Origin of the sequence: Bradyrhizobium sp. Tv2a-2, assembly GCF_000472425.1 — a bacterium.
GTDB lineage: Bacteria > Pseudomonadota > Alphaproteobacteria > Rhizobiales > Xanthobacteraceae > Bradyrhizobium.
This window is the reverse complement of sequence record NZ_AXAI01000012.1, coordinates 1-113211: the sequence shown is the minus strand read 5'-3', so window position 1 is coordinate 113211 and position 113211 is coordinate 1. Positions and strand designations below refer to the sequence as shown.

Here is a 113211-nt window from a genome sequence, read left to right as displayed (position 1 = left end):
CGGTCGCGCAGCAGCTTCAACGCATCGCGGTTGGTGATTCCCCTCGCGCTGCCGATCGGCGAGGCCCAGGGCATCACGACCCTGCAGCCGGCATCGACCAGCCGCATCGCGACCGACAGGTCCTCGGTGCAATAGGGGAACACTTCGAAGCCATCCTTGATCAGGATGGCGGCGGCTTCGACCAGGCCGACCACGTCAGGCTGCAGCGTGTCGTTGTCGGCGATGACCTCCAGCTTGATCCAGCTGGTGCCGAACAATTCGCGCGCGAGCTTTGCGGTGGTCACCGCCTCGCGCACGGTGCGGCAGCCGGCGGTGTTCGGCAGCACGGTGACGCCGAGCTCGCGGATCAGCTTCCAGAACGCATCGCCCGTCTTGCCACCGGCAGCCTCGCGTCGCAGCGACACCGTGACGATCTGCGCTCCCGAAGCGCGGATCGCGCTCTGCATGATCGCAGGCGAGGGGTACAGCGCGCTGCCGATCAGGAGGCGGGAGGAAAAGGATTTGCCGTAGAAGTTCACCATTGTATCAGCTCGCTCAGCTCGTCGGAACGTTGGAAGCGGATTTCGCACGCTCGCCTTCATTCCCGTCATTCCGGACGGTCCGCGATACGCGGAGCGATCCGGAATCTCGAGGTCGTGGCGCGAGATTCTCCGATGTGCAATTGCACATCGTAGTTCGATGCTTCGCATCGCCCCGGAATGACGAGCAAGACGGTCGCCGTCTCATCCCATCACCCTCCCTGCCGCGGCGTGATGATCTCGATCTCGTCGCCGCTCTTGAGCGTCGTGTCGGTCCAGCGGCTTTTCGGCACCACGTCGTAATTCAGCGCGATCGCGAAATGCGTGCCTTCATATTCGAGCTCGCTCAAGAGCGTGGTGATGCTGTCGGCCGCGATCTCGCGGCTCTCGCCGTTGACCGTCACGCGCATCGCATCACCTCATTGTCGATCTGTCCGCGCTGGACATAGCCCAGCGTCAGTTCCGCCAGCGCCGGCGCGATCAGGAAGCCGTGGCGATAGAGCCCGTTCACGTCGATGCGATTGTCGCGGGCGATGGTGATGCGCGGCAGATTGTCGGGGAAGGCGGGACGCAGCCCCGAGCCGAACTCGATGATGCGCGCTTCGGCAAAGGCCGGATGCACGGTGTAGGCCGCGCTCAACAGCTCCAGCGCCGAGCGTACGCTGACGCCGGTGTCCTCCGCCTCGATCGAGGTCGCCCCCAGCATGAACAGATGATCCTCGCGCGGGATCACGTAAAGCGGCCAGCGCGGATGGATCAGCCGCACCGGGCGCGACAGCGTTACTTCACTGGTTTCGATCAGGATCAACTCACCCTTGACGCCGCGCAGCTCCGGCTGATCGTCACGCGCGGCGAGCCCGCGGCAATCGATCACGAGGCCCTCGACGTCGTCGGCAGAGACATCGCTGTCGAACTTGATGGTGCCGCCAGCGGCGATGATGCGCTCATGCAGCTTCGGCAGCACCCGCCGTGGCTCGACATGGCCTTCGGCCGCGAAGAACAGCCCCTCGCGGAACCGCCCTTCCAGCGACGGCTCAAGCGCAGTAATGCCGGCCGCATCGAGCCGCCGATGGTCGCTGGTCAATCGCGCAAAACGCTCGAAATCGTTGCGGTCGCGCGGATGCGCTACCACCAGCGAGCCGTTGAACGGGGTATCCGGCAGCTCGCGCCGCCACAAATCGAGCGCGCGCAGGCCGAGCCGGCTGATGAGGGGCTCGGCGACCTCGCTCTCGCAATAGGGTGCGAGCATGCCGCCGGCCCAGTGGCTGGTGGAGAGCATCAGGTTCGCATCGCTGCGCTCATGCAGCGTGACGTCGTGGCCGGCCTGCGCGAACAACAGCGCGTGCCAGGCTCCTGCAACGCCTGCGCCTATGATGGAAACGGACGATTCCGTCCGCGGTCTTCTCAACTGGTGCATCCCTGTCCCTTCGCCGGCATGACCCGGATCAGGTTCAAAGGGTCACCGCGGTCTTTCAGGTCTGCCCCATCCTTAAATCAAGGTCTTGGGATCAGGCCCTCAAGGGTGCGGTATCTCAGCTCCTCATCGGAGCTCCCCTCGGAACAGTCACTAATGTAGACCGATGTGCCGGCCTGTCAACGCTGCCTGAGATCAATCAGCTGCAACGGCGCCTGGGCGCGAGCGTCGATGGCGCGTCGCGCGCTGCGACGCCGCGGTGCAGCAGGCTCCGGCGCCGGTTGCGGATTGCCGAAATTGTCGAATGCCTGGCCGCTCGCGTAAGCCAGCCGCTGCCGCTTTGCGACCTCGTAATACCCGGCCGCATAATAATGGATGGCTCGCGCGTGGTCGCCATTGGCGGCGCGGTAGGCGCCGGCGAGGTATTTCACCGCATAGGTCAGATTGGTGTTGGGATCGCGCAGGCCCGCAGCGTCACCGGTGTAACCCATGCTGCGCGCGGTTGCGAGCTTGATTTGCATCAGCCCGATGGTGCCGCCACGGCCGACAAGTTGCGGCTGGTAGCGGCTCTCGCGGATGATCACCCGATGCACCAGCGCCTCCGGCACATTGTTGGCCTGGGCATGCTGCGCGATCAGCGCGTCGTATTCGGAGCCGGCCTGGGCCATCGCTGGTGCGGCGAAAGCGGCGACAACGGCCAGCGCGGCCAGCGAGAGCTTGCGTTTCATCGGCAGTGATATCCTGCGCTGTTAACCTTTAGAACACCCAGGTTCCGCCATTGATCGCCGAGTGTGGCCAAAAGCTGGCAGGATCGGGCGCGACCTACGGCAAAACTGCAGAGCGGGTTTACCCATAATTATAGCCTGACATGCTTCGATCGGCCGACGCAACCGCGTCCTGATCAGGCAGGCCTCATGACGATCTCGGTCTCGCACGCGGAGGAGCCCGCCCGCAGCCTTGGTGGGCGCTTTGGCGGGCTGTTGCCGCTGTGGGTGGGGCTGGCGGTCTACGCGCTGCTGCTGGTCGCCGGCAACGGGCTGCTCAACGATCCCGATACTTTGTGGCAGGTCGCGCTCGGGCAGTGGATCCTCGACCACCACGCCGTGCCGCATGAGGACGTCTATTCCTTTACCATGCGCGGCGAGCCCTGGATCTCCACCCAATGGCTTGCGCAGGTGCTCTATGCCAAGGCCTATGACTGGTCGGGCTGGACCGGTCCGGTGGTGCTGGCGGCGGCCGCGATCGCCGCGACCTATGCGCTGCTGGCACGCTATCTTGTCGTGCGGCTTTCCGGCAGCGTAAGCCTCGTCTTCGTCTGTGCCGCGCTCGCACTGACCGTGCCGCATCTGTTGGCGCGGCCGCATGTGCTTGCGATGCCCTTCATGGTGCTGTGGATCGGCGGCATGATCACGGCAAGCGACCGACGCGAGGCGCCGTCGTTCTGGCTGCTGCCGAACATGGTGCTGTGGGCCAATCTGCATGGCGGCTTCGTGTTCGGCCTGATGATGGTTGCCCCGGTTGCGCTCGATGCGGTGGTGAGCGCGGACAGAAGCGCACGCAAATCGCTGGCGCTGCGCTGGGCGCTGTTCGGCCTTGCGGCATTGCTGGCGAGCCTCTGCAACCCCTATGGCTTCGACGCGCTGCTCGCCTCGCGAAAGATCCTGAACCTTGGCCGCGCGCTGCAGCTGATCATGGAATGGCATGCGGCGGACTTCAGCCGCGTCGGCGCGTTCGAGATATATCTTCTGCTCGGCATCGGGCTCGTGCTCTACCGTGGCGTGACCGTGCCGGTGACGCGGATCCTGATCCTGCTCGGGCTGTTGCACATGGCGCTGAGCCAGGGTCGTGCCGCGGAGATCCTGGCGCTGATCGCGCCGATGGTGCTCGCCATGCCGCTGGCGCGGCAGATCGGCGCAACTGCTCTCGCCGAAAACCATGCTGCGCCGCGCACAGCGCTGAGCGGTGCGGTGGTCGCCGCGCTCGTTGTGGCCACCGCCGCCTATGCCTCAGTGCACCGCTTCGAGCCGAACCTGCGCGGCGCGCCGGTTGCGGCGGTGACGGAACTGAAGAAGCTCAACGTCGCCCGCGTGCTCAACGATTATGATTTCGGCGGCTATCTGATCTATCGTGGCGTCGACACCTTCATCGACGGCCGCACCGAGTTGTTCGGCGAAAAGTTTTTCGTCGACCACAACAACGCGTCGGGCCTGGTGGAACCGGAGAACCTGTTCCGCCTGCTCGACAAATACAAGATCGAGGCGACATTCCTGCGTACCCAGAGTGCTGCGACCAGGCTGCTGGACCATCTGGACGGCTGGGAGAAGGTCTATTCCGACGATCTCGCCACAATTCATGTGCGCAAGCCGGGTGCGTTGCACACGCGCGAGCCTGTGATCGATGCGACAATCAGGTAAGTTGATTCGCGCCGCGTGAAGTTATACACAGGCGCCCGTTGTCGCTCACCCATATTGTTGTCGTTTTTCGCGCGTCGCGCGGCCGTTCGTTGCGGTAATCATGCTGTCTCATTTGCCTGTAAAACAAGAACGCATCACAGGGAGAAGCGTCATGACACGTGCAATGACCCGTCCTGGTCTTCGCGACATGCCCAAGCAAAATCCTTGCGCCCAATGTGGCCAGCCGATCGCCCTGCCTGAATGGATCGAGGAGCAAGAGGACCGCACCGTCTATCTCTGGCGCTGCCACGCCTGCGATTATCACTTCGAGGCGAGCGCGTTTTTCGACGACGAAGGTTCACAAAGCCGACCGCTCGCGGCCTGACCAGAGCAAGTCTGTCACGCTGCCTGACGCTCGTGCTGCCCGCGCAGCGGGATAGTCATGCGCACCACCAGGCCATGCGGGCTGCGATCGTGCAGCGACAGCTCCCCGCCATGAGCGAGCGCAATCGCGCGCGCGATCGACAGCCCGAGTCCAAAGCCTTCCGCCTCGTCCATGTTGCGGGCATCGTCGCCGCGCACGAACGGCTCCAGCATCGCGGCCTTCTTTGCATCCGAAATGCCGGGGCCGTCGTCGATAACGTCGATGGTCATCCGGCCCGCCGCAAGCGTGAGACCGATGGTGACCTCGGCGCCGAAGCGCACCGCGTTCTCGACCAGATTGGTGACGCCACGGCGCAAATCGTCCGGACGCACCACGGCCATGGCGTGACCGGGGCCGGCATAGGAGACCCTGTGACCCATGTCGGCGAACTGATCGGTGACGAGCTGCAGTGTGCTGGCGATGTCGGCGAGCGTGAAGGATTCGAGCTTGCGGTCGTTGCGCAGGAAGGAGAGCACTGATTCCAGCATCGACAGCATCTGGTCCAGATCGGCCAGCATGCGGCTGCGGTTGGTGTCGTCCTCGATGAATTCCGAGCGCAGCCGCATGCGCGTGATCGGCGTGCGCAGGTCGTGGCTGATCGCCGCCAGCATCTTGGTGCGGTCGTCCATCAGGCCGCTGATCCGCTGCCGCATCCGGTTCAGCGCCTTGGCCAGCGCGCGGATCTCCTCCGGCCCCCGTTCGGGCAGCGCCGCAGGCGCGCCGTCCAGGCTGAAATTCTCCGCAGCCTTGGCGAAGGTCGTGAGCGGCCTTGCGAGCTCGCGTGCCGCCCACACCCCGAGCAAGGTCACGCAGACCACGGCAAATATCAGCGTCGTCATGAAGGGCGAGGCCCAGAACGGCCCGGGCCGAAAGTCAGGCCCGATATTGGCCCCGACGGCCGTGCCGTCGGGCAGGACGATCCCCGCGCGTGCCGTGCCCTGATCGGCCGGAAGCGTGAACATGCGATAGCCGGGGCCGGGATGCGGGCGCATGCCGCGCAGGCTCAAGTCCTCCGGCTGGTTTGAGGCCGGCATGGCGTCCGGCGCCAGCATCTCGATGGCAAGCTCCGGAAAGGCGCGCTTCAGGTCGCCGAGCAGGCGCGGCCGATCGGCTGCGGGTGTCGCTGCGATGAGCTGCGCTGACGTGATGAACTCGCCATGCATGTGCCCCGGCGACGGGTGCTGCTGGTCCGGCCGGTGGGTGAAGAAGATGGCGGTGAAGATCAGGTGCAGCACGAGGATCGAGACGATCACCAGTGCAGCGATCTGTCCGCCGATGGCCTTGAGGTTCAGAAAGGCGAATTGCCTCATGGTCAGACGGTTGCGACCGGCGCGACCGCTTCGACCCTCGGCGTGAAGACATAGCCGCCCGAGCGCACCGTCTTGATCAGGCTCGCCTCCTGCGGATCGGGCTCGATCTTGCGGCGGATGCGGCTGACCAGCACGTCGATCGAGCGCTCGAACGAGCCGGCATTGCGCCCTTGCGTGAGGTCGAGCAGGCTGTCGCGCGACAGCACCCGGCCCGGCCGCTCGCAGAAGGTGCGCAACAGGTCGAACTCGGCGCTGGTCATCGCCACCCGCGCGCCTTCCGGGTTGCGCAGTTCGCGCAGCCTGAGATCGATGTGCCAGCCCTGGAACGACAATGCGGCCGCGCCCTCGATGGCGGAGGCGTTCTGCGCAGCCTGCTGGCGTCGCAGCACGGCGTTGATCCGCGCGAGCAGCTCGCGCGGATTGAAGGGCTTGGGCATGTAGTCGTCGGCACCCATCTCGAGGCCCACGATGCGGTCGACGTCCTCGCCGCGTGCGGTCAGCATGATGATCGGCACCTGTGATTCCGCGCGCACCTTGCGGCACAGGCTGAGGCCGTCCTCGCCCGGCAGCATCACGTCCAGGATCAGGAGGTCGACACGGTGATCGGTCATGGCGCGCGCCATCTCGCGCCCGTCGGCGGCGGTTGTCACGTTGCAGGCGTTGGTACGAAGATACTTCGCGATCAGCGTGCGCGTCTCGCGGTCATCTTCCACGACAAGAATGTTGGGCGTCGATCGGACCATGCCTGACCTTTGTCTTTGATTCGGCTCGAAGCGGGAAAGATTTTTGTTTCCAAATGTTTCCGGCGGGGAGGCCTGCAACCCTTCGCAATCGGCGAAAAGAGCCCGTTAATATGGTTAATCCATGGTCAATGCGTCCCGCTCGCATCCAACCGGAGTGACCATGTCCATATCATCACTGTCCTCAAGCAGCAGCTACCAGACCCCACTGCAGAAGCTCGAGGCCGAGCTGCAGTCCGAGGTCTCCAACGGCACTGTCTCGTCATCCGACGAGACAGCGCTATCCTCGGCGTTGACCGACATCGATTCAGCAATCAAGTCGAACCAGTCCGGCGACAGCACGAGCGGCACCAAACTGTCGCCGGCCGACATGCAGTCGAAGATCGACGACCTCATCAAGAACGAGGTGTCTTCCGGCAAGCTGACCGGTGCCCAGGCGACCGAGTTGAAGGGCGTCTTCCAGGCGACGTTCGGACAGGGCCCTGGCGGCCCGCCGCCGAGCGACGGCACGGACAGCGCGTCGTCGTCGACGGATTCGTCCTCGACTACGAGCTCGACGACGTCGTCCTCCGATACGTCCATCTCCGAGTTGTTGCAGCAGTTCCTGCAGGCGCTGCAGTCTTCGCTGTCGAACTCGTCGTCTACGAACTCCTACAATGCGAGCGGCACGAGCACCACGTCCGACAGCTCTTCGCAACTGCAGGCGATCCTGATCGACTACAAGACCTGACCTCGGCGACGCGACAAGGCCAGACGGGAACAACCGGCCTTCCAAACAGGAAGGCCGGTTGTTCCCGGACGCGTTCCGCGTGCTCGCAATTATTCTCGCGCATTTTGCTGCGTTGCGGGTTCGAAATCTTCCGCGGCGCAGGAACTGCGCGCGAACAGCACGGTTTTCTCTTCACCTTTTGGCCAATGATGGAGAGAGCAGATGTTGTTGAAATATGTCGCCGCAGGGCTCGTCGGCTCGGCGATGCTGGCGAGTGCCGCGTTTGCGGAACCCCCGGCCGCAACGGCGCCGTCCGGGCTGCAAGGCAGCACCTGGCGTGCCTCGAAAGTGGTCGGCCTGAACGTCTACAATGAAAAGAACGAGAAGATCGGTTCGATCAATGATCTCTTGATGGACAAGAGCGGCAACGTGAAAGCTGCCGTGATCGGTGTCGGCGGCTTGCTCGGCATGGGCGAGCATCTTGTCGCGGTGTCGTTCGACAAGATGAAATTCTCCGAGGAGCCCGTGCCTTCTGCGACGGCCTCCAATGCCGCGCCGCCGCCCGCGAGCCGGCCGTCCTCGACCACGACGACAGGCTCGGCGACAACTACGGGCTCATCGCCGACGACGATGTCCAAGTCCAATCCGTGGTACCCGGATCATGCGCTGTTCAACGCGACCAAGGATGAGTTGAAGGCGATGCCCGAGTTCAAGTACAGCGAGTAATCGCAGCCTTTCAACGCAAAACGAAACGCGCCCGGTGATCCCTGGGCGCGTTTTTGTTTTTGCATCGCTTTGCTGCTCTCTCCCCCACGAGGGCGGGGCGAGGCAGGAGGAAGATCAATTCGTCTTCACCAGTGGGCAGCCGCCCTTGTCCAGCGGACGGAACGCCTCGTCGCCGGGGACGGTGGCGATCAGCTTGTAGAGGTCCCACTCGCCCTTGGATTCCTCGGGCTTCTTGACCTCGAACAGATACATGTCATGCACCATCCGGCCGTCGATGCGGATCTTGCCGCCGTGAGCGAAGAAGTCGTTGATCGGCATGGCGCGCATCTGTTCCATCACCTTCGGCGCCTCGTCGGTACCGATGGCCTCGATCGCCTTCAGGTAATGCATCGTCGCCGAATAGAGGCCGGCCTGGATCATGGTCGGCATGTGTCCAACCTTGTCGTAGAAGCGCTTGGAGAAGGCGCGCGACTCGTCGTCGCGGTCCCAGTAGAAGGCGTCGGTGACAATCAGGCCTTGGGTCGCCTTGATGCCGAGCGAATGCACGTCGGTGATCTCCATCAGCAGCGCGATCATCTTCTGCCCGGGCATGATGCCGAATTCGGCCGCCTGCTTCAGCGCATTGGTGGTGTCGCCGCCCGCATTCGCAAGCCCAATGACCTTGGCCTTGGAGGCCTGCGCCTGCAGCAGGAAGGAGGAGAAGTCGGAGGTATTGAGCGGTGCGCGGACGTCGCCGATCACCTTGCCGCCGTTGCTCGTGACCACGTTGGCGGCATCGCGCTCCAGCGCCTGGCCGAAGGCGTAGTCGGCGGTGACGAAGAACCAGGTGTCCTCGCCGCGCTTGACCATCGCCTTGCCGGCGACGTTGGACAGCGCGTAGGTGTCGTAGGTCCAGTGCACAGTGTTGGGCGAGCAGGCGGGACCGGTGATGTCGGAGGAGCCGCCGCCGGAATTGATGTTGATCTTGTTCTTCTCGCGAGTCAGCGCCGAGATCGGCAGCGCGACGGAAGAGGTCGGCACGTCGAAGATCGCATCGACCTTCTCATTGTCGTACCAGTTGCGGGCGATGGAGACGCCGACGTCGGGCTTGTTCTGGTGGTCGGCATAGACCACCTCGACCGGCTTGCCCTTGACCTTGCCGCCGTAGTCGGCCACCGCCATCTGCACGGCGGCCACCGATCCCTTGCCGGTGGCATCCGCATACAGGCTCGACATGTCGGTGAGCACGCCGATCTTCACGACGTCGTCGGAAATCGTCTGCGCGCCGGCCGGCCCCGCGAGGGCGGCGAACGCAACTCCCGCGGCAAAGGTTGCGGCAAGTCGTTTCATGCTTGGTTCTCCCTGATTTCTGTTGTTGTGCAGGCTACTTGCCACATTCGGGCCGCCTCGCAAAGCAGTCGTTTTAGACGGGGTGAGGGGGGGTATCATACTTCCGTAGCCCGCATGAGCGTAAGCGACATGCGGGGCGCTCCAGGCCGAGGGATCGTCCAGGATATCGCGTGGCTCATCCAAGCTAGGTGCTTATCTCGCTCCGCTTGCAGCGATCAGAGGTCCGGCAGCTTGGTAACCGTGACATTGATCGCGCCTTCGGCCTGCGCGACGACGCGCAGTGTCTTGGCGTCAAAGGCGATGTCGGAGAGACGAAGATCGTTAATCCTGGCGTCAACCCGGACACCATCGCCGCTCTTCTGGAAATCCGCGATCACATCGGCAATCTTTTCGCGCGCATTGGCCGCGAACGGCTTTAAGTCGACCATCGTCTTTTCGTAGAGTGTCTGCTGCAGATGCGGCACCACCGCGCGTGCCGCGGCGCCAAGAAGACCGAACGCGGCCTCCGATTCTACTGCGAGTTGGATGTCGGTGAAGCGCAGTGTCTGCTGCGCATCATCAAGCACCGGCCGGCCCCAAATATGCAGTGTCGCATCTGCGCCGAAGCCGAAGAAGCTCTTCTCCTTCGCATGCACCAGAAGCGAGATCAGGAGCCGGTCACCGGAAGCCGCAAGCGTCGCGCGCTTGACCGTGACATCGACCGCGCCCGAACCGTCCTCCGGAAACGTCTTGCCGACAAACTGCGCCTCGATGATCTTGTTGATCTCGGTGAACGGCAGATCGATCGGCACGCCGATGCTCACCCCGCCGGGCGTCGGCGGCACGATGGTGATCTTCTCGGGGAACGGGCAATCCGGCTTGGTCTGGGTCGGCGAGATGCGCGTCTCCGCCTCGATCCCCATGGTCAGCGTCAGCGCCGAGGCGTCGATCTTCGGCTGCGCCGCGACCGCCCGGGTCGGCTTCATTTCCAGCCACAGCGCCGGCATCGCCGCGGTCGTGCCCGCGGCCTGCAGCGGTATCGACTGGCAGGCCTTGGCCCACTGGATGCGCGCGTTCTTCTCCAGGGCCGGATCGTTGCGGATGCGTTCGCCGGCCGCATTGAGCTGATCGCCGACGGTCTTGTCGATGAACGGCTTGATCTGCTGCGGCACGTTGACATGGGCGCCGGCGAGCGAGACGTTGGTGTCGCCGAGCGTGACCTGGGCGCCGAAATTCGGCTCGACCCGCCAGGCGGCGGCGAATTTCGGCCGCGACGTGATGGTGACGTTGCCCTTGATCTCGGCATTGGCATTGATGTTCTTGATGTTGATGCTGCCGACCTGCTTGGCCGCGTTGGCGCCAAGCAAGCCGCCGATCGCATCCTGCACCGCGCCGGTCGCCTTGGACGACAGCGAGCCCGTGACGTTGACCTTGCCCGTGATCGGGGTCGACAGCGACAGCATGTCCTGGGCGCCGGTCGCGCTGATCGGCCCGCGCGAGGCGGTCCAGCCGATGTCGGCGTTCTGCAGGACCTGCGCCACCGGGTTGTCGGCCTTGCCTGCGAAATTCTTTTGCGCACTGCGCTCGGCCGCGTCGCGGATGGCCGCCAGCGAGATCACGACCGGCGCCACCACGAAGGAGGTGCGCGCAACAGCCGGCAGCGGCGGCGGCTCGGCAATGACCGGGGCCTTGACCGCACCGCCAGGTGACAGCCAGTCCATCGCTTCCAGGCTCACCAGGAACGAGACCAAGATGACGCCAAGCGCGATCGCGATCGCTTTGAGCCGTTTATCCAGACGCATCGTCCCCCCGGGGCAAACCGACCGGAGACTCTACAGGGCAGCGCGAGGCCGCGCCAGACCGGCGGGATTCAGTTACCGCAAAGGAAAACGGCTCCGCCGTGGCCGCCGGAGCCGTTTTGGTCGTCTGTCGGGAATTTAATGATTAACGTGTCGCGCTGCCGAGATCGGCGCGGCGCTGTTCCATGGGCAACACGATCACCTTGGTGCCGACATTGACGCGAGAATAGAGGTCGGTGACGTCGTTATTGGTGAGGCGGATGCAGCCCGACGACACATGCGTGCCGATGGTTTCCGGCGCGTTGGTGCCGTGGATGCGGTATACGGTGTCGCCAAGATACATGGCGCGCGCGCCAAGCGGATTGCCGGGGCCGCCGGCCATCTGGCGTGGCAGATAAGGCTGACGATGGATCATCTCCGGCGGCGGGGTCCAATCCGGCCACTCCGCCTTCCTGGTCACGGACTGCGTGCCCGACCAGGTGAAGCCGTCGCGGCCGACGCCGATGCCGTAGCGGAGCGCACGGCCGTTGCCCAGCACGTAATAGAGATAGGTGTTGGGCGTATCGATGATGACGGTGCCGGGCGCTTCGTGCGAGGCGTAGTTCACGATCTGGCGGCGCAGGCGCGGCGGCAGCTCGTAGGCGGAGCCTTCGTCCTCGGTCGCCGCGTATGCCTGCACGGACGGCTGCTGTGTTTCATACTGATATGGCTGGGCCGGCTGATGTGGTTGCGCCGGCAGCGGCAGGATAAACGGAAAGAGCTGGCTCTGCGATGCTGCCTTGGCGGGAGAAGCGAATGCGAAAGCGCCGATGGCAAGAGCAGCGAAAACCACTGCGCGCGAGCGCGCGACCGCGTTCTGATTGAGCATTGGTCGTCCCCTGTTTGTCGCCCTGCGGCGCCGGTTGTCCGGCGTCCTTGACCGCAAGCCTTAAGGACCAGAAGTTTCGGGACGTTTGCTTGATGGCGGCAAAACGGTTTCGTCGGCTTAAGTTTTGTTTCATGACGGTTTCGCGACCGCATGGCCGGCAGCTGCACAAAAAGGTTCTTCAACACTTCGATGACGTCACACGTTTGAAATATCCATAGAACAAGGTCGTTTGGAAACGAGAATCATTTCCAACTCCTTAAGGCCTTTCCCGATGCGGATTTTAATCGCGACCGATGCCTGGCATCCGCAGGTCAATGGCGTGGTTCGCACTCTGACGTCGCTGTCGCGCGCTGCCGCCAAGCTTGGGGGCGAGATCGAGTTCTTGACGCCGGACGGCTTTCCGTCGATGGCGCTGCCGACCTATCAGAGCCTGCGCGTGGCGCTGCCGAACCGGGGTGAGATCGCGCGACGGATCGAGGCCGCCGCCCCCGAGGCGATCCATATCGCCACTGAAGGGCCGATCGGCTGGGCGGTGCGCGGCTACTGCCGCCGCAACAAGCTCGCCTTCACCACCTCCTACACCACGCGCTTCCCCGAATATGTTTCGGTGCGCACCGGCATCCCCGCCAGCGTTGGCTATGCCGTGCTGCGCTATTTTCACGGCGCGGCGGCGATGACCATGGTCGCCACGCCTTCGCTGCGTCAGGAATTGTCCGAACGCGGCTTCAACAAGCTCGGCTTCTGGACCCGTGGCGTCGACACCGAGTTGTTCAATCCCAATGACCCAGCCAAGCTCGATCTGCCGCGGCCGATCTTCATGACCGTGGGCCGGGTCGCGGTGGAAAAGAACCTTGAAGCTTTCCTCTCGCTCGATCTGCCGGGCTCAAAGGTCGTGATCGGCGACGGGCCGCAGAAGGCCGAGCTGGAGCGGCGTTTCCCGACCGCGCATTTGCTCGGCGAGAAGACCGGCAAGGACTTGAGCTCGCACATGGCGGCGGCTGATGTCTTCGTCTTCCCAAGCCTCACCGATACCTTCGGCGTGGTGCAGCTGGAGTCGCTGGCCTGCGGCGTGCCGGTCGCGGCGTTTCCGGTGACCGGGCCGCTCGACGTCATCGCCGATCATCCGATCGGCGCGCTCGACAGGGATCTGCGCAGCGCCTGCCTGCGCGCATTGCCGATGTCGCGCCAGACCTGCCGCGCCTTTGCGCTGGAGCGTTCCTGGGAGAACAGCGCCCGGCAGTTCATCGGAAATCTGAGCCGGCTGCAGCCGAGCCGTCTGTGGCGCCCGAGCCGGGTCGCGACCAGCGGCAGCCCGGTGCGCGGCTGAGCGGAACCCAAAGCTTGATAGACCTCTTACAAGAATAGCGAGAGAACGATGGCAGAGACGATGAAGCTTGACGGTGCCAGGGAGCTGGACTTCGACCGTGCGACGGTCGAGCAGGCTTATGACCGCTGGGCTCCGATTTACGACCTCGTGTTCGGCGGCGTCTTCAGCAAGGGCCGCGATGCTGCGATCGAGGCCACCAACAAGCTCGGTGGCCGCGTGCTCGAGGTCGGCGTTGGTACCGGCATTTCGCTGCCGCTCTACGCGCCGAATGTCCGCATCTTCGGCACCGACATTTCCGAAGAGATGCTGAAGAAGGCCAAGAAGCGCGTCGCCGAGCAGCGCCTGAAGAATGTCGAGGACCTCGCGGTGATGGACGCCGAGAAGCTCGAATTCCCGGACAATTCCTTCGACGTGGTGATGGCGCAATATGTCGTCACCGCCGTGCCGAACCCGGAGGTCGCGCTCGACGAGTTCGCCCGCGTGGTCCGCCCGGGCGGTGAGCTGATCATCCTCACCCGTGTCAGCGCTGACAACGGCATCCGCCGCGTCATCGAGCAGGCGCTGCAGCCGGTGGTGCGCCGGCTCGGCTTCCGCACCGCCGAGTTTGCCTGGTCGCGCTACACCAAGTGGCTCGCGGGCGCCCACAGCATGGAGCTGGCGGAGCGCCGCCGGATCCCGCCGCTCGGCCACTTCTCGCTGGTCCGCTTCCGCAAGACCGAGATCGCCCGCACCGCCTGAGGTGTGCCGTTACGCCTGAACCGGCCCCCTCGAGGTCGTGTCAGACATGAAAAACCTGGAGCACAAACCGCTCCAGGCGGCCGATCTTCCTTACCCGCCGTGTCGTTTTTGCGTGCTGTCATATGTCATTATGATGATGTCACACACGCTACATCGAATCCCACTACAGTCACTTGCGACTCACTCTTAGGGGCAAGACATGATCAAGAACTTCCTGGAGCAGCTGCGCGTTCAGCGGTGGGACGACCATCGCTACTATCATCACAGCCGCATCAACCAGAGCCTGCACTTCGTCAGTGCGGTCAGCTTCATGATCGGTTACGTGATGCTGTATTTCGATCCCCTGATGTCGGCGCTGATCGGCTGGCTGGTCTCCATGACCTCGCGCCAGGCCGGCCACTTCTTCTTCGAACCGCGTGGCTACGACCACCTCAACCACGCGACCCATGAGCACAAGGAAGAGATCAAGGTCGGCTACAATTTGCGCCGCAAGATTGTGCTGATGGCGATCTGGGCGGCCTCCCCCGTGGTGCTCTATTTCGATCCGACGCTGTTCGGCCTGGTCAAGCCGTGGGTCACGACGACCGACTTCCTGCGCCAGGTGGCCAAGATCTGGCTGGTGGTCGGCATCGGCGGTCTCTTGTTCCGCACCGTTCACCTGTTCTTCATCCGCGACGTCGAAACCGGCCTCGTCTGGATGACCAAGATCATCACCGACCCCTTCAACGACTTCAAGCTCTACCACAAGGCGCCGCTGGCGCTGCTCCGTGGCGAGCTGATCGATCCCGGTCTCGACATCATCGAGCACGATCTGGAAGAGAAGATGGCCTAAGCGTTTGGCCGAACCGCCTCGCACCACGCATCATGGCCGGGCTCGTCCCGGCCATCGCTTTATGGGCCATCATCCCATGACTTATGCACCGTCATTCCGGGGCGATCGAGAAGCGAGCGTACTCCGATGTGCCCTTGCACATCCGAAAATCTTGAGGCTCTCAGGTGCGCAATTGCGAATAGTTCGATGCGGCGCATCGCCCCGGAATGACGTCGCAAGTATCTTCGGATTACATATCCGCGATCTCGGCCCGCCTCGCCCCGCACGCGGGGAGAGGCCGTATCGCATCGCAAGATGTGATGCGGGTGAGGGGGACTCTCCGCAAGCTCGGTGCGTGGATAGAGCCCCTCACCCTAACCCTCTTCCCGCGAAGGGCGGGGCGAGGGAGGAGAGACCTTCACCGCCCGAACCGGCTGCCGATCATCTCGCGCATGATCTGACGGCGGATGGTCTTGTTGGTCATGGCGCCATCATGCCACCACCAGCCGTCCTCTTTCATCTTCCTGGCTGCGGCGACAAAGCGCTGCATCACCTCGGCAAAATCGGCGTCGGTGTAGTTCAGGCTGAAGATGAAGCGCCCAGTGCCGACCCAGCTCAGCGCCAGCCCCTCGGCGCGCAGGTAATATTGCAGCATCCAATTGTAGCGGGACGGCGTGGTGTAATTGACCATCCAGATCGAGGAGAGGTTGGCGACTTCGACCGGAAGCTGCTCGGCCGCCAGCGCCGCGTTGAGCATCTTGGCCCGGCCGTTCCAGATATTGTCGAGGCCGTTATAGACCGCGCGGAAATTCTCGCTGGCAAGCCGGCTCAGGAACTCGTCCATCGCCGCCATGACGTAAGGATGGGAGTTGAACGTGCCGCGGGCGAAGCAGACGTCCGCCGGGCGGTCGTCGCGGAAGCGGCGCATCAGGTCCTTGCGCCCGCAGACCACGCCGATCGGCAAGCCGCCGCCGAGGCTCTTGCCATAGGTCACCATGTCGGCGCGGACGCCGAAATACTCCTGCGCCCCCCCGGGTGCGAGGCGGAAGCCGACGAAAACTTCGTCGAAAATCAGCGCGATGTCGCGTTGCTCGCAGACCTCACGCAATTTCTTCAGCCATTCGCTGTAGGCGGCGCGATCGACCCCGCCCCTGCGGGAGCTGTCGACCATGGCCCCATCGCTCGGTGCATTGGCATTGGGATGCAGCGCCTGCAGCGGGTTCACCAGCACACAGGCGATATCCTTGCGCGTCCGCAGCACATGCAGGGTGCGCTCGGACATGTCAGACAGCGTGTAGGTCTCGTGCGGCGAGACCGGGTTGCCGACGCCGGGCTGCACGTCACCCCACCAGCCATGATAGCTGCCGGCGAAGCGGACGAGGTGCGTGCGGCGGGTGTGGTAGCGCGCAAGGCGCACCGCCTGCATCACCGCCTCGGTGCCGGACATATGGAAGGAGACTTCGTCGAGCCCGGAGATCTCGGAGAGCCGGCGGGCATTCTCGGCGACAACGGGATGATAGAAGCCGAGCACGGGCCCAAGCGCGTGCGCGCGCTTCTCGCCGTTCTCGATGCACTCCTTGTAGAAGTCGTAGCCGAAGATGTTGACGCCATAGGAGCCAGCGAGGTCGTAGAAGACATTGCCGTCGAGATCGGTCAGCGTCACTCCGCGGGACGCCTGCATGAAGGTGCCGGCACCGAGATTTTCCCGCACCAGCCGGCTGTACTGGAACGGCACCCGGTAGTTTTGGGTGAACTGCAGATCGGAGATCTGGCTTGCCGCTTCCTTGGTCATCTCGCGGGAGCGTGCGAAGCGGGTCTTGTAGAGCTCGGCGAGCCGGAAGAAGCCGTCCTGGCGTCTGGTCGCGATCTCGGACGGTGCGCCATCGGAGCGGAAAAAATCGTTGATATCGAACTCGTAATGCGGGATCAGCCGTGCCGCCAGCTTGGACATCTTGGAATGTCCAGTCAGCGAGCGGTGTTTTGCGCGCGACAGCGCAATCCTGGCCTTGACCTTCGGGGCAGCGGCGGCGGTCGCGGTAAGGGCGACAGCACCCGCGACGAGCGAGAGAATCGGAAGCTGTGTATCCATGAGTTAAGCGCTAACCACTCCTCCTGACAGATTCATGACAGTCAAAAGCCTCATCTCCTCATTGACCCAGCAGGAAGATCTCAACTTCTTGCTTACCAACCGTGTCCCGCGCGCGGCGCTCACCCGTTTCATGGGCTGGTTCTCCAAGATCGAGACCCCCCTGGTGCGGGACTTCTCCATCGGCCTGTGGCGGCTGTTTTCCGACCTCGACCTGTCGGAAGCCAGGAAGACCCGTTTCAAGAGCTTGCATGACTGTTTCATCCGCGAACTGAAGCCGGGCCTGCGCCCGGTCGATCCCGATCCGAAGATCGTGGCGAGCCCATCGGACGGTATCATTGGCGCGTTCGGCACCATCCGCGACGGCGAATTGTTCCAGATCAAGGGCGCGCCTTATTCACTGCTCGACCTGGTCGGCGATCCCGCGCTGGTGGAAGCCCATCGCAACGGCCGCTTTCTCACCCTGCGGCTGACCTCGAGCATGTACCACCGCTTCCACTCGCCCCATGATCTCCACATCGATGAGGTCCGGCTGATCCATGGCGACACCTGGAACGTCAATCCAATCGCGCTCAAGCGTATCGAAAAACTTTTCTGCAAGAATGAGCGCGCGGTGATCCGCACGCGAATGAAGTCCGGCGAGGCGCTGACCCTGGTTCCGGTCGCGGCGATTCTGGTCGCAAGCATCCGCCTGCACTTCCTCGATCTCGTTCTCAATGGCCGGACCCGCGGGCCGCTCACCTATCCTTGCGACGTCGATGTGAAGAAGGGAGACGAACTCGGCTGGTTCGAGCACGGCTCGACCATCATCATCCTGGCACCACCGCATTTTGAATTCGCTGACAGTGTCACGGAGTGGGGACGGATTCGCGCGGGCGAGCCGCTGTTGCGAGTGCCGTGAAGAGCTATCTCGATTTTGTCGCGTCGATTCTCTATATGAATCGCTTGACGATTCATCTGGCAGACTAGATCGACGAGCGATGGCACGGACGCTTGTTCTGGCGGCGGGAGGCATTGTGCTGCGGCAGGCGAAGTCGCCGCTGATCGCGGTGGTGCGCCTGCGCAAGCGCAATGAATGGGTGCTGCCCAAGGGCAAGCTCGACGATGGCGAGACGCCGCGCGACGCCGCCGAGCGCGAGGTCAATGAAGAGACCGGGCACGATGTTATTGTGCACGAGTTCCTGGGCACGTTGGTCTACGAATCCGGCGGCCGTTCCAAGGTGGTGCATTACTGGCGCATGCAGGCCGACGGCGACCAGGTTTACGAGCTGATGACCGACATCCGGGAGGTCGACTGGCTGCCGCTGGATGCCGCCGTCGACCGTCTGTCGCGCTCCTACGAGCGTGCCTTCCTGGAGAATGTCGGGCCGATCGCTCTGTCGTCGGCGCTCGCCGATCTGTCGAAGAAGAAAGCCAGGCCCGCCGCGCCGACCAGGAAGCGGCGGCCCCGCATGCCTGCGCCCGTCCAACCGCCGCCTGCGGCTCCTGTGCCGGTTCAGCTTGGGCCTGTGCCAGCATCGGTCGTATTGTCTCCGATGGCACCCGAGGTGCCGGCCATTGTCGCAAACGAAGATGCGAACGATGCGCCGGTGCTCGAAATGCCCGACGCTTCGATGCCGGCCGAACCGACGGAGCCTATGCAGGCCGTGGAAGCAGTGGAGCTGGCCGTCGACGCGCCCGCATGCGAGCCGGAGGCAGCCGACATGCCTGAGGCCGATCCGTCTCGTCCTGTTGCGCCAGCGGAACCTGCGGACGCGCCCGCAAGTCCGGCGGCCGAGCCCCGCCGCAAGACTTTCGCCAAGTTGCTGCGAGGCTGGCTGGGCAGCGCGGCCTGAGCCGCGCGCGAAAACCTGCAAATCGAACCATTGCCGCGGTTGCGCATTGATCCGGGCTGCCCCGGCTTCCCGGGCAGCAACGCAATGCATGGATTGCTGCTTTTGGAGGCACTGCATGGGTTCATCAATAGGGGCGGCCGGCTCGCGATCTGAAAGCCAGGCAAAACCCGCGGCCATCTCGATCACACTTACCGTGAACGGCGAAAGTCGTACGCTCTCCGTCGCCCCCTGGACGACGCTGCTTGACCTGCTGCGCGACCGGCTCGATTTGACCGGCACCAAAAAGGGCTGCGACCACGGTCAATGCGGCGCCTGCACGGTGCTGCTTGACGGGCGCAGGGTGACATCCTGCCTCACGCTTGCTGTCATGAAGGACGGCGCCGAGATCGTCACCATCGAAGGACTTGCGAATGGCGACGCCGATGCCCTGCATCCCCTGCAGAAAGCCTTCATCGAACATGATGCATTCCAATGCGGCTATTGCACGCCGGGACAGATCTGCTCCGCCGCCGGCCTCATCGCCGAGGGCAGGGCGAAGACCGCCGACGACATCCGTGAATTGATGAGCGGCAACATCTGCCGTTGCGGCGCTTATCCCAACATCGTTGCCGCCATCCAGGAGGCCATGGACGCGATGGGAGGCAGGCGGTGAACAATTTTGCTTACTCCCGTGCGGCCGATGTGGCCGATGCCGTCAGGCAAATAGCCGCCGACCGAAACGCAAAATTCATTGCCGGCGGGACCAACCTCATCGATCTCATGAAGTACGATGTCGAACGCCCGGTGCGGCTGATCGACATCACACGCCTGCCATTGCGAGCGGTTGAGGAGACCAGAGATGGCGGCGTGCGCGTTGGCGCCCTGGTGCCGAACAGCGATCTTGCCTATCACCCGCTGATCGAGGCGCGCTATCCGCTGCTGGCCAGCGCCATTCTGGCCGGCGCGTCGGCGCAGTTGCGCAACATGGCCTCAACCGGCGGTAACTTGCTGCAGCGGACGCGCTGCCTTTATTTTTACGACACCGCGACGCCCTGCAACAAACGCGAGCCGGGTAGCGGCTGCTCCGCCATCAACGGCATCAACCGGACGAATGCCATTCTCGGCACCAGCGAGGCCTGCATCGCCACTCATCCATCGGACATGTGCGTTGCGCTCGCTGCGCTGGAGGCCACGGTGCATGTCGCGGGTCCGTCGGGCGAGCGATGCATTGACTTCGCCGACTTCCACCGGTTGCCCGGCGATACGCCTGATCGCGACACCAATCTTGAATCGCAGGAGATCATCACCGCGATCGAGCTGCCGGCGAAGGGGTTCGCTGAAAACCACAGCTATCTGAAGATAAGGGATCGGCTGTCCTATGCGTTCGCGCTGGTGTCGGTCGCTGCCGCGCTTGAGATCAATGGCGGCCGGATCAGGGATGCGCGACTCGCGCTTGGCGGTGTCGCGCATAAGCCGTGGCGCGATCGCGAGGCCGAAGCCTTGCTACAGGGCGCGGTGCCTGAGCGAACCGTCTTTGCCAAGGCCGCCGACCGGCTGCTAAGGGACGCGAAGGGGTACGCGCACAACGCCTTCAAGATCGACCTCGCGCGCCGCGCCATCATCCGCACGCTCGCTCAAGCCGCAAACGCCACGCCGCAAATCCAGTCGGTCAAGAAAATCCGGTAGATCGCGCATGACATCCAGCATCGGAACAGCAACCTCCCGCGTCGACGGCCGCGCCAAGGTCACGGGCCGCGCCAAATATGCCGGCGAATTCAACGTGCCGGGCCTGGCCTACGGCGCCGTGGTCATGTCGACCATTACAAAGGGCCGTATCGCGCGGATCGATACGACGCAGGCCCTCAAGGTTGAGGGCGTGATCGACATTCTGACCCATGACAATCGGCCGCCAATGGCTTCGGACGACAAGGATTACTCTGACGACGTCGCGCCGGAAGGCGGGTCGCCTTTTCGTCCGCTCTATGACGACCGGATCAGGTTCAACCGTCAGCCTATCGCGCTGGTGCTGGCCGAGGACTGGGAGACGGCGCGGTTTGCCGCAACTCTCGTGCAGGTCCATTACGAGGTCGAGGGCTTTGCCACCGATCTGCATGCGGAGCTGGAGCGGGCTCGCGCGGTCGACAAGCCGGTCAAGCCGCGTGGCGACGCGTCGAAAGCGCTGGCGCGCGCTGCTTTGCGACTGAGCGCCGACTATCTCATCCCAGCGGAGTATCATAATCCGATGGAGCCGTTCGCCGCGACCGTGATCTGGGACGGTGACGGCAAGCTCACAATCCACGACAAGACCCAGGGCGTGCAGAATGTGCAACGCTATGTGTGCGGCATCTTCCACCTCAAGCCGGATGATGTGCGGGTGACGTCGCCGTTCGTTGGCGGCGCCTTCGGCTCGGGCCTGCGCCCGCAATACGAGGTCGTGCTCGCAACGCTTGGCGCGCTCAAGCTCAAGCGCCCGGTGCGCGTCGTGCTGACCCGCGAAGAGATGTACGGCCTGAGCTATCGTCCCATGACCCTCGAGCGGCTGGCGCTCGGGGCGAGTGCCGAAGGCGCGCTCGACGCGGTCATGCATGAGGCCATTGCGATGACCTCGCGCAACGAGGATTTTTCCCGCAACGACACCGCCTGGGCGGAATTACTCTACAAATCTTCGAATGCCCGCTATGTACACAAGCTCGCCGCGCTCGACGTGGTGACGCCTGCCGACATGCGCGCGCCCGGTGCGGCTACCGGCGTCTATGCGCTGGAATGCGCGATGGACGAACTGGCGGTTGCCTTGAAGCTGGATCCTCTCGAGCTTCGCCTCCGCTGCTATTCCGAGCGCGACCAGGGAAGCGGCCAGCCATACAGCAGCAAGCAGCTAAGGGAATGCTATCGCCAGGGCGCGGAGGCGTTTGGCTGGGCGAAGCGCAATGCGGCGCCGCGCTCCATGCGCGACGGCAGCGAGCTCGTCGGATGGGGCATGGCGACAGGGGTCTGGGAAGCGCTGCAGATGCCGTTTGCGACAAGGATCTTGCTGACGGCGAACGGTCACGTGGAAGTGTCCTGCGCCGCCACCGACATCGGCACCGGCACCTATACCGTGATGGCGCAGGTCGCGGCCGACATGCTGGGAGCGCCGGTCGACAGCATCACGGTGAAACTTGGGGACTCCAGCCTGCCGCAGGCTCAGGTCGAAGGCGGCTCCTGGACCGCGGCATCGGTGGCGCATGCGATCGCCAACGCTGCCGACGATCTCCGCAAGGAGTTGCTTGCGCTGGCGCAAACCATGCCGAACTCGCCGTTGCAGGGCTTGAAGCTCGACGATGTCGTGCTGGCGGATGGCGCGATTGCGGCCAAAGGCGATACGCGCCGCTCCATTGGACTGGCAGACGTGATGCGCCAGGCCGGGGTCGAGCGGATCGAGAAGGAACGCGGTTCCGACTTCAAGGAAGACGACAAGCATGCACACAACACGCATTCGGCTGTCTTGGCCGAGGTCAAGGTCGATGAAGAACTGGGCGTGATCCGCGTGACACGGGTGGTCAATGCGGTCGCAGCCGGCCGGATCATCAACACCAAGACGGCGACGAGCCAGATCATGGGCGGCGTGGTCTGGGGCATCGGGATGGCGCTCCACGAGGAAGCGCTGGTCGATCACGCCTTCGGCCGGGTGATGAATGCCAATATCGCCGAATACCATGTACCGGTTAATGCCGATATTCACGAGGTCAAGGTAATCTTTGTCGAGGAGCCGGACAGCGTCATCAATCCGCTGGGCATCAAGGGTGTGGGCGAGATCGGCATCGTCGGTGTCGCGGCGGCGGTTGCGAATGCGGTCTATCATGCGACAGGAACGCGCGTTCGCGACCTGCCGATTACGCTGGACAAGCTCGCGCGGCCGACCGGCTCTGGTGATTTGGAGTTAGGGCAGAGCCGCGCCGCAAAGCAGTGAGCCTATCGATCGCGCGCCATTGATTTAGGTCAAGGCCCGGTGCCGGGCTCTCGTCTTGCTTCCTTTTTGTGCCGGGGCCGAGGCGGCCCGGGGTTGAACCCGAAAAGGAAGAGCCATGAAGAAGTATCGGACACGAATGATGCTCGTTGCCCTGCTGGGATTCCTGGCATCGGCGAGCCTTGCGACGCCGAGCCAGGCGGAAATCGGCGCGTTGCGTGTAGTCTTCACCAAGGGCGGGTTCATAGTCGGCGTCGGTGGCGGGCAGGGCGTGCTTACCTTCCGAGGCAGGAATTATCCCTTCACGGTATCGGGCATGAGCGTAGGCTTCACGATTGGCGCGTCGACCACCAAATTCGTTGGGCGGGCGCTGAACCTGCGCAGTCCTGGCGATCTCGCCGGCAGCTATGTGGCAGGCGGCGCAGGCGGTGCGATCGCGGCCGGGGCCGGGGGGGTCCAGTTGCAGAATGCGAACGGCGTGATCCTGCAGCTCAGCGGGCCCAGGGTCGGGGCCGAAGTTTCGGCGGCCGTAGGCGGTGTCACCATCACCATGCGATGACGAGCTTGGCTGTTTAGGCAAGTGGCGGTTAATGGCGCGCCGGCAAAGACAACTGATCCCTAATTCCACCTCGCTCGCGTGAAAAGAGGGACACCGGTTCGCGTGAAGAAAATGCGTCAAAACAAGAATCTGGAGCCTAAAGCGCGATGAGATTTGGTTGAATCGTCATCGCGCTTCAGGTCTTTGATTGAGCATGATCTTTTCGGAAAACCGCTACACACTTTTCCGGATCATGCTTTAGCTAGGTTCTGATCCAATCAGAACCGAAGCTCTAGAATTTTTTCTTCTTCTCCTTGGGCGAAGGCTGCCTGGGTCGTTGCTGCGCTGGCCTGGGCGGCGCGCCGCCCTGACGAACAGCTGGCTGCGGTGCGGGGCTCGCGCCAGGCGCCTGTGGTGCGGCGCCCCGACGCTGCGGGCTTGCAGGTGGCGTGGCCGGCGCGGTCTCAGGCTTTCTCTCGCCCGGTTTCTGCGCGGCTGGGGTCGTGCCCGGCTTGGTCTCGGACTTCTTCTCACCGGGCTTCGGCGGTGTTGCGGGCTGCGTGCCTTGCTTGGTGTTCTGGCCCGGCTTCTCTCCCGGCTTGGCCGGCTGGTTCGGCTGCTGCTGACCCTGCCGGTTCTGTCCGGGCGCCTGGTTCTGCCGCTGCGGCTGTGCCGGCTGGTTGCCACGGTTCGGCGCATTCGCGCCCGGCGGATTGGCGCGGCGCGCGGCGCGCTGCTCGGTCACGACCTGGCGGCCGACGGTTTGCGCGGCATGCACCTGGCGCACCAGGCCCTGGTCGCGCGTGGCCTGTTGCGGCGAGATTGCCAGTGGTTGCGCAGTCGGCCGCGCACTGCCGACACCGGGATGGACGGTCAGGCCGCTCGCGCCTTGCGTGAGCGCGCCGATGCGCTGGCCCGAATGGTCGTTGACCTCGATGCGCCCGACATGGCCGTCTGCATCCGGATAGAGCTTGATGTTCTCGCCGTTGCCGCTGCCTGCGGCGCCGCCTGCCGCCGCGCTCTGCGGCACCTCGACGAGCCCCGTGGTGCCGCGAATGCCGAGCGTCGAGGTCGGCGTCGTGATCTTCATGTCGCCGGTCTTGGCCACTGCAGCCGCGACGAACGCAACCGTGCCCTTGCCGATATCGAAGATGCCGGCATTCTGTTTGCCGCCATCCTCATAGATGTAATTGTCGATGGTCATCTTCGCGCTCGCCGACAGATTGAATGTCGTGGCGTCGTTGAAGGTGATGCCGAGCGAGGAGCTCGACGACGTCTGCACCTGATCGTTGAGGAAGATATCGTCGCGCAGATGCAGCGACAGCGAATTCTTGTTGCGGATCACAGTGGCCGTGCCGGTCAGCGTGGCGACATTGCCGATCGGCTCGCTGGCGGCAGCAGGCGCGGACGAATCCGTGGCCGGCACGGGTGTGGAAGCAGGCGGGGTCTGCGCCCGCGCCGGGGCGACAGGCACGAGCGCACCGACAAGCGATAGCGCCAGCCAAAGCGTGTGAGATGTCACAACCGACCTGCCTAACCCCAAAAGCCGACGGTGCGGAGTAGGGCGTCCGCCATCTGAACGGCGCGTGAACATCGCGTTCAGCACGCTGCGGAACAAAGCCGAAAATGAAGCATCCACAACTTGTATTCCAGCAAAGAGCCCCGCTGGTGTCGCGGGGCTTTGCTGTCACGCGAGGACGATGATCAGCTCACGCGCTTCCAGGTCTGGCCGCCGCAGAACAGGCCGCCGAAGGCGCAGCCCTGCACGCGCAGCATATTCGTGCCCTTCATCGCGATGGTCGAGTCGTAGTTGCGGCCCGAGTCCGGATCGTGGATACGGCCGACCCATTTGGAGTCTTCGGGACGCATGTTGATCAGGACCTTCTCGCCGCTGCCGACGGCATAGCCGCAGAGGTCCACGCCGCATTGCTCGATGCGGACATTGCCTTTGTCGTCCTCGGTCTTCCAGATGCCGACCGGCGTGTTGGCGGCAACGGCGGGGGCGGTGACCGGGGCAGCGGCGGCCGGTACGCTTTGCGGCACGGTCACCGGGATCTGAGCCGGGGACGGCGGCGGAGCGGTGGGAGCGAGGTCATGCAGCATCGGCGCTGGTGCCATCGATGCGACAGTCTGCGGGGCGGGCGCAGCCGGAGCGGCAGCAGGCGCGGCCGCCTGCATCTGCGGCGCTGACGTCGGCGCGGGCGTGATCGGCGCGGCGGCGGGAGCCGGGCTTGTCTTCGCAGGCGGCGTCGAGTCGGATGTGTCGTCGTCGGACTTGCCGAAATTGAGCCCCTTGAGGTTGAGGCCCGATTTGGACAGGCCGGGCGCTGAAATCTGGATGCAGTCCAACGACTCGCAATGTTTGGGCACCTCGATATGGACCTTCTGTCCCTGGATCTGGAAGGACACCGAGTTTCCATTGCCGCCGGCCTGGGCGGCCGTGGAGGCCAACAACAGCGCGGCGGTGGCGGCGAGATAGAATGTCTTCATGGCTGGCTCCCTGGACCGTTCTTGAAAACCCGTCGCCGGCTTTAGTCGCGCGCGTTGCGTCATTCTGTGACCCGCCTCACGCGTCGCGTTGCGGTGCGCGTGAGCCGGGTCACATTCACTCTCCCATTTTCGCGCCAGCCTTCTTGCCGCCTGTAACAGGAGGAGAGGATGACGCGCCTACTCTGTTTCGCCGTGGCGATGGGACTTTCCACAGCCGCCCATGCCGAGACGTTCTCCTTCGCGGTCGGCGGTCACCACATCAGCATCAGCGCAGCCAGCAATTGCTATCGAGCTTCCTGCATCTCTGTTTCCGTTCGCGGAGTCTTCACCAGCCATCGCAGGCACAGCGACAACGTCGTCACCGTGGCGAAGGTGGCGCCCGCAAGGCCCGTGCCGCAGGCGCTTGCGGTCGCGGCACCTGTGCCAGTAACTGCACCGGCGCCTGCGCCGCAAATTGCTCCGGCGACGCCGCCGGCAGAGACGAGAGTTGTCGCCACAGCGCCGGCCGCGCCGCCCGCGCCCAGCCTCGCGGCGACCGGCAGCAAGGACATCGCCGCGCCACCGTCTCCGCCCGCCGCGCCGGTCAATACCGCAGCGACCGATCAGCCCGTCGAGCGAGTGCCTCTCGCACAGCCGGGCCTGGACAAGCTGTCGGCTGAAGCGGGCGCGGCGAAGCCGCCCGTCACGCCACCATCGGCCGCGGCGCTTCCCGCGCCTGATCCGGCGCCCGTGCTCAAGGTCGCGAAAGTGGTCGATATCGAACGCGACGATACGCCGCTCGGCGACTGGCAGACCGAGGGCAAGATCGGCGCGGTGCGCATCGAAGCCTGCGGCAAGACGCTGTGCGGCTATCTGATCAATCCGTCGTCGCATGCCAAGGCCGAGACCATCCTCATCAACATGAGGCCGAACAGCGACACCGAATGGCGCGGCAGCATCTTCAGCCGCGCCAGCGGCAACACCTATAACGCCATCATGACGCTGAAGGGCGCGAACCTGCTCCGCGTCGAAGCCTGCGCGATCGGCCATTTCTTCTGCTCGGGCAACAACTGGGCGCGCATCGTCAGGCAGCCGGCCGCGCTCGTCACTTCCCGCGCCGACGATGGCGGGCCGCGGTCGTGACCTCGGTTTGATTCAGATCAAGGGACGCGGCGGTAGATCGCAACAAACTTGTTCATTGATGCGCTCGCATGAAGGAGTGCCGCAATGAGCATCTGCAAAGCTGTAACCGCAAGCGCGCTATCGGCCGTCCTGGTGGGGAGCCAGATCACCCTGGCCACGGCCGCGCCGCTGCCGACCAACATCGCAGCGATGAAATCAGTCACCGCCGATAGCCTGACCTCTGTGTATTGGCGCGGCGGCTGGGGTTGGGGTTGGGGCGCCGGTGCCGGCCTGCTTGCGGGGGCGATCATCGGAGGCGCGATTGCCAGCGGCGGCTATGGCTATGGCTATTATGGCGCGCCCTATCGTTACGGATATGCCACCTATCCGTACTACGGCTACACCGCGCCACGCTATTATTACGGTGGTGGACCCTATTACGGTTATGGGTCTTACGGTTATTACCGGCCCTACCGCGCTTACGGCTATGCTCCCTACTGGTGAGCCTTCGGTACCGGGAAGGGACGGGTGAAAAGCTTGCACACATGAAAAAGCCCGGCGGCCGACACGCCCACCGGGCCCAAAACTCTGTTGTCAGCCCCGTCAGAAAACGCCGAGCACGATCGCGCCGACAAAGGCCAAAGCGACATACGCGGCGAATATACTCAACCTGGCGTCCAAGGTCATCGAAGTACTCCCTTGGGATGAGTCCGCTGCCCATATCATGCCACAGAGGTTACCAAGCAGGAGGTACCCAAAAAAGTCAGGGGCGCTGTCCATCGCGCAATCTCGCGGCTTGTACAACGTGGTTAAAGACGCGTGAAAACAACGCGTTGATGAGTCCTTAAATAAATTCGCGCAAACCTTTTCGGATGACGCGCGGAGTTCGTTTGTATCTCGTCGGCTCCATCGTCCTTGTTTCGCTAGCTGGTTGCGGCCGTGGATTTTTCCAGGCCGAGCGGGAACCGTGGCGAGCCGAGGCGGAGGTGGCTTGCCTGAAATCAGGCGCGGTCAAGGAAGGTCCCGAACTCGTTCGCATCGATCCGATCACGGGGCCCGGTATGTGCGGCGCGGATTATCCGTTGAAGGTCTCGGCGTTCGGCGAAGGCATGCCGACCTATGGCTTTGCCGATGAGGATCTGCGGCCGCCCGCGCCGATCGGCAACCAGCCGCACTGGCCGGTCAACCAGCAGCCGTCCTATCCGCCGCAAAATTCCTATCCTCAACGCTCCTATCCGCAAGGATCCTATCCTCAAGGCACTGCCTATCCGGACCAGGGCGGCCGACAGCCGACCTATGGCACGCAGCCGGGCGGCCCGATCTCGCTGACCGCGCCCGGCGTGCCGCCGGATCAGGACGAGATTGACCTGCCGCCGGAGGGCACGCCGCAATCAAATTCCGGGCGCGGGCCTTACGCCACGCCGCAAACCTATCCGCAGCGCGAGGCCGCGCCTTACAATGCCGCGCCCTATTCGCAAGCGCCTGACCAGCCGCCGCGGCTCGGGCCGGGCAACGGCGATGCGGTCGGGGCGGTCGGGCCCGTGGCGGTGAGGCCAGCGGCGACGCTCGCCTGTCCGATCGTGTCCGTGCTTGACCATTGGCTTGCCGATTCCGTGCAGCCGGCGGCCATGCGCTGGTTCGGCGCGCGGGTGGTCGAGATCAGGCAAATCTCCGCATATTCCTGTCGCGGCATGAACGGTAATCCGCATGCACATATTTCCGAGCACGCGTTCGGCAACGCTCTCGACATCGCCGCCTTCACGCTTGCCGACGGCCGCCGCATCACGGTGAAGGACGGCTGGCATGGGCTACCCGAGGAACAGGGATTTTTGCGCGACGTCCAGAGCGCGGCCTGCCAGCAATTCACGACCGTGCTCGCACCCGGTTCCAACGCCTATCACTACGATCACATTCACGTTGACCTGATGCGGCGCGCGAGCCGCCGCCTGATCTGCGAGCCGTCGGCCATGTCAGGGGAGGAGGTCGCGGCCCGCGCCGCGCATCGCAATCCTTACGCCGCGCGCGAGCCCTATGTGACCGGCTCGCTCGGCGGCCGCAAGGACAGCATAAAGAAGAAGCTCGAGGACGAAGACGACGCCGAGGACGAGTAGCGCGCTTTGCCCAGCTTCGCTCTGCCGTGGTATGAAAGCGCCATGGAATGGCGCGACCTCGAATCCTTCGCGTTTGGCGATAGCCCGCAACTGGCTGACGAATTGCTTGCGCTCGTGCTGGAAGGCAAGAAGCGCGCGACTTGCTGGTCCATTGCTGAAGGGTTGAAGGGTGCTGAGATCGGCAAATGCATGGTCGCATGCGACGGCGCCGGACGCCCTCGGGCGGTGCTGCGGACTGTCGAACTATCGCAGCGTCGCTTCAATGAGGTCGACGAAGGCTTTGCATTCGATGAAGGCGAGGGCGACCGTTCGCTTGCCTATTGGCGCGCTGCGCATCAGCGCTATTTTACCCGGCTCAAGCTCTATCGGCCCGACATGATGCTCTGGTGCGAGCGCTTCAGCCTAGCGATGACGATTGCCGTTGAATGACCGGCTCTGGATGATGGGTGGGCGAGGGCGCGCGACGCCGCGCCCACCGAGAGCGGTTACTCGACCGACACGCGGATGATGCCGGATCGCATCATGCCGAGCGCACGCGCAGCGCTCATCGAGAGATCGATGATCCTGCCGCGAATGAACGGACCGCGATCGTTGACCCGGCACTGAATCGAGCGACCGCCATAGCTGACTGTGACGACGCTTCCCATCGGCCTCGTCCGGTGTGCGCAGGTCATGCCCGATCCCCGGCCGCCGTAGTAGGAGGCAAGGCCTGTCTCTGCCTGAGCGGTTGAGAAGGTGACGAAGGGAAGGGCGGAAATCAGGAAGGTGCGATAAAGATTTCGACGCGAATTTTGATACATGGGGTACCACTCATCTCGTTGACACCTGCCGGCTCCCTTGAAAGCCGCAAATTTGTCCACAACTGGGCCAAATCTGGTCTTTTCTCGAATTCGGGAACCTAGAAACGTCGACTGTCTGGCCGGGCGAGCGTACAGTGACGCCCGGGTTTGCAGTCCCGCCTGTCGCCTCGCTCACGCGGGCCACGACATCAGAGTCGTCTGAACCGGCTGAACTGAAAACGCTGGATCGCGCCCCAAGGCGTGCGATGTGCTTCCACAAAATTGTCGGCGAGTTCGAACTCGCCGCCGAGCGCATCCGCAAGACTCTTTGCATCATGGCGTGTAACCGGCAGTCCGCTGCATTTCTCGGGCCCATCGGGCGCGAAGGTTCCGATGATCACCTGTCCGCGCGGCGCGACCGCCGCTTTCAGGCGATCGATATAGGCGCTTCTGTCGGCCGCCTCGGTCAGGAAATGAAACGCCGCGCGGTCGTGCCAGACGTCGTAGCTCCGCGCTGGCGTCCACTTGGTGACATCAGCGGTGATCCAGTCGACATCGGCGCTCTTTGGTCCCAGCCGCGTCCTCGCGGTCTCGAGCGCTGCGGCCGAGATGTCGAGCACAGCGAGCGAGCGGAATCCTCGCGCGACCAGCGCATCGACCAGCCGCGAGGCGCCGCCGCCGATATCGATGATGGCGGAATCGGCTGCTGCCTTCGCGTCGCTGATCAGCCGCAGCGAGGTCGCCGGGTTTTCCTGAAACCAGCTGACCTCGTTTTCCGCCTTCGTCGTGTAGACGGCTTCCCAGTGCACGCTGCGATCGGACATGGGGCTCTCCTTGCGCGAGAGCTGCACGGCATCAGTCTCCGCGGATCAGTTGATTGACTTGCCGGCTCGCAAAACTAAGGTCGGCACGACACCGGCGTCAAGGAACGATCGCATGACACTGCCAATGAGCTGGAACGAATGGGCCCAACATGACGGCACGGCGCTGGCTGAGCGTGTCAAAAAGGGCGAGCTCACGGCGCGCGAATTGGCCGAGCAGGCGCAAGCGGCGATCGCCAAGGTCGATCCGGCGCTATCGGGCGTGGTCGAGGTGTTTGCCGACGCGGTCGCCGATCCCGCGGGCGACGCCGCCAATCTCGATGGCCCCTTCGCCGGCCTGCCGTTCCTGATGAAGGATCTCGGCCCGACCATGAAGGGGCGGCTGCAGGAGATGGGCTCGCTGCTGATGCGCGGCAATCGCGCTACGGCCGATACGTTCCTCACCTCGAAATTTCGCGCGGCAGGCCTCAACCTGATCGGGCGCACGACCACGCCGGAGTTCGGCGTCTGCAGCTCCGCCGACAATCCCGCAGTTTATGTCACGCGCAACCCGTGGAATACCGACTACACCACCTGCGGCTCGTCCGCGGGGTCGGCTGCGATGGTCGCGGCCGGCGCGGTGCCGATCGCGCATGCGACCGACGGCGGCGGCTCGATCCGCATTCCCGCTGGTGTCAATGGCAATATCGGCCTGAAGGTCTCGCGCGGCGTGTTCTCGCTCGCGCCGGTGATGTCCGATCTCACCGGCCTCGTCTCGATCCAGGGCTGCCAGTCGCGCTCGGTGCGCGACACGGCCGCCTTTGTCGATCATGTCCGCGGCCCTGCACCCGGCGAGTTCATGCCGTTCTGGAGCGCAGCTGAGCCTTATGCCGAGATGATCAAGCGCGATCCGGCTCCGCTCAGAATCGCGCTGTCGCACCAGTGGGGCGATTATCGCGCGACGCCGCAGATCGCAGCCGAGTTGGAGAAGGTCGGGGGCCTCCTCGAAGGACTTGGCCATCGCGTCGACCACGCCTTGCCCGACCTCGACTATCGCGCCGCGTTCGACGCGCAGACCACCTGCTACATCAGCAATTTCGCTGTCGTCATCGGCAACATGCTCGCCGCGCGCGGACTTGAGCGGCCGCCCGCTGATCTCATCGAGCCCGTCAACATCCGCATCTGGGAGCACGGCAAGCACGCGTCCTTTGCCGATCGCGCGCGGATGCAGGCAGTCTTCAATACCACCTCGCGCAGCTTCGGCGCGTTCTTCGAGCAATGGGACATCATCCTCACCCCAATCACAGCGCTGCCGACGCCGAAGGTCGGCACGACAGAGTACCTCACCATCAGCGACAATCCCGATGTGCTCGATTGGTTCGGCAATCTCTGGCGCAATTTTGCCTTTACCCCGCTCGCCAATCTCTGCGGCATCCCAGCAATCTCCCTGCCGCTCGCAACCCACGCGCACGGCCTGCCGCTCGGCATCCAGGCGATCGCGAAGCAAGCCAATGACGGGTTGCTGCTGCAGCTCGCAGGGCAGATCGAGCGCGCAATCGGGGGCGAGTGGAACGGCGGCCGAAGGCCCGCGGTGCATGTGACAGCGTAGGTGCACTGCTGCTCTACACGCCCTTTTGTATGTCCGCGCGGCTTTGTGTATGTCCGTGCGGCGACCGCTATGACAAGTTGCCGGCGCCGATGAGACCACTTGGGGTATTGCATGCGTCTGCCGATCCTGAATCCCAAAGACATGAGCGAAGTGCAGAAGCCTTTGCACGCAGACATGCGCGCCGGCATCCGCGATCATTTTAAAGGCTTTGTGAGCATCCGTGATGACGGCGCGTTGCTCGGTCCCTGGAATCCCTGGCTGATCTATCCGAAATTCGGCGAGCCGGTCTGGGAGCTGGTCAAGGCAATCGCATCCAATCCAAAGCTGTCACCTGCGGTGCGTGAGGTGGCGATCCTGGTGACGGGATCGCATTTCCGCTCCGAATACGAGCTCTATGCCCATGTCCTGATCGCCCAGCAGCGCGGCCTATCAGACGAAAAGCTCGCCACAATCGTTGCCGGGCAGCGCCCGGTCGATCTGACGCGCGATGAGGCCGTCGCCTACGATTTCGCCGCGGCTCTCATGAGTGGCGGCGTGCTGCCAGAGCTGACATACAAGGCTGCGGTCGAGCGGTTCGGCACCGACGGCGCTGCCGAGTTGTCCTATCTGATCGCCATGTATTGCATGGTCTCGGTGACGCTCAACACATTCGACGTGCCGGTGCCGGAATAGCTGGCACAACGCGTTCACGATCGTTCACCACTCCATGAAAGTGAATGCGAGCGCGATCACGCCGACCAGCACAAGACTGAGCGCCCAGATCGTGTCCAGATTGAACCAGCTTCGCGACACAAATTTGAGCCCGAGATAGCGGTAAGTGAGCCACGCGAGGCAGCCGCCGGCCGTGACCATTGCGGCGACATGGACAATGGCGACCAGCACCGCCATCGCGAGGTTTGCCTCGACAAGCGTGCTGGTCGCGTCATGATCCGAGGCGGGCAACTGGCACAGGCCGAGATAGATCGGCACCAGCATCAATCCGGCGCCGTGCGCGATCGCCACTGCAAATGACCAGAGTCCCAATTGCGTCGGCGGTATGCGCGCGAGCCGCTTTGGGTGGCGGCGGTTGAAGAGCAGAAAGATGCCGAAGCCAATCACGAGCAGGCCGGCCGCGATTTGAATCGGATGCTGCCACTCCGCGAGCGCGACCAGCAGTGCGAAGGGCAGGAACACCAGAAGCGATGCGAGGAGATGGCCGGTCGCGAGCGCCCCGAGCGCCGCGAACAGCGCCCGCGGACTTCTCTCCATCAGCCCGGCCGAGACTGCGAGCGGCCAGCCCATGCCCGGATTTATTCCGTGATACAGGCCGCTCGCGATGACCGCCAGCCATAGCCAAAACGGCGTCCAGTCTATCGGCGTCCAACCGGCTGCGCTCAACTATTGGACCGACGGATAGCAGAAGGAATCGGTCGAGCAGTCGCCACCCTCGAGCCGGACCTGGTGCGCCCGATATCCGTCCGGGCAGCTCACGAAATAATCCTTGCTGAGCTCGAGACCGCCGCCCGGCGCAGCGTTCGCCATGACCTCCACGCCCGGAATGCCCGCGGGATAGAACTGTTCGTCCCATGTCGAGTAGAGGGAGTTGGTCCAGTACACGCGCTTGCCGTCGCGGCTGATTTCGACCATTTGCGGTCCGCCGGCAACGGGCTTGCCGTTCGCATGAGGCGTGCGGCGCGCAATGCCTCCGATGTGGACCGAGCCGGCAAGTTTCGGCTTCCGGGGATCGCTGACGTCGTATTGCCGCATCTCGCCGGTCCCCCAGCAGGAGACGTAGAGGAACTTGTCGTCCATCGACAAATCGATGTCGGTGATCAGCGGCGGCACCGCGCCAAAGCCCTGCAGCAGCGGCGGCAGCTTCTCCTTCGGCGTGGCCTCGGGCGGGATCGTCGCGGTCTTTTCCGCATGGAATTTCCCGCCGTCGCGCCACCAGGTCCAGATCGAGCCTTCGAGGTTGGTGGTATCGACCACGACGCCGACAAAGCCGTATTCGCGAACCGGGTCGTGGGCGGGCCGCACTTCCAGCGCCATCTGATGGTTGGCGCCGAGATCGATGGTCTGGACGTGGCGCCGGTCCCGCAAGTCCCAGAAGTGCAGCCGGTGACCGTATTTGTTGGCGAGAAGATCTTCGGCAACGATGCCGTTCTCGAACTGCGGCGGCAACGCCCATTCGCTCGACACCATGTAGTCGCGCGGCAGATTCCACCAGAAATCATAGTGCAGCTTTTGCGGACCGCGGTCGATCTCCCAGCGCCCAAGCACCTCGAAAGTCTCGCAGTCCATGATGAAGACGCCGGGAGGTCCCTGCGTGCCATCCTTTCCGCCACCGCCCAGTGTGCTCACGTAAATGCCCTCAGGGCCACAATGCACGGTATGCGGTCGCGAATAGCCGGTCTTCCTGAACACCTCTTCGGGCTCGATGATCTTGTGAATCCGCGCCTTGGTGGGATCGGGCTTGGTGTCCACGATGTAGATGCGGGACGAGCGAATTCCGGGGATGACGAGATAGCGTCGCTCGACGAAGGCGTGCCCGGCGAGCGGAGACAAAGCCGACGAGCAAGCGTTCCAGCCGAAATGATGAAATTCGTCGCCCTTGTTCGGCATCGTCACGGTATGGACGATCTGGCTGTAAGTTGGCGACGTCGGCCTGGCATCGATGACGGCAAGCGCGTCGGGCTTGGAGAAATCCGGACTGAGCAGCAGGGTGTAGGCGAAATTTTCAGGCGGAGCTTCCATCGCAAGCCTGGGCGATGCGTGAAAGGTCGGGTCTGGCCTCATCGTCATGGTACTGCCTCGCTTTTTTACGTCGGCTGTTCGCCAATCTGGCTCGGGACGCTCGGGCAATAAGCTGACTGGTCATGCGGACCTCCTGGAAAGCTCCGCGGGCTCTGTTGGCTCGGCCAAGATACGTCATCGTGCCGTTTCAGGAAACTGGCACGGATTTACCAGTTTCTCCTCGCCCGGAGCGAGCCGAGATCTGGTGCGGAAGCCGGGAAGTTGTCCTATGATGGAGACGGTGCAGCGTCCGTGCGGCACTCCTGTGCGCCATGCGTTGCTCCGCCGACGTAGGAGGGACCCATGGCGGCACTGGTTTACGGCATACTTTGCTACATCATCTTCTTGTTGAGCTTCTTGTGTGCCATCGGCTTCGTCGGGAACTTCATCGTTCCCAAGTCGATCGACAGCGGCGCCGCCGCGGGCTCCACGACGGCAGCGTTGATCGTCAATCTCGTGCTGCTTGGTATCTTCGCGGTCCAGCACAGTGTGATGGCGCGGCAGGGTTTCAAGCGCTGGTGGATCCGATTTGTGCCTGGCTATGCGGAGCGGTCGACCTATGTGCTGTTCGCCGCGCTGGCGCTTCTGCTGCTGTTCTGGCAATGGCGTCCGCTGACCGGCGAGGTCTGGTCGGTGACCGACCCGCTGGGCGCCGCGGTTTTGCTGGCGATTTTCTGGATCGGCTGGGCGATCGTCCTGGTCGGCACCTTCCTCATCAACCATTTCGACTTGTTCGGGCTGGAACAGGTTTATGCGCATTGGCAGGGAACGGCGGCGCAGCATCCAAGCTTCAAGACGCCGCTGTTCTACAAATTCGTCCGTCATCCGATCTATTTCGGCTTTCTCCTGGCGTTCTGGGCGACGCCGGTGATGACTACAGGACATTTGCTGTTTGCCGTCGCGGCCACTGGCTACATTGTCATCGGGATTCTGCTCGAAGAGCGTGATCTCGTGACCTTTCATGGCCAGGCCTATGTCCAGTATCGACGCCGCGTATCGATGATCATCCCGCTGCCGCCGCGCAAGAGTTGATGCCTCGACCGCATCAAGTCGCGCCTTCCGCACAGGCCTCGATCCGCCTCTGGATGTCCGGATCCTGAAGCAGGTCGATGGGCTTGATGAGCTGAACGACGTCCGAGAACGCGGTCTGTACCACCGGATCTGCGACGGCCGCGCGGAACAACGCAGCCTCGAACTGTCTGCCTTCTTCGTAGCGCTCCGGCCGTTGCCCCCGTGTGCCGGGGAAGGCGAAATCGGCATTCACGCCCAAGCCCCAGGGCGCCTGCAGCAGCGCAGCCACCTCCGCCATGAACTGCATCTGAAGCGCGCCGATCGGATCTCTGGTGGTGGCGACGCGCTCGAGGGTGTCGCGCAACAGCTTGGCCTGGAGTGCCGCAACCGACATCCCCTGGCCGTAGACCGGATTGAAGCGGCAGAGCGAGTCGCCGACCGGAAGAACCCCATGCGGCAGCTTCGCCAGTTGTTCGAAATGGCGCCAGCGGCTGTCGTCAAAGACAAAGTGCTTCAAGCCGTCGACCGGCTGAAGATCGCGAATGGCCTCGTAGATCGACTGGGTCGGGAGCTGGCGACAGGTTGCAAGAAAGTCGTCCCAGGTCTGCGGATGCTCCGCTGCACCGTACGCAGCGAGCGTGGCGAGCCAGTACCCGTCTTCGATCGGCGTCAGCAAGCCGCCTCGCACCCCGGCCGGCGGGTCGGGCATCGTGTATAGGAGTTTCCAGTCCGATCCGGTCGCCGCGGGCTGCGGCAGGCGGACGGTCGTATAGCCGATATCGACGCCAACGACGGTCTCGGGCGGCCGTTCCCAACCGAGCGCATCGAGCAAGGCCAGTGTCAGCACGCCGCGGCCCGATGCGTCGATGACGAGGTCCGCGGTGATCGCGGCGGCACCGTTTGCAGGTTCCACGAATTTGACTGACGGCCCCATCGCGTCCGGCACGATCTCCGTCGCGCGGCATTGCGTTCGCAAGGTGACGTTCTCGATGGAGGCCGTGCGTTGCCGCAGCACCCCTTCGATCAGCGGCCGCGAGGCAGTGAGAAGGGACACGCCGCAATCGCGCCGCGGCAGAACACCGACAACCGGCCGCTCGTATTGCAGATCCCGGAAAACATTGACGGAAACAGCCCCGGCATCGGCAAGATCCTTCATGATGCCGGGAAAGAGCTCCTCAAGCGCCTGTAGGCCGCCGCCCAGAAGAGTATGGGCATGCCGGTCCTGCGGTGTGCCTGCCCGCGCGGTGGCAACGGAGGGAAGCTCGTCGCGATCGAGGACAACAATGTTCTCGAAATAGGGAGCGAGCGCGCCTGCCGCAGACAATCCACCAATTCCCGCTCCGATCACGACGGCCCGCTGCCCCAGACGACTACGCATGTTGGTTTCTCCTCATTGGAGGCTCCATCTGCGCGCGTCATGCTACGAGAGTGTTTCGCGTCCTGTTGATTTGGATTTCAATTGCAACGGAACGGTGTCGATGCAGGTGAGACGGCCGCGCCACCCGGCCTTCCCTGCGCCCTCTATCTCTTGAGGGTGACGGATGATGCAAAGCTCGGGTGCGAAATGCGCCGCGAGACGTATGCCATCTCCACGTCATTGGTGTGTCGCGTTGCTCCTGGCAACGACGTGAGCGCTGTTGGAAATTCAATCAGCCCGTCGACGTGGTCGTCCTGGCGAAGGCCTGGACCTGTAACCACAGTGAGATGTTTGACGAAGTTCGTTCGGCACCGCGCTCTAAAGAGAGATTCCGCGGTATCGGTCCCCGCATTCTCCGGACGATTCCCTCACTTCGCCTTATACGCAGCCAGAAACATCCGCACGGCGCTGGTGACCACCTGGTTGATGCGGTTGGGCGAGGGGGCTGGTGCGGCCTGGAAGATGAAGGGGAGGAACAGCGAGGCCTGGCACATCAGCATGAATTGCGAGGCAGCGAACTGGCAATCGTCGATCACGAGCTCGTCTTGCGCCACATGTGCCTCGAGATAGGTGGCCAGGCGGTTGATGGTCTTTTCCAGCACGCGCTCATAATAGCGCCGGCCAACGTCAGGCATCCGCTCGGCGATCGACATCACGGTCCGGATCGCCGATCCGCCGCCCGGCCGGCAGATCATTGCGATATAAGCCTCGCCGAATTCGTGCAGCGTGATCGGCACGTCGCGCCTGGGATCGAGGTTGAAGGCAACCTTGCCCTGTTCGATGGCCTCTTCCTCGACAATCGCCTCAAACAGCGCGCATTTGTCGGCGAAATACACGTAAAGCGTGCCTTTGGAGACACCGGCAGCTTTGGCGATCTCACCCATGCTGGCGCCGTCAAAGCCGAAGTCCATGAACATCTTGCGGGCGCCCTCCAGGATCTGGCGGCGCTTGGAGGCCTCTTCGGTACTTACCCTGAGGGAATTTTGCTGGACTGCAACCATCGCTTTAGGCTCTTGGCAAAGATTTCGCGCCGCGAAAGGCCTTGGAAAGGGCTCAGGCACTATCGTGGACGATGTTGGGAATATATCTTGACCGAACCGTTCGGTCAATGCTAATTAAAGCCCGTACGGACGAGTAAAAGCCGAACGGGCCTCTAGGCGTGCCGCGATTTAGATTTATGAGTTGAGGAGGCCATCATGGCCGCACCGAGAGACCAGGCCGCACGTGTTCTTCGCAGTGAAACGGAGGACGAAAGCGACGCCGTCCGTGAAGTGTCGGCCGCCATGGCCGATCAGCTGCGTCATGTCGCGGATGAGGCCAAGCGCAAGCCGGCCGAGACGCCCGCTCCCGACAAGTCCGCTCCCGACAAGTCCGCCGCTGCGCCCGAAACCATGAAGAAGCCCGGCAAGAAGCGCTTTGTGCTGATGGGCGTCCTCGCGCTTCTGGCGCTGGCGGCGACCGTCTACGGCGTCCACTATTTCCTGGTCGGCCGCTTCTACATTTCCACCGACGACGCCTATGTCCGCGCCAACAACACCATGCTGGGCGCGCGCGTTGCCGCCCATATCGGGGCGATCCTGCCCGGCGACAACACGCTGGTTCGCAAGGGCGATGTGGTCTTCCGTCTCGACGAAGGCGACTACCGCATCGCCGTCGATGCCGCGCGCACCAGGATCGGCACGCAGGAGGCGACGATTATGCGCATCGGCCGCCAGGTCGCGGCCCAGCAGAGTGGGGTCGAGCAGGCCGAGGCCAATCTCGCCTCCGCCCAGGCCGGCCTGAAGCGCGCCGACCTCGATTACGATCGGCAGCAGACGCTGAACACCAAGGGCTTTGCCTCGCACGCCACCTTCGAGCAGTCGGAGGCCGCGCGCGACCAGGGCATCGCCGGCGTGAAAGCGGCCCAGGCGGCTTACGACAATGCGCGCGACATGGTCGAGGTGACCAAGGCGCAGCAGGCGGAAGCACAGGCCCAGCTCGCGGAATTGAAGACACAGCTGGCGAGAGCAGAGCGCGACCTCGACTTCACGCTGGTACGTGCGCCGGTCGACGGTATCTTCTCCAACCGCCTGGTCAATGTCGGTGACTTCGTCGCGGTCGGCCAGCGGCTCGGCAATGTCGTGCCGCTCGATGATGTCTATATCGACGCCAATTTCAAGGAAACCCAGCTCAAGCGCATCCGTCCTGGCCAGCCCGTGAACATCTCGGTCGACGCCTATGGCCATCGCAAATTTGCCGGCAAGGTGGAGAGCCTCGCGCCGGCGGCTGGCTCGGTGTTCACGCTGCTGCCGCCGGACAACGCCACCGGCAACTTCACCAAGATCGTGCAACGGGTCCCCGTGCGTATCCGCGTGCCGAAGGACGTTGCGCGCGAGAACCTGCTCCGCGCCGGCATGTCGGTCTACGCCACCGTCGATACCACCAAGGGTGCCGACGACGCCGATGCCGACACCGATCTCGACTCGCCGATGATGATTCACCCGCAATAGGGTGTGCCGACCTCTCCCGATGGGAGAGGTATCCATCGATGCGGCTAGAGCACTTTGTGAGCTGAACGACCATGGCAAACGCCACCACTGCAACGCCGGCCATGATGAGCGATCAGGCGCCGTCCGATCGCATCGCGCCGCGGCGGCTGGTCGCGTTCCTGATCATGGTGTTCGGGATGTTCATGTCGATCCTGGACATCCAGATCGTCTCGGCCTCGCTTACCGAAATCCAGGCCGGGCTGTCGGCGAGCTCGACCGAGGTCTCCTGGGTGCAGACCGCCTATCTGATCGCCGAGGTGATCGCGATTCCCTTGTCCGGATTCCTGTCCCGCGCGCTCGGCACGCGGCTATTGTTCGCGATCTCGGCCTCCGGCTTCACCGTATCGAGCCTGTTCTGCGGCTTCTCCAGCAGCAGCGAGCAGATGATCTTCTGGCGCGCGGTCCAGGGCTTTCTCGGCGCCGGCATGATCCCGACGGTGTTCGCCTCCGCCTACACGGTGTTCCCACGCTCGAAATTCCACATCGTCGGCCCCATCATCGGCCTTGTCGCCACGCTCGCGCCGACCATAGGACCGACCGTCGGCGGCTATATCACCGACGCGATGTCGTGGAACTGGCTGTTCTTCATCAACGTCATTCCGGGCGTCATCATCACCATCGGCGTGCTGGCGCTGGTCGATTTCGACCAGCCGAATTTCGCCCTGCTCGACCACTTCGATTGGTGGGGGCTGATCTTCATGGCGGGCTTTCTGGGCTCGCTGGAATATGTGCTGGAGGAGGGCCCGCAATATGAGTGGCTGCAGGACAGCTCCGTGGCGATCATGGCCGGCGTGGGCTTCGTCTCGGCGATCGCGTTCTTCCTGCGCGTCTTCAGCGCGAAAGAGCCGATCGTCGATCTGCGTGCCTTCGACAACCGCAACTTCGCGGTCGGCTGCGTGCTGCAGTTCTGCATCGGCATCGGGCTTTATGGCTTGACCTATATCTATCCGCGCTATCTCGCCGAGGTGCGCGGCTATAGCGCCTTGATGATCGGCGAGACCATGTTCGTCTCCGGCATCACCATGTTCCTGATGGCGCCGATCGTCGGCCGCCTGATGCAGAAGGTCGACCTGCGCTACATCATCGCGTTCGGCCTCGTGACCTTCGCCATCGGCTCCTACCAGATGACCTGGATCACGCGCGATTACGATTTCTTCGAGCTGATGCTGCCGCAGATCCTGCGCGGCATCGGCATGATGTGCGCGATGGTGCCGACCAACAACATCGCGCTCGGCACGCTGGCGCCTGACAGGGTGAAGAACGCGTCGGGCCTCTTCAACCTGATGCGCAATCTCGGCGGCGCGGTGGGACTTGCCATCATCAACGAGGTCCTGAACCACCGCACTGACCTGCACATCGTCCGCCTGCAGGAGCGGGTGACCTGGGGCAATTCGCTCGCCACCGAAACCATCACCATGCTGACCCAGAAGTTTCAGGGCATGGGCGATGCGGGGCTGATGGCGCTGAAGCAATTCGCCCAGATCGTGCATCGCCAGGCGGTCGTCATGAGCTACGGCGATGCCTTCTTCATGCTGTCACTGTTCTATGTCGCCTTGAGCCTCCTGGTGATGCTGCTGAAGAAGCCGAACATGATGGCGGTTGCCGGCGGAGATGCGCATTAGCGCGAGGCGCTTCGCTTTCGGTCGTGCGCGCCTGTTGCAAATCAGGCGTGATGCACTTATAAAGAACGTATAGCCAATCGAACCGGGAGGGATTTGCATGATTACGCATATGTCGCAAATCGCGCGCCCGCGTCCGATGTCCCCGCTGGGTGGCATGTCCGGTTTTTCCGGCTGCTAGAAGCCGCCTTCGCCAGCATCGACCGGGCCTGAAGTCCCGGTCTCCCAAATTCCCGGACTTTTCTTTTTTACCGCCGACGCGCGCGTGCGCGTCGCCAATTGGAGCCGGCGTTTCGCGGACCAAGCCGCGGCCGGATGACGCCATGACCGCATCTACGCAAAAGAAAGCCGCGATCCGCGCGGTGATGCCCTACGTATTCCGCCACTGGCTGAAGCAGCCGGCGCTGACGTCGACGGTCGCCTTCGGCCTGTTGGGAGCCACCGTCGCCGACCTGTTCATGCCGGTCTATTCCGGCCAACTGGTCGACGCCCTGACCCGAGGGCCGGCGGACCTGCCTGCGCGCCACGACGCGGTGCTCGCCTTCGCCGCCATCGTGGCGCTCGGCTTCACCTCCATCGTGCTGCGCATGATCGGCCTGCACGCGATCGTGCCGTTCACCCTGCGCATCATGTCGGATGTCGCGCGCGAGACTTTCGAGCGGGTACAGCGCTTCTCGACGGACTGGCATGCCAGCTCCTTCGCCGGCTCGACCGTACGCAAGATTTCCCGCGGCATGTGGGCGCTCGATCTCTACAACGACACCGTCCTGCTCGCGCTGTTGCCGTCGCTGGCGGTGCTGTTGGGGTCGATGGTCCTGCTGGGGGCGCACTGGGCCTCGCTCGGCCTCGTCATTGCGCTCGGCGCAATAATCTATGTGTCGATGACGGTGGCGCTATCGACCGGCTACATCGCACCGGCCGCGCGCGTCTCCAATGCCTGGGACACCAGGGTTGGCGGCACGCTGGCGGACGCGCTCACCTGCAATGCCGTGGTGAAGTCATTCGGCGCAGAGGCGCGCGAGGACGCGCGGCTGACGGGCGTCATCGGCCGCTGGCGCAAGCGCGTCAACCGGACCTGGCTGCGCTACAATTACGCCAACGCGGCGCAGTTGGCAGTGCTGCTCTGCCTGCGCGGCTCGGTCATTGGTGGCTCACTGCTGTTGTGGATGGCGGGGCGTGCTTCGCCCGGCGACGTCACCTATGTGCTGACGAGCTACTACATCATCCACGCCTATTTGCGGGATGTCGGCATGCACATCAACAACCTGCAGCGTTCGGTGAACGACATGGAGGAGCTGGTCGAGATCCATGGCGAGCCGATCGGCATCACCGATAGCGCCGACGCGCGGCCTATCGCCATCGTGGGCGGTCGCATCCAGTTCGAGAAGGTGACCTTCCACTATGGCGCTCATCGTGCGCCGCTCTATGACAGGCTGTCGGTCGACATTCGCGCCGGCGAGCGCATCGGCCTGGTCGGGCGCTCCGGCTCCGGCAAGACGACCTTCGTCAAGCTGGTGCAGCGGCTCTACGACGTCTCGGACGGGCGCATCCTGATCGACGGTCAGGACATCGCCGACGCGACGCAGCAGTCGCTGCGCAGCCAGATCGCGATCGTGCAGCAGGAGCCGATGTTGTTCCACCGGTCGCTTGCGGAGAACATCGCCTATGGCGCGTCCGGCGCAAGCATGGCGATGATCGAGCAGGCGGCGCGGCTTGCCAATGCGCATGATTTCATCCTGCGCCTGCCGCAAGGTTACGGCACCCTGGTCGGCGAGCGCGGCGTGAAGCTGTCGGGCGGCGAGCGGCAGCGCGTGGCGCTGGCACGTGCCTTCCTGGCGGACGCACCGGTGCTGATCCTGGACGAGGCTACTTCAAGCCTGGACTCCGAATCGGAGGCGCTGATTCAGGAGGCCATGGAGCGGCTGATGAAGGGCCGCACCTCGATCGTGATCGCGCACCGGCTCTCGACCGTGCGCAGCCTCGATCGCATCCTGGTGTTCGACCGCGGCGAGATCGTCGAGCAGGGCAGCCACGCGGCGCTGATCGCGCGTCCGGACGGGATCTATCGCTCGCTGTTCGAACGACAGGCAACGGAGTTCATGCGCATGACCGCGGCGGAATAGGTCGCCAGTCTCACCGCGCACGCGGGGCGTTCTGCTTCCGCGTGCGCGTCGAGATCGCAACCGTTGCAACGACGGCGGCGGCGAACAGCACGATCTGGGGCGTGATGGTCTCGCCGTTGACGAGCGCCGCGAGCGCGAAGGTGACGAAAGGCTGCAGCAATTGCATCTGCGACACGCGCGCAATGCCGCCGATGGCCATGCCTGCATTCCAGGCAAAAAAGCCGATCCATTGCGAGAACAGCGCCACATAGAGCAACGCGAGCCAGGGCTTGAGCGCGATCTCGCCCGGGTGGCTCGGGGCCAGGAACACGGCGGCGGGCAGCGACACTGGTAGCGCCACGACCAGCGCCCAGCTGATCACCTCCCATCCCGGCATCTCGCCGGTCAGCCGGCCGGAAAAAGCATAGCCGATCGCGGAAGCCGCGACTGCTGCGAACAGCAGCAGGTCTCCGGATGTCAGCGCGCCGCCGCCCTGGCGAAGCGCGAACGCGACCACGAGCGCAGCACCAGCAAGCGAGGCGATCCAGAACAGGGGCCGCGGACGCTCATGGGTGATCAGCACCGCAACGAAGGCGGTCGCGATCGGAAGCGCGCCCATCACCACGCCGCCATGCGAGGCATCGACGGTGGTGACCGCCAGCGCCATCAGGAACGGAAACAGCACGCTGACGCAGAGCGAGGCGACGCCGAGTTGAATCCACAGCCGGCGCGGTGGAAATGGCCGGCGCATAGCGACCAGCAATGCAAGCGAGGCGATGCCTGCGATCGCGGTGCGCATGGCCGTCAGCGCCAGCGGATCGATCGCCGAAACCGCGATCCGCGTCGCCGGCAAGGTGCCGCCGAAAATGGCCATGCCAACGAAGCCGAGCACGAGGCCGAGGCGCTCGGGCGACAGGGTCGAAGAAGAGGTCTGCGTCAGCGAGGGGGCGGGCATGATGGCTGGAGGCGGGGCGACCGACTGAAAATCCTGGGTGGGAGCGTGCCGATGACGATGCCTGAAAGGATCGTTGTCATCGCCACGAGCAGAGAGATATCGATTGTTTCGCCGAGTGCAAGCGTCGAGGTGACGACGCCGATCACTGGTGTTGCCAGAATGCCGAGCGAGGTCGTCGCCGCCGGCAGGCTGCGGTTGACCATGGCCATGGCCCAATAGGCGAGCGCAGTACCGACGATTCCCGCGTAAAGGAACGCGCCGGCCAGAGACGGGCTCCAAACAATCTGCGGCATGCCGTCGAAGAGCAACCCAAGGATCGAGAGTACGCAGGTTGCCAGCAGCGTCTGCCAGAATGTCAACTGGAACGGCGTCGACACCCATCGATGGACGCGCACATAGAGGATGTTGGCGGCCCAGCACAGCGCGGCCAGCAGGATCAGTCCGCTGCCGAGCAGCGCATCGTGATCATTCCAGTCGACGGCCTGCGGATTGAACATCGCAACAAGGCCGAGCAGGCCGAGCGCGGTGCCCGCGAGCCGCGCGCGCGTCATCGGCTCCTTCAGAAACAGCGCAGCACCCGGCACGACCCAGAGCGGCGTGGTGTAGCCGAGCACGATGGAGCGGCCGACGGGCGCGAATTTCAGGCCGAACGCCACCAGCGCCGAGAACGCCACCATGTGCAAAAGCGCGATCGCCATGATGACGGGCCAGTCGCCTTTGCGGGGCAGGATGAATTCGCCGCGGATGAGCTGCACCACGAGCAGCGTGACCGCGGCAATCGCGGTGCGGATCGCGGTTGCCCAGAGCGGGAAGACGCTGTGGACGATGACCTTCGTCACCGCCCAGTTCAGGCCCCAGCTCACGACCACGATGGCAAAGAGCAACAGCGCCGTTCGGCGGGGCAAGACATGATCCATCGGTAGTTTGCATTCCCTGCGGTGATGCTGGACAGGCCCGCGAACTTAGCCTTAACTGGTACGATGAGTAGTGCCAATTCTCTTAATCTGAGAGTACCAGTTGGATGCGCGAGGTCTTGTCCGGGCTGGTCGATATCGAGCGGGCCGCGGAAGCCGGCGACACGCTGACGCGCCGGCTGTCGCATGAGTTGCGAGAGGCTATCCTTAAGGGCGCGCTGTTGCCGGGGCGCCGCCTGCCGTCGAGCCGCGAGCTGGCGCGCCAGCTCAAGGTGTCGCGTAACACGATATCCAGCGTGATCGATCAGCTCGCGATGGAGGGATTTCTCGACGTCGCCCAGGGGCGTCGTCCGGTGGTGACGGCGCAACGGGCGCCGCTGTTGCGGGGCAAGTCGGCGGCGGCAAAGCCGGCGCCGGCGCTGCGGATGTCGCAATGGGCGAAGCGGCTGCAGAAGTCGGATTGGCCGATCAGGGACCGGGAGCCGCCGCGGCCGTTTCGTCCCGGATTCGGCGACTTCAGGGAATTCCCGCATGAGCTGTGGGCGCGCTGCCTGCGCCGTGCGGCGCGTGGCGTTGCAAGACGCGAAGAACTGTCCATCAATTCACCAGCGCTGCAATCGGCACTGCTGCGGCACCTGGTGGAGCATCGTGGCGTCAGGGCCGCGCCGCGGCAACTCGTGATCCTGCCATCGGCGCAGGCTGCGATCGAGCTCATTGCGCGTCTTGTGCTCGATGCCGGCGACGTCGCGTGGATGGAGAGTCCCGGCTATGGCGGTGCGCGCACCGCACTGGAGGCGGCGGGCGCCCGCGTCCAGGGGATCTCGCTCGACCGCAGCGGCATTTCCATCGAGACCGGTTCAAGTCGGCCGCGCCTGATCTTCGTCACCCCGTCGCACCAATATCCGACGGGGCGGCTGATGTCGATCAATCGGCGGCGCCAGCTGCTCGCCTTCGCCGCGACGTCGGGCGCGACCATCATCGAGGACGATTACGACAGCGAATTTCACTATGACGGCCGCCCGGTCGCCGCGCTGCAAGGATTGGAGCAGACGGCCAGCGTCTTCTATGTCGGCACCTTCTCCAAATCGACATTTCACGATATCCGGCTCGGCTACGCGCTGGTGCCGGAAGCCTATGTCGAGATTTTCGAGCAGGCGCAGCGGCACAGCGGCCAGATCGGTGCGGTGCCGGTGCAGGACGCGCTTGCCGAGTTCATCGCGGATGGTCATTTGGCAGCCCACATCCGGCGAATGTCCCGCCTTTACCACGCGCGACGCGATCACCTGGTGCGGGCGCTCAATGCCACTGCCGGCGACCGACTCAGCATCGTTCCGCCCAGCGGCGGCATGCAGCTCGTCGCCACCCTCGGCAAGCAGATCGATGATCGCGCAGTTGCGGTACGGCTTGCCGAACAGGGTCTCTCGGTCCGGCCGCTGTCGCCGCATTTCGTCGGCCGCGCGACCGACCGAGGTTTGTTTCTGGGCTTTGCCGCCTGGAATGAGCCGGAGATCGAGCAGGGCGCGGAGATTCTCGGCCGCGTGCTGCGCGGGGCTGGTCGCTAAAGCGCGATGAGATTTGGTTGAATCGTCATCGCGCCTTAGGTCTTTGATTGAGCATGATCTTTTCGGAAAACCGCTACACACTTTTCCGGATCATGCTTTAGCGCGCGGCGATACTGGTCCAGACCAAGGCGGCGCCTGAGAGAAACAGCAGTACCAGCACGACATCATTGAAATTCTTGTCGCTCATGGCGTGATAGACCCGCGCGCCGAGCGAGGCGCCAAGGATGGTGCCTGGAAAAGCGACCAGTGAGAGCCAGATCAGGTGGGTGTCGACCATGCCGCTGACGATCTGCAGGGCCAGCGCTGCCGCGAGCACGGTGAAGTTGAAGAGCTGGAACACGCCGCGTCGTTCGCCCTTGCCCCAGCCGCGGATCGAGGCCCACAGGATCGGCAGCGGCCCCGATAGTCCGGCGAGGCCGCCCAGAATGCCGCCGGCAAAGCCGATCGCGCCGTCGGCGAGCTTGCCGCCGAAGCGGATTGCCGGCAGGTCGCGGTTGAAATGCAGGGCCACCGGAAACACCAGCAGGAACACGCCGATGGTCAGCTTGAAGACGTTCGGGTCGGCATCGGCCACGAGCCTCGTGCCGAGCGGCACGCCCGCAAGTCCGCCGATCACGAACGGCCAGACCAGAGTGAGGTCGAAGCTCTTCCACATCGACGGCAGCGTCGCGCTCTGCGCCACGACCGAGCAGACGAGGATGAGCGGCACCGCAAGCGAAGGCGGCAGCACATAAAGCCAGATGCCCAGCGCCATCAGCGCGGTGCCGAAGCCGGCCAGCCCCGAGACAAACCCGCCGGCCAGCGCGCCGACAAACAGCAGCGCGTAGGCGCCCGCGTGCATCTTCCCTCCCTGTTTCATCTCAAGCAACGCGCACGCTTCGAACCTGTGCGCCGTCCGCTTGCTCTCGATCACCTTGTTCTCGAACTTCTCTGTTCAGTCCAGAGCCACATCCAAGAATTTGCGCGACCTTCCCTAAATGGCGAGGGGTCCGGCGGGTGTCCGCCGAACCCCTCATGGTAGAAGCATCAGCCGGCCTGTAAGCCGGGTTCTGTAGGGCACCGCACGCGCCTTGCGACGCGCGCGATACGCGACGGCCATTCCTCTTGTGTCGCGCTTGCACGCGACATCCTGCAACCTACCCGGACGGCGAGCCTGACAATGCTCCCGCGGCCGTTGTCGCTTTCGCGAACTGGCCCCGTGGCCGTCCCTATTCGGTCTTGCTCCCGGTGGGGTTTACCATGCCGGATCCGTTGCCGGAGCCGCGGTGCGCTCTTACCGCACCTTTTCACCCTTGCTGTCCCTCCCTTTCGGGCGGGGAAGCGGTTCGTTCTCTGTGGCACTTTCCCTGGGGTTGCCCCCGCCGGATGTTATCCGGCACCGTATGCCAATGGAGCCCGGACTTTCCTCTCCGAACGACCTTTCGGTGCTTGCCGGAGCGGCCGTCCGGCCGACTGACGTGTCAAGGGAATGGGCATTTTTGCTTCTCGCGTCAAGGCAATATCGCGCGCCCCGCGGTCTTGAAATAATTTATCCTGAAGATGTCGTTCCGCTCGCCGCCCGTTCGACTGGATGTCGGCGAATGAGCCGAACACAAGGAGTGAACGAAATGCAGTACCTGCTGATGATCTATAGCAACGAAGTCGAATACGCCAAGCGCGATGCGGCGACGACGCAGAAAGTCGTGGCTGAATATCAGGCCTTCACCCAGTCCATCATCCAGAGCGGCAATTTCAAGGGCGCCGATCGGCTGCAGCCGACCTCGACGGCGACAACCGTGCGCGTCCGCGACGGCAAGATGCTGACGACCGACGGCCCGTTTGCAGAGACGCGCGAGCAGCTCGGCGGCTACTATTTGATCGAAGCCAAGGACCTCGACACCGCAATCGGCATCGCTGCACGCATTCCGAGCGCACGCGACGGCTCGATCGAGGTGCGGCCGATCTGGGTGTACGATAAGTAAGTATCCACTGTCATTCCGGGGCGCTCGAAGAGCGAACCCGGAATCTCGGGGTTCTCAGGTGCGCAATTGCGCACCATAGTTCGATGCTTTGCATCGCCCCGGAACGACGGTGCCAGAAAATTGGCTCACATGACCCCAGGCGAAATCGAGAAGATCTTCCGCGACGAGGCGGGGCGGGCGCTTGCCACGCTCATCCGCCTCGTCGGCGATTTCGATCTCGCCGAGGATGTCCTGCAGGAAGCCTTTGCAGTGGCGCTGGAACGCTGGCCGGCGTCCGATCCGCCGTCCAATCCGCGTGCCTGGCTGGTGAACGTCGCGCGCAACAAGGCGATCGACCGCATCCGCCGCCAAGTTGCCTTTCGCGGCAAGCAGGACGAATTGACCCACACGCTCCTGAACGACGCCGCCTGCAACGGCGAACTCGCGGAGGCCGGCGCGCTCGACGACGACATGCTGCGGCTGATCTTCACCTGCTGCCATCCGTCCTTCGCGCCGGAGGTACAGGTCGCTCTTACCCTACGCACGGTATGCGGCCTCTCCACCGCGCAGGTGGCGCGCGCCTTTCTGGTGGGCGAGGAGGCGATGGCGCAACGCCTGTTGCGCGCCAAGCAGAAGATCCGCCTCGCCGGCATCCCTTATGAAGTGCCGGAGCGCGAGGCGCTGGAGCCGCGGCTCAACGGCGTGCTGGCCGTCATCTATCTCGTCTTCACCGAAGGCTATGCCGCAACCTCGGGCGAAGAGTTGATGCGGCCTGATCTCGTGCGCGAGGCGATCCGGCTCGCCCGGTTGCTCGACGGGCTGATGCCGCAGCGCCGCGAGATCAAGGGGCTATTGGCGCTGATGCTGCTGCACGATGCGCGCCGCGCCGGCCGGGCGACCGAAGCCGGCGACATCGTGCTCCTGGAAGAGCAGGACCGCGCGCTCTGGGACCGCGCGCAGATCGAGCAAGGTGTGCTGCTGGTCGAGGAAGCGCTGCGTCTGCCGGGCTTGCCGCAGACCTATGCGGTGCAGGCCGCCATTGCCGCGCTGCATGCGCAGGCACCGAGCTACGGACAAACCGATTGGCCGCAGATCGCCGGTCTCTACGAGGTGCTGCTGCGCATTGCTCCTTCGCCCGTCATCGAACTCAACCATGCTGCAGCGATCTCGATGGTGGATGGGCCGGCCCGCGCGCTGCAACTGATCGATGCAATCGAAGCGCGCGGCGGGCTCAAAGGCTATGAGTTGTTGCCGGCGGTGCGCGCCGATCTGTTGCGCCGGCTCGGCCGGCACAACCAGGCACGCGAAGCCTATCTCGCCGCAAGTGCCGCCACGCAGCTCGAGCCGTTGCGCAGGCTCTATGCGCGGCGGATGCGGGAGATGTGTGAACAAAGTCGTCATGGCCGGGCTTGACCCGGCCATCCACGTCTTTCTTTGCCTGTCCGACGCGTGGATGCCTGGGTCAAGCCCGGGCATGACGACCGAGAGGGTGGCAAGCGCTCCACTTCGCCCTTGCCAGCATGTCCGCCGGCAGACCCGTCAGCTGCGCACGTAGCGTCCGATTCAATTTTCAAACAGCCGCAGGTACACGTTCGCATTGCCGCGGCGCTACCGGCGCCCGGGCTATGCAAAACCATGTCCCTCCAAAGATCGAGGGCGCAGGGAAGACCGGGTGCCCGCAACTGCACCCACGGCCCCCGCGCAAAGAAGGTTGCGCGAGCGCGCGTTGACCACAGGTGAGAGCGGCAATCACGCCGGCCTTCCCTGCGCAGTGGTTTTACGGCTTATACGAGCTCTCCTCGGTGAACCATTCCGTTTGCCACCGTCGTCAGCGCCATGCGCAAGCATCGTCACCGACTTAGCGCCAGATATCTGGGGCGCCAGGACCACACGACTTCGCCGTACGCGAGCACACCGCTCGTCGAACGGCATCTCAGCGTCCACCGCATTCCAGCCCGCGTCCGTGACGATCGCGATACGCCCCTCGATTCTGGACTAGAACAGAACGTGAACATAAGGGATTATTTGGAGCAGGTCAAGAGGGTGCGAACTCGCCGCTGTCCTATTTTGCATGGCTCGGGCTCAGCTGCTGGTATAGAGGGGTGGGGGAAGCGATTTGCAATCACCGCGAGCGGGCTCTCGAAATTGAGTTGCCAACACGTCTATTGATATAGCCGCATTGGACCGGTGTCGAAGCGTCGGGAGAGCCGCGCACGCAGCCTGGAGCAACACAGACCAAAATGAAGTTCGATTCCAAAAACAGCATCGCCGGATTGCCGGTCAAGACAGCGCGCGATCTGATGCGTCACCTCAACGTACACCGAATCGACGCGGACACGGTGCTTGAGTTCCTCAATGACGAGCACTGGCGTAGCACGGTGGACGCCGCCTGCAAGGCCGATCCGACAATCCCGAAGAGCCTTCGCCAGCGATGCGATGCTGAAGATCGCAAGGATTATTGCAAAATTTGGCGCTTCAAGTTCAAGCCGATCAAGCTCACTGAGGCCGAACGCGTGTTCGCGACGCTGCTCGATGAGGGTTACCTCGAACCCCACGAGCCGGAGCACAAGTTCGATGAAGCCAAGTACCAGACCAGTGTGAACGGTCAGCGGCTCGCGGCTGCGAACCTGACGCCGAGGTTTGACCGAGCGAAGGCCGACAAGGAGGTCGCTGCCCTGATCGCACGGGCCAACGAGATCAATAGGCGCGATGAGTTGGTATTCTTCATACACAAGATCACCGCGTTCGGATCGTATCTCACCGACGGCAATGACCTCGGGGACATCGATCTCGTGGTTGAGGTCGCGCCGCGCCGCGAGCAACACATCGACGAAGCGCACTATCGGGCCGACAACAGCGGCAAGACCTTGGGTTTCATGGCGAGGCTAAACTATGGCGATAGCGAGGTCCTGCGGTTGCTCCGGGCACGCAAGTCGCGCCTGTCATTCAACACGCGCTCGACTCTCGATCTCGAAACAAAATTCCGGGTGCTGTTCGAATGGCTGCCCGACGCTAAGCGTCGCGCCGAGATGGAGGCGTTCGACTGGCGCCTGCACGAGCCGCTGCGACAGGTCAACGAATGGCTAACGTCGAACCCCGATATCAATGCCGACCCTATCGAGGTCGCACGCTGGTGTCAGGACGTTGCCGCCATATTGTCGAAACCCCGCTCGCAACGATTGTTTCGCGATTGGAGTGACAACTCCGCACATGACCTGCTGTCATACTGGGGCGTGGCCGCTTCCGAGGCTGCCGCCGAGAAGGCGCACGGAATGGAGTGGGATGAGTACCGCGAGCGCGTCAGCTACTACATCAGCGAATATTACAAAAATCCGGTCACTCCACTGATCGAGACGGAAATCTACGCGCATTTCGCGCGTGGCACCGACTATATGGATGCCGCAATCTTGGTCGCCAAACACTTCCGATGGAGATTGATCAAGGAGCGCGGCGGATGGGTTTCCCCGCTGCAACGGCGCGTCCAGGAAATGGAAGGGCACGGTTGATGCGCTGGGCGTCGGCGGCTTGCTTAGCGCCAGAACTTTAGGACGCCAGGGCCATGCAACTCGCCGTCTGCTAGCGTGCCGCTTGTCGAACCGCATCTTGGCGTCCACCGCATTCCAGCCCGCGTCCGTGACGATCGCGATACGCCTCCCTCGTGCGAGTGCTTAAATCGGTTTCTCGCCGATGGGCTCTGAACATCATCGGAGTTCTCAAAAAGCTCAAACGAGCATCAGGTTAATTTGAAATACGCGCGGGACGACGATCAATGGTTCGGAATCGGTGGATTCCGAATTGCACAGCTTGCGAAATAGCGGCGTTTCTATTCAAGGTTGGGGAGCGGCTCATAAGGGGCGCACTGCGCCATCAATCGCTGGCAAGGGAAATTGATATGGGTCACTATCATCTGACTCGGATAGCATCAGTGCTCGAACAAACATTTTCGAGTCTGGTTGATATGAGCGATTGGGAGGATCGAAGGGCCGAAGACGTTCGAACAGCCTTCCTATCCCGTTCGCTCGCAGCACTCTGTATCAAGATGCTCGCTGGAATTAATGATCAAGCCGCAGCGCGGACGCTCGTGGACGGCTTCGATGACAGCGGTATCGACGCGCTATTTTTCGATCAAGTAAACGATGCGTTCTATTTTGTTCAGAGCAAATGGAACAACGCAGGAAACAAGCCAATCAGCGAGGCCGCCAGCGGGAAGTTTGCCGATGGCGTAAGAGACATTCTTGCGGGAAATCTTGATCGCTTTAACGCGAAAGTGAAAGCCAAAGAAAATGAAATCCTGTCTGCTCTGCGCGCGAGCCGTCTAATCACAATCGTTTTGATTACGGTCCACTCCGCAGAGCCTGAGATAGGTCTTCACGGGCGGAGAAAAATAGACGACCTCGTGACGGAATTGAACGTGCCCTCATTGCCTGAGCAGGCAAGGGCGATTCATCTGAATCAGGAGGAAGTCTATCGCCTAATAACCTCTTTTGCGAAACCGGCCAAAATTGATGTTCCAATCACGCTAAGCCAATTCGGCTTTACGGAGCGACCGTTCCTTTCTTATTACGGCCGAGCCAACTTGATTGAAGTTGCCGGATGGTGGAGGGATTATGGACGATCGATCTGCGACCGAAACATACGTCACTTCTTTCATCGATCTGACGTGAACGACGCTCTTCGAGATACTTTGCTCTCGAACCCAGAATACTTTTGGTATTTTAACAACGGGATCACTATCATCTGTGATTCCGTTGTAAAAAGCCTGACAGGTTCGCCCGGCACTGCGCTGGGTCTGTTCAATTGTAAAGGCGTAAGTGTCGTAAACGGAGCACAAACCGTCGGGGTTATAGGGACAATTCTGCCTCAAGGGGAAGGGGGAGTAGCCTCTGAAACCACCAAAGTGAGCGCATTTGAACATTCCTGGGTGCAAGTTAGAATCATATCTCTTGAGAAATGTCCGCCCGGATTTGATCGGCAAATAACCCAAGCAACCAATTTCCAAAATGCCGTTGTCCGAAGAGATTTCGCGGCAATGGACCCGGTACAGCATCGCCTCGCGACTGATTTCTCGCTGGATGGTAGGCGATACGTGTACAAATCGGGCGAAGAGGATCCTCACGGCGACGATGGATGCAGCATCACTGAGGCCACGCAGGCACTTGGGTGTGCGGCGTCTATCGAACTAGCAGTGCAGGTAAAACGGGAGATTAGCGAACTTTGGTGGAAAATTGATCGGCCGCCTTACACGGAACTTTTCAACGATCATTTGACCAGCATACGGCTTTGGAGGGCTGTTCGCATTCTGCGAGCCGTAGATGAAGAGCTGCAGAAGCTCAGGCGCTCATCCGCCGCTCGCGCTGACATGATTGCCGTTCACCTGAACCGGGCCCTTTTGCACTTGGTTTTCCGCGATCCGGCAGTGCGGCAATACAGCCGTGACGATGTGACTGAAGATCATCTTACTACGTCTGCCCGTGATGCGATAAACGAGATTTTCCCTAGAGTCGCTGCTTACATAGAGCAAAAGCACCCTTATGACTATTTAGCGAGCTTCTGCAAAAACCGGGAGAAGTGTGCAGTCATGGCCACCGCTCTATTGAAGCCCGGGCAAGTCGAAGCTTCTGGCGCGCAGCTATCCTTCTTGCCTGAAATGATCAATCCGGACGGGCAAACGCCTTCCTTGGACATTCCGTGATCCACGCGATGTGGTCACGCCAAGTGATGCACCCGATTGCGAGTTCGGCGCCACTGGGCGCTTCGGAAGACTCTGCAGCGCCGGAATCTCGCTACTTCACCCCCGCGCGCCCCTCCGCCGGCAAACTCGTCAGCAACGCATGCAGCGTCATCAGCGTCGAATGATCCGCCACGCCATCAACCCGGGCCGGGCGGAAATGGCGCTGGAAGGCGGTGACCACTTCCATGGTTGGTCCGTCATATTTTCCGGTCACCGGCACGCCGTAGCCGTATTTGGCGAGCGCCATCTGCAGGTTCTGCACGTCGTCGCTGACGGTGCCGAGCATAAAGGCCTCGCCGCGCGTGATCGGCGCCGGCTGCACCCAGTGACCGACACCGGAATTGGCGAGCGAATGCCAGGGAAATTTTTCCCCCGGATCCTTCTTGCGCGCCGGTGCGACGTCGGAATGCGCCAGCACCCGGTGCGAGGGCACGTTGCGGCGGAGCATGATGCCGCGGCAGAGCGCGATCACGGCGGCGATCTGGCGCAACGGGAAATCCGGATAGCCCCAGTCATGGCCGCGATTGACGATCTCGATGCCGATGGAACAGGAGTTGACGTCCTCTTCGCCAGCCCACGCCGATACGCCGGCATGCCAGGCGCGCTTCGATTCGGGCACGCATTGCACGATGCGGCCGTCTTCCAGCACGATGTAGTGGGTGGAAACATCGGTGCCGGCGGTGCACAGCCGCGCAATCGCGCCTTCCACGTCCGGCATGCCGGTGTAGTGCAGCACGATCATGTCGACGTCACGGCCGCTGTTGCGCTCGCCATAATTCGGCGAGGGGATCACGTCGGAGGCGATCGAGGTATCCGGGGTGAAAGTCTTCATGTTCGCAGCCTCCTTCGGGATCGGAAGCGCGCGCTGACGCTTCGAATCAGATCCATTGGACGGAGGCGAACCAGACGACATTGGACAGTCAAACCACAGATGAGGGCGACTCGCGTCGCATTTCGGCAAAAATAATTTTAACTGTTTCTTTACTTCAGCGTCAGCGCAATCAGTGGCGACGTCAAGCTGCCTCTGCATTTTGACAGGGTGTTTGCTTCAGGGCGTTTGCTTAATGCATCGGCGGTCCCTTGGCCGCGCGTCGGGAACCCGCTCGATCCGATTCGCTTTCTTGATTGTGACGTCCCCATCAACGCTTTCTTAAGCCTATCCGCCCTTACTAAGTGGTGAAGAGCCGAACCGGTTTGGGGAACGGCAAGCCTCTCACACGCTCGAAATCCCATGTCAGCCCAGCAAATTCCAGCCGGAAAACAGGGTTTGCGGGATGAAGCGCGCGGATTAAGCATTGGCGCGGAGCGGCGGCGCGTTCGAGAACGCTGCGGCGAGCGCAGGAGTTTGAGGCGCCATGGGCCGGCGACCGTTAAGTTTCCGTTTACCTTGCGATTGCGTGCGGGGCGCCGCCCCATGAGCGCGGGCTCGCCACGCCATGTTCCCGTGCTGCTGCGCGAGGTGCTGGAACAGCTCGCGCCACGCCAAGGCGGCATCTATGTCGATGCCACCTTCGGTGCCGGCGGATACAGCCGCGCGATTCTCGAAACCAGCGGTACCCGGGTCATCGGCATCGACCGTGACCGCACCGCCATCGCCGGGGGATTCGATCTGGTCGAGCAGGCCGGCGGCAGGCTGACGCTGGTCGAGGACCGCTTTTCCCATCTGGCGGACATCTCGGCCGCGCAAGGTCTCGAGAGCGTCGACGGCGTTGTGATGGATGTCGGCGTTTCCTCCATGCAGCTCGACCAGGCCGGGCGCGGCTTCTCCTTCCGCCTCGACGGTCCGCTCGACATGCGGATGGGCTCGTCCGGTGCCAGCGCGGCCGACGTGGTCGCGCGCGCCGGCGAAGCCGAACTCGCCAACATCATCTATCTCTTTGGCGAGGAGCGCCATTCGCGCGGCGTTGCCCGCGCCATTGTCGCCGCGCGCAAGGAAGCGCCCATCACGACCACCCGTGCGCTCGCCGATATCGTCGCGCGCACGGTGCGGTCCAGGCCGGGCGACATCCACCCGGCCACGCGCACCTTCCAGGCGTTGCGGATCTTCGTCAACGAAGAGCTCGACGAATTGCAGGAGGCGCTGGAAGCGGCTGAACGCGTGCTCAAGCCCGGCGGGCGGCTTGTGGTCGTGTCCTTCCATTCGCTGGAAGACCGCATCGTCAAGAATTTCTTCTCCGAGCGCAGCAAGACCGGCGGCGGCTCGCGGCATCTGCCTGAGGTCGCGCAGATTGTGCCGAGCTTCAGGCTCCTGACCCGCCGGCCGCTGGTGGCTGATGATGGCGAGACCGCCGCCAATCCGCGCGCCCGCAGCGCCAAGCTGCGCGCGGCAATCCGCACCGAGGCCGCTGCGCATCCGCCACAGCCCTTGGCCTCATGGCCACGACTGGCCGAAGTGATGCGGGGAGGCTAGGGCGATGCGGATCCTTCACCTCCTCGTGATCGGCGCGCTCATATTCGCAGCCGCCTACGTCTACCGAATCAAGATGGAATCGACCGCGCGCACCGAGCGCGTCTTGAAGCTGCATGCGCAGATTCGTGAAGAGCGCGACGCCATTGCGGTGCTGCACTCCGAATGGGCCAAGCTCGATGCGCCGCTCCGCCTGCAGGGCCTCGTCGAGCGCCATCTGCCGCTCAAGCCGATCAACGCCCGCCAATATGACGATTTGAAAAACCTGCCCGAGCGGCCGCCGAGCCTGGTCAAGCCCGGCGATCCCGATCCGATCGGCGCGATGATCAGCATCATCGATGCGCCCGCAGATGCGGCCAGCGTCACCGGCTCGGTGTCGCAGCCGGAGAGCAAGCAATGACGGAAGCGGCACAACCAAAGGCAAAACCGGAACCGTGGCGGCGGCGGCTGATCCGCAGCCTGCTCTACGGGCGCAATGTCGATCGCATTGCGAAAGCGCGTGCGCGTGTCGGTCTTGCGATCCTCGCCTTTGCCGCGATCTATGCGGTGATCGGCGGGCGGCTCGTGATGTTTGCGATCGGCGCGGATGCGCATGGCGGGCGTCAGGCTGCCGCGCACGATGCGATCGCGACCGCGCGGCCCGACATCATCGACCGCAATGGCGAGATCCTCGCAACCGACGTCAAGGCGCCGAGCCTGTTCGCCGAGCCGCGCCGGCTCATCGACACCGACGAGGCGACCGAGCTCCTGACCGCCACGCTGCCCGACCTCGACACGGACGAGGTGCGCGACCGCCTGTCGTCGCGAAAGGGCTTCGTCTGGCTGAAGCGCGATATCACGCCGAAGCAGCAGCTGGAAATCCACCGACTTGGCATTCCCGGTGTCGGCTTCCTGCGCGAGAACAAGCGTGTCTATCCCACCGGCAACGAAGTCGCCCATCTGATCGGTCTCGTCAATATCGACAACCAGGGCATCGCCGGCATGGAGAAATGGCTGGACAATAATGGTCTGGCCGATCTGCATCGCGCGGGCTTTGCCACCGACCGCCTGCAGCAGCCGATCGAATTGTCGGTCGACCTACGCGTCGAGCACGCGCTGCGCGACGAGCTGCAAAAGGCGAAAGACAAGTTTCACGCCAAGGCGGCATCGGGCCTCGTCACCAATGTCAGGACCGGCGAAGTCGTGGCCATGGTGTCGCTGCCGGATTTCGATCCGAACAACCCGAAGGAAGCGCACGATCCCGATCGCATCAACCGCCTGACCACCGGCGTCTACGAGATGGGCTCGACCTTCAAGGCCTTTACGCTCGCGATGGCGCTGGATACCGGCAAATACGACCTCAACTCGATGTGGGATGCGCGCGCGCCGCTGCACTACGGCAGGTTCGCGATCCATGACGATGAGCCCAAGGGCCGCTTCATCAGCATGAAGGAGGTGTTCACCTTCTCCTCCAACATCGGCGCCGCCAGAATCGCGCTGTCGCAAGGGGTGGAAGCGCACAAGGCCTTCCTGCGCAAGATGGGGCAGCTCGAGCGGCTTCGTACCGAGCTGCCGGAGAGTGCGTCCCCGATCGTGCCGCGGCACTGGGGCGACCTCAACACCATCACCATCGCCTTCGGCCATGGCATCGCGGTAGCGCCGCTGCAGGCGGTCATGGGCGTCAGCGCGCTGGTCAATGGCGGCTATTTGATTCCGCCGACCTTCCTGAAGCGCAGCGAGGCGGAGGCGATGCAGCTGGCCAAGCGGGTGATCAAGCCCGAGACGTCGGAAAAGATGCGGTTCCTGATGCGCCTCAACGCCGAGGTCGGCACGGCGCGCAAGGCCGACGTCAACGGCTATTATATCGGCGGGAAAACCGGCACCGCGGAAAAGGTCATCAACGGCCGTTATGCCAAGAAGCGTGTGCTCACGGCCTTTACGGGCATTCTCCCTGCGGACAATCCCCGTTACCAGGTCCTCATCATGCTCGACGAGCCGCAGGCGCTGAAGGAAACTTACGGGTTCATCACCTCCGGCTGGAACGCCGTGCCGACCGCCGGCAACGTGATCGCCCGGATTGCACCGCTGCTGGGGATCGAACCGCGCTTCGATTTGCCGCCGCCCGACCGCCTTATTCTTGCGGCATCAAAGACAACGCAGTAAGCACGGGGATGCCGCGACCCCTCTTTGAGTCCCCCGCGCGGCATTCGCCGCGCGTTTCCCCGTGGGCCTCGGCCGGACTGGAAGATCATGACGCTTGGCGAGCTTTTTGGCGCTGACGCCCGCATCGATCCGCAGGCAAAGCACGTTCATGTTGCCGGTGTTGCCGTGGACAGCCGTGCGGTGAAGCCCGGCGATGTGTTTTTCGCGCTTGCCGGCCACAAGACCGATGGCGCGCGCTTCACCGCCGCGGCCATTGCGGCCGGCGCGGTCGCGGTCGCCGGCGAGCAAATGCCGGCGTCGGGTTGCAGCGTTCCCTTCGTCACCACGCCGAACGCGCGGCTCGCGCTGTCGCTGGCGGCCGCGAGATTCTTCCCGCTGCAACCGGCGACGGTCGCGGCCGTGACCGGCACCAGTGGCAAGACGTCGGTGGCGGCTTTCACGCGCGAGATCTGGCAACAGCTCGGCCATGTCTCGGCCAGCATCGGCACCATCGGCCTGGTCTCGCCGGAGCGCACCGTCTATGGCTCCCTGACGACGCCCGATCCGATCGCGCTGCATCGCCAGCTCGACGAGATCGCACGTGATGGCGTCACGCATCTGGCGTTCGAGGCCTCGTCTCACGGGCTTGACCAATACCGGCTCGACGGCGTGCGCATCGCGGCCGGCGGCTTCACGAATCTGTCGCGCGATCACATGGATTACCATCCCGACGTCGCGCATTATCTCGCCGCCAAGATGCGGCTGTTCCGCGAGTTGATCCCGTCCGGTGGTGCCGCCGTGATCTCGGCCGACCATGATTGCTCGCGCCAGGTGCTTGATGCGGCGCGCGCGCGGGCCTTGCGGATTCTGGCGGTCGGCAGCCAGGGCGATGGGGCAGGCGAGGGCATTCGTCTGGTGGCCGCCGAGATCGACGGCTTTGCACAGAAGCTTGCGCTCGAGCATCGTGGCAGGAGATACGCCGTGCGGCTGCCGCTGGTTGGCCATTTCCAGATCGAGAACGCACTTGTCGCGGCGGGGCTTGTCATCGCGACCGGCAGCGAGGCGGACGCGGTGTTTGCAAGCCTCGAGAAGCTCGAGGGCGCCAAGGGACGGCTTGAGCGCGTGGGCGAGCGCAACGGCGCGCAGATCTTCGTCGACTATGCCCACAAGCCCGATGCGCTTGCCAAAGCGCTGCAGGCGCTGCGGCCCTATGCCAAGCGCAGGCTGGTCGTCGTGTTCGGCGCAGGAGGCGACCGCGACGCGGGCAAGCGGCCCTTGATGGGCGCGATCGCGGCCGAGAATGCCGATCATGTCATCGTCACCGACGACAATCCGCGTAGCGAAAAGCCCGAGGCCATTCGTGCCGCGATCCTGGCCGCAGCCAAGGGCGCCGGCGAGATCGGCGACCGCGCGCAGGCCATCCGCACTGCGATCGACGATCTCGAGCCGGGCGATGCGTTGCTCATTGCCGGCAAGGGCCATGAGACTGGCCAGATCGTCGGCGACCGTGTGCTGCCGTTTAGCGATCATGAGGCCGTGGCGGCTGCACTTGCCCCGAGGGTTGCATGATGGCGGTAACGCTCTGGACCTCGCAAGCCATGACGGAGGCCATGCGCGCCGCGCCCAACGGCGCGTTGTCTGACGCTGTGACGGGGCTGTCGATCGACAGCCGCACGGTCCTGCCGGGCGACGCTTATTTCGCGATCAGGGGCGACGTGCATGACGGTCACGATTTCGTCGATGCAGCGCTCAAGGCCGGCGCGGCGTTGGCGGTCGTCGAAAACGCGCAACGCGCAAAGTTCGCGACCGACGCGCCACTGCTCGTGGTCGATGACGTGCTCGGAGCCTTGCGCGATCTCGGCCGCGCGGCGCGCGCACGGCTTCGGGGCCAGATGATCGCGGTCACCGGCTCGGTCGGCAAGACCTCGACCAAGGAGGCGCTGCGCCATGTGCTCTCGGCGCAAGGCCCGACGCATGCGTCTGTCGCTTCCTTCAACAATCATTGGGGCGTGCCGCTGTCGCTGGCGCGCTGTCCGGCGGATATCCGCTTTGCCATCGCCGAGATCGGTATGAATCATGCGGGTGAGATCGAGCCGCTGGTGAAGATGGTGCGGCCGCATTTCGCCATCATCACCACGGTCGAGCCGGTGCATCTTGAGTTCTTTTCCGGCATCGAGGCGATCGCCGACGCCAAGGCCGAGATCTTTGCCGGCGTCGAGCCCGGCGGCGCCGTGGTGCTCAACCGCGACAACGCGCAATTCGGGCGCTTGACCGAACGCGCCAGGGAACGCGGCATCGCGCGCATCGTCTCCTTCGGCTCGGACGCGAAAGCCGATGCGCGGCTGCTCGACCTCTCGCTGCATGCGACCTGCTCGGCGGTTCACGCGAACGTCCTGGGGGTTGACGTCACTTACAAGCTCGGCATGCCCGGCCGTCACATGGCGATGAACTCGCTTGCCGTGCTCACGGCCGCATCGCTCGCCGGCGCCGACCTTGCGCTCGTGGCGCTGTCGCTGTCGAGCCTTGTGCCTGCTGCTGGCCGCGGCGTGCGCCGCGTGCTGGATCTACGCAATGGCGAGGCCACCCTGATCGATGAGAGCTACAACGCCAACCCGGCGTCGGTGACCGCGGCCCTCAACGTGCTCGGCCAGGCGCAAATCGGCGCACGGGGCCGGCGCATCGCTGTGCTCGGCGACATGCTGGAGCTTGGCCCCGCTGGTCCCGATCTGCATCGCGGCCTTGCCGATGCCGTCAACGCCGCCAATATCGACCTCGTTTATTGCTGCGGCGTCCTGATGCGCAACTTGTGGGACGCGCTGTCCCCGGCTAAACGGGGCGGCTATGCGGAGAGCTCGGCGCGCCTGGAAGCAGAGGTGGTCGCCGCGATCCGCGCCGGCGATGCGATGATGGTGAAGGGATCGCTCGGCTCGAAAATGAAGATCATTGTGAATGCGCTGGAAAGGCGTTTTCCCGGCAGGTCGGCAGCCGATGAAGCCGCGGGATAGGCGGAGTGAATGTTTTACTGGTTGATCGAGCTCTCCAATACGTTTCCGCCAGGTTTCGGCTGGCTGCGCACGCTGCTGAATGTTTTTCGCTACATCACTTTTCGCACCGGCGGCGCGGTGGCCACTGGCGCCCTGTTCGTGTTCCTGTTCGGGCCCTGGATCATCGACCACTTGCGCATCCGCCAGGGCAAGGGCCAGCCGATCCGCACCGACGGCCCGCAATCCCATCTCATGAAGAAGGGCACGCCCACCATGGGCGGGCTGATGATCCTCTCGGGCCTCGTCGTCTCGACCGTGCTGTGGGCCAATCCGCTCAACCCCTATGTCTGGATCGTGCTAGCGGTAACTCTCGGCTTCGGTTTCGTCGGCTTCTATGATGACTATCTGAAGGTGACCAAGCAGACCTCCAGCGGCTTTGGCGGCCGTATCCGCCTCTTGCTGGAGGGGCTGATCGCACTCGCTGCCTGCTACGCGCTGGTCAAGCTCGGGCGCGATGCGGCGTCGACCTCGCTGGCGATTCCCTTCTTCAAGGATTTGGTGCTCAATTTCGGCTGGTTTTTCGTGATCTTCGGTGCCTTTGTCATTGTCGGCGCGGGCAATGCGGTCAATCTCACCGACGGTCTTGATGGACTCGCTATCGTGCCCGTGATGATTGCCTCCGCAAGCTTCGGCCTGATCGCCTATCTCGCCGGCAACGCCGTGTTCGCGGACTATCTGCAGATCAACTATGTCGCCGGCACCGGCGAGCTCGCGGTGCTGACCGGCGCGGTGCTCGGCGCCGGCCTGGGCTTCCTCTGGTTCAACGCACCGCCGGCCTCGATCTTCATGGGCGACACCGGCTCGCTCGCACTCGGCGGCATGCTCGGCTCCATCGCGGTTGCGGTGAAGCACGAGATCGTGCTCGCCGTGATCGGCGGCCTGTTCGTGCTGGAGGCGGTCTCCGTGATCGTGCAGGTGGCTTCCTTCAAGCTCACCGGAAAGCGTATCTTCAGGATGGCGCCGATCCATCACCATTTCGAACAGCTGGGCTGGACCGAGCCGCAGATCGTGATCCGCTTCTGGATCATCTCCGTGATGCTCGCACTCGCCGGCCTCTCCACGCTGAAGCTGCGGTGACGGTCTTGTTCCCACAAAATCGTCATTCCGGAAACCGCGCAGCGGTTATCCGGAATCTCGAGATTCCGGGTTCACGCTTCGCGTGCCCCGGAATGACGGGAGCTTGACATGATTCCGGTCACATCCTTCGCCGGCAAGAGAATCGCGGTATTCGGCCTCGGCGGGTCCGGGCTTGCCAGCGCCCGTGCGCTCAAGGCGGGCGGTGCCGATGTCATCGCCGGTGACGATGGCGCCGACAAGCTCGCGGAAGCTGCGGCTGCCGGCATAGCGACCGCCGACCTGCGCACGATCTCGTGGTCCGGCATTTCGGCGCTGGTGCTCACGCCCGGCGCGCCGCTCACTCATCCCGCGCCGCATTGGAGCGTTTTGCTTGCGCGCGCGGCGGGCGTCGAGGTGATCGGCGATATCGAACTGTTCTGCCGCGAGCGGCGCCGCCACGCGCCGGATGCGCCCTTTGTTGCGATCACCGGCACCAATGGCAAGTCCACCACGACCGCGCTGATTGCGCATCTGATGCGCGTCGCGGACTACGACACCCAGATGGGCGGCAATATCGGCACCGCGATCCTGTCGCTGGAACCGCCGCGCAAGGGCCGCGTGCATGTGATCGAGATGTCGTCATATCAGATCGATCTCACGCCCTCGCTCGATCCGAACGTCGGCATCCTCATTAACCTCAGCGAAGACCATATCGACCGCCACGGCACCATGGCGCATTACGCGGAGGTGAAGGAGCGGCTGGTGGCGGGCGTGCAACCGCAGGGCACCGCCATCGTCGGCGTCGACGACGGTTTCTGCCGCGACATCGCCGATCGGCTGGAGCGGGCGGGCAAACGCGTGGTGCGCATTTCGGTGAAGCGCCCGCTGCCCGACGGCATCTATGTCGAGCATGAGACCATCCTGCGAGCCTCGGGCGGCGCGCGCAGCGAGATCGGACGGATCGGTGGCATCGGCTCGCTGCGCGGATTGCACAATGCGCAGAACGCGGCCTGTGCCGCGGCTTGCGCGCTCGCGCTGGGTCTCGCGTCCGATACGTTGCAGGCGGGCCTGCGCAGCTTCCCGGGACTGGCGCACCGCATGGAGCAGGTCGGACGAATCGGCGATGTGCTGTTCGTCAACGATTCCAAGGGCACCAATGCGGATGCCACCGCGCACGCGCTGTCGTCGTTTCCCGACATTTTCTGGATCGCCGGCGGCAAGGCCAAGCAGGGCGGCATCACGAGTCTCACCGGCTATTTTCCGCGCATCCGAAAAGCGTATCTGATCGGCGAGGCCGCAAAGGAGTTTTCGGCAACTCTCGGCGAGCAGGTGCCTCACGAGACCAGCGAAACGCTCGATGTCGCGGTGGCGAACGCCGCACGCGATGCAGCGGCCGCCGGCTTGAAGGAGGCGGTCGTGCTGTTGTCGCCAGCCTGCGCCTCGTTCGACCAGTACCGCAATTTCGAAATCCGCGGCGCGAAGTTCCGCGACCTGGTCAATGCGTTGCCGGGCGTGAAGCCGGTGGTGTGAACCGACTTCTCCACTGTCATCGCCCGCGCAGGCGGGCGATCCAGTATTCCAGAGGACTATCGGGGGAACGACTCCCGCCACGGCTTACTGGATGCCCCGCATGCGCGGGGCATGACCAGCATTTATGGGGCTGATGGCGTGCCTCCCTCAAAAGACAATCATTCCCTTAACCCTTCGGAAACCAACATCGGCCACCAATGGGGCTTACCCTTGGTCTTGCCCTTGTCTTGGGACCGCCAGATGCTTTCCCGCGAAGAACGCAATCCCCTGTCCGACTGGTGGTGGACCGTCGACCGGCCGCTCCTGGGAGTGATCATCGCGCTGATGCTGAGCGGCGTCATCCTGTCGCTGGCGGCGAGTCCGCCGGTCGCAACCAGGATCGGGCTCGATCCCTTCCATTTCTTCAACCACCACGTCCTGTTCCTGCTGCCGTCCTTTGTCGTGATGATCGGCGTGTCCTTCCTGTCGCCGCGGCAGATCCGACGCAGTGCGCTGATCGTGTTCGCTGTCTCGATCGCGCTGATCGTGGTGACGCTGCTGATCGGTCCCGAGGTGAAGGGCTCGCGACGCTGGATCACACTCGCCGGGGTCAACATCCAGGCTTCCGAAGCCGCAAAACCGAGTTTTGTCGTGGTCGCGGCCTGGCTGTTCTCGGAATCGGCGAAGCGGCCGGAAATGCCGGCGACCTCGATGGCGCTGGTGCTTTTGATGATGCTGGTCTCGCTGCTGGTGATGGAGCCCGACTTCGGCCAGACCATGCTGATCTCGATGGTGTGGGGGGCGCTGTTCTTCATCGCGGGCATGCGCATGATCTGGGTGTTTGGGCTCGCGGGCGTGGCCAGCGCCGGCCTGTTCGGCGCCTATCTCTTGGTCCCGCATGTCGCCGGTCGCATCAAGCGCTTCATGAATCCGGCCTCTGGCGACACCTTCCAGGTTGACACCGCGATGGAGGCCTTCTCCAACGGCGGCTGGTTCGGGCTCGGGCCCGGCGAGGGCATCGCCAAGCGCAATTTGCCTGACAGCCACACCGACTTCGTCTTTGCGGTAGCGGCGGAGGAGTTCGGCATCGTGCTGTGCCTTGCGCTGCTCGCACTGTTCGCCTTTGTCGTGATCCGCACGCTGACGCGCGCCTATCGCAACGAGGACATGTTCGCGCGCTTTGCGGCCTCGGGGCTCGCGATCCTGTTCGGCGTGCAGGCCGCGATCAACATGTCGGTCAATCTGCAGCTGATCCCGGCCAAGGGCATGACCTTGCCCTTCATCTCCTATGGCGGCTCCTCCATCGTCTCGCTCGCCTATGGGGTCGGCATGATGCTGGCGCTGACGCGGATGCGGCCACAGACCGAGGTTGCCGTCGAGGCCGGCGCGCTACGGAGTTATGCGTAATTTACTTTCCGTCATTCCGGGGCGCCTCGAAGAGGCGAACCCGGAATCTCGAGATTTCCGGGTTCGTCGCTGGCGCGTCGCCCCGGAATGACGCTAGTACCCACGCCGCCTCAGCCTCGCCTTGACGACGCTTTCGCTGTAAACACTCCGCCCCATGAACACCACAGCGCCCCTGATTTTGCTGGCCGCGGGCGGCACCGGCGGCCATCTGTTTCCGGCCGAAGCGCTTGGCGTGGAACTGATGAGGCGCGGCTTGCGCGTTCGCCTGGTCACCGACTCCCGCGCCGTGCGTTATAGCGGGCTGTTCTCCCGGGACATGATCGATGTTGTTGCGAGCGAAACCGTGCGCGGCCGCTCGCCCATTCAGTTCGGCCGCACAAGCCTGATGCTCGCGCTGGGAACAGTGATGGGATTGAGGTTGATGCGCCGGCTGCGGCCCGCGGCCGTGGTCGGCTTCGGCGGCTATCCGACCGTGCCGCCGCTGCTGGCAGCGCGGCTGGCGCATATCCCGAGCGTCATTCACGATGCGAACGCGGTGCTCGGCCGGGCCAACCGGTTTCTGTCGCGCCATGCGGATGCGATCGCCACGTCCCTGCCTGGCGTGCTCGACCGTGACCGCGCGCTTGCCGGCAAGACCACGACCGTCGGCACGCCGATGCGTCCGGCAATTCTGGCGGCCGCGTCCACGCCATATGCGCCGCCTGATCCGACCGGGCCGTTCCGCCTGCTGGTGGTCGGCGGCAGCCAGGGCGCGCGGGTGATGAGCGATATCGTGCCGGGCGCCATCGAACGGCTGGAGCCATCGCTTTGGAAACGCCTGATCCTGACCCAGCAGGTGCGCGAGGAGGACATGACGCGGGTCCGCGCCATCTATGACCGGCTCAAGATTCATGCCGAGCTTGCGCCGTTCTTCACCGATCTGCCGGCACGGCTTGCCGCCAACCATCTCGTGGTGTCGCGCTCCGGCGCCGGCACGGTCGCAGAACTCGCCGCGATCGGCCGGCCCGCGATCCTGGTGCCGCTCCCGGGCTCGATCGACCAGGACCAGTTCGCCAATGCGGGCGTGCTGGCCGAGGCGGGGGGCGGCCTACGGATCGCGCAGACCGATTTCACGTCCGATCGGCTGGCCGCTGAAATCTCGGGTCTTGCCGCCGAGCCCGGCCGTCTGGGAACCATGGCCAAAGCCGCCCGCAGCGCCGGTCGGCTCGATGCCGCCGAGCGGCTGGCCGATCTGGTGGTGAAAGTGGCCGGGATTTAGGCGAAAAGCCGCAAATATTCGTGCCCGCCCGTCATGCCCGGGCTTGTCCCGGCCATCCTCGTCTTGCAAGAAGGGTCGAAGATTCGTGGATGCCCGGGACACGCCCAGGCATGACCGGAGAACACGAGGCGCCTGATGAGACTGCCGCGCGAGATCGGACCCATCCACTTCGTCGGGATCGGCGGCATCGGCATGAGCGGAATTGCCGAAGTGCTGGTCAATCTCGGCTACACGGTGCAGGGATCGGACGCCTCCGAGAACGCCAACGTCGCGCGGCTGCGCGGCCATGGCGTCAAGGTCTCCATCGGGCACAAGGCCGACAATGTCGATGGCGCCGAGGTTATGGTGGTGTCGACCGCGATCAAGCGCGACAATCCGGAACTGATGGCCGCGCGGGCGCAGCGCATCCCGGTCGTGCGCCGCGCCGAGATGCTCGCCGAGCTGATGCGGCTGAAAAGCTGCGTCGCGATCTCCGGCACCCACGGCAAGACCACGACGACCTCGATGGTTGCGACACTGCTCGACGCCGGCGGCCTCGATCCCACCGTGGTCAATGGCGGCATCATCAATGCGTACGGCACCAATGCGCGGTTGGGCGCCGGCGACTGGATGGTGGTGGAAGCCGACGAAAGCGATGGCACGTTCCTGAAACTGCCGGCGGATATCGCCATCGTCACCAATGTCGACCCTGAACATCTCGATCACTTCAAGACCTTCGATGCGGTCCAGGACGCGTTCCGCACTTTCGTCGAGAACGTGCCGTTCTATGGCTTTGCCGTGATGTGCATCGATCATCCCATCGTGCAGAGCCTGGTCGGCAAGATCGAGGACCGCCGCATCATCACTTATGGCGAGAACCCGCAGGCCGATGCGCGCCTGGTCGGGCTGACGTCGGGCGGCGGCAGTTCGCAATTCAAGGTCGCGATCCGTAACCGCAAGACCGGCGCAACGCACGAGATCAAGGACATCGTGCTGCCGATGCCGGGACGGCACAACGCCTCCAACGCGACAGCAGCGATTGCGGTAGCGCACGAGCTCGGCATTTCCGACGATGCGATCCGCAAGGCGATCGCCTCCTTCGGCGGCGTGAAGCGGCGCTTCACCAAGACGGGCGAATGGAACGGCGTCGCCATCATCGACGATTACGGCCATCACCCCGTGGAGATCGCGGCCGTGCTCAAGGCGGCGCGCGATTCCTATAATGGCAGGGTCATCGCCGTGGTGCAGCCGCATCGCTACACGCGCCTGCAGTCGCTGTTCGAGGAGTTCTGCACCTGCTTCAACGATGCCGACGCGGTCGTTGTTGCCGAGGTCTATCCGGCCGGAGAGGCGCCGATCGAAGGCATCGATCGCGACCACTTCGTGGAGGGTTTGCGCGCGCATGGCCACCGCGACGTGATCCCGCTGCCAAAGGCCGCTGATCTTGCCGGCATCGTCAAGGGCCTTGCGAAACCGGGCGATCTGGTCGTTTGTCTCGGCGCCGGCAACATCACGCAATGGGCGTATGCGCTGCCCGGCGAATTGAAGGCGCTGGGATGAGCGCGGGCTTCCCCGATATCACGCCGCAACTCAAGGCCGCGATGCCGGATTTGCGCGGGCGTCTGCTCGCCAATGAAAGCCTTGCAGCCCTCACCTGGTTTCGGGTCGGCGGCCCGGCGCAGGTCCTGTTCACGCCGGCCGATGAAGACGATCTCGGCTATTTCCTGAAGAACCTTCCGCTTGAACTGCCCGTCTATGTGGTCGGCGTCGGCTCCAATCTGATCGTGCGCGACGGCGGCGTCGAGGGCGTGGTCATTCGGCTCTCGCCGCGCGCTTTTGGCGAGGTCAGCGCGCAAGGCGATATCGTGACCGCGGGCGCTGCGGCGCTGGACAAGCGCGTCGCGGAGACCGCGGCATCCGCCAATATCGGCGGTCTGGAATTCTATTTCGGCATTCCCGGAACCATCGGCGGCGCGCTGCGCATGAACGCCGGCGCCAATGGCGGCGAGACCAGGGACGTGCTGCTTGAGGCCACCGGCATAGATCGCGGGGGCAACAAGCAAATCTTCTCCAATGCCGACATGAAGTTCGTCTACCGCGCAAACGGCATCGATCCCTCGATCATTTTCACCTCTGCGCGCTTTCGCGGAACGCTTGCCGCACCCGAAGCGATCCGCGCGCGGATGGCCGAGGTGCAGACTCACCGCGAGACGGCGCAGCCGATCCGCGAAAAGACCGGCGGGTCGACCTTCAAGAATCCACCTGGCAACAGCGCGTGGATGCTGGTCGATGCGGCCGGCTGCCGCGGCTTGCGGCTGGGTGGCGCGCAAGTGTCGGACATGCACTGCAATTTCCTGATCAACACCGGCGACGCCACCGCTGAGGACATCGAGATGCTCGGCGAGACCGTGCGCAAACGCGTCAAGGAAAATTCCGGAATCGAGCTACAGTGGGAAATCAAGCGGATCGGGGTTTCTCGATAATGGTCATTCCGGGGCGCGCGCGAACTCGGAATCTAGAGGTTGTGGCGCGAGATTTCCGGGTTCGCCTCTTTCGAGGCGCCCCGGAATGACGTGGAGAGAGCGGACAGGAAATAAAATAAATGACGCGCATCACCATACTGTTCGGCGGCACCAACAAGGAGCGCTTGGTCTCGGTTGCCTCGGCGCAGGCGCTGCATGAAGCGCTGCCGGAGGCTGACCTCTGGTTCTGGGATGCCGACGACAGCGTGCATGAAACGAGCGGCAAGGCGCTGCTCGCGCATGCGCGTCCGTTCGAAGACCCGTTCAAGCCCGATCGATCCCGCATCGGTCGTTCGATCGACGAGGCGATGGATCAGGCGAAGGTTGACGGACGTCTGTTGGTGCTTGGCCTGCACGGCGGCCGTGCCGAGAACGGCGAGTTGCAGGCGATGTGCGAGACCCGCGGCGTTCCCTTCACCGGCTCGGGCTCGGCCGCCTCGCATCTCGCCTTCGACAAGGTTGCGGCCAAGCGTTTTGCGGCGATCGCGGGCGTACACTCGCCAATAGGCGTGACGCTTGCGGACATCGAGTCGGCCTTTGCCACGCATGGCAAGCTGATTGCCAAGCCGCAGCGCGACGGCTCGAGCTACGGGCTGATCTTCGTCAATTCCGCCCAGGACATCATCGCCGTCCGCAATGCCGCCAGGCACGAGGACTATGTTATCGAGCCATTCGTCTCAGGCACCGAAGCGACCTGCGGTGTGCTGGAGCAGGCAGACGGAGCTGAAATCGCGCTGCCGCCGATCGAGATCATTCCGGCCGATGGCGGCTTCGGCTTCGACTACCGGGCGAAATATCTGGCCAAGGCGACCCAGGAGATCTGTCCGGGCCGCTTTAGCGCCGACATCAGCGCCGCGATCATGGAGCAGTCGTTGCGCGCCCATCGTGGACTGTCCTGCCGCGGCTATTCCCGCTCCGACTTCATTGTCTCCGCCAACGGCCCGGTCTATCTCGAGACCAATACGCTGCCGGGCCTGACCAGGGCCTCGCTCCTTCCCAAGGCCTTGAAGGCGCAGGGCATCGAGTTTGTCGATTTCCTGCACCAACAGATTGCGCTCGCAAAGGCGCGCGCGTCCCGATAGTAGCCGGAGCTTTGCGGCGTGGTCCGGGCGGTTTTCCGAACCGGATAGGTAAAATCCTTAAGGATTTGCGGCAAACATCTCGCAGATCAGGGGAAAAAGCGTCCTACCCCCCTTACTTTTACCCTTTGTTTACCAGGAAGTCCGAAGGTTAACGCTGGCGGCGCATGTGGCGCTTGGCTGCCGGGCGTGAGTTGTCGCGGGTTTTTCCGCGCCTGACACCGCACAAGGGGAAAAAAGGCCTCTTCTGCAACACGTTAGCCCGGCACAACCAGGCTCTGCCTGCGCAACCTCGCGTAATGTTTGAGAGCTCGTGCAATGGATGGCGCAGGACGCCTTGCCCGATCGGATCGATCGCAAAGGCCCCGGGTTAATTTGGGAGCGGCCGCTTACGGCGCGCTGATCTTGCTGCGCGAGCGCGTCGCTGCGTGCCTCGTCGCATTCAAGAAGCCGGTCAAGGCTGCAAAGCCCGCGATCGAGCGCGAGCCGCCGCCGCGCCTGATCGCCTGGATCGAGCGCCATGTGCCCCGGCGCGCGGGGCTTGCCGCCACGCTTGCGCTGCTCGCCAGCAGCGCCTGGCTCGGCATCGTCAAGGGTGGCCATCTCGAGGATTTCACCACCGCGCTCAGCGACACGCGCAACGCGCTGGCGAACTCGGCCGGCTTCCGCATCACCTCGGTCGTCATCAACGGCCGCAAGCAGCTGACCCAGGACGAGGTGCTCGGGGTCGGCGGCGTGAACGGCCGCTCCTCGCTTCTGTTCCTGGATGCGGCCGCCGTGCGCGACCGGCTGAAGGCCAATCCCTGGATCGCGGATGCGACCGTGCTCAAATTCTATCCCGGCCAGCTCCAGATCGACCTGGTCGAGCGCACGGCATTTGCGCTCTGGCAAGAGGACAAGCGGCTCTCCGTCATCGCCGACGACGGCGCCGTGCTCGAGCCCTATCTCTCGCGCCGCTTCCTGTCTTTGCCGCTCGTGGTCGGCAAGGGCGCCGAAACCCATGCGCGGGATTTCCTGGCGCTGCTTGCTCGCTATCCGCAGGTGCACGCCGTGACCAAGGCCGTGATTTTCGTCGGTGAGCGGCGCTGGAATTTGCGCACCAAGGATGGCCTCGACATCCGCCTGCCCGAGCATGACGTCGGCAATGCGCTTGCCGAATTGAGTCGGCTCGACAAGGAGGAAAAACTGTTCTCCCGCGACATCGTCGCCGTCGACATGCGCCTGCCCGACCGGTTGGTGGTGCAGCTGTCGGACGACGCGGCGAAGGCGCGCGAAAAGCTCTACGACGACAAGAAGCTCAAGAAAAAGGCCGGTGATGCATGAGCGGCCTCGATCGCGCCCAGACCCCGAAGACCCGCCCGATGCCGCATAAGCGCACGGCGTTGGTCGCCTCGCTCGACGTCGGCACCAGCAAGATCGCCTGCATGATCGCGCGGCTGAAGCCGTGCCCGCCGAGCGACGCCTTTCGCGGCCGCAGCCATGCGGCCGAGCTGATCGGTTACAGCCAGATCCAGTCCCGCGGCGTCAAGGCCGGCGCCGTGGTCGATCTCAATGAATGCGAGCAGGTGGTGCGCCAGGCGGTGTCGCTCGCCGAACGCATGGCCAAGGTTCGCGTCGAGTCCGTGCTGCTGTCGGTCGCGGGCGGACGGCTGCAGGGCCACATGATCGAGGCCGCGACCGACATTCGCGGCGGCGCGGTGACCGCAGCCGATGTCGCCCGTCTCACCTCGACCGGCATGCATCACGCGACCGGCATCGGCCGCACCGTGCTGCATGCGCTGCCGGTCGGCTACTCGCTGGACGGGGTCAAGGGTGTGCGCGACCCCAAGGGCATGCTGGCGCGCCAGTTCGGCGTTGACATGAATGTCGTAACCGCGGACGCGACGGTGGCGCGGAACCTGATGCTGGTGGTCGAGCGCTGCCACCTCAATGTCGAGGCCATGGCGGCGAGCTCCTATGTGGCGGGCCTGTCGGTGCTGACCGACGACGAGTCGGATCTTGGCGCCGCCGTGGTCGAAATGGGGGCGGGCACCACCACCATCGCGATCTATTCGGGCGGCCGCTTCATCCACGCCTCGGGTTTTGCGGTCGGCGGCCAGCACATCACCATGGATCTTGCACGCGGGCTCTCGGCATGCATTGCGGATGCCGAGCGAATCAAGACGTTATATGGCACCGTGCTGACCGGCGGGTCCGACGCGCGTGAGTTGATGTCCGTGCCGACGGCCGGGGACAACGAGCCAGATGTTCCGCAGATCGTGTCTCGCGCCACGATCGGCAACATCGTTCGGCATCGCGCCGAGGAGATTTTTGAGATGGTCCGGGACCGGCTTGCGGAGTCTCCCTTTGCGGCGGAACCGAAGGCGCGCGTCGTATTGAGCGGCGGCGCTGCGCAGCTCACCGGGCTTGTCGAGCTGGCGACCCGGATCCTGAACCGTCCGGTGCGGCTCGGCCGCCCGCTTGGTTTCGGTCGCCTGCCCAATGAAGCGAAGACGGCGTCCTTCGCGGTTCCGGCGGGCCTCCTGATCTACCCGCAATACGCTCATCTTGAACACGTCGAACCGCGGCATACGCGGCAGCTCAGGACAGGGACTGACGGCTATTTCGGAAAGGTCGGACGATGGCTTCGCGAGGGCTTCTGATGGCTTTGTTCCGGCACCTTCCCATTCAACCAACATCCGCGGCCGCTGGCCGTGGTGAACCCACGTGCACGTGATCGAGAGGCAACCATGGCACTCAATATTTCTCCCCCTGACATCCACGAGTTGAAGCCGCGGATCACCGTGTTCGGCGTCGGCGGTGCGGGCGGCAATGCCGTCAACAACATGATCACCGCGGGGCTCCAGGGGGTCGACTTCGTCGTCGCCAACACCGATGCGCAGGCGCTGACGATGTCGAAGGCGCAGCGCATCGTCCAGATGGGCACACAGGTGACGCAGGGGCTGGGTGCCGGTTCGCAGCCGGATGTCGGCGCTGCCGCGGCCCAGGAGGTGATCGACGAACTCCGCGATCATCTCTCCGGCGCCAACATGGTGTTCGTCACGGCCGGAATGGGCGGCGGTACGGGCACGGGCGCTGCTCCCGTGATTGCCAAGACCGCGCGCGAAATGGGCATCCTCACGGTGGGCGTGGTGACGAAGCCTTTCCACTTCGAAGGCGCGCGCCGCATGCGCACCGCGGAATCGGGCATCTCCGAGCTGCACAAGGTGGTGGATACGCTCCTGATCATCCCGAACCAGAACCTGTTCCGGGTCGCCAATGAGAAGACCACCTTTGCCGACGCCTTCGCGATGGCAGACCAGGTGCTCTACTCGGGCGTGGCCTGCATCACCGACCTGATGGTCAAGGAAGGCTTGATCAACCTCGACTTCGCCGACGTCCGCGCCGTGATGCGCGAGATGGGCAAGGCGATGATGGGCACCGGCGAAGCCTCCGGCGAGAAGCGTGCGCTGACCGCAGCCGAAGCTGCGATTGCCAATCCGCTGATCGACGATTCCTCGATGAAGGGCGCCAAGGGCCTCCTGATCTCGATCACCGGCGGCAAGGACCTGACCCTGTTCGAGGTCGACGAGGCCGCGACCCGGATTCGCGAGGAGGTCGACCAGGATGCCAACATCATCGTCGGCGCGACCTTCGATGAGGCGCTCGACGGCATCATCCGCGTCTCCGTGGTGGCGACCGGCATCGAGCAGTCGCAGATCGCAAGCCGCATCGCGCCGCAGTCGGCGCCGCAGCAGGCTCCGGCGGTCGCCCCCAATGGCGGCGTCGCGGAAAACCGCCTGGCCGACCTGACGGCACGGCTTCGCGCCGACAATCAGCGTCTTGCCGAGCGTGCGGCCAAGCTGGAAGCCCAGATCCCGGCCGCTCCCATCGCCGCGCCTGCGCGTCCCGCCCCCAATGTCGAGCGCGCTGCGCTTGCTGCGATCGCCGCGGCCGTCTCGCCGGAAGCTCCGATGGCCCAGGCGCCGGTCCAGCCGGCCTCCTATGGCGACGTCACGGTGCGCCCGATTCCGCAAAAGCCGTCGCTGTTCCCGGAACCCGATGTGGCGCGTGCCGAGATGCATGAGCCGATGGCGCCGGAAACTTTCATTCCGCAGGCCGCGGAGAAGGCGCCGCTCCGCGCACCGCGGATGCCCAAGTTCGAGGAACTGCCGATGCCGGCCCAGGCCGAGATTCGCCAGGCTCGCGGCGAGGCTGAAGAGGAGCATCCGCAAAAGAGCAAGCTGTCGCTGTTGCAGCGGCTGGCCAATGTCGGCCTTGGCCGCCGCGACGAGGAGAACGAGCCCCCGATCACCCCCCGCGCCGCCGGCCCCGCCATGCCGCCGCTGCCGGATCGGCGCGCGCAGCGTAGCGTGCAGCAGCAAATCGCAGCCAGCGAGCCGGTATCGGAGTATGCGCGTCGGCCCGCGCCGCAAGGTTTGGACCCCCATGGCCGCCAGGCACCTGTTGCCGCGCCGCCACAGGGAGACGACCATCTTGATATCCCAGCCTTCCTTCGCCGGCAGGCAACCTGAGAATTGTTACAATAGAGGCTGTGGAAAAGGTCCCGGTGGGTAGCTGCCGGGACCTCTTCTTTTAACCTTAGGTCAGTATCGAAGATTCCATCAAGCAACTGATTTTAAACGATTAATTATTATTTGCTGATTGAATGGCGGAGCCGGAAGCGTGTCCAAAGTCTCCGCAATTGGTTTAAGACTTGGCGCGAATACGGCAGAGATAGGGTAACAATCGGTAAAGAACCGTGAGTTGGCGCTGTTTGGGGCAGCGATTATCGTCTGCACGTGATTTGGGGATGCCTAGGGTTCGAAAAGCGGCGGAAACGCTGTGGGGATTGGGCTCTTAGGTTAAGTTGTGGTGGGCGGGTTTCCAATGAAGTTTGGCCGGCAGACAACGCTTCGTGCGCAAGCCACCGTAACTGGCGTCGGTGTTCATTCCGGTTCTCCTGTTAGTCTGACCATTGGGCCTGCATCGATCGATGCGGGTTATGTTTTTATCCGCGCCGGCTTTGATGGCCGCGACCGCGAGATCCGCGCCACCGCCGATTCCGTCATCGCCACCGAATTCGCCACCGTCCTGGGCGAGCGCGACAAGCCGCTGGTTTCGACCGCCGAGCATGTGCTGGCTGCGCTGCGGGGGATGGGCGTCGACAACGCCACCATCGAAATCGACGGCCCGGAAGTTCCGATCATGGACGGCAGCGCGGCCCCTTTCGTCACCGCAATCGACCAGGCCGGCATTGTCGCGCAATCGGCGCCGCGCCGCTTCATTCAGGTCCTGAAGACCGTAAAGGTCGCGATGGGCCAGTGCTTCGGGGAACTGCGGCCGTACGCGTCCGGGTTCCGCGCCGAGGTCGAGATCGACTTCAAAAATCCCGTGATCGGTCGCCAAAGCTACAGCCTCGATCTGAGCCCTGAAGGCTTCCGCCGCGAGCTTTCCCGCGCCCGCACCTTTGGCTTCATGAACGACGTCGCGCGCCTGTGGAGCCAAGGCTTCTCGCTCGGCGCTTCCTTCGAGAACTCGATGGTGTTCGATGATGAGCGCCTGCTCAATCCGGAAGGGCTGCGCTACGCCGACGAATGTGTACGCCACAAGACCCTCGATGCGATCGGCGATCTCGCGCTGGCAGGCAAGCCGTTGCTTGGCGCCTTCCGTTCGTTCCGTGGCGGCCACAAGCTCAACCATGCCGTGCTGACTGCGCTTCTTGCCGACCGTACCGCCTGGCGCTTGGTCGATGGCGAAACCGCCCGCCGCACCCGCAATGCCGCGGAAGCGGGCCGTGGCATGGCCGCGGGCATGGTCGCGCCGGCCTATGGGCCGAACGTGTCCTAAAGGCCTTTGATCTGCCTGTCAGGGCATCATTTTCGAATCCCGTTAAGTCAGCCGTGATGCTGTGCGCCCAATGGCGCCGCCTTAATCCGGGCGAAATGCGTCCCTATGCGGTTGTTTAATGGAACTTTTTGGCTACACAGGCCCGCGCCGCGAGGCTTCAGGTCGGGAGCAATCGGCAACGCGGGCGTTTTCGGACCGCGGCGAGCGGCAGGCACCGCAGAATACAGGCGTCAGGTTCTAGATGTCGGCACACCGTGTAATGCGTGAACACCGCACGCTCTCGGCCACGCTTCGCCAGCTTCGTCTGGCCGGCGCGCTGATCCTGCTTGCGATTCCCTTGAGCGGATGCGGCACCGGTGCGCTCTGGGACAAGTTCTTGGCCAAGGACGAGACCTTCGTCGATGAGCCCGCGGACAAGCTCTACAATGAGGGCTTGTACCTGATGAACCAGAAGAAGGATCCGAAAGCGGCTTCCAAGAAATTCGAGGAGGTCGACCGCGAGCATCCTTATTCCGACTGGGCCCGCAAATCGCTTCTGATGTCGGCCTATGCGTTCTACCAGGCGGGCGACTACGACAACTGCATCGGCTCTGCGACGCGCTATGTGACGCTGCATCCCGGAAGCTCCGATGCGGCTTACGCGCAGTACCTGATAGCAGCTTCGCACTACGACCAGATCCCGGATATTTCGCGCGACCAGAACCGCACTGAGAAAGCGATCGCGGCGCTGGAAGAGGTGGTCCGCAAATATCCGACGTCGGAATATTCGGTCACTGCCAAGGCCAAGCTGCAGGCCGCGCGCGACCAGCTCGCCGGCAAGGAAATGGACGTCGGCCGTTACTACATGTCGAAGCGCGACTACGCGGCCGCCATCAACCGCTTCAAGAGCGTGGTCACGCAGTACCAGACCACCCGTGAGGTCGAGGAAGCGTTGTTCCGACTCACCGAGGCCTATATGGCCATCGGCATTGTCGGCGAAGCGCAGACCGCGGCCGCCGTGCTCGGGCACAATTTTCCCGACAGCCGCTGGTACCAGGACGCTTACAATCTTGTAAAATCCGGCGGTAGTGAGCCGACCGAGAATCAGGGATCCTGGATCAGCCGGGCCTTCAAGAAAGTGGGCTTGGCTCGTGATTGAGCATGATATTTTCGGAGCACCGCGGCGCAATTTGCGCTAGCGCTGCGGGTCCGGATCATGCTCAAAGGTTCCGGATGCGAGGTTCGCCCGATATCGCTACACTAGACGATACGTTCGAATCTCCCAGGGAATCTGCTCTCCATGCTGGCTCGTCTGTCGATCCGCGACATCGTCCTGATCGAGCGGCTGGATATCGAATTTTCCAAGGGCCTCGCGGTCCTGACCGGCGAGACCGGTGCGGGTAAATCCATCCTGCTCGATGCCTTCGCGCTGGCGCTCGGCGGCCGCGGCGACGGGAGCCTGGTGCGCCACGGCGCGGAGCAGGGCCAGGTAACGGCCACCTTCGACGTGCCGAAGAACCATCCGGCGACCGCGATCCTCGCCGACAATGGGCTGGAGGACACCGGCGAGATGATCCTGCGCCGCGTGCAACTCGCCGACGGCCGCACCCGCGCCTTCATCAATGACCAGGCGATCAGCGTGCAGACCCTGAAGGCGGTCGGCGCGACACTCGTCGAAATCCACGGTCAGCATGACGAACGCGCGCTGGTCGATGCCGCAACTCATCGCCGCCTGCTGGATGCCTTTGCGGGCCTGGAGAAGGACGTCGCTGCGCTGGAGCGGCTCTGGGAGACTCGCCGCACCGCGAATAGCGCGCTCGACGTGCATCGCGCCTCGATGGAGCGCGCCGCACGCGAGGCGGACTATCTGCGCCATGCCTCGGACGAGTTGAAGGCGCTGGCGCCGAAGGAGGGCGAGGAGACCCAGCTCGCCGGGCGGCGCACCGTGATGATGCAGGGCGAGAAGATCGCAGCCGATTTGCGCGAGGCGCAGGATGCTGTCGGCGGCGATCATTCGCCGATCGCGGCACTATCGGCCGCGGTGCGCCGGCTGGAGCGCCGCGCCGCCAATTCGCCGGCGCTGGTCGAGCCGGCGGTCAAGGCCATCGACACCGCGATCAATGCGCTGGAGGAAGCCGATCAGCATCTCTCCGCTGCGCTGGCCGCCGCCGATTTCGATCCGCTGGAGCTGGAGCGCATCGAGGAGCGGCTGTTTGCGCTGCGCGCCGCCTCGCGCAAATATTCGACGCCGGTCGATCATCTCGCGGCGCTCGCCGCCAAATACGCCTCCGACGTCGCGCTGGTCGACGCCGGCGCGGAGCGATTGAAGAAGCTGGAGGCGGCCGCTGAAGAAGCAGACCGCCATTTCCGCACGGCCGCGGCAAAGCTTTCTGCGGCGCGCGCGAAATCGGCGGACAAGCTCAACAAGGCCGTCAATGCCGAGCTTGCGCCGCTCAAGCTCGATCGCGCCAAATTCATGACCCAGGTCGAGACTGACGAGACCTCGCCGGGACCGCAGGGTTTTGACCGCGTCGAGTTCTGGGTCCAGACCAATCCGGGCACCAGGCCGGGCCCCTTGATGAAGGTTGCTTCCGGCGGCGAACTGTCGCGCTTCCTGCTGGCGCTGAAGGTCGTGCTATCCGATCGCGGTTCGGCACCGACGCTCGTGTTCGACGAAATAGACACCGGCGTCGGCGGCGCGGTCGCGGATGCCATCGGCGCGCGGCTCGCGCGTCTTGCCAGCCAAGTGCAGGTGATGGCGGTGACGCACGCGCCGCAGGTTGCAGCGCGCGCCGACCAGCATTTCCTCATCTCCAAGGATGCGCTCGACAAGGGCAAGCGCGTCGCCACCCGCGTTAACGCGCTCGCCGCCGATCACCGCCGCGAGGAGATCGCCCGCATGCTCGCCGGCGCCGAGATCACCGCCGAAGCCCGCGCCGCCGCGGACCGGCTGCTAAGGGCGGCGAGCTAGGCGCCGTCATTCCGGGGCGATGCGAAGCATCGAACCCGGAATCTCGAGATTTTCAGGTGCGCAATTGCGTACCACAGTTCAGTCCTTCAGATCGCCCCGAAATGAGCTCTTATCTGCAGATCGACTCGTACAGATCGTCCCACTCAGGATTTTGCATTTCGATCAATTCGACCTTCCAGCTGCGCTTCCACTTCTTGAGCTCTTTCTCGCGGGTAATGGCGTTGGTCGGATCATCGTAGATCTCGAACCAAACCAGCCGCGTGATATTGTATTTGGAGGTGAAGCCCGGGGCTGCTTTGATGCGATGCTCGTAGATCCGACGAATAATATCGTTTGTCACGCCAATATAGATCGCCCCATCCTTCCGGCTTGCCAGGATGTATACATGGTGCGCCATGGTGGTGCCCCAAACCTCTAGATTCCGGGTTCGGTCCTTCGGACCGCCCCGGAATGACGAACCATATTACAAGCGCGAATGATGGCCAGAGCAGCAAAAGCAAAGACCCTCCCCGACGTCGCCGACCTCACCAAGGCGCAGGCGAGGACCGAATGGAAGCGGTTGGCGCTGGAGCTCGAGGAGCATGACCGGCTCTACTACCAGGAAGACGCGCCGAAGGTATCGGACGCCGAATATGACGCGGTGCGTCAGCGCTTCAACGCCATCGAGAAGCGCTTTCCGGAATTCGTCACCGCGGAATCGCCGTCGCAGAAGGTCGGCGCCGCGCCCTCAGGCCGGTTCAAGAAGGTGCGCCATGCGGTGCCGATGCTTTCGCTCGACAACGCCTTTGCCGAAGAGGACGTGCGCGACTTCGTCGCCCGCATCGCCCGCTTCCTGAAGCTTGCCGACGACAGGATCGATTTCTCCGCCGAGCCCAAGATCGACGGCCTGTCGATGTCCTTGCGCTATGAGGGCGGTGAATTGGTCACGGCCGCGACCCGCGGCGACGGCGCCGAGGGCGAGGACGTCACCGCCAATATCCGCACGCTCGAAGACGTGCCGCAGAAGCTCAAAGGACGCAACGTGCCCGATATCTGCGAGGTGCGCGGCGAGGTCTACATGACCAAGAAGGCCTTCCTCGCGCTCAACGAGCGCCAGAAGGCCGCGGACGACACCATCTTTGCCAATCCGCGCAATTCGGCCGCGGGATCGTTGCGGCAGAAGGACCCGTCGATCACCGCTTCGCGCCCGCTCGGATTCTTCGCCTACGCCTGGGGGCAGATGAGCGCGATGCCGGAAGCGACACAGACCGGCATGATCCACTGGTTCGAGCGCTGCGGCTTCAAGACCAATCCGCTGACAAAACTCTGCCATTCGGTCGACGAGCTGCTCGCCTTCCATCGCAAGATCGAGGAGCAGCGCGCCGAGCTCGATTACGACATCGACGGCGTCGTCTACAAGGTCGACCGCATCGACTGGCAGGAGCGGCTCGGCTTCGTCTCGCGCACGCCGCGCTGGGGGATCGCGCATAAATTCCCCGCCGAGCGCGCCATGACCGTGCTCCGCGACATCGAGATCCAGGTCGGCCGCACCGGCTCGTTCACGCCGGTCGGCAAGCTCGAGCCGGTCGGGGTCGGCGGCGTCATTGTCCAGAACGTGACGCTGCATAACGAGGATTACATCAAGGGCGTCGGCAACAAGGGCGAGGTGTTGCGCGAGGGGCGCGATATCAGGATCGGCGACACCGTGGTGGTGCAGCGTGCCGGCGACGTGATCCCGCAGGTCGTCGATGTCGTCATCGACAAGCGGCCAAAGGAGGCAAAGGAGTTTCATTTTCCCAGGAAGTGCCCGTGCCCGCTGCACACCGATGTCGTGCGCGAGGAGACCGCGGCTGGCGAAGAGGGCTCACGCGCGCGTTGCACCGGCGAGTTCGCCTGTCCCTACCAGAAGATCCAGCATCTTTTGCTATTCGTCTCGCGCCGCGCCTTTGACATCGATGGTCTTGGCGAGAAGCAGCTTCAATATTTCTTTGATGAGGAGTGGGTGAGGGAGCCCGCCGACATCTTCACACTGCAAAAGCGTAACAACAAGCTCAAGCTCGAGGACATCGAAGGCTACGGCGAAACCTCGGTGCGTAACCTCTTCGCTGCGATCGAGGCGCGGCGGCGGATCGCGCTGGAGCGGTTCATCTATGCGCTCGGCATGCGCCATGTCGGCGAAACGACAGCGCTGGCGCTGGCGCGCGGCTACGGCTCATGGGACGCCTTCCATGACGCTTGCCTCAAGGTCGCCAAGGGCGACGAGGAGGCGATCGCGGAAATGGATGCGCTGGACCAGATCGGCGACACCGTGATCCAGAGCATTTCCGCCTATTTCGGCGAAAGCCACAACCGCGGCATCGTCGAGCGGCTGAAGAAAGAGGTCGATGTTCTCGACGCCGAGAAGCCCAAGAGCAATTCAGCCATCGCCGGCAAGACGGTGGTGTTCACGGGCTCGCTGGAGAAGATGACGCGCGACGAAGCCAAGGCAATGGCCGAACGCCTCGGCGCCAAGGCGGCCGGCTCGGTCTCGAAGAAGACGGATTATGTCGTCGCCGGCCCGGGTGCGGGCTCCAAGCTTGCCGAAGCGCAGAAGCACGGCGTGACGGTGATGACCGAAGACGAGTGGCTGAAGCTCGTGGGGGAGTGAGTTTCCCCCGTCATTGCGAGGAGCCGACGGGTCCGGCCTATCGGCCGGCCCGACGACAGGCTCCGCGACGAAGCAATCCAGACCGTCGCCGCGAAGGCAGTCTGGATTGCTTCGCCTCGCTCGCAATGACGGCACGGCGGGCTTTCCCTCACACCACCCCCGGCTTCCTTCTCGGCACAATGAAAACCATCGTCGACGCGCAGGCCGCTGACAGAACCAGGATCGCTGCCGTCAGCGGCAGCGTGGATGTGAAATGGCCGCCGAGAAAGGCGCCGAGCTGCGAGACCAGCGAGCCCAACCCCATCTGCAGGAATCCCATCGCGCCGGAGGCGGTGCCGGCGGCTTCGGGGCGGATGCTGATGGCACCGGCCGCGGAGTTCGACATCACGAAGGCATTGGCGAACATCACGATCATCTGCGTGCCGAACAGCCATGACGGCGCGTCGTTGATGCCAAGGAGGCTCCAGATGAAATTCAGCGAGCTGCCGGCAACCTGCAGCGCAAGCCCGAACCAGATCAATTTCTCCAGCCGATGGCGCGGTCCGAGGCGCACGCAGAACACATTGCCAATCAGATAGGCGAAGGCGGTGGTCGCAAACCAGGCGCCATATTCGGCGCTGGAGCGTCCCATCTGCGTCACCACGATATAGGGTCCGCCGCCCGCGAAAGCGAAGATGATCTGCGAGGCCAGCACCTGGCATAGCATGTAACCGACAAAGGCACGGCTGGAGAGCAGCTTGCCGACATCGCCGCGAAAGCCGCGCTCGCCCGAGCCCTCGCGCCGTGTTTCCGGCAGCGCCAGCGCAATGCCAATCGTGGTCGACAGCGCAAGCGCCGTGATCAGATAGAGGATGGCGCGCCAGCCGAACGCGGTCTCGATCAGCCCGCCGGTCAGGGGGCTCAGCATCTGCGCGATCATCATCACCGCAATCACGAGCGAGATCATGGCGCCGATCCGCTCGCGCGGATAAAGGTCGCGAATGATGGCGCGGCTGATCACCATGCCGGACGCGCCGCCGAGTGCCTGCAGGAAGCGCGCCGCGATCAGCTGCGGCAGCGATTGCGCAAAGATGCCGCCAATGGAAGCCGCAACCATCAGGCCGAGGCCTGCAAGCAGTACCGGCCGCCGGCCGAAGCGGTCGGACAGCGGGCCCATCACGATCTGCGAGCAGGCGATGCCGACCATGTAGAGCGACACCGTCATCTGTGCGACGGAGATGTCGTTGTTGTACGTCGTGGCGAGCAACGGCAGCGCCGGCACCAGCAGATAGAGCGAGATCGGCGCCACGCCCGTCATGACGACGAGCAGCATCAGCATGACGCGCGGGCCCGCAAGCCGCTTGTCCGGCGCCACCTCCGACTGTTTTCCCATCACTCCATGCATGCCGCGACAAATCCGATTCCATCCGTGCCACGGACTGTAGCGTCGCGCCATGCGGCGAATACGGATGTTTCGGCATGCGGCCATGCCGCCAGCGGGGCTGTTATGATTTCGTGACGCGAAACGCGGCAGCAGAGGCACAGAGTGTTGTCACACACGCGGTGGTCATCACCCGCGAAAGCGGGTGATCCAGTATTCCAGAGACCGGAATTGTTTGCGCTGGTCATTCCGGGGCGATGCGGAGCATCGAACCCGGAATCTCGAGCCGCAAACCCTGCATCTCGCGCCACAACTTCTAGATTCCGGGTTCGCGCTGCGCGCGCCCCGGAATGACGGACTGCTTGGCTGCGAGTTACTTGACGGCGAGCGGCGCCGTGGCCTGATCCAGCCACGCCTTCGTCGCGTCATCCAGTTGGCCGCGCACCTCGCGCGCCACCCTTGCGTGGTACGCATTCAGCCAATCGATTTCCGCAGGGCTCAACAGGCTCACATCGATCAGGCGGCGATCGATCGGTGCCAGCGTCAGCGTCTCGAAACGGTTCATCGGCTTCTCAGCGCCTGCGATGTCGGCCGCGACCACGAGCTCCAGATTTTCGATCCGGATGCCGTAGCCGTCGGTCTTGTAGTAGCCGGGCTCGTTGGACAGGATCATGCCGCGCTTGAGCGGCGTGCTGCCGAGCTTGGAGATGCGCGCCGGCCCCTCGTGCACCGAGAGATAGCTGCCGACGCCGTGCCCGGTACCGTGCTCGAAATCGAGCCCGGCCTGCCAGAGGAATTGCCGCGCAAAGCTGTCGAGCTGTGCGCCGGTGGTGCCGTCGGGAAACACCGCGCGCGCAATCGCAATATGCCCGCGCAGCACGCGGGTGAAGCGGTCGCGCATCTCGGCCGTGGGCTCTCCGACCGCCATCGTGCGCGTGACGTCGGTGGTGCCGTCCTCGTATTGCGCGCCGGAATCGACCAGCAGGAGATCGCCCAGCTGGATGCGCCGGTTGCTCTTGCGGGTGACGCGGTAATGAACGATGGCACCGTTCGGGCCGGTGCTTGATATCGTCGGGAATGACACGTCCTTCAGCGCGCCGGTGTCGCGGCGGAAGGTTTCCAAGGCCTCGACCGCGTCGATCTCGGTGAGCCGGCCCTTCGGCGCCTCGCGATCGATGAAGGCAAGGAACCGCGCCAGCGCCACAGCGTCGCGGCGGTGCGCGGCGCGCGTGCCCTCGATTTCGGTCCCGTTCTTCACCGCCTTTAGCAGGCTCACCGGATCGGCGCCGCGCACGACCTTGCCGCCGGCATCGGTGATCAGCCGGTTCAGTGCATCCGCAGCGGTCGCGGAATCGAGCGCGACCCTGGCGCCACGCTTCGAAAGCGTGGTGAGCTCGCTTGCCAGCGCGTCCGGCTGCCGCACATCGGCGCTTTGCTCGAGATGGTCGCGCGTGGTGTTCGACAGCTTGCGGTGATCGATGAAGATGGTGGGACGTCCATCCTTCGGCACCAGCGCATAGGAGAGCGGCAGCGGCGTATGCGCGACATCGGCACCGCGGATGTTGAAGGTCCAGGCCACCGCATGGGAATCCGACAGCACCAGTGCGTCGGCGCCGAGCTTGTCGATCTCGCGTTGGATGCGTGACAGTTTTTCCGTTTCCGCTTCACCGGCGAGGCGCAAGGCGTGCACGGAAACTTGCGCGAGCGGCGGGGCCGGGCGCTCGGTCCAGATCGCGTCGAGCGGGTTGGATTCGACCGCGATCAACTCGGCGCCGGCCTTGGCGCAGGCGGCCGCGAGCCGCTCGGCGGCGGCGCTGGTATGCAGCCAAGGATCGTAGCCGAGCCGGTCGCCGGATTTCAGGTGCTGCGACAGCCAGCTTTCCGGCGGCGGGTCGACCAGCGACTCGACCGCCCAGGCCTTGCCGTCAACCTGCTTGGCCGCCTGCAGCGTATAGCGGCCGTCGACGAACAGCGCTGCCTCGCTTGCGAGCACCGCGGCAAGCCCCGCCGAGCCGGTAAAACCGGTGAGCCAGGCCAGCCGTTCGTCCGAGGGCGGGACATATTCGTTCTGCTGCTGATCGGCGCGGGGAACCACAAAGCCGGTCAGTTTCCGCCGCTTCAGCTCCTCGCGAAAGGCTGACAGGCGCGCGGCGAGCGCGACGCCGGTTTCCGGTTCATCAAACGTCTGGAAATGGGCTTCGAACATGATCCGGCAACCTCAGGACTGACAGGACTGCGTCGTCAGGTGCAATTTGGCACAACTTATGGCCGAATGCGCCGACTGCGTTGACGAGGCCAAATGTTTTCTGTCACAGTGCGGTCAAAGAGATAAAGTGAGAATGCAGGGAAACGCCAGGGTGTCTCAACTCAACGACGAGGGGAAACACAATGCCGGTCTTTACGTTTGAGAAGCTTTCGCCGCCGGTTCGGCGTAGTCCCACTGTAGCCGCTGAAAAGAAGCAGCGCAGCCGCCTCGTCCAGCTGCTGGATCGCCTGGCGGAGGCGCGCACCAGGCGGGCCCTGAGCAAGAACAGTCCTGAAGTCGCGGAGCCGCAGAAGCCATTGGAATAGGCTTCAATGGAATAGGCTTCAATTTCCCGCAGGATCTTCGGTTGTCGCTCTTCAGCCGCCGTCCTGGGCAATCGATGTTTTGACGACGCTCGCGCCGATCACGCGCGTCCCTTCCAATTCCCGCACGATGCGTTCGCCTGGGCCGACCACGCCGAGGTCGAATTCGCTTGTTCCGGTAATCAGCGTCATCCGCTGCCCGACGATGACCAGCACCGTGACATCTTCTGCCTCGCCGGCCTGCGCCAGCCGCGCGATCTCGCGGCGGAATGGCTCCTTGCGCCAGGCGTCGGGAAAGCCGGGATCGCAACGGATTTCGATGCCGTCCTCCGACATTGTCAGCACCAGTTTCGACCGGCTCGGCTTCCAATGGTCGCCGAACCACCGGTCGGTAAGCCACAGGCAGCTGTAATTGCGACACTCATCGGGGCGCGTTTCATAGATGAGGCAGCCGCGCCCGGGCTTGCAGTGGCCGCACCAGCTGCCGCCTGGCTTGCCGAGCGCCTCGACCGCCATGACCTTGCAGCAGAGGGTACAGTCCCCGCAACTCCGGTCGGTCATTTGACGGAGTGAAGCAGCAGGCTGCTCCAGCCCTCTATCCTGAGATGCCGCAGCGGAACCAGGCCGCGGGCCCGGTAAGAGGCGATAATGCCGGTTGCCTGGGACGTCAGCAGGCCGGAGAGGATTACCAGCGCGCCCGGCGCCAGATGGCGCGTCATCGGCCCGGCGAGCTGCTTCAGGGGATTGGCGAGGATATTGGCCAGCACCAGATCGAACGGCCCGCTTTGCACGAAGTCCGGCGCCGAGAAGCCAGTGGCGCGGATGACCTTGACGAGCGGGCCGACCCCGTTCAATCGCGCGTTCTCTCGCGCAACCTCGACTGAGGGCGCATCGATATCGCTCGCCAGCACCTGTTTCCTGCGGGCCTTCGCGGTCTCCTTGCCGGTTCCTTTGGCAGTTGCTTTGGCCGCGGCGATGGCGAGCACGCCTGTGCCGGTGCCGAGGTCGAGTACGCGTCTCACCTGCCGTGCTTTCAGCACGTGATCGAGCAGCAACAGGCAGCCGCGGGTGGTGCCGTGATGGCCGGTGCCGAAGGCGAGCGCCGCCTCGATCTCGATGCCCATCTTGTTTGGCGGGATGCGGGCGCGGTCGTGCTGGCCATGCACCACAAACCGTCCCGCCGGCACGGGAACGAGGTCGTCCAGGCTCGCCTTCACCCAGTCCTTGGCCTCGACCACTTCGAAAGCGATGCCGCGGGCGGCCTCTTCGCCGGCGGCATTGGTCACGAGCTCGCGCATCAGCCCTTGATCGGGCGCCTCAGCAAAATGCACGCTGACGTCCCAGCGCCCGTCCGGCCGCTCGGAGGCCGCAACCGGCGTTTCCCCCTCGAAGAAGACCTCGGCGAGGACGTCGACCACGCGGCGCGCCGCCTGCTCGTCTGAAATCGCGAAGCGGACGCGGTGGGTGGCGGGGGAAGGGCGTGAGGTCATTATCGAGAAATTAACCACAAAGGTTGCGACGGATTTGACGAAAACTTATCTGGCACCTTCGTAAAACTTACGCTGATACCATTCAAACAACCTTAGGATGTTGCCCGTAGAACTGCGGACTGCCGGCCGCAGCCGGCGCAACATTACGGAGGCGACATTGATTCGTAAGTTCTTGCATTTCCTGTCGGATAACTCCGGCGCGACGGCGATCGAATACGGCCTGATTGCCGCCGGCATTTCTTTGGCCATTATTGCCGCTGTGAACGGGCTCGGCACCAATCTCAGCGGCGTCTTCACCTCGGTTAACAGTTCGTTGAAATAACATTTGTCCCTTTCTCAGGGGGATCAGACCCTCCAAGGCAATCAGGAATGGACAATTGAACCCGTGCGATCCCTCGCACGGGTTATTTGGCTTTTGGTGGACACGGGAGATGCAAAGCGCCGGCGCCCATCGCCCGTGGTGCGAGAACCTGTGCTAGGCTACCAGCTGCGCCATCTCACTGGAGCGATCACATGACAATCCAGCGACGGCCCTTCTCGTCCTCCGATCTCGGGATGGGCGATGAGGACTGGTACTACCTCGCCCGCGACACCGAGACCGGCCGGGTTTTTGTCTATCACGAATGGTCACACCGCCGCGGGCAGAGCCATGAGGGCGGCAATGAGGACATCGAGCTCGATGCCTTCCTGCAGCATCAGGGCATGGCACAGGACCATTTGCGGACGCTGATCGGATCGCTGGCGTAGGCCGGCCATCCACAGTTGCGGGTCAGATTTCAACAACTCTGTCACGCCGTTTGCACAGCTGATCAGGCCATTCGTCCACAGCGCCGTCGGACGTTCTCCGGTAGTGTCTCAGTTTGAATTTTCATCGGTTGGGCGAAGGCCCGAGATGAGAAAAATGTGAATTTGTTGCGCGATGATCCGTTGCGCAAAGTCTGCTCGCTCAGGCGCGATGAGCCGACCGGCAATCAATTCTTCAGCCGCATGTCCTGCCACCAGATCGGACCATTCTAGATCTGGCTTTAGCCTCAGAGGTGGTTTGACCACATGCCCCTCCCTTGCGAAACTTACCGCTTTCAAACTGAGACACTACCCGTTCTCCACAGGGATATCCCGACTTCATGAGGCGATTTCCCCCAGCGTGAGACATCGCTTTTTCACGCCCGGGCGAACAGCTTCTCCACAAGCCATGAACAGCTTTATCAACGGCTTCCGAACAACGCCCTGTGATCCCGCAAGATCACCTGCGCGGCGTTGTGGCCGGGGGCGCCGGTGACGCCGCCGCCGGGGTGGGCGCCGGAGCCGCAGTGATAGAGGCCCTTCAGCGGGCCGCGGTAGTCGGCGTGGCCCAGCATCGGGCGGGCCGAGAACAGCTGATTCAAGGTCAGCGCGCCGTGGAAGATATCCCCGCCGAGCAGGCCGAATTCGCGCTCCAGGTCGAGCGGCGACAGGATCTGCCGCCCGACGACGCTTTGCGCAAAGCCCGGCGCGAAGGCGTCGACGGTCGCGATCATGAGGTCGGCGACCTCCTCGCGATGATCATCCCAGTTTTTTCCGTCAGGCAGTTCCGGCGCCACATGCTGGCAGAACAGGCTCGCGACATGGCTGCCCGCAGGGGCCAGCGAATCGTCGAGCGTGGAGGGGATCAGCATCTCCACGACAGGCGCGCGGCTCCAGCCGTGCTCGCGCGCATCCTGATACGCGCGGTCCATATAGGCGAGGCTCGGCGCGATGATGATGCCGGCGGTGAGGTGATCGCCTTCGCCCGCCAGCGCGGTGAAGGAAGGCAGGCGGGAAAGCGCTACGTTCATGCGGAAGGTGCCGGAGCCGTTGCGCCAGTGTTTCATGCGCGACAGAAAGTCCGCCGGTAGCGCGTCGGCCGCGATCAGGCGCGTGTAAAGCAGCTTTGGATTGACGTTGGCGGCGACATATTTGGCGCGGATGGTTTCGCCATTGTCGAGGGAGACGCCGACAGCGCGACGGTTCTCCACGATTACCTCGCGCACGCCGGCATTCACCTCGATCTCGGCGCCGCGTGCGCGGGCCGCGCGGGCCAATGCCTGCGTAATCGCGCCCATGCCGCCGATGGCGTGGCCCCAGACGCCTTTCTTGCCGTTCACTTCGCCGAACGCATGATGCAGCATCACATAGGCCGAGCCCGCCGCGTAGGGGCTCGCATAATTGCCGACAATGGCGTCGAAGCCGAACAGCGCCTTGACCAGGTCGTTCTCGAAACGCTCGTCCAGCATCTCGCCCGCCGAGCGCGTGAACAGATCGAGCAGGTCGCGCTTCTGGGCCAGCGACAATTTTTGCAACACGCCGGCGGTGCCGAGCGCATTGAAGGCTTCGCCGATCGCATTGAACCCGAAACCCTCGACCAGGTTCGGCGGTGCGCGCAGCACCAAATGCCTGATCACATCGGCGATGGAGTCGAGCTCCCGCGAGAAGCCCGCGATCGCTTCCGCATCATGCGCGCTGAGCTTTGCGACCGACGGCAAGGTGCGGCCCTCGCCGGTGAGGAGATAGCTGCCGTCGGGCGCGGGCAGGAAATTCTGCGCGCGGCGCTCGACGATTTTGAGCCCGTGCTCGGCGAGCGCAAGATCGGCGATGACTTTCGGATTGAGCAGGCTCACCGTGTAGGCCGCGACCGAGTTGCGGAACCCGGGATGGAATTCCTCGGTCACCGCGGCGCCGCCGACGACCTTGCGCCGCTCCGCGACCTTCACGCGCAGGCCCGCTGCCGCCAGATAGGCAGCGCAAGCGAGGCCGTTATGCCCCGCACCGATGATGACGACGTCCGTCTCGTTCATGCTCGCTCAGTTAGTTGCACCCATTTCTCGCACCGTCGTTCCGGGGCGCCTCGAAGAGGCGAACCTGGAATCTCGAGATTCCGGGTTCGTCGCTGACGCGACGCCCCGGAATGACGGATGCATTACATAACGAACTTATGCTGACCGGCACAGCGGTTTGATCGTCCCCCGATTGCCCGCGTCACTGCCATGTGCTCCATTGCGCCGGCCTGCCTGCCGGGTTTGTTGCCGGAGTTTTCATGTCCTCTGCCGAATTGCTTAAGGATCAGCCGTCCGCCTCGCGCAACCGGCTGGTGCTGTCGGTCTATACCGCGGCGACTTTCCTCAGCGCGTTGCTGCTGTTCTCGGTCCAGCCGCTGTTCACCAAGATGGTATTGCCCCGGCTGGGCGGTTCGCCGGCGGTGTGGTCGGTGGCGATGGTGTTTTTCCAGACGCTTCTGCTGGCCGGCTATGCCTATGCGCATTTCCTGATGCGGATCAAAAACCGCGTCATTCCCGTTGCGATCCATATCCTGCTCTTGGTGGTCGCGATGGCGACGCTGCCGCTGTCGATCGCGACCGGCTGGGGCGATCCGCCGACCTCGGGCTATGCCGTCTGGCTGCTCGGCCTGTTTGCGCTGTCGATCGGGCTGCCGTTCTTTGCGCTGGCCGCCAACAATCCGTTACTGCAGGCCTGGTTCGTCCGCACCGGCCACCCTGCCGGGCCCGATCCGTATTTCCTCTACGCCTCCTCCAATATCGGCAGTTTTCTCGCACTGCTGTCCTATCCGGTGCTGCTGGAGCCGATGTTCACGCTCCACACCCAGGACCTGATGTGGAGCGCGGGCTATGGTCTCTTGATCGTGCTGATCGCTTCCTGCGGCATGCTGCTGTTACGCTCGCCAGCATTGGCGGCGGCTGACTTGCAGACCGAGGAGACGGCCGCGCCGCCGCCGAGCTGGACCTTGCGCGCTCGCTGGATTTTTCTCGCCGCGGTGCCCTCGGGCCTCCTGATCGCAGTGACAGCGCATATCTCGACCGACGTCGCCGCCGCGCCGCTGCTCTGGGTGCTGCCGCTATCGCTCTATCTCCTGACCTGGGTCCTGGTGTTCCAGTCCCGCCCGCTCTTGCCGCACAGATGGGTGCTGATGGTGCAGCCGCTGGCGATTGCCGGCGTCGTCATCCTGCTCGCGGTCGGCGGCGAGCAAAACCTCTTGCTGACCCTTGGCGGACACCAACTCGGCTTCTTCCTCATCGCCATGGCTTGCCATGGCGAGCTCGCGCGCACGCGACCCGCAGCCAAATATCTCACCGGCTTCTATGTCGCGCTGTCCTTTGGCGGCATGCTCGGCGGCCTGTTCGCGGGACTGATCGCGCCGTTCACTTTCTCCTGGATCGCCGAATATCCGATCCTGCTGGCGCTCGCCGCGCTCTGCCGTCCCGCGGGCGGCGAGCGGCTGCCGCGCTGGAGCCGCTGGTACTGGCCATTCCTCGCCGTGCTTGCGGTCGCGCTGATCGCACCGGCGTTGCATGCCGGCGGCGAGATCCGGGTGTGGCTCGAGGATCATCGCGTCTGGGTCGCGGGCTCAGTCGCGTTGCTCGCTGCAGCGCTTGCGCTCGTGTTCAACGCCAATCGTTGGAAGGTCTTTGCGACCGTGGTGGTGGCGCTGGTCATGATCCGCGCCTATCCATCAGACGATGGGCGCGTCGAGACGGTGCGCAGCTTCTTCGGCGTGCACAAGATCGTGGTGACGCCGAACGGACAGTATCATGTGCTGATGCACGGCACCACCATCCATGGCGCGGAGAAATTCCTGAACGACGACGGCTCGCCGGTCACGGGCCGGCCCGAGCCGATCAGCTATTACCACAAGGATGGCGGCATCGGTCAGGCCATCACCGCGATCCGCGAGCGGAAGGCGGCGCCACTGCGGGTTGCAGTGATCGGCGTCGGCTCCGGGACGCTCGCCTGCGCCGCCGAGCCCGGCGAAAGCTGGAAATTCTTCGAGATCGACCAGACCATGGTCGACGCCGCGCGCGATCCCCGCTACTTCAACTACATCAACAGCTGCCAGCCGGACCTCAAGCCTGTCATCGGCGACGCGCGGCTGACCTTCGCCAGGGAGCCCGACGGCATCTACGACCTGATCATCGTCGATGCGTATTCGTCGGATGCGATCCCCATCCATCTCGCGACCGAGCAGGCGATGAAGATCTACAAGGACAAGCTCGCTCCGCAGGGCGCGGTCGTGATGCACGTCTCCAACCGGCATCTCGATCTCGAGAGCGTCGTGGTCAGCATCGCCGACGCCAATGATCTCAAGAGCTGGGTCTACAACGAGGACTCCGGCCGCGACGACGAATATATTTTTGCCACTGACGTCGTCGTCTCGGCCCGCGACGACGCCGATGTCGGCCAACTCGCGTCATCGGACAAATGGGCCGAGACTGAGCCGACCGAGGGCGAGCGCGTTTGGACGGACGATTATTCGAATATCCTGGGCGCGGTGTATCGCCGGCTCAGGGATGGCGAATAGCGTGAACCCGGCTTCTGCTGGCGATTGAAATCAAGGCGGTGCTGGCCGGGGACGGCCGCAGGCCTTCCGCCGCCGATAGCCACGGCCTCAGTCGTTCGACTTCGGCCCGCCATGATAGCGATGCGCGTTGGGTTCATCGGCCGACGAGGGGACAACCCAGTTGAAGCTCTGGCGGGCTTGTGCCGCCGTAGTCGAGTGTGTGGGGACATGTGCGGTGCCCGCAAAGGCCGCACCCGAGAGTGCAAAGAGAAAGACCGCAACGGTGAGGGAGATTTTGCTTGTCACGATTTGATTCCTAAGTTGACGCCACCAGCCAACCCAAGGTGAGCATCGCGGCGTAGGAATCCTAGGTGGATGTCGGCTTTGTTGCGTTACAGAAGCAACATGAATCCCACGGATTGGTCCCGAAGCGCCGGTGTCGTCAGGTGCTCGTCAATTCTTCGCCGAAGTTACCGGCGCTTAGGCGATGGTCTTTACAATCGCGTGACGGTTGCCAGAAACGAAGACGGCCGCCGCTTGCGCGACGGCCGCCTGTGTCCGCTCGTTGAGCCTTTGAGCGTCAGTTCTGGTACAACCCGCGCGGCTGATAATACTGCTGCCGCTGCTGGTAGTAATAGCCCTGCGGCGCCGGATAGCCCTGGTTGTTGTAATATTGCTGCGGCTGTGGCTGTGGCTGCGGCTGTGATTGCGAATAGGCCTGCGCGTTGTAGACGCGGCGGCTGTCGCGTGGCGCCGGATAGACCTGCGCATCCGAGCTGCCGTCGGCCGGATAGATGTAGCCATCGTCAACCCGCTGCACGGGGCGGCGGCCCTGGAAATATTGTGGCTGCGGCGTCAGCACCACCGGCGCGCCGGAATCCGAATATTGCTGCTGGTACTGCTGGTCAGGCGCGGGCTCGGTGCGGGCGACCGCAGTGTTGCGGCGCGGGTTGCGCATCAGCGCGACCTGCGNCGAGCCGGTCAGGGTCACAGTGGTGTTCAGCACACCCTGCTCCTGCACCAGCGCGTACAGGGTGGAGGCATTCGCCTTCGACAGCCGCACGCAGCCGTGCGACGCGGGCGTGCCGAGCCGGCCTTCGGAATCGGTGCCGTGAATGGCGTGCCCGATCTTGGTGAAGAAGATCGAGTGCGGCATCGGCGCGTCGTCGAATTCCTTGGAGTAATGATCCTCTTCCATGCGGAAGGCGCGGAAGGTGCCGTTCGGTGTTTCGCGCGAGGGAATGCCGGTGGAGACCGGCCAGTGATACCTGGTGACGCCATCGACAGCGACCGTCATCATCTGGTTGTCCTTGTCGATGGTGACATCGACATGGGCCTGCGCGGCCGTGCAAGTCAAAAGGGTCAATCCGGCGATAGCAGCGAAAAAGGTACGCATTTTACTTCTGGCCTCCTGGCCTCTTGACACGCCGCCGCGGCTCTCGTCCCCCGGCATGCAATATGCCCGGATTCCGCGCTTTGTTCCAGCCACCGTATCCGCAATCGTTAAAGGACGGCGAGGCTTAGGCAAGACGCCGGGAGGCGCCCCGCGCTGACATTTTCGCGATCCGACACCTCGGATTGACCACTTACCGGCCACAGCCGCGCAACCATTTGGCCGCAGCGGCGTTTCAGATTCCTCACCTAACGGCGCGGTTCGCGGCCGGTTTTCAAGGACTCGAGATGAACAAGACCAAGGTTAAGAGCGTGGCCCTGCTACGGGGATCGCTGCCGTTCATGTTTGCAAGCGCGGCCCTTGTGCTGGCGCTGCTCGCCATCCCGCTTCCCGGCCATGGCCAGGGCATCGTCCGCGGCGCCCAGGAGGGCTCCTATGAGGGCAACCGGGTTGCCGGGCCGGTAGGCGGGGTGGTCGGAGGAGCGGTTGGCGCTGGCGTCGGCGGCGCCGTAGGCGCGGTCGAGGGCGTGTTCGGCGCCCCCCATTATTGGCGCCATCATCACTGCCACGGCTTCTACGACCGCGCCGGCTATTATCACTGCTATCGGTAAGCCTCGTCATTCCCGGGCGCGCGGAAGCGCGAACTATGGTGTGCTCTTGCACACCTGAGAATCTGGAGTTCGTGGCGCGAGATTCTCGGATGTGCAAGAGCACATCGGAGCTGGTGCTTTCGCATCGTCTCGGAATGACGAGCCAAGTCAATTCCGCAGGCGATAGCCCGTCTTGAATATCCACCACACCAGGATCGTGCAGATGACGAGAAACGTCACTGTCATCGAAAGGCTCGTGGCGACGCTGACATCGGCGATCTCGTAGAAGCTCCAGCGGAAGCCTGAGATCAAATAGACCACCGGATTGAGCAGCGCGATCGAGCGCCAGGTCGGCGGCAGCATATTCACCGAATAGAAGCTGCCGCCGAGGAAGGTCAGCGGCGTCACCACCAGCATCGGGATCATCTGCAGCTTCTCGAAGCCGTCGGCCCAGATGCCGATGATGAAGCCGAACAGGCTGAAGGTCACGGCCGTGAGCACCAGGAAGGTCAGCATCCACACCGGGTGATGGATCCTGAGCGGCACGAACAGGCCGGCGGTGGCGAGGATGATCAGCCCCAGGATGATCGACTTGGTCGCGGCGGCGCCGACATAGCCGAGCACGATCTCGGCATAGGAGATCGGCGCGGACAGGATTTCGTAGATGGTGCCGACGAATTTCGGGAAGTAGATGCCGAACGAGGCGTTGGCGATGCTTTGGGTCAGCACGCTTAGCATCACCAGCCCGGGCACGATGAAGGTGCCGTAGCTCACGCCCTCGACCTGGCTGATGCGCGAGCCGATCGCCGCGCCGAACACCACGAAATAGAGCGAGGTGGAGACCACGGGCGAGATGATGCTCTGCATCAGCGTGCGCCAGGTGCGCGCCATCTCGAACATATAGATCGCGCGGATGGCGCGGTGATTGATGGCGAGTTGAGTCATGGTGTGTGTACCAGGCTGACGAAAATGTCTTCAAGCGAGGATTGCGTGGTATCGAGATCGAAGAAGCGGATGCCGGCATTGCGCAGGTCGCTCAGCAGACTGGTGATGCCGGTCCGCTCGCTCTTGGTGTCGTAGTCGTAGACCAGCGCGTGGCCGCCCTCACAGAGCACGAGATGATAGGGCGCGAGCGCATCCGGAACCGCATCGATCTGGTTCTGCAAGTGCAGGGTCAGCCGCTTCCTGCCGAGCTTCTGCATCAAGGTCGCCTTGTCCTCGACCAGGATGATCTCGCCATTGTTGATGACGCCGACGCGGTCGGCCATTTCCTCGGCTTCCTCGATGTAGTGGGTGGTCAGGATGATGGTGACGCCGGCGGCGCGCAGCTCGCGCACCACCTCCCACATGCCCTTGCGCAGTTCGACGTCGACGCCCGCGGTCGGCTCGTCCAGAAACAACACCTGCGGTTCGTGCGACAGCGCTTTCGCAATCATCACGCGCCGCTTCATGCCGCCGGAGAGCGTGCGGATCATGGAATCCTTCTTGTCCCACAGTGACAGGTCCTTGAGGATCTTCTCGATCAGCGCCGGGTTCTTCGGCTTGCCGAACAGGCCGCGGGAAAAGCTTGTGGTGGCCCACACCGTCTCGAAGGCGTCGGTGTGCAGTTCCTGCGGCACGAGCCCGATCAGCGAACGCGCTGCGCGGTAGTCGGAATTGATGTCGCGGCCGCCGACTCTGACACGCCCCCCGGACGGGTTGGCGATGCCGCAGATGATGCTGATCAGCGTGGTCTTACCGGCCCCGTTCGGCCCGAGCAGTGCAAAGATCTCGCCGCGATTGATGTCGAGATTGACGTTCTTCAGCGCCTTGAAGCCGGAGCCATACGTCTTCGACAGGTTGGCGACGGATATGATTGGTGACATGGAGATTGATCGTTGGGCCGAAAGCGGGGACGCGCCAAGGCATCCCGCCTCCCGGGCCGAGAAAAAGGGCAGGGGAACTGAAATAGGAAAGCGATAGCCGTTCTGCAATCCGCCAGCGGGGCAGTTTATTTCTTCTTCGCGCCCTTTTTGGCGGGAGCTGGCGGGGGCGTTGCCGGCGCCTGGCCGGGCTCGACTTCAGCGACCTTGCCGATTGTCACAATCTGGATCTGCAGATTGGCCGGTGAGGTCGGATGGGCCTGGTCGACGAACTGCTCCTCGCCGAGGCCGAGCGACTGCACGCGCTTGGACGAGATCTTGAAGGTGTTGACCAGCACGTCGCGGAGGGAATCGGCCCGGCGCTGGCTCAGGATCGCGTTGGCCTCGCGCTTGCCGGTGGCATCGCTGTGGCCGACGATCAGGAACGTGTAAGGCAACAGCTGCGCATTGACCAGCGCGTCAGCAATGCGGCCGACCGCCTGATAGGAATTGGGCCGGATCACCGGCGTGTCGGTGTCGAAATGGATATCGACCGTGAAGGTCGGCAGATTGAGGATTTCGGGCACGATCGTCGGCCGTTTGGACGGCTCCGGCTCATTGCGCGCGCGCGAGCGCGACTTGTCGAGTACGCGCTGCTTCAAGGCGGCGATGTCGAGCTCGGGCGCACTGTCGAACCGGCTGAGCTGGCCGATGATCGCGTCCCGCTCCGGCGCGGTCTGGCCGCGCGCAGGCAGCGCGGATGCGGCGAAGGCAACAAGGACGGCGAGGGGCAGGCCGACACGCATCAACGATACCCCGCATCGTCCATGGCCTGGATGCAGTTGCGGCTGACCCCTTTGGCCGTGGTCAGGCAGCCGATGGACTTGGAGGTTTCCCGGGTCGAGCCGTTGCACAGCTTGACGATTTCGCGGGCGCAGGCATTGGCCACACCGACGCGCGCCAGGATCCGTTTCTGGATCGCATCGAACGCGCGAAGGTAGTCGCTCCTGCATTGCGCGGAGATCACGTCCGTGTTGCGTGACAGGCATTCGCGCAGACGGTTGGCGTCGAAATTGACGCCCCGGCAATTGGCGTCGATGTCGGCGCCGCAGCTTTGCGCGACCAGCGCAGCCGCGTCGCCGAACGTCATCCTTTCCGCCCCGCCGATGCGCGTCGTTTGCGCCCATGCGGGATCAGCCGTCGCCCCCAGCGCCGCAAGCAGTGCCGCGGTTAGGATGATACCTCCCCTGACCATGCGGCTATCTCACACGACGCGGGTTGCAATGGTCAAGAGCTACGAAGGCTGGAAATGTGGACGGTTATGTCGCGGGGGACGGTTTGGGCCTTGCGGCCGGAACGGTGTGAGTTGGGGAAATCTACCGCTGCCCGAGCAGGCCTGCTTCCGCCCTATCTTTTTGGCGGCTGATTCGTCTCCAAAGAGGTCTCGCCTGCGTGTGATCAGTTTGGTCGCGGCGGATATTTCCACCGCATTTCGGCGCGCAACCCAGATCTGCCGACTCGGTTGCGCAAACATAGCTGCCCGCCACTCACCTGTAGCGCCAGCGCGGCGATGGTGAGCCCGAGGCCGCTCCCGACTGCCGTCTTGTTGCGGCCGCGGAAGAAGCGATTGGTAACTTGCGTGAGTTCGTCCTCCGGAATCCCCGGACCCGTGTCTTCCACGAATACGACCGTGCCGTCCTCGAGTTTCTCGGATGACCAACGGAGCGCACCACCTCGCGGCATATGGCGAACCGCATTCTCGTGCAAATTCCGGATAGCAAGGAGCAGAGCCTCCGGATCTGTGTCAACGATCGTGTCCTGCAACACCGGATCAATCGTGACATCCGCGTCCCTGTCGGCGGGCGGCAGAGCATCGAGCATCTCTTGCACAACATCGCCTACGAGGACTGGCTTTGTCGGCTGTCTGCGTTCTGAGTCGAGTCTCGCAATTGTCAGCAGCTGTCTGACGAGTCGCGTCGTGCGGTCTACCGACAATGCTATTTGACGAAGCGCGGTATCTCGAATGCTCCTGTCCGCAGTCGTCATCGCGATCTGGGCTTGGGTTCGCAACCCCGCGAGTGGCGTGCGGATTTCGTGGGCCGCGAAGGCTGTTATATCGCGCTCGTGACGCAAGGCGTCCTGCACTCTTCCAAGCAGATTGTTCAGAGATCTCACCATGGGTTGGATCTCGGCCGGTATGTTCTCCGTCGGCACGGGCGTCATATCGTCGGCACCGCGGCACATGAGATCCTCGGCGAGCGTGTACAATGGCTGGAGACCACGAGTTAGACTTGCCCAGATCAGCAGCGCAAGGAGGGGAATCGTCAGTAGCATGGGGGCGGCCAGACCCTTTATGATGTCCGCTACGAGCGCTTCCCGCAAACCCAGCCGATCGCCCACTAACACCCGAATGTTCTTGGCCGGGTCCTCTGCGGTGAAAACCCGCCATGTTTCGCCTTTTATCGCACGTTCAGAAAATCCTGATCGAGTCACGCTGAGAATTTCATTGGGCGCACCGGTCGACCGCGCGACGAGGCGTCCATCAAGGGACCATATCTGACAAGATAGTTGGTGCTGATAGATCTGAAAATTGGATGCGTGGGCAGCGCTGGCGTCGCTTTCGAATGCACTGACGCTGCTTCTGGCCGCAAGCGACAGGACCATCAGCGCGGCTTCTTGAAGGCGCGAGTCGAGGACGTCCTCGACGTCCCGTGTCGTCCTGACGTAGATCCAGCAGGTGGCGCCAAGCCAAATAAGCCCCGTGGCGGCGACCAGGATTAAAAAAAGCTTGTGTTTGAGCGATTTCATGATGGGGTTTGCCTCATCCGATATCCAATGCCACGCATGGTCTCGATCTTCGAGTGTCCTATCTTCGAGCGTAGCTTGTGCACGTGAACCTCGACCGTATTGCTCTCCACCTCCTCCTGCCAACCATAGAGACGCCCTTCCAGGTCGGCTTTGGAGAGCACAACACCAGGTCGCTCCATGAGAGCCGACAGGATCGCAAATTCCCGGCGCGATAGTTGGATCGTGTCCCTGCCGTCAACTGTGGCGGTTAGCCGCGCGAGATCGAGCGTCACGCCATTATGTGACACGGATGATGATGCGCGCCCTTCCTGTCGGCGGCTGATCGCGCGAACCCGGGCGGCTAGTTCATCAAGATCGAAGGGCTTGCCTAGATAGTCGTCGGCGCCCGCGTCCAGCCCCTTGATTCGATCCGACACTTCGTCGAGGGCTGTGAGCAGCAGGATCGGTATCCGGTCGCCCTTGGCGCGCAAGGAAGCCAGCAGATCGATTCCGGATCCATCCGGAAGCATGATGTCCAGTACTACCGCATCGAATACGTCGGCGGCGAGCGCGGCTCGTCCGTCCGCGCAGTTGCCAACTATGTCCAGCGTGGCTCCATAGAGTCCGAGACCGACCTTGAGACCATCGGCAAGAACCGCATCGTCCTCGACGACTAAAATGCGCATGAAGGCCGCCCCTCTCTGTGAAGTTCCGGCTCGGTCACCTTAAGGCTGGCTTAAGGTAGCAAAGCCATATGCGCCCTGCCGTCACGGAAGGGACTCCATGTCATACGTCCGCATTCTCCGATCTGTTACGCTCCTTCTGGCTTTCATCGTCGCAATTGTGTCCGGCGGAGCCACCGGAATCACGCCCCCAGACCAGGCCTTTCAGTTCAGCGCCGAATGGACCGACAAGAGCGGAGTGAGGGTCAGTTGGTCGATCGCGCCCGGCCACTACCTGTATCGGGACCGGATCGCGGCCTCCGTCGATGGCCGGCCAGTCCGGATCGAGACCGATCCTGGTGAACCCAAGGACGACCCGAATTTCGGTCCCACTGAGGTCTATCACCTTTCTACCGCAGCAACCGTCGCACCGGAGCTATTGCCCGCCAAGGGCAGCCTGATCGTCACATATCAAGGCTGTGCAGAGAACACCATCTGCTATCCGCCCATCTCAAAAGCCGTCGATCTTTCCACGCTGATCGTCAGCGACGCCTCGGATGCCGTCGCGCCAACCACTTCTCCTGAGCGGTCGATCGGTGAGAATCGCCCCGCCGTCGCACCAACCTCTGCCGCCACAACAAATATAGTTGATGCGGAGGCCGCTACCCTGTTTGGCAACGGTCTCATCCCGACACTGTTTACCTTTCTCGGTCTCGGCATTTTGCTCTCGTTGACGCCGTGTGTATTCCCGATGATTCCCATCATGTCGGGCATGTTGGCGCGCAGCGGCGAGATCTCTCTGCGGCGCAGCTTCGTACTCTCGGCAAGCTATGTTCTGGCGATGGCCGCGGCATACGGTACGTTAGGCGTCTTCGCGGCATGGTCGGGCGAGAATCTTCAGGCTGTCTTGCAGACACCCCTGGCGATTGTCGGGATGAGCGTCGTATTCATTGTGCTGTCGCTATCCATGTTTGGCTTCTTCGACCTCCAACTGCCGCAATCGTGGCTCTCGAAGTTTGCGGAGAAGGCCGGAAACCGAGGATCGGTCGGCGGTGCGGCAGCGCTTGGGTTCGGTTCGGCCTTGGTCGTGGGACCATGCGTGACGCCGCCGTTGGCTGCGGCGTTGGTTTATGTCGGTCAGGCCGGACAAATGCTTCGCGGCTCTCTGGCGCTCTTTGCGCTGGGCCTTGGAATGGGTCTCCCGCTGGTAGCGTTCGGCGTGTTGGGCGCCAAGGTACTTCCGCGTTCAGGAGCTTGGCTCGCACGCACCAAACATATCTTTGGTTTCGTCTTCATCGCGCTTGCGATCTGGATGTTGTCTCGCGTCCTGCCGGTTCAGTGGGTGGCGTTGGCATGGAGTGTCCAATTTTTTGCAATCGGGGGTTACTTCGTCTCGGCGATCATCCTCATCGAAGGACCGCGCCGCTTGTCTCATTTCGCTGCAGCTGCGATTGGCACCCTGAGCATAGTCTATGGCGGAGCGCTCGCCGCCGGAGCTGCGATCGGCAAGTACGAGCCTCTCCAGGCGCTGGCGGCGATTGGACTGGCAACACCTCCCTCCAACGCCGCCGGCCAGACCGCTGGGTTTCGCGTGGTAAGGAACGAAGTCGAGCTCCAGAGCGTGATTGACATCGCCCGTGAGCAGCACCGGGTGGTGATGGTCGATTTCTCGGCAGAATGGTGCACCGTATGCAAGTTGATGGAGCACGACCTCTTCTCGCAGGACGCGGTGCGGCAGGAGTTTCGCTCGCTACTGCTTGTTCGAGCCGACCTTACGCATTTCGATCAGGACGGCAAGAATCTGATGAAACGTTTTGCCGTCGTCGGACCACCGACGATTGTCTTTCTTAATCCTGACAATGGCAGAGAAATTCAGGAGGCGCGCATCGTGGGAGACGTTAGCCTTGTGAGCTTTCTCAGCCGACTGGAGCGGGCCATTCGCGCTTGATAACACCCGTAAAGTCGATAACGGCCTGAAAGGAAGATGACGTTGACCAACGCAATATCGCGCGCCGAATTTCTCCGACTAGCGGCTATATCAGGAACCATTCTTGTCGTGCCCGCTGCCGCCCGCGCGGACGACAAAGCGATCACGCCTGACATGATCCTGAATGACCCGGAGACTCCGACCGGCGGCAATTCGAACGGGGATCTCACCATCGTCGATTTTTTCGACTACAATTGTCCTTATTGCAAAGCGGCAGCAAAAAGTCTCGAAAAAGTCGTGAAGGACGATGGCAATATTCGCCTCGTCTATAAGGATTGGCCGATCCTGCACCCGACGTCTATCGTTGGCGCGCGTCTCGCATTGGCGGCCAAGTATCAGGGAAGATACTTAGCGGTGCATCATGCTCTGATGGACATCCCGGGTTACGGCGTTGCCCAAGAGAAGATGATCGAAGCGGCGCGCAATGCCGGCCTCGATGAGGCACGGCTGGAATCGGATATGGCTGCGCATGCCGACGACATATCACGACTGATACAGCGGAATGTGAGCATCGCAGCGGCGATCGGGCTTCGAGGCACGCCGGGCTTTTTGGTTGGCGCCTACTTGGTAAACCAAGCCTTGAGCGAACAGGGTTTTGTCCGCGTGGTGGCCGACGCGCGTGCGCGCCAAAACGGCCAAGTGACATCAAGAGGCAAACCGACCTTGTGACGAAGTGATGCAACCACTAGTTATCAGGACTCAAGCTCATGATGGGGCATCGGATGCCTAGAAACGCCCGGATGATTTGCTCGATACATTCTGCCATGGAGTGGCTGTCGGTCTCGGCAACTCCAAAGGCCAGTGATGGCCTTGGCGCGAGCTTTGGCGTGATCTCGATGGTAACCGATCCGACCGTATTCAAAACGGCCCTCGAGTCGTCATTTCCGCACTGCAAGGTGAAGGTTGCGATAGACGTGAAAGAACAGGTTCTTCACGCCAGGATCACCTTTCCCTAGGGGTCGCCGACTGGTTGCTGCGCCAATGGTCGTTTGCAGATTAATTGCCGCAGGCCGTCGCCGGCTCCATCAGCTACCAAGTTCAGTTACATTTGTAATTCTGTTGGAGTTGGGGAAGCGACGGCTACGGCCGAAACACCCGGAGCTGGCGACGGTGCTATCGGGCACGACAGCGGTTCGCGCAAAACCAGGCTTGCGACCACACTCCGTGATCCGACGCGTGAGAAGTCGGCGACCCGTCAGTTCATCTTCTTTGGGTGACCACGTGCACGGCCGCACCGGATGCAGCAGGGACGGCGCCGCCTGTTGCCAACGGTCGCGAGAAGTGAAACGTCGAGCCATCTGTCGATCGGCTCTGTTCAAACGGCGAGCTTCTTGTGGATCCTGCTTAAGTTCCCATGAGAGTTCGGGTGAGATGGAAATCGTCAATCTTATACAGCATCAGATGACCGCGTTCGTAAGGCGCGCGTCGCGCACGTGACATACGAACTATGCAGGGAAATGCGACTGTGAGCTGGCTTCATATCGCAATCGTGCTTGCCGCGTTCGTGGCAGCGCTCGCTGTTATGGCCAAAGATCAATTGACGACGGAAGATGACGATCGATTGGGCAACCTCCTGCAACCAAGGTTCCAGGTGGCCTCAGTGATACAGGCAGCTGAGTTTGCGGCTGAGAAATGTCCCGGCTTTCACATAATCGATGACAACATCGAAGCAGAATATCACGACGCGGGCGCGTCCAACGATGTCATGTATACCCCGCAATATGGACTCATGTCGGCACGCGGCAGGGCCAACGCCGCGGAGGGCCACGCCAAGAACCCAACCCGCTGGTGCGAAGCTATATGGCAATTCCTCGGCCCCACCCATCCGCCGATGATCAATCACACGCTTCTCACGAGATCACCGGATGGCAAATAAGCAGATGGCCGATTGCGAAACGGGTGCCGGCAGAGGTTGTATCTGTGGCTGCCGAGTACGTGGACAAGCGAGATTGCGGTACCTGCCCTTCCCGCGAGGTAACGCACAGCGTGATCATTGAGATCGGGCCGGTCCAACCGGAGGACTTGGAGCGAGGACTTGGAGCCATGAGGATCACCATTCTGTTCGCGCTGCTGTTTTGGATTACGGTGGCTCCCCTATACCGGGCACATGCAGAGAACCAACCCGCCGTGCCTTACGTCACTGTCGGCATGGCGATCGCGGTTGTCATTCTGGCACTGGCAGCGGCCTCGGAGATGCTGAAGAATGAGGGAGCGCGCCGCTACGAGCCCTACCGAGCTGGATTCCACCTATTCGGCGCCCGATGGGGACCCCTCGCGGCTCTCAACGGCGCCGGCGGAGCGGACGGATCAACGGCAAGGCGCCCATAAAATCTCCTCAAAAGTATCAAAGTCGTATTCGGAGCCCATGAGGCGGACCGCGCCGGGTCTGAATAGCGTCGCTATAATTTGGTCGAACCGAGCATTTCGGTTTCATGATTGATCGCGGCCACCCTCCAAACTACAGTTCCGTGGTTAATCATGGCGTGGACCTCAGACGAAGAGGTCTCGGTCATTATACGAGAGGCAGCGTCTTCCGCCTCGTCTTGTGAGCGCCAAAACAATATATCGACGATCGTACCGTCATCAATTTCCGCGATGTGACGGGATAAAAAGCCTGGCTGCCGCCGCAGCCAAGCATCGATGTCTGCGTTGGCGTGGACGAAGTCCTTGGAAGACCCGATCTTTAACTTGAATGTGGTGATCTCTATCGCCCCGGCCATGGCGTCTTCTGTTGTCATCAATTTTGCGATGTGGGGCGAACGACCAATTCGTTGACGTCAACGCCGTCCGGCTGGCTGATGGCGAATCCGATAGCTTCGGCGATCGCGCTGGGAGCTATTGAAGACTGCGCCACCATCTGCTTGGCAAATGCACGCGCGTCCTGAGAAGCTATGCCATCGAATAGTTCCGTGCGGGTGAGGCCTGGACTGACAACCGTAACACGCACGTCCTTGCTCTCTTGGCGAAGCCCCTCCGACAGCGCTCGAACCGCAAATTTAGTTGCGCTATACACTGCCGCGGTCGGATCGGCGCGATAAGCCGAGACGGATGCGACGTTGATGATATGTCCCGACCTCTGCGCGAGCATGATCGGCAGTGCCGCAGCAAGTGTATAAAGGGTCCCGCGAAGATTAACGTCAATCATCTGATTCCACTCGTCAACGCGAAGCTCGGCCAGAAAGGACAGTGGCATAACGCCGGCGTTATTGACGAGTACGTCCACGCGCCCATAGCGGGTGTGTCCGACTGCAACGAAGTCCCTGATGCTCTGCATCGTGGTTACGTCGAGCTTCTGGGCCATGGCGTCCCCACCACCGCTTGCGATCTCTCCAGCGATCTTCTCAATGCGTTCAAGCCGCCGGGCGCCCAGGACAACTTGGTTTCCGAGTTTGGCTAGATGGCGGGCGGTTGCCTCGCCAATGCCGCTGCTGGCACCGGTGATGAGGATAACTTTAGGTATTGGCATTCATTATTCCGCTTGTCTGTCACCAAGGATCAGGCCCCATGATCGGGCAAAACTGTCGCGGCGTGTTATCCAGATCCTCCGAAAGTCTTGCACGATCCTGCAAGCAGCCGCTGGGAGCGGGTGGATGCGCCTGCAGGACCGGATAATATCCCGCGAGGTTTCCACGCAAGACGAATGAGAAAGCCAGTGCAAGGCCTGAAATACTACGATGAGATGGCGAAAATCATTGCACGCTTTACCCCTGATGATCAGGTCCATGCGACCGCGATCCGCGGGCTGTATTTCAACCGGAGGTCTTCGCCGACACAGCCCGTTCACACCGCTCAATGGCCATGTTTTGCAATGGTTGTTCAAGGTGCGAAGGATCTCAAACTAGGTCAAGAGAGCTACCGGTACGGGGTGGGCGATTATCTGGTGGTCTCGCTCGATTTGCCGGTCATTTCCCGAGTAACTCAGGCGTCAGTTGAGCAGCCGCATTTTGGTCTGGGCATGGAGATCAATCCTGAGCGGCTGCGAGAGGTCATGGAACGAACCGGTCCAGCCGTAGCTTCAGAGCTCGGTCCGGCAACACGAGCCGTCGCGGTAAATCGTGCTGGCGAACACCTAGTCGACGCTTCGCTGAGGTTGCTGCGTCTCTTGGATCACCCGGCTGACATCTCCGCTTTGGCACCATTGATCGAGCAAGAGATCCTGTATCGTCTGATCAAAGGGCCCGCCGGGCCGCGACTGGTTCAAGTTGCGATGATCGAAAATTCGAGCAACAGGATTGCCCGAGCGGTAACTTGGCTCAAGCAGAATTACACTCGTCCGCTTCGCATCGGCGAGCTCGCCGAACGCATAGGTATGAGCACCTCGTCATTTCACCATCACTTCAAAACGATGACAGCGATGACGCCGATACAGTATCAAAAGCAACTTCGTCTGCACGAGGCGCGACGGTTGATGTTGATGGAACGCCTTGACGTCGGGTCGGCCGGCTACAGGGTCGGATACCAAAGTCCGTCCCAATTCAGTCGTGAATATAGCCGGCTTTATGGCATTTCACCGCTTCGGGATGTCTGGCCGAACCGCTCTGCAGGATCATGATCGCAGAAGTGGAGAAGTCCATCAATGACCAGCGATAGCCAGCACTTTTGCGCGCAGTGCTGGACGATAGGCGACAGTGAGGGCCGGCGGCTTGACCATCCAGGGCACAGGCCTGACGTCGTCGCGCGGCGCCCGCCTAACATGTAACCAGCCTAACAAGTAATGCGTGTGACGTCGGGACCGTTCGTCGCGCCTTATCGGCGTGGGGAAAGGCGGGGTTGGCGGGTTAGCGGCCATCTTGAAGGCTGATCGCCGTCGGTTGAAGCGAAGATGCCGTCGCCAATGCGATGTAAGGGAGCAGACGTCTCGATCGCTGAGCCGCAGGCTCGGACAGGACGATGCAACAAGAAAGCCGTTCTCCGGCTACCTGACGCGGCCGCTGAGACGAACGAGCATGCGTTTGAGCATCTTGGACATTAAATCGATTCGTCCTCAAAGCTATGTAACGTCAAGCGGAGCTGCTCTCGGAGCAATCCGCGCAAGGAGCGTTGCCATGTTCGCTAACCATCCGGGTTGGCGTTGGGCTTAGACATCCCGTCAAAATCAGCTTGGAGGATGATTGTTGTGGCCGAGGACTGGCTTAGCCGCTTTTTCGAGATGATGACGGTAAGCGGTAGACTTGATCTGCGGTGCTCCTATGGAGCGTCCTGGCGCATCGATCAGAGGCCCGGCAAGATCGGGGAGATTCCGTATCATGCCGTTATCGCGGGATCGGCGGTGCTCGATGGTCAAGCTGGGAGCCCGCCGCTGGGGTTGAAAGCTGGCGACATCTTGGTGCTTCCCGGAAACCCGCATCACGTTCTTCACGATGGAGGTGGCAAAGAACCAACTCAGGCAGTAAATCGGTCAAGCTACGGCATCACGATCAGTGAAAACGTTGGTACCGGCGAGCGACTTGATATGCTTTGTGGCCGCTTCGTCATCAGACAGCCTTATGACCGATTGTTAGCCAGATATCTGCCACCCCGCCTTGTCGTGCGTGCCGGCGCTCAAGGTGCCGGGTCAGGCAGGTCGAACACGGCGGCACAATTGGGCAACTTGGTTACGTGGATGCGCAGCGAGGCGACAGGTAGTCAAATTGGCGGGGTCGCCATACTTAACGCGCTATCTGCGGCCTTGTTTACACTCACGATGCGCCTTGCGAGCGAGGCGAATGATGCCCCGGCGGGGTTGCTCTCTATCGCCCAACACTCAAGTCTGGCTCCGGCCCTAACCGCGTTGTTCGGCGAGCCGGCGCGGTCATGGTCGTTGCCAGAGCTCTCCCGTCTTTGCAATATGTCGCGCGCAACTTTCGTGCGTCGATTCCAGGAGAAGCTTGGTCGATCCGCTCGGGATCTCCTCACGGAGGTGCGGATGACCCTTGCGGCAAACGAATTGAGGAAGCCGTCGATGTCCACCGGGGCGGTTGCTGATTCGGTGGGTTATCAGTCTGAGGCAGCATTTCAGCGCGCATTCAAAAGTTACATGGGTGTTACCCCGGCCGAGTGGCGGAGACTGCAGATGCGGACCAAACGGAATGGCGAAGGCGTAGCAGCCGCTCTCGATGGATGGCAAGCCCCAGCTGACCAGGGATGAGAAGCGCTGGATCCAGACGGTTCCGCTGAGACTAATGAGCACTTAGGCGATAAAGTGCGTTAGAGCACATGAGCGAGAGCTTGCTGCAGAAAAACAGACGCAATTGCAGTGCGCTAGCGAATTTTCAAATTGCTGTTTTGCGTTCAGAACGCCCGAAAAGACGCGACCGCGTTCCGTACTCGCAAGTGTCTCTCCTCTTGTCGCGCCTTTCCAATCTCCGGACCAGGTTAGATTAAGCGACACCAAAGCATAGAACTGAAATTATCTGACATTCAATCATTTCAGTCGTGTTCGTACTCTCCCTCCGCGTTCATCATTCGGCACGGACTGGGCATGGGTGGCCTGACAACGTTTCAACTATTTTTGTCTTCTGAAACGACCGGGGGATCGCAGGGTTATTGGGGATGCTGTGCATCAATAGATAGAGGCTCTAAGCATGAGGCTTAAACGCCCAACATCGAAATTTCTCATACTGACCGCTGTTGCCCTGGTAGCTGGAAGCGGGGCTGTGGCGCTTGGTTATTCTGAATGCTTTTCCGATGCGCGGCTAGGAGCCGATTGGCATTGCGAGAGGACCGCATTCATCGTTACCACCTGCACACCGGTTAAGGACGTCTACGGCCAACAACGTCCCGCCGTTTCGGAAACGATCGCGACGGAATCCCGATAATATAGCGACATCTGCACGTACTTATCCACTTGCGCGGGATTGGGAGCGCATGCGTTATGGAAATTTGCTGATGGGCTGCGGCTGCAGAGCGGGGCTATGATTTCGATCTCGACAGGAGATGCCGGTTGGAGGCGTTGCGGCCGCTCTCCGGAGCCGCGTGGTTTCGCCACATCAGATAGGAAGAACGGCCGAGTAAGGCGCTGGGATGACATCTAGCGGACAGCAACGAAGCAGAGGCCGAAGCAACTGCGCTTGAACGTAGACCGGAGAACTAATGACGATCTCATTCGAGTGCTTAAATCTGACATTTGTCAGTGCAGCTCCGGCGAGTGTCCGCATGTCTCATCATTTCGTTCGTGGCTGGCTGCAATTGTAAATTCTGATTCTGCTGTAACCGGATCGGCGTGCAGCGAAGAGGTCACGACTTTTGTGCGGACGGATAATCACGTTTGGCGCTCAGCAATGTGACCGCAAGAGCACACCTCAATGCAATTCCAGGGAGCTGTTACGCAGTAGTAGGCTTCTGATACTCGGCGGCATGTCTCTGAGGAGCTCGTGTTGCTATCGCCGTCGGTGTCACCTGATCAGCGTGTCGGCTCTGCTGTCGGCGCCAACAAAAAGATGGGACCCGATGTTCACTAAAAACGTTACTCTCCTGGGCACAGTCGCCGGGCTGTTTGTAACTCAATCGGCCTACGCTGCGGACTTGCCGGTCAAGGCCAAGGCGATCGAGTATGTGAAAGCGTGCGGCAACTATGGCTCGGGCTTCTGGTACGTCCCGGGTACGGATACTTGCGTTAGAATTGGTGGCTATCTGCGCGCTGATACGACCGTCAACTCCGCCAGCGCGCACGGGCAACCGGCATGGAGCGGTGACTCCGGACAGGGCAACCGCTTTGCCGACCACTTCGTCTCCCGCTCGCGTTTTGCGTTACAGGTTGACACCCGCACTGCCACCGAGTACGGGCTCGTCCGCACGTTTCTTCAGGGTGATTTTCAGTTCAACAATTTCGGCTCGTCCAACCCCTCGACGATCGGTGCCACACCGTCGGCGCTTGGTGGCTTGAGTGGTTCGAACCTCAATGGTGTCGGCGGGGGCTATGTCGAGGTCGAATACGTCTTCCTTCAGTTCGGCGGCTTCACTTTCGGCAAATCGGCTTCTGCCTATGCGACGCCGTGGCAAGGCTTCCCCGGCAACCTGACATCCTATCTGTTCGGCGGCCAGACCTCTGATACGGGCGTCAGCAATATCCAGTACACCTCGGAGTTCGGTAATGGCGTGTCGGCGAGCATCGGTCTCGATGATCCCACCGTGTACGACCGTACCCCGCTCTTGAATCTGGGTGTACCCGGCGCGATCGGTGCTAGCGGCACAGGGTCAAACGCCTATGGAGGCTGGCAGGTGCCAGACATCGTTGGCAGGGTCAGGATCGATCAGGCTTGGGGCCTGTTCCAGATCTCGGCGGCTGCGCATGACGTCAATGCTTCCTACAACACACTAGGTGCAGGGGGCGTGCCCACATCGCTCTCGGTGTCGTCTGGCCATCCCGAATCGAAGTTTGGCTACGCCGCCATGATTGGGCTGATGATCAAGAACCTCCCGACCGGCACGGCCGACGACATCAAGCTCGATGCCAGTTTTGCGAAAGGCGCGACCAAATACGTGATCGCGACCTCGTCGACCTCGCCGAGCTTTGCGCTGTTCGGCAGCTCGGGTTCCGCCTATCAGAGCGTTGGCTTCGGTGCAACGACCGACGGGGTCTACCTCCCTACGGCTGCGGGCGGTGATGGTCCCATCCACCTGACAACATCCTGGGGCGTTCGTGGCGCTTTCACTCACAACTGGGATCCTTACTGGTCGACCAGTCTATTCGGCTCTTATGCCGGGGTGAGCTATGACAGCGTGGCCAAGGGGATGTACTGCGCTGCTTTTGGGGCCAGCCATCCGGGTCGGGTCGCGGTCGCAGGCGCGGCCGGTAGTTATTCCTGTAACCCCGACTTCAACGTCTCGGAACTCGGCACTGTTACTCGCTGGACGCCGGTAAAGAATTTGACCTTCTCGGCCGAAGTGATGTGGTTCCACCTCGATCAGAAGATGGTCGGCAGCTCGGTATTCACACCCTCGGCTCCGCAGCCGACCGCGCTCTATCAGTTCAAAGACCAGAACACGGTCGAAGCGGAACTCCGTGTCCAGCGGAATTTCTGAGGCGTGACGCGCCTGATCGCATCACGGCTCGATCCGATCAGGCGCGTCCGGTGCCCCCGAAACGACAGGCGGCCAATTCCACGAATAGGGCTGTGATCAGAAACATCCCCTTGTCCGTCGATCACTTCCGACCCGTCACCATGACGAGCATGGCAGACGGCACATTCCAGGCAGGTTTTCAAGAACTGTGCCGTGGGTCGGCTAGGCTCCAGACTCAATTGGCCCGCCAGCTTAAGAAAGCGGCCACGCAATGCGCCTGTTGCGCGACTGCCGAGACGGAATCCAAGAGAACGATGACAAACTTCTACGACCGGCCGCCACGTTGAAACATTGCTCGCGGGAGCTGCACTCTAGATCGCGATCGCGATGTACCTCGGCACTCCGGTATCAAAGTGCACTAAGACCGCCATCGACGACGAGATCGGTGCCAGTGACGTAGCTGCTATCATCGGAGGCCAGGAACAGCACTGCGCCTGCAATCTCCTCTGGTTGACCAAGCCGGTTCAGCGGTGTGGCGGCCTTGAAGCTTGCCCGTATTGCGTCCGCGTCCTCCTTCGTTCCCGCTTGAAAATCGATCATGGGAGTATCGAGCGCGCCGGGGCTGATAGCATTAACGCGTATGCCGCGATCTTTCAGTTCGACCGTCCAGGTTCGGACGAACGAGCTGACACTGGCCTTCGCTGCGCCGTAGGCAGCGTAGTTCGGGATTCCCTTAAAGGCGACAATGGAGGAAAAGAGGATGATAGAGCCGCCATCGCAAACGAGAGGGAGCGCCTTTTGAACCGCGAAGAGAAGGCCGCGTACATTGATGCCAAAGGACTTGTCGAAATTGTCTTCCGTCGTGGTGACGAGCGCTTGCGGATCGATGAATCCCGCGTTCGCTACCAGGACATTGATCTTGCCTCGCTCCTCGCGAATAGTCGCGTAAAGTCGATCGAGATCGCGAGCGTTGTGAACATCAGCCTGAACCGTAGTGGCGCGCTGTCCAATCAGAGCGGCTGCCAGCTCAAGTTCGTTCTGTCGACGACCGGTCATATAGACAAATGCTCCCTCCTTGGTGAAGCGCTGTGCCACAGCCAATTCGATTCCGCTGTTGCCGCCCATGATGATCGCTACCTTGCCTTGCAATACGGACATTGCCGTTCTCCGTCTGGGTTCTATTTGAGAGCATCACGGTCGATTGGAAATCTTGCGGCGTAGGAGAGGCCGGGCTGCCGACCGGCTCCATTCCGAAGCGGAGTGAGTTGGTCCGGCGCGCGCCGCGACGATGGGTCGCAAAAATCGGAGTGGTCCGGATTCGCATTCGCGGACGCGCAATCGCCGGCGAGCAGGAAGCTCGCCGGCGACGCATCACCATCAGCAGAGTGTCACCCTATTGCTGCGTCAGGCGAATCACGTCCTGCCTCAGGAGGTAGAACGAAACAGCGAGAAGAACGACATCCTTCATCAGGAAGGGTACGTTGCCGGTCATTGCGGGGAAACCTCCCGCGGCGACGTCCCAGCCCTCCGGCATGAACGGAATGAT

General features: G+C 63.0%; 101 protein-coding genes, 1 other RNA gene and 1 riboswitch (1 of these 103 only partly in view). Of the genes, 60 read left to right on the top strand and 42 right to left on the bottom strand.

Going from position 1 to position 113211, the window contains the following annotated elements; genetic code table 11:
- The 4 genes from A3AI_RS0124740 to A3AI_RS0124725 all read right to left on the bottom strand — a co-directional run.
- Positions 1-521 carry the 5' portion of a thiazole synthase gene (locus A3AI_RS0124740; protein ID WP_024518168.1) on the bottom strand. The gene continues 262 nt to the left of window position 1, outside the view, so the window shows 521 of its 783 coding nt (coding positions 1-521); the start codon lies at positions 519-521; its stop codon lies beyond the left edge, outside the window.
- Positions 522-730: 209 nt separating this feature from the next.
- Positions 731-928 carry a sulfur carrier protein ThiS gene (gene thiS / locus A3AI_RS0124735; RefSeq protein ID WP_024518167.1) on the bottom strand — a complete coding sequence of 66 codons (198 nt, stop codon included), beginning with the start codon at positions 926-928 and terminating at the stop codon, positions 731-733.
- Entirely contained in the window at positions 919-1926 is a 1008-nt protein-coding gene (locus A3AI_RS0124730) for an FAD-dependent oxidoreductase (protein WP_502685764.1), read from the bottom strand. The genes thiS and A3AI_RS0124730 overlap by 10 nt, the downstream gene beginning before the upstream one ends.
- A riboswitch (TPP riboswitch) is annotated at positions 1924-2084 on the bottom strand. (Overlaps the previous gene by 3 nt.)
- A gap of 27 nt (positions 2085-2111) precedes the next feature.
- Positions 2112-2660, bottom strand: a complete 549-nt coding sequence (locus A3AI_RS0124725; RefSeq protein ID WP_024518165.1) for a lytic transglycosylase domain-containing protein — start codon at positions 2658-2660, stop codon at positions 2112-2114.
- Between the two features lie 186 nt (positions 2661-2846).
- Here A3AI_RS0124725 and A3AI_RS0124720 point away from each other — a divergent pair, with 186 nt between their 5' ends.
- Both A3AI_RS0124720 and A3AI_RS0124715 read left to right on the top strand, forming a co-directional pair.
- Positions 2847-4346 carry a hypothetical protein gene (locus tag A3AI_RS0124720; protein ID WP_024518164.1) on the top strand — a complete coding sequence of 500 codons (1500 nt, stop codon included), beginning with the start codon at positions 2847-2849 and terminating at the stop codon, positions 4344-4346.
- 100 nt (positions 4347-4446) lie between these two features.
- On the top strand, positions 4447-4710 hold the full coding sequence (locus A3AI_RS0124715; RefSeq protein WP_349509695.1) for a hypothetical protein: 264 nt from the start codon (positions 4447-4449) through the stop codon (positions 4708-4710).
- 14 nt (positions 4711-4724) lie between these two features.
- Here the strand turns inward: A3AI_RS0124715 and A3AI_RS0124710 are convergent, their stop codons facing one another.
- Both A3AI_RS0124710 and A3AI_RS0124705 read right to left on the bottom strand, forming a co-directional pair.
- Positions 4725-6059: an ATP-binding protein gene (locus A3AI_RS0124710; RefSeq protein ID WP_024518162.1), complete on the bottom strand. Its 1335-nt coding sequence runs from the start codon at positions 6057-6059 to the stop codon at positions 4725-4727.
- Positions 6060-6061: 2 nt separating this feature from the next.
- Entirely contained in the window at positions 6062-6802 is a 741-nt protein-coding gene (locus A3AI_RS0124705; protein WP_024518161.1) for a response regulator, read from the bottom strand.
- A gap of 160 nt (positions 6803-6962) precedes the next feature.
- Here A3AI_RS0124705 and A3AI_RS0124700 point away from each other — a divergent pair, with 160 nt between their 5' ends.
- A complete protein-coding gene (locus A3AI_RS0124700) occupies positions 6963-7529 on the top strand; it encodes a hypothetical protein (protein ID WP_024518160.1) in 567 nt (188 codons plus the stop codon).
- A gap of 201 nt (positions 7530-7730) precedes the next feature.
- Positions 7731-8234 carry a PRC-barrel domain-containing protein gene (locus tag A3AI_RS0124695; RefSeq protein ID WP_024518159.1) on the top strand — a complete coding sequence of 168 codons (504 nt, stop codon included), beginning with the start codon at positions 7731-7733 and terminating at the stop codon, positions 8232-8234.
- A gap of 114 nt (positions 8235-8348) precedes the next feature.
- Here the strand turns inward: A3AI_RS0124695 and A3AI_RS0124690 are convergent, their stop codons facing one another.
- From A3AI_RS0124690 to A3AI_RS0124680, 3 genes are all read right to left on the bottom strand, one after another.
- Positions 8349-9563, bottom strand: coding sequence for an ABC transporter substrate-binding protein (locus A3AI_RS0124690; protein WP_024518158.1), 1215 nt, complete (start codon positions 9561-9563; stop codon positions 8349-8351).
- A gap of 215 nt (positions 9564-9778) precedes the next feature.
- Entirely contained in the window at positions 9779-11344 is a 1566-nt protein-coding gene (locus tag A3AI_RS0124685) for a DUF4403 family protein (RefSeq protein WP_024518157.1), read from the bottom strand.
- A 142-nt stretch (positions 11345-11486) separates the two neighbouring features.
- Positions 11487-12209 carry a L,D-transpeptidase gene (locus tag A3AI_RS0124680; RefSeq protein ID WP_024518156.1) on the bottom strand — a complete coding sequence of 241 codons (723 nt, stop codon included), beginning with the start codon at positions 12207-12209 and terminating at the stop codon, positions 11487-11489.
- 271 nt (positions 12210-12480) lie between these two features.
- Between A3AI_RS0124680 and A3AI_RS0124675 the strand changes: the two genes are divergently transcribed.
- From A3AI_RS0124675 to A3AI_RS0124665, 3 genes are all read left to right on the top strand, one after another.
- Positions 12481-13536, top strand: a complete 1056-nt coding sequence (locus tag A3AI_RS0124675; RefSeq protein WP_024518155.1) for a glycosyltransferase family 4 protein — start codon at positions 12481-12483, stop codon at positions 13534-13536.
- Positions 13537-13584: 48 nt separating this feature from the next.
- Positions 13585-14274 (top strand): class I SAM-dependent methyltransferase, encoded by a 690-nt coding sequence (locus tag A3AI_RS0124670; RefSeq protein ID WP_024518154.1) that lies wholly within the window; start codon positions 13585-13587, stop codon positions 14272-14274.
- Between the two features lie 199 nt (positions 14275-14473).
- Positions 14474-15106 carry a hypothetical protein gene (locus A3AI_RS0124665; RefSeq protein ID WP_024518153.1) on the top strand — a complete coding sequence of 211 codons (633 nt, stop codon included), beginning with the start codon at positions 14474-14476 and terminating at the stop codon, positions 15104-15106.
- Between the two features lie 397 nt (positions 15107-15503).
- On the opposite strand, the gene A3AI_RS0124660 is transcribed toward A3AI_RS0124665, so the two are convergent.
- Entirely contained in the window at positions 15504-17174 is a 1671-nt protein-coding gene (locus A3AI_RS0124660) for an aminotransferase class III-fold pyridoxal phosphate-dependent enzyme (RefSeq protein ID WP_024518152.1), read from the bottom strand.
- Between the two features lie 34 nt (positions 17175-17208).
- Here A3AI_RS0124660 and asd point away from each other — a divergent pair, with 34 nt between their 5' ends.
- The 6 genes from asd to A3AI_RS0124630 all read left to right on the top strand — a co-directional run bounded on the left by asd (position 17209) and on the right by A3AI_RS0124630 (position 23490).
- The gene (gene asd, locus A3AI_RS0124655; RefSeq protein WP_024518151.1) at positions 17209-18072 is read left to right on the top strand and encodes an archaetidylserine decarboxylase; all 864 of its coding nucleotides are present in this window, start codon (positions 17209-17211) and stop codon (positions 18070-18072) included.
- A 79-nt stretch (positions 18073-18151) separates the two neighbouring features.
- Positions 18152-19006, top strand: coding sequence for an NUDIX hydrolase (locus A3AI_RS45815; RefSeq protein ID WP_024518150.1), 855 nt, complete (start codon positions 18152-18154; stop codon positions 19004-19006).
- Between the two features lie 115 nt (positions 19007-19121).
- Entirely contained in the window at positions 19122-19658 is a 537-nt protein-coding gene (locus tag A3AI_RS0124645; protein ID WP_024518149.1) for a (2Fe-2S)-binding protein, read from the top strand.
- Positions 19655-20671, top strand: a complete 1017-nt coding sequence (locus tag A3AI_RS0124640; RefSeq protein ID WP_024518148.1) for an FAD binding domain-containing protein — start codon at positions 19655-19657, stop codon at positions 20669-20671. The genes A3AI_RS0124645 and A3AI_RS0124640 overlap by 4 nt, the downstream gene beginning before the upstream one ends.
- Positions 20672-20678: 7 nt before the next feature.
- A complete protein-coding gene (locus tag A3AI_RS0124635; RefSeq protein ID WP_024518147.1) occupies positions 20679-22934 on the top strand; it encodes a xanthine dehydrogenase family protein molybdopterin-binding subunit in 2256 nt (751 codons plus the stop codon).
- Positions 22935-23049: 115 nt separating this feature from the next.
- Positions 23050-23490: a hypothetical protein gene (locus tag A3AI_RS0124630; protein ID WP_024518146.1), complete on the top strand. Its 441-nt coding sequence runs from the start codon at positions 23050-23052 to the stop codon at positions 23488-23490.
- 271 nt (positions 23491-23761) lie between these two features.
- Here A3AI_RS0124630 and A3AI_RS0124625 read toward each other — a convergent pair whose 3' ends face one another.
- On the bottom strand, positions 23762-24991 hold the full coding sequence (locus A3AI_RS0124625) for a FecR domain-containing protein (RefSeq protein ID WP_024518145.1): 1230 nt from the start codon (positions 24989-24991) through the stop codon (positions 23762-23764).
- A 182-nt stretch (positions 24992-25173) separates the two neighbouring features.
- Positions 25174-25959, bottom strand: coding sequence for a DUF2147 domain-containing protein (locus A3AI_RS0124620; protein ID WP_024518144.1), 786 nt, complete (start codon positions 25957-25959; stop codon positions 25174-25176).
- 168 nt (positions 25960-26127) lie between these two features.
- Here A3AI_RS0124620 and A3AI_RS0124615 point away from each other — a divergent pair, with 168 nt between their 5' ends.
- The 4 genes from A3AI_RS0124615 (at position 26128) to A3AI_RS0124595 (ending at position 29600) form a co-directional block, all read left to right on the top strand.
- Complete coding sequence (locus tag A3AI_RS0124615; RefSeq protein WP_024518143.1) at positions 26128-27081, top strand: DUF2147 domain-containing protein; 954 nt, start codon at positions 26128-26130, stop codon at positions 27079-27081.
- A gap of 84 nt (positions 27082-27165) precedes the next feature.
- Complete coding sequence (locus A3AI_RS0124610; RefSeq protein WP_024518142.1) at positions 27166-27564, top strand: hypothetical protein; 399 nt, start codon at positions 27166-27168, stop codon at positions 27562-27564.
- Between the two features lie 368 nt (positions 27565-27932).
- The gene (locus tag A3AI_RS0124600) at positions 27933-29171 is read left to right on the top strand and encodes an extensin family protein (protein WP_024518141.1); all 1239 of its coding nucleotides are present in this window, start codon (positions 27933-27935) and stop codon (positions 29169-29171) included.
- A gap of 42 nt (positions 29172-29213) precedes the next feature.
- Positions 29214-29600: an ASCH domain-containing protein gene (locus A3AI_RS0124595; protein ID WP_024518140.1), complete on the top strand. Its 387-nt coding sequence runs from the start codon at positions 29214-29216 to the stop codon at positions 29598-29600.
- 56 nt (positions 29601-29656) lie between these two features.
- Here the strand turns inward: A3AI_RS0124595 and A3AI_RS0124590 are convergent, their stop codons facing one another.
- Together A3AI_RS0124590 and A3AI_RS0124585 are read right to left on the bottom strand one after the other, a co-directional pair.
- Complete coding sequence (locus A3AI_RS0124590) at positions 29657-29971, bottom strand: septal ring lytic transglycosylase RlpA family protein (RefSeq protein WP_024518139.1); 315 nt, start codon at positions 29969-29971, stop codon at positions 29657-29659.
- 188 nt (positions 29972-30159) lie between these two features.
- Positions 30160-30774: a class I SAM-dependent methyltransferase gene (locus A3AI_RS0124585; RefSeq protein WP_024518138.1), complete on the bottom strand. Its 615-nt coding sequence runs from the start codon at positions 30772-30774 to the stop codon at positions 30160-30162.
- 112 nt (positions 30775-30886) lie between these two features.
- Between A3AI_RS0124585 and A3AI_RS0124580 the strand changes: the two genes are divergently transcribed.
- The gene (locus A3AI_RS0124580; protein ID WP_024518137.1) at positions 30887-32359 is read left to right on the top strand and encodes an amidase; all 1473 of its coding nucleotides are present in this window, start codon (positions 30887-30889) and stop codon (positions 32357-32359) included.
- Positions 32360-32470: 111 nt separating this feature from the next.
- Positions 32471-33031, top strand: a complete 561-nt coding sequence (locus tag A3AI_RS0124575) for a carboxymuconolactone decarboxylase family protein (RefSeq protein ID WP_024518136.1) — start codon at positions 32471-32473, stop codon at positions 33029-33031.
- A gap of 24 nt (positions 33032-33055) precedes the next feature.
- Here A3AI_RS0124575 and A3AI_RS0124570 read toward each other — a convergent pair whose 3' ends face one another.
- Together A3AI_RS0124570 and A3AI_RS0124565 are read right to left on the bottom strand one after the other, a co-directional pair.
- On the bottom strand, positions 33056-33640 hold the full coding sequence (locus A3AI_RS0124570) for a hypothetical protein (RefSeq protein ID WP_024518135.1): 585 nt from the start codon (positions 33638-33640) through the stop codon (positions 33056-33058).
- Between the two features lie 96 nt (positions 33641-33736).
- Entirely contained in the window at positions 33737-35140 is a 1404-nt protein-coding gene (locus tag A3AI_RS0124565; RefSeq protein ID WP_024518134.1) for a selenium-binding protein SBP56-related protein, read from the bottom strand.
- 294 nt (positions 35141-35434) lie between these two features.
- On the opposite strand from A3AI_RS0124565, the gene mddA reads away from it, so the two are divergent.
- Positions 35435-36163: a methanethiol S-methyltransferase gene (gene mddA, locus A3AI_RS0124560; protein ID WP_024518133.1), complete on the top strand. Its 729-nt coding sequence runs from the start codon at positions 35435-35437 to the stop codon at positions 36161-36163.
- A 13-nt stretch (positions 36164-36176) separates the two neighbouring features.
- Here mddA and A3AI_RS0124555 read toward each other — a convergent pair whose 3' ends face one another.
- Complete coding sequence (locus A3AI_RS0124555) at positions 36177-37520, bottom strand: FAD-dependent oxidoreductase (protein ID WP_036049455.1); 1344 nt, start codon at positions 37518-37520, stop codon at positions 36177-36179.
- Between the two features lie 407 nt (positions 37521-37927).
- The gene (locus tag A3AI_RS0124550; protein ID WP_024518131.1) at positions 37928-38560 is read right to left on the bottom strand and encodes a TetR/AcrR family transcriptional regulator; all 633 of its coding nucleotides are present in this window, start codon (positions 38558-38560) and stop codon (positions 37928-37930) included.
- A 195-nt stretch (positions 38561-38755) separates the two neighbouring features.
- Between A3AI_RS0124550 and A3AI_RS0124545 the strand changes: the two genes are divergently transcribed.
- The 3 genes from A3AI_RS0124545 (at position 38756) to A3AI_RS0124535 (ending at position 43829) form a co-directional block, all read left to right on the top strand.
- Positions 38756-40048, top strand: coding sequence for an HlyD family secretion protein (locus A3AI_RS0124545; protein WP_024518130.1), 1293 nt, complete (start codon positions 38756-38758; stop codon positions 40046-40048).
- A 71-nt stretch (positions 40049-40119) separates the two neighbouring features.
- Positions 40120-41709, top strand: a complete 1590-nt coding sequence (locus A3AI_RS0124540; RefSeq protein ID WP_024518129.1) for a DHA2 family efflux MFS transporter permease subunit — start codon at positions 40120-40122, stop codon at positions 41707-41709.
- 320 nt (positions 41710-42029) lie between these two features.
- On the top strand, positions 42030-43829 hold the full coding sequence (locus tag A3AI_RS0124535; protein WP_024518128.1) for an ABC transporter ATP-binding protein: 1800 nt from the start codon (positions 42030-42032) through the stop codon (positions 43827-43829).
- Positions 43830-43839: 10 nt separating this feature from the next.
- On the opposite strand, the gene A3AI_RS0124530 is transcribed toward A3AI_RS0124535, so the two are convergent.
- On the bottom strand, positions 43840-44763 hold the full coding sequence (locus A3AI_RS0124530; RefSeq protein WP_051382485.1) for a DMT family transporter: 924 nt from the start codon (positions 44761-44763) through the stop codon (positions 43840-43842).
- Positions 44745-45668, bottom strand: coding sequence for a DMT family transporter (locus A3AI_RS0124525; RefSeq protein ID WP_245286948.1), 924 nt, complete (start codon positions 45666-45668; stop codon positions 44745-44747). Before A3AI_RS0124525 ends, A3AI_RS0124530 begins: the two co-directional genes overlap by 19 nt.
- Positions 45669-45784: 116 nt before the next feature.
- On the opposite strand from A3AI_RS0124525, the gene pdxR reads away from it, so the two are divergent.
- A complete protein-coding gene (gene pdxR / locus A3AI_RS0124520; protein WP_024518125.1) occupies positions 45785-47239 on the top strand; it encodes a MocR-like pyridoxine biosynthesis transcription factor PdxR in 1455 nt (484 codons plus the stop codon).
- 97 nt (positions 47240-47336) lie between these two features.
- Here pdxR and A3AI_RS0124515 read toward each other — a convergent pair whose 3' ends face one another.
- Both A3AI_RS0124515 and rnpB read right to left on the bottom strand, forming a co-directional pair.
- Positions 47337-48080, bottom strand: coding sequence for a sulfite exporter TauE/SafE family protein (locus A3AI_RS0124515; protein WP_024518124.1), 744 nt, complete (start codon positions 48078-48080; stop codon positions 47337-47339).
- Between the two features lie 181 nt (positions 48081-48261).
- Positions 48262-48695: RNase P RNA component class A (gene rnpB, locus A3AI_RS45440), an RNA gene on the bottom strand.
- A 151-nt stretch (positions 48696-48846) separates the two neighbouring features.
- Here rnpB and A3AI_RS0124510 point away from each other — a divergent pair.
- The 4 genes from A3AI_RS0124510 (at position 48847) to A3AI_RS0124495 (ending at position 54871) form a co-directional block, all read left to right on the top strand.
- Positions 48847-49200 carry a YciI family protein gene (locus tag A3AI_RS0124510; protein WP_024518123.1) on the top strand — a complete coding sequence of 118 codons (354 nt, stop codon included), beginning with the start codon at positions 48847-48849 and terminating at the stop codon, positions 49198-49200.
- A gap of 129 nt (positions 49201-49329) precedes the next feature.
- Positions 49330-50592 (top strand): RNA polymerase sigma factor, encoded by a 1263-nt coding sequence (locus A3AI_RS0124505; protein WP_024518122.1) that lies wholly within the window; start codon positions 49330-49332, stop codon positions 50590-50592.
- Between the two features lie 827 nt (positions 50593-51419).
- The gene (locus tag A3AI_RS0124500) at positions 51420-52685 is read left to right on the top strand and encodes a hypothetical protein (protein ID WP_024518121.1); all 1266 of its coding nucleotides are present in this window, start codon (positions 51420-51422) and stop codon (positions 52683-52685) included.
- Between the two features lie 419 nt (positions 52686-53104).
- Positions 53105-54871: an AIPR family protein gene (locus A3AI_RS0124495; RefSeq protein ID WP_198030203.1), complete on the top strand. Its 1767-nt coding sequence runs from the start codon at positions 53105-53107 to the stop codon at positions 54869-54871.
- A 91-nt stretch (positions 54872-54962) separates the two neighbouring features.
- Here A3AI_RS0124495 and A3AI_RS0124490 read toward each other — a convergent pair whose 3' ends face one another.
- Positions 54963-55742 carry an N-acetylmuramoyl-L-alanine amidase gene (locus tag A3AI_RS0124490; RefSeq protein WP_036049450.1) on the bottom strand — a complete coding sequence of 260 codons (780 nt, stop codon included), beginning with the start codon at positions 55740-55742 and terminating at the stop codon, positions 54963-54965.
- Positions 55743-56324: 582 nt separating this feature from the next.
- Between A3AI_RS0124490 and rsmH the strand changes: the two genes are divergently transcribed.
- The 18 genes from rsmH to recN all read left to right on the top strand — a co-directional run bounded on the left by rsmH (position 56325) and on the right by recN (position 80071).
- Positions 56325-57320 carry a 16S rRNA (cytosine(1402)-N(4))-methyltransferase RsmH gene (gene rsmH, locus A3AI_RS0124485; protein WP_024518118.1) on the top strand — a complete coding sequence of 332 codons (996 nt, stop codon included), beginning with the start codon at positions 56325-56327 and terminating at the stop codon, positions 57318-57320.
- A gap of 4 nt (positions 57321-57324) precedes the next feature.
- Positions 57325-57717, top strand: a complete 393-nt coding sequence (ftsL, locus tag A3AI_RS0124480) for a cell division protein FtsL (protein WP_024518117.1) — start codon at positions 57325-57327, stop codon at positions 57715-57717.
- Complete coding sequence (locus A3AI_RS0124475; RefSeq protein ID WP_024518116.1) at positions 57714-59459, top strand: peptidoglycan D,D-transpeptidase FtsI family protein; 1746 nt, start codon at positions 57714-57716, stop codon at positions 59457-59459. Before ftsL ends, A3AI_RS0124475 begins: the two co-directional genes overlap by 4 nt.
- A gap of 87 nt (positions 59460-59546) precedes the next feature.
- Positions 59547-61007 (top strand): UDP-N-acetylmuramoyl-L-alanyl-D-glutamate--2,6-diaminopimelate ligase, encoded by a 1461-nt coding sequence (locus tag A3AI_RS0124470; protein WP_024518115.1) that lies wholly within the window; start codon positions 59547-59549, stop codon positions 61005-61007.
- Positions 61007-62443 (top strand): UDP-N-acetylmuramoylalanyl-D-glutamyl-2,6-diaminopimelate--D-alanyl-D-alanine ligase, encoded by a 1437-nt coding sequence (locus tag A3AI_RS0124465; RefSeq protein WP_024518114.1) that lies wholly within the window; start codon positions 61007-61009, stop codon positions 62441-62443. Before A3AI_RS0124470 ends, A3AI_RS0124465 begins: the two co-directional genes overlap by 1 nt.
- Before the next feature lie 9 nt (positions 62444-62452).
- Entirely contained in the window at positions 62453-63559 is a 1107-nt protein-coding gene (gene mraY / locus A3AI_RS0124460) for a phospho-N-acetylmuramoyl-pentapeptide-transferase (RefSeq protein WP_024518113.1), read from the top strand.
- 108 nt (positions 63560-63667) lie between these two features.
- Positions 63668-65068 (top strand): UDP-N-acetylmuramoyl-L-alanine--D-glutamate ligase, encoded by a 1401-nt coding sequence (gene murD, locus A3AI_RS0124455; RefSeq protein WP_024518112.1) that lies wholly within the window; start codon positions 63668-63670, stop codon positions 65066-65068.
- Between the two features lie 240 nt (positions 65069-65308).
- A complete protein-coding gene (gene ftsW / locus A3AI_RS0124450; protein WP_024518111.1) occupies positions 65309-66454 on the top strand; it encodes a putative lipid II flippase FtsW in 1146 nt (381 codons plus the stop codon).
- A 154-nt stretch (positions 66455-66608) separates the two neighbouring features.
- The gene (murG, locus tag A3AI_RS0124445) at positions 66609-67712 is read left to right on the top strand and encodes an undecaprenyldiphospho-muramoylpentapeptide beta-N-acetylglucosaminyltransferase (protein WP_024518110.1); all 1104 of its coding nucleotides are present in this window, start codon (positions 66609-66611) and stop codon (positions 67710-67712) included.
- Between the two features lie 135 nt (positions 67713-67847).
- Positions 67848-69251 (top strand): UDP-N-acetylmuramate--L-alanine ligase, encoded by a 1404-nt coding sequence (gene murC, locus A3AI_RS0124440; RefSeq protein ID WP_024518109.1) that lies wholly within the window; start codon positions 67848-67850, stop codon positions 69249-69251.
- Positions 69248-70174, top strand: a complete 927-nt coding sequence (gene murB / locus A3AI_RS0124435) for a UDP-N-acetylmuramate dehydrogenase (RefSeq protein ID WP_024518108.1) — start codon at positions 69248-69250, stop codon at positions 70172-70174. Before murC ends, murB begins: the two co-directional genes overlap by 4 nt.
- A gap of 119 nt (positions 70175-70293) precedes the next feature.
- Complete coding sequence (locus A3AI_RS0124430) at positions 70294-71295, top strand: D-alanine--D-alanine ligase family protein (protein WP_024518107.1); 1002 nt, start codon at positions 70294-70296, stop codon at positions 71293-71295.
- A gap of 315 nt (positions 71296-71610) precedes the next feature.
- On the top strand, positions 71611-72615 hold the full coding sequence (locus tag A3AI_RS0124425) for a cell division protein FtsQ/DivIB (protein WP_024518106.1): 1005 nt from the start codon (positions 71611-71613) through the stop codon (positions 72613-72615).
- Positions 72612-73934: a cell division protein FtsA gene (ftsA, locus tag A3AI_RS0124420; RefSeq protein WP_024518105.1), complete on the top strand. Its 1323-nt coding sequence runs from the start codon at positions 72612-72614 to the stop codon at positions 73932-73934. Before A3AI_RS0124425 ends, ftsA begins: the two co-directional genes overlap by 4 nt.
- 87 nt (positions 73935-74021) lie before the next feature.
- The gene (ftsZ, locus tag A3AI_RS0124415; protein ID WP_024518104.1) at positions 74022-75806 is read left to right on the top strand and encodes a cell division protein FtsZ; all 1785 of its coding nucleotides are present in this window, start codon (positions 74022-74024) and stop codon (positions 75804-75806) included.
- A 355-nt stretch (positions 75807-76161) separates the two neighbouring features.
- Positions 76162-77121 (top strand): UDP-3-O-acyl-N-acetylglucosamine deacetylase, encoded by a 960-nt coding sequence (gene lpxC, locus A3AI_RS0124410; protein ID WP_024518103.1) that lies wholly within the window; start codon positions 76162-76164, stop codon positions 77119-77121.
- A 241-nt stretch (positions 77122-77362) separates the two neighbouring features.
- On the top strand, positions 77363-78259 hold the full coding sequence (locus tag A3AI_RS0124405) for an outer membrane protein assembly factor BamD (RefSeq protein ID WP_024518102.1): 897 nt from the start codon (positions 77363-77365) through the stop codon (positions 78257-78259).
- A gap of 141 nt (positions 78260-78400) precedes the next feature.
- Complete coding sequence (gene recN / locus A3AI_RS0124400) at positions 78401-80071, top strand: DNA repair protein RecN (protein WP_024518101.1); 1671 nt, start codon at positions 78401-78403, stop codon at positions 80069-80071.
- A gap of 109 nt (positions 80072-80180) precedes the next feature.
- Here the strand turns inward: recN and A3AI_RS0124395 are convergent, their stop codons facing one another.
- Entirely contained in the window at positions 80181-80468 is a 288-nt protein-coding gene (locus A3AI_RS0124395) for a GIY-YIG nuclease family protein (protein WP_024518100.1), read from the bottom strand.
- A gap of 81 nt (positions 80469-80549) precedes the next feature.
- On the opposite strand from A3AI_RS0124395, the gene ligA reads away from it, so the two are divergent.
- Entirely contained in the window at positions 80550-82697 is a 2148-nt protein-coding gene (ligA, locus tag A3AI_RS0124390; protein WP_024518099.1) for an NAD-dependent DNA ligase LigA, read from the top strand.
- Between the two features lie 148 nt (positions 82698-82845).
- Here ligA and A3AI_RS43385 read toward each other — a convergent pair whose 3' ends face one another.
- Entirely contained in the window at positions 82846-84081 is a 1236-nt protein-coding gene (locus A3AI_RS43385) for a multidrug effflux MFS transporter (protein ID WP_051382484.1), read from the bottom strand.
- A gap of 349 nt (positions 84082-84430) precedes the next feature.
- Positions 84431-86263: an aminopeptidase P family protein gene (locus tag A3AI_RS0124380; RefSeq protein WP_024518098.1), complete on the bottom strand. Its 1833-nt coding sequence runs from the start codon at positions 86261-86263 to the stop codon at positions 84431-84433.
- A 182-nt stretch (positions 86264-86445) separates the two neighbouring features.
- Between A3AI_RS0124380 and A3AI_RS43380 the strand changes: the two genes are divergently transcribed.
- Positions 86446-86628, top strand: a complete 183-nt coding sequence (locus A3AI_RS43380; RefSeq protein WP_036049442.1) for a hypothetical protein — start codon at positions 86446-86448, stop codon at positions 86626-86628.
- A gap of 51 nt (positions 86629-86679) precedes the next feature.
- Here the strand turns inward: A3AI_RS43380 and A3AI_RS0124375 are convergent, their stop codons facing one another.
- Together A3AI_RS0124375 and A3AI_RS0124370 are read right to left on the bottom strand one after the other, a co-directional pair.
- Entirely contained in the window at positions 86680-87141 is a 462-nt protein-coding gene (locus tag A3AI_RS0124375) for a hypothetical protein (protein WP_245286947.1), read from the bottom strand.
- A gap of 41 nt (positions 87142-87182) precedes the next feature.
- A complete protein-coding gene (locus A3AI_RS0124370) occupies positions 87183-88115 on the bottom strand; it encodes a 50S ribosomal protein L11 methyltransferase (RefSeq protein ID WP_024518096.1) in 933 nt (310 codons plus the stop codon).
- Between the two features lie 157 nt (positions 88116-88272).
- Between A3AI_RS0124370 and A3AI_RS0124365 the strand changes: the two genes are divergently transcribed.
- Together A3AI_RS0124365 and A3AI_RS0124360 are read left to right on the top strand one after the other, a co-directional pair.
- On the top strand, positions 88273-88437 hold the full coding sequence (locus tag A3AI_RS0124365; protein ID WP_502685763.1) for a Flp family type IVb pilin: 165 nt from the start codon (positions 88273-88275) through the stop codon (positions 88435-88437).
- Between the two features lie 191 nt (positions 88438-88628).
- Positions 88629-88862 carry a hypothetical protein gene (locus A3AI_RS0124360; RefSeq protein WP_036049440.1) on the top strand — a complete coding sequence of 78 codons (234 nt, stop codon included), beginning with the start codon at positions 88629-88631 and terminating at the stop codon, positions 88860-88862.
- A gap of 108 nt (positions 88863-88970) precedes the next feature.
- Here A3AI_RS0124360 and A3AI_RS47895 read toward each other — a convergent pair whose 3' ends face one another.
- On the bottom strand, positions 88971-89165 hold the full coding sequence (locus tag A3AI_RS47895) for a hypothetical protein (protein ID WP_156927925.1): 195 nt from the start codon (positions 89163-89165) through the stop codon (positions 88971-88973).
- Positions 89166-89320: 155 nt separating this feature from the next.
- The gene (locus A3AI_RS0124350) at positions 89321-90928 is read right to left on the bottom strand and encodes a phytoene desaturase family protein (RefSeq protein WP_024518093.1); all 1608 of its coding nucleotides are present in this window, start codon (positions 90926-90928) and stop codon (positions 89321-89323) included.
- 239 nt (positions 90929-91167) lie between these two features.
- Between A3AI_RS0124350 and A3AI_RS0124345 the strand changes: the two genes are divergently transcribed.
- Positions 91168-93444: a spermidine synthase gene (locus tag A3AI_RS0124345; protein ID WP_036049437.1), complete on the top strand. Its 2277-nt coding sequence runs from the start codon at positions 91168-91170 to the stop codon at positions 93442-93444.
- Positions 93445-93531: 87 nt separating this feature from the next.
- Here the strand turns inward: A3AI_RS0124345 and A3AI_RS47890 are convergent, their stop codons facing one another.
- Together A3AI_RS47890 and A3AI_RS0124340 are read right to left on the bottom strand one after the other, a co-directional pair.
- Entirely contained in the window at positions 93532-93729 is a 198-nt protein-coding gene (locus A3AI_RS47890) for a hypothetical protein (RefSeq protein ID WP_156927924.1), read from the bottom strand.
- Positions 93730-94003: 274 nt separating this feature from the next.
- On the bottom strand, positions 94004-94819 hold the full coding sequence (locus tag A3AI_RS0124340; protein ID WP_024518091.1) for a L,D-transpeptidase: 816 nt from the start codon (positions 94817-94819) through the stop codon (positions 94004-94006).
- A 284-nt stretch (positions 94820-95103) separates the two neighbouring features.
- On the opposite strand from A3AI_RS0124340, the gene A3AI_RS0124335 reads away from it, so the two are divergent.
- Positions 95104-95427: a hypothetical protein gene (locus tag A3AI_RS0124335; protein ID WP_024518090.1), complete on the top strand. Its 324-nt coding sequence runs from the start codon at positions 95104-95106 to the stop codon at positions 95425-95427.
- Positions 95428-95574: 147 nt separating this feature from the next.
- On the opposite strand, the gene A3AI_RS0124330 is transcribed toward A3AI_RS0124335, so the two are convergent.
- The 6 genes from A3AI_RS0124330 to A3AI_RS0124305 form a co-directional block, all read right to left on the bottom strand.
- Positions 95575-96336, bottom strand: coding sequence for an ABC transporter permease (locus A3AI_RS0124330; protein ID WP_024518089.1), 762 nt, complete (start codon positions 96334-96336; stop codon positions 95575-95577).
- 11 nt (positions 96337-96347) lie between these two features.
- Positions 96348-97271 carry an ABC transporter ATP-binding protein gene (locus A3AI_RS0124325; RefSeq protein WP_024518088.1) on the bottom strand — a complete coding sequence of 308 codons (924 nt, stop codon included), beginning with the start codon at positions 97269-97271 and terminating at the stop codon, positions 96348-96350.
- A gap of 125 nt (positions 97272-97396) precedes the next feature.
- On the bottom strand, positions 97397-98053 hold the full coding sequence (locus A3AI_RS0124320) for an OmpA family protein (protein WP_024518087.1): 657 nt from the start codon (positions 98051-98053) through the stop codon (positions 97397-97399).
- Complete coding sequence (locus A3AI_RS0124315) at positions 98053-98502, bottom strand: hypothetical protein (protein WP_024518086.1); 450 nt, start codon at positions 98500-98502, stop codon at positions 98053-98055. Before A3AI_RS0124315 ends, A3AI_RS0124320 begins: the two co-directional genes overlap by 1 nt.
- A 203-nt stretch (positions 98503-98705) precedes the next feature.
- A complete protein-coding gene (locus A3AI_RS0124310; RefSeq protein WP_024518085.1) occupies positions 98706-100055 on the bottom strand; it encodes an ATP-binding protein in 1350 nt (449 codons plus the stop codon).
- The gene (locus A3AI_RS0124305) at positions 100052-100720 is read right to left on the bottom strand and encodes a response regulator (RefSeq protein WP_024518084.1); all 669 of its coding nucleotides are present in this window, start codon (positions 100718-100720) and stop codon (positions 100052-100054) included. The genes A3AI_RS0124310 and A3AI_RS0124305 overlap by 4 nt, the downstream gene beginning before the upstream one ends.
- A gap of 97 nt (positions 100721-100817) precedes the next feature.
- Here A3AI_RS0124305 and dsbD point away from each other — a divergent pair, with 97 nt between their 5' ends.
- From dsbD to A3AI_RS0124280, 5 genes are all read left to right on the top strand, one after another.
- Positions 100818-102644 carry a protein-disulfide reductase DsbD gene (gene dsbD / locus A3AI_RS0124300; RefSeq protein WP_051382483.1) on the top strand — a complete coding sequence of 609 codons (1827 nt, stop codon included), beginning with the start codon at positions 100818-100820 and terminating at the stop codon, positions 102642-102644.
- A 36-nt stretch (positions 102645-102680) separates the two neighbouring features.
- On the top strand, positions 102681-103352 hold the full coding sequence (locus A3AI_RS0124295) for a DsbA family protein (protein WP_051382482.1): 672 nt from the start codon (positions 102681-102683) through the stop codon (positions 103350-103352).
- Positions 103353-103447: 95 nt separating this feature from the next.
- Positions 103448-103639, top strand: coding sequence for a hypothetical protein (locus tag A3AI_RS43375; RefSeq protein WP_024518081.1), 192 nt, complete (start codon positions 103448-103450; stop codon positions 103637-103639).
- Between the two features lie 509 nt (positions 103640-104148).
- Complete coding sequence (locus tag A3AI_RS0124285) at positions 104149-104559, top strand: hypothetical protein (RefSeq protein ID WP_036049432.1); 411 nt, start codon at positions 104149-104151, stop codon at positions 104557-104559.
- Between the two features lie 167 nt (positions 104560-104726).
- Positions 104727-105011, top strand: a complete 285-nt coding sequence (locus tag A3AI_RS0124280) for a hypothetical protein (protein ID WP_156927923.1) — start codon at positions 104727-104729, stop codon at positions 105009-105011.
- A 71-nt stretch (positions 105012-105082) separates the two neighbouring features.
- Here A3AI_RS0124280 and A3AI_RS0124275 read toward each other — a convergent pair whose 3' ends face one another.
- Positions 105083-105421, bottom strand: a complete 339-nt coding sequence (locus A3AI_RS0124275) for a hypothetical protein (RefSeq protein ID WP_245286945.1) — start codon at positions 105419-105421, stop codon at positions 105083-105085.
- Entirely contained in the window at positions 105421-106149 is a 729-nt protein-coding gene (locus A3AI_RS0124270) for an SDR family oxidoreductase (protein WP_024518077.1), read from the bottom strand. The genes A3AI_RS0124275 and A3AI_RS0124270 overlap by 1 nt, the downstream gene beginning before the upstream one ends.
- Before the next feature lie 213 nt (positions 106150-106362).
- On the opposite strand from A3AI_RS0124270, the gene A3AI_RS0124265 reads away from it, so the two are divergent.
- The 3 genes from A3AI_RS0124265 (at position 106363) to A3AI_RS0124255 (ending at position 111686) form a co-directional block, all read left to right on the top strand.
- Complete coding sequence (locus A3AI_RS0124265) at positions 106363-107235, top strand: AraC family transcriptional regulator (RefSeq protein WP_036049497.1); 873 nt, start codon at positions 106363-106365, stop codon at positions 107233-107235.
- A gap of 564 nt (positions 107236-107799) precedes the next feature.
- A complete protein-coding gene (locus A3AI_RS0124260; protein ID WP_502685762.1) occupies positions 107800-108810 on the top strand; it encodes a cupin domain-containing protein in 1011 nt (336 codons plus the stop codon).
- 1259 nt (positions 108811-110069) lie between these two features.
- Positions 110070-111686 (top strand): porin, encoded by a 1617-nt coding sequence (locus A3AI_RS0124255; protein WP_349509694.1) that lies wholly within the window; start codon positions 110070-110072, stop codon positions 111684-111686.
- A gap of 387 nt (positions 111687-112073) precedes the next feature.
- Here the strand turns inward: A3AI_RS0124255 and A3AI_RS0124250 are convergent, their stop codons facing one another.
- Together A3AI_RS0124250 and A3AI_RS46390 are read right to left on the bottom strand one after the other, a co-directional pair.
- The gene (locus A3AI_RS0124250) at positions 112074-112823 is read right to left on the bottom strand and encodes an SDR family NAD(P)-dependent oxidoreductase (RefSeq protein WP_024518073.1); all 750 of its coding nucleotides are present in this window, start codon (positions 112821-112823) and stop codon (positions 112074-112076) included.
- Between the two features lie 235 nt (positions 112824-113058).
- Positions 113059-113199 carry a DUF417 family protein gene (locus A3AI_RS46390; RefSeq protein WP_349509696.1) on the bottom strand — a complete coding sequence of 47 codons (141 nt, stop codon included), beginning with the start codon at positions 113197-113199 and terminating at the stop codon, positions 113059-113061.
- Between the last annotated feature and the right edge of the window lie 12 nt (positions 113200-113211).

What these genes read in the sequence shown, in the direction of transcription:
- thiS (WP_024518167.1), bottom strand. Translation starts at nt 928, where the DNA reads ATGCGCGTGACGGTCAACGGCGAGAGCCGCGAGATCGCGGCCGACAGC.
- A3AI_RS0124725 (WP_024518165.1), bottom strand. Translation starts at nt 2,660, where the DNA reads ATGAAACGCAAGCTCTCGCTGGCCGCGCTGGCCGTTGTCGCCGCTTTC.
- A3AI_RS0124720 (WP_024518164.1), top strand. Translation starts at nt 2,847, where the DNA reads ATGACGATCTCGGTCTCGCACGCGGAGGAGCCCGCCCGCAGCCTTGGT.
- A3AI_RS0124715 (WP_349509695.1), top strand. Translation starts at nt 4,447, where the DNA reads ATGCTGTCTCATTTGCCTGTAAAACAAGAACGCATCACAGGGAGAAGC.
- A3AI_RS0124710 (WP_024518162.1), bottom strand. Translation starts at nt 6,059, where the DNA reads ATGAGGCAATTCGCCTTTCTGAACCTCAAGGCCATCGGCGGACAGATC.
- A3AI_RS0124705 (WP_024518161.1), bottom strand. Translation starts at nt 6,802, where the DNA reads ATGGTCCGATCGACGCCCAACATTCTTGTCGTGGAAGATGACCGCGAG.
- A3AI_RS0124700 (WP_024518160.1), top strand. Translation starts at nt 6,963, where the DNA reads ATGTCCATATCATCACTGTCCTCAAGCAGCAGCTACCAGACCCCACTG.
- A3AI_RS0124695 (WP_024518159.1), top strand. Translation starts at nt 7,731, where the DNA reads ATGTTGTTGAAATATGTCGCCGCAGGGCTCGTCGGCTCGGCGATGCTG.
- A3AI_RS0124690 (WP_024518158.1), bottom strand. Translation starts at nt 9,563, where the DNA reads ATGAAACGACTTGCCGCAACCTTTGCCGCGGGAGTTGCGTTCGCCGCC.
- A3AI_RS0124685 (WP_024518157.1), bottom strand. Translation starts at nt 11,344, where the DNA reads ATGCGTCTGGATAAACGGCTCAAAGCGATCGCGATCGCGCTTGGCGTC.
- A3AI_RS0124680 (WP_024518156.1), bottom strand. Translation starts at nt 12,209, where the DNA reads ATGCTCAATCAGAACGCGGTCGCGCGCTCGCGCGCAGTGGTTTTCGCT.
- A3AI_RS0124675 (WP_024518155.1), top strand. Translation starts at nt 12,481, where the DNA reads ATGCGGATTTTAATCGCGACCGATGCCTGGCATCCGCAGGTCAATGGC.
- A3AI_RS0124670 (WP_024518154.1), top strand. Translation starts at nt 13,585, where the DNA reads ATGGCAGAGACGATGAAGCTTGACGGTGCCAGGGAGCTGGACTTCGAC.
- A3AI_RS0124665 (WP_024518153.1), top strand. Translation starts at nt 14,474, where the DNA reads ATGATCAAGAACTTCCTGGAGCAGCTGCGCGTTCAGCGGTGGGACGAC.
- A3AI_RS0124660 (WP_024518152.1), bottom strand. Translation starts at nt 17,174, where the DNA reads ATGGATACACAGCTTCCGATTCTCTCGCTCGTCGCGGGTGCTGTCGCC.
- asd (WP_024518151.1), top strand. Translation starts at nt 17,209, where the DNA reads ATGACAGTCAAAAGCCTCATCTCCTCATTGACCCAGCAGGAAGATCTC.
- A3AI_RS45815 (WP_024518150.1), top strand. Translation starts at nt 18,152, where the DNA reads ATGGCACGGACGCTTGTTCTGGCGGCGGGAGGCATTGTGCTGCGGCAG.
- A3AI_RS0124645 (WP_024518149.1), top strand. Translation starts at nt 19,122, where the DNA reads ATGGGTTCATCAATAGGGGCGGCCGGCTCGCGATCTGAAAGCCAGGCA.
- A3AI_RS0124635 (WP_024518147.1), top strand. Translation starts at nt 20,679, where the DNA reads ATGACATCCAGCATCGGAACAGCAACCTCCCGCGTCGACGGCCGCGCC.
- A3AI_RS0124630 (WP_024518146.1), top strand. Translation starts at nt 23,050, where the DNA reads ATGAAGAAGTATCGGACACGAATGATGCTCGTTGCCCTGCTGGGATTC.
- A3AI_RS0124620 (WP_024518144.1), bottom strand. Translation starts at nt 25,959, where the DNA reads ATGAAGACATTCTATCTCGCCGCCACCGCCGCGCTGTTGTTGGCCTCC.
- A3AI_RS0124615 (WP_024518143.1), top strand. Translation starts at nt 26,128, where the DNA reads ATGACGCGCCTACTCTGTTTCGCCGTGGCGATGGGACTTTCCACAGCC.
- A3AI_RS0124610 (WP_024518142.1), top strand. Translation starts at nt 27,166, where the DNA reads ATGAGCATCTGCAAAGCTGTAACCGCAAGCGCGCTATCGGCCGTCCTG.
- A3AI_RS0124600 (WP_024518141.1), top strand. Translation starts at nt 27,933, where the DNA reads ATGACGCGCGGAGTTCGTTTGTATCTCGTCGGCTCCATCGTCCTTGTT.
- A3AI_RS0124595 (WP_024518140.1), top strand. Translation starts at nt 29,214, where the DNA reads ATGGAATGGCGCGACCTCGAATCCTTCGCGTTTGGCGATAGCCCGCAA.
- A3AI_RS0124590 (WP_024518139.1), bottom strand. Translation starts at nt 29,971, where the DNA reads ATGTATCAAAATTCGCGTCGAAATCTTTATCGCACCTTCCTGATTTCC.
- A3AI_RS0124585 (WP_024518138.1), bottom strand. Translation starts at nt 30,774, where the DNA reads ATGTCCGATCGCAGCGTGCACTGGGAAGCCGTCTACACGACGAAGGCG.
- A3AI_RS0124580 (WP_024518137.1), top strand. Translation starts at nt 30,887, where the DNA reads ATGACACTGCCAATGAGCTGGAACGAATGGGCCCAACATGACGGCACG.
- A3AI_RS0124575 (WP_024518136.1), top strand. Translation starts at nt 32,471, where the DNA reads ATGCGTCTGCCGATCCTGAATCCCAAAGACATGAGCGAAGTGCAGAAG.
- A3AI_RS0124570 (WP_024518135.1), bottom strand. Translation starts at nt 33,640, where the DNA reads ATGGGCTGGCCGCTCGCAGTCTCGGCCGGGCTGATGGAGAGAAGTCCG.
- A3AI_RS0124565 (WP_024518134.1), bottom strand. Translation starts at nt 35,140, where the DNA reads ATGACGATGAGGCCAGACCCGACCTTTCACGCATCGCCCAGGCTTGCG.
- mddA (WP_024518133.1), top strand. Translation starts at nt 35,435, where the DNA reads ATGGCGGCACTGGTTTACGGCATACTTTGCTACATCATCTTCTTGTTG.
- A3AI_RS0124555 (WP_036049455.1), bottom strand. Translation starts at nt 37,520, where the DNA reads ATGCGTAGTCGTCTGGGGCAGCGGGCCGTCGTGATCGGAGCGGGAATT.
- A3AI_RS0124550 (WP_024518131.1), bottom strand. Translation starts at nt 38,560, where the DNA reads ATGGTTGCAGTCCAGCAAAATTCCCTCAGGGTAAGTACCGAAGAGGCC.
- A3AI_RS0124545 (WP_024518130.1), top strand. Translation starts at nt 38,756, where the DNA reads ATGGCCGCACCGAGAGACCAGGCCGCACGTGTTCTTCGCAGTGAAACG.
- A3AI_RS0124540 (WP_024518129.1), top strand. Translation starts at nt 40,120, where the DNA reads ATGGCAAACGCCACCACTGCAACGCCGGCCATGATGAGCGATCAGGCG.
- A3AI_RS0124535 (WP_024518128.1), top strand. Translation starts at nt 42,030, where the DNA reads ATGACCGCATCTACGCAAAAGAAAGCCGCGATCCGCGCGGTGATGCCC.
- A3AI_RS0124530 (WP_051382485.1), bottom strand. Translation starts at nt 44,763, where the DNA reads ATGCCCGCCCCCTCGCTGACGCAGACCTCTTCTTCGACCCTGTCGCCC.
- pdxR (WP_024518125.1), top strand. Translation starts at nt 45,785, where the DNA reads ATGCGCGAGGTCTTGTCCGGGCTGGTCGATATCGAGCGGGCCGCGGAA.
- A3AI_RS0124515 (WP_024518124.1), bottom strand. Translation starts at nt 48,080, where the DNA reads ATGCACGCGGGCGCCTACGCGCTGCTGTTTGTCGGCGCGCTGGCCGGC.
- A3AI_RS0124510 (WP_024518123.1), top strand. Translation starts at nt 48,847, where the DNA reads ATGCAGTACCTGCTGATGATCTATAGCAACGAAGTCGAATACGCCAAG.
- A3AI_RS0124505 (WP_024518122.1), top strand. Translation starts at nt 49,330, where the DNA reads ATGACCCCAGGCGAAATCGAGAAGATCTTCCGCGACGAGGCGGGGCGG.
- A3AI_RS0124500 (WP_024518121.1), top strand. Translation starts at nt 51,420, where the DNA reads ATGAAGTTCGATTCCAAAAACAGCATCGCCGGATTGCCGGTCAAGACA.
- A3AI_RS0124490 (WP_036049450.1), bottom strand. Translation starts at nt 55,742, where the DNA reads ATGAAGACTTTCACCCCGGATACCTCGATCGCCTCCGACGTGATCCCC.
- rsmH (WP_024518118.1), top strand. Translation starts at nt 56,325, where the DNA reads ATGAGCGCGGGCTCGCCACGCCATGTTCCCGTGCTGCTGCGCGAGGTG.
- ftsL (WP_024518117.1), top strand. Translation starts at nt 57,325, where the DNA reads ATGCGGATCCTTCACCTCCTCGTGATCGGCGCGCTCATATTCGCAGCC.
- A3AI_RS0124475 (WP_024518116.1), top strand. Translation starts at nt 57,714, where the DNA reads ATGACGGAAGCGGCACAACCAAAGGCAAAACCGGAACCGTGGCGGCGG.
- A3AI_RS0124470 (WP_024518115.1), top strand. Translation starts at nt 59,547, where the DNA reads ATGACGCTTGGCGAGCTTTTTGGCGCTGACGCCCGCATCGATCCGCAG.
- A3AI_RS0124465 (WP_024518114.1), top strand. Translation starts at nt 61,007, where the DNA reads ATGGCGGTAACGCTCTGGACCTCGCAAGCCATGACGGAGGCCATGCGC.
- mraY (WP_024518113.1), top strand. Translation starts at nt 62,453, where the DNA reads ATGTTTTACTGGTTGATCGAGCTCTCCAATACGTTTCCGCCAGGTTTC.
- murD (WP_024518112.1), top strand. Translation starts at nt 63,668, where the DNA reads ATGATTCCGGTCACATCCTTCGCCGGCAAGAGAATCGCGGTATTCGGC.
- ftsW (WP_024518111.1), top strand. Translation starts at nt 65,309, where the DNA reads ATGCTTTCCCGCGAAGAACGCAATCCCCTGTCCGACTGGTGGTGGACC.
- murG (WP_024518110.1), top strand. Translation starts at nt 66,609, where the DNA reads ATGAACACCACAGCGCCCCTGATTTTGCTGGCCGCGGGCGGCACCGGC.
- murC (WP_024518109.1), top strand. Translation starts at nt 67,848, where the DNA reads ATGAGACTGCCGCGCGAGATCGGACCCATCCACTTCGTCGGGATCGGC.
- murB (WP_024518108.1), top strand. Translation starts at nt 69,248, where the DNA reads ATGAGCGCGGGCTTCCCCGATATCACGCCGCAACTCAAGGCCGCGATG.
- A3AI_RS0124430 (WP_024518107.1), top strand. Translation starts at nt 70,294, where the DNA reads ATGACGCGCATCACCATACTGTTCGGCGGCACCAACAAGGAGCGCTTG.
- A3AI_RS0124425 (WP_024518106.1), top strand. Translation starts at nt 71,611, where the DNA reads ATGGATGGCGCAGGACGCCTTGCCCGATCGGATCGATCGCAAAGGCCC.
- ftsA (WP_024518105.1), top strand. Translation starts at nt 72,612, where the DNA reads ATGAGCGGCCTCGATCGCGCCCAGACCCCGAAGACCCGCCCGATGCCG.
- ftsZ (WP_024518104.1), top strand. Translation starts at nt 74,022, where the DNA reads ATGGCACTCAATATTTCTCCCCCTGACATCCACGAGTTGAAGCCGCGG.
- lpxC (WP_024518103.1), top strand. Translation starts at nt 76,162, where the DNA reads ATGAAGTTTGGCCGGCAGACAACGCTTCGTGCGCAAGCCACCGTAACT.
- A3AI_RS0124405 (WP_024518102.1), top strand. Translation starts at nt 77,363, where the DNA reads ATGTCGGCACACCGTGTAATGCGTGAACACCGCACGCTCTCGGCCACG.
- recN (WP_024518101.1), top strand. Translation starts at nt 78,401, where the DNA reads ATGCTGGCTCGTCTGTCGATCCGCGACATCGTCCTGATCGAGCGGCTG.
- A3AI_RS0124395 (WP_024518100.1), bottom strand. Translation starts at nt 80,468, where the DNA reads ATGGCGCACCATGTATACATCCTGGCAAGCCGGAAGGATGGGGCGATC.
- ligA (WP_024518099.1), top strand. Translation starts at nt 80,550, where the DNA reads ATGGCCAGAGCAGCAAAAGCAAAGACCCTCCCCGACGTCGCCGACCTC.
- A3AI_RS43385 (WP_051382484.1), bottom strand. Translation starts at nt 84,081, where the DNA reads ATGCATGGAGTGATGGGAAAACAGTCGGAGGTGGCGCCGGACAAGCGG.
- A3AI_RS0124380 (WP_024518098.1), bottom strand. Translation starts at nt 86,263, where the DNA reads ATGTTCGAAGCCCATTTCCAGACGTTTGATGAACCGGAAACCGGCGTC.
- A3AI_RS43380 (WP_036049442.1), top strand. Translation starts at nt 86,446, where the DNA reads ATGCCGGTCTTTACGTTTGAGAAGCTTTCGCCGCCGGTTCGGCGTAGT.
- A3AI_RS0124375 (WP_245286947.1), bottom strand. Translation starts at nt 87,141, where the DNA reads ATGGCGGTCGAGGCGCTCGGCAAGCCAGGCGGCAGCTGGTGCGGCCAC.
- A3AI_RS0124370 (WP_024518096.1), bottom strand. Translation starts at nt 88,115, where the DNA reads ATGACCTCACGCCCTTCCCCCGCCACCCACCGCGTCCGCTTCGCGATT.
- A3AI_RS0124360 (WP_036049440.1), top strand. Translation starts at nt 88,629, where the DNA reads ATGACAATCCAGCGACGGCCCTTCTCGTCCTCCGATCTCGGGATGGGC.
- A3AI_RS0124350 (WP_024518093.1), bottom strand. Translation starts at nt 90,928, where the DNA reads ATGAACGAGACGGACGTCGTCATCATCGGTGCGGGGCATAACGGCCTC.
- A3AI_RS0124345 (WP_036049437.1), top strand. Translation starts at nt 91,168, where the DNA reads ATGTCCTCTGCCGAATTGCTTAAGGATCAGCCGTCCGCCTCGCGCAAC.
- A3AI_RS0124335 (WP_024518090.1), top strand. Translation starts at nt 95,104, where the DNA reads ATGAACAAGACCAAGGTTAAGAGCGTGGCCCTGCTACGGGGATCGCTG.
- A3AI_RS0124325 (WP_024518088.1), bottom strand. Translation starts at nt 97,271, where the DNA reads ATGTCACCAATCATATCCGTCGCCAACCTGTCGAAGACGTATGGCTCC.
- A3AI_RS0124320 (WP_024518087.1), bottom strand. Translation starts at nt 98,053, where the DNA reads ATGCGTGTCGGCCTGCCCCTCGCCGTCCTTGTTGCCTTCGCCGCATCC.
- A3AI_RS0124315 (WP_024518086.1), bottom strand. Translation starts at nt 98,502, where the DNA reads ATGGTCAGGGGAGGTATCATCCTAACCGCGGCACTGCTTGCGGCGCTG.
- A3AI_RS0124310 (WP_024518085.1), bottom strand. Translation starts at nt 100,055, where the DNA reads ATGAAATCGCTCAAACACAAGCTTTTTTTAATCCTGGTCGCCGCCACG.
- A3AI_RS0124305 (WP_024518084.1), bottom strand. Translation starts at nt 100,720, where the DNA reads ATGCGCATTTTAGTCGTCGAGGACGATGCGGTTCTTGCCGATGGTCTC.
- dsbD (WP_051382483.1), top strand. Translation starts at nt 100,818, where the DNA reads ATGTCATACGTCCGCATTCTCCGATCTGTTACGCTCCTTCTGGCTTTC.
- A3AI_RS0124295 (WP_051382482.1), top strand. Translation starts at nt 102,681, where the DNA reads ATGACGTTGACCAACGCAATATCGCGCGCCGAATTTCTCCGACTAGCG.
- A3AI_RS43375 (WP_024518081.1), top strand. Translation starts at nt 103,448, where the DNA reads ATGGAGTGGCTGTCGGTCTCGGCAACTCCAAAGGCCAGTGATGGCCTT.
- A3AI_RS0124280 (WP_156927923.1), top strand. Translation starts at nt 104,727, where the DNA reads ATGAGGATCACCATTCTGTTCGCGCTGCTGTTTTGGATTACGGTGGCT.
- A3AI_RS0124275 (WP_245286945.1), bottom strand. Translation starts at nt 105,421, where the DNA reads ATGACAACAGAAGACGCCATGGCCGGGGCGATAGAGATCACCACATTC.
- A3AI_RS0124270 (WP_024518077.1), bottom strand. Translation starts at nt 106,149, where the DNA reads ATGCCAATACCTAAAGTTATCCTCATCACCGGTGCCAGCAGCGGCATT.
- A3AI_RS0124265 (WP_036049497.1), top strand. Translation starts at nt 106,363, where the DNA reads ATGGCGAAAATCATTGCACGCTTTACCCCTGATGATCAGGTCCATGCG.
- A3AI_RS0124250 (WP_024518073.1), bottom strand. Translation starts at nt 112,823, where the DNA reads ATGTCCGTATTGCAAGGCAAGGTAGCGATCATCATGGGCGGCAACAGC.
- A3AI_RS46390 (WP_349509696.1), bottom strand. Translation starts at nt 113,199, where the DNA reads ATGCCGGAGGGCTGGGACGTCGCCGCGGGAGGTTTCCCCGCAATGACC.